Genomic DNA, 115,343 nt, shown 5'->3' with positions numbered 1-115,343 from the left:
ATCGCTAAAGTAGGCGAACTTTTGTGCGAATGTCTTAAAAAAGGCGGCAAGATTTTGATTTGCGGAAATGGTGGAAGCGCAGCTGATGCTCAGCATTTTGCGGCTGAACTTAGCGGGCGTTATAAAAAAGAACGCAAGGCTTTAGCAGGTATAGCGCTTACAACCGATACTTCAGCACTTAGTGCTATAGGAAATGACTATGGTTTTGAATTTGTTTTTTCAAGACAAGTGGAAGCTTTAGGAAATGAAAATGATGTTTTAATCGGTATTTCAACCAGTGGAAAAAGCCCTAATGTTTTAGAAGCTTTTAAAAAAGCAAAAGAACTTAATATGCTTTGTCTAGGGCTTAGTGGAAAGGGTGGTGGAATGATGAATAAGCTTTGCGATCACAATCTTGTCGTGCCAAGTGATGATACGGCTAGAATTCAAGAAATGCACATTTTGATCATACACACACTTTGTCAGATCATAGATGAGGGTTTTTAATGAAAGTTTTTATCATCAACTTAGAGCGTTCTTTAGATAGAAAAGAGCATATACAAAAACAAATTCAAAAGCTTTTTGAAAAAAATCTTAGTTTAAAAAATAAATTAGAATTTATTTTCTTTAAGGCTATTGATGCTAAAAATAAAGAACATTTGGAATTTAAAGATCATTTTCCTTGGTGGGGTTCTTGGGTGCTGGGCAGAGAGCTTTCTGATGGAGAAAAAGCTTGTTTTGCTAGTCATTATAAACTTTGGCAAGAATGTGTGAAGCTTGATGAGCCTATAATCATCCTAGAAGATGATGTGGAATTTAGCGATGAATTTTTAAATAATGGGGCAGAATATATAGATGAATTGTTAAAGAGTAAGTATGAATATATAAGACTTTGTTATTTAACACAAGGTAAAATGTTGAAGCTTAATGATAATTTTTTGTTTACTTTGGATAGTATTGGCGGAACACAAGGGTATCTTATAAAACCTATTTCGGCTTTAAAATTTATTGATAATTTAAAATTTTGGATTAAACCAGTGGATAATGTTATGGATATGTATTATTATAGTAAAGTTTTTACTATAACTTACACTCCTCTTTTACTAAAGACAACAGATATTAATTCCACTATTGAAGAGAGAAAAAAAGACAAAAGACCTATTTTTAAAAGAATAATTAAAGAAATTTGTAGGTTGTATTTTATTTATTTAAAATTTACATATAAACAAAAGGCAATAAAATTTTTAAGACGTGAAGTATAATTTTAATTAATTTAGAAATAGCAATTGTTTACTTACTTCTATGATGATTTCTGGTTTTAAATCTTTCATGCATTTGTGGTGTTTTAAAGGGCAGGTTTTTTGCATACAAGGCATACAAGCTAGATCTAAATGTACTAATTTTGCATTTTCATTTTGCCAAGGTGAAGTTTGAGTAAATTTCGTAGGACCAAAAATAGCCACGGTTTTTACCTTATAAACCGCACTTATGTGCATAGGTCCACTGTCATTTGTGATGAAAAGATCGCAAAAAGCGATATTTTGACAAAGGGTTTTGATGGTAGTTTTATTGCAAAGATTTTTTACTTTTATGTTTTGTTCTTTTAAAATTTGATAAATTTCATTACAAAGTTCTTGTTCGGCTTTTCCTGCACCAAAGATTAAAATCTCATGACTTTGGCTGAAATTTAAAGCCACTTTAGCAAAATAACTCACATCCCATCTTTTTGCACTTCCAAAGCTTGCACCAGGGTTGAGTCCTAGAATTTTTTTACCATTTTTTAAGACAAGAGGGTTTTGAAATTTTAGCTTAAAGGGAAGCTTTAAGTCTTTAAAATGAGCTTTTATACTAAGTGAGTTTTCTATAAAATAAAGGTATTTTAAAACTTGATGTTCTTCTTTGTGCTTGTTTTTGTCAAAAAAATATCTTTGTTTCGTTTTAAGAATATGCAAGATAATCTTAGAAGAAAACGCAGACCTAAAAGCAAAGCTAAAATCGATCTTACCAAGTTCTTTGCGTAAAGATAGGGCTTGTTTATAGCGAGATTGTTTATTTTCTATGATGATTTTAGAATTAGGAAATTCTTTAAAAAGTGCTGTGGAAACCAAAGAGCCATAAAGGATAAATTGGGCATTTTTAAAATGTTCTTTTATAGCGTATAAAGCAGGCGAAGCCATCACTGCATCGCCTAGCCAAGTGGGAAGATGTATAAAAATTTTCATAAATTTCCTAAACTTTGATAGAATTGTTTTTATTATTTTAACAAAATTTAGGAAAAATATGCCACAACTTTCGATCATAATCCCGCTTTTTAATTCTTGTGATTTTATCTTAAGAGCTTTGCAAAGTTGTATAAATCAGACTTTAAAAGATATTGAAATTTTGATTATCGATGATAAAAGTAAAGATAATAGTTTAAATATGGTTTTAGAATTTGCTAAAAAAGATCCAAGGATAAAAATCTTTCAAAATGAAGAAAATTTAGGCACTTTTGCAAGTAGAAATTTAGGAGTTTTGCATTCTAGTTCTGATTTTATAATGTTTTTAGATAGTGATGATTTTTTGACACCTGGTGCTTGTGAAATAGCGTTTAAAGAGATGAAAAAAGGTTTTGATTTGCTTTGTTTTGATGCCTTTGTACATAGGGTAAAAACCAAACAATTTTATCGTTTTAAACAAGATGGAGTTTTTAATCAAAAAGAATTTTTAGAATTCTTAAGCAAACAAAGGCATTTTTGCTGGTCAGTTTGGGCGAAGTGTTTTAGAAAAGATATCATCTTAAAAAATTTTGAAAAGGTTAAATTTGAAAAGGTTAAAATCGATGAGCGTTTGAGTTACGGCGAAGATGTGCTTTTTTGTTATATTTATTTTATGTTTTGCGAGAAAATAGCTGTTTTTAAAACTTGCATTTATCATTACGAATTTAATCCAAATGGAAGATATGAGAATAAAAATAAAGAAATTTTAAATCAAAATTATTATGATAAAAAGAAAAGTAATGAAATCATAAAAAGACTCTCCAAAGAGTTTTTACATGATGAATTTCATCAGAAATTATTTGAAGTTTTGGAGAGAGAGGAAGTAGGGGTGAAAAATAGATTAAAATAGATTAAAAATTTTTTTTGATTTTAGTTCTAAAATATCTCTAAAATAAAGTTTATTTGGATTATAGTAGGAAATTGATTTTTTTATGATTTTTTTTCTAGTAGGTCAAGATATTGGTTTATTTTTAAATTAAGATCAATATCATAAAAATCAGCAAAATGATATCTCCACCATTGAATTTTTAATAATCTTTCTATTGTTTTTTCATCAAATCTATATTTGATAATTTTGGCTGGAATTCCTGCAACTATAGCATAAGGTGGTACATCTTTAGTAACTACAGCTCTTTGTCCTATGACACATCCAGTCCCAAGTGTGATACCCTGTTTAAGCAAAACATCTTTTCCTATCCAAACATCATCTTGTATAATTAAATGCGTTATTGATGAGCTTGGATTATGGTTAACTATAGGAAATGTTTTGTTGATGTGATTTTGGCAAGCATCGTTAATAAAACTATGATTTGTTTCATAGGTAAAACTTGCAGTGCTGATTCTATCTATAGGGTGTTGAAAGTTAAACATAGAAACCCCATCAGCAATTGAACAATACCTTCCAACTTTTGCATAATGAGGTAGAAAAGATCCGCTAAAAGAAAATGAACCCATTTCATGTAAGATATTGCTAAATTTAAAAGCACAATATTCTTCTATCCCCAGCCCCGCCGCACTCTCTAATTGATTGTTTTTCAATGGAATGGTTATAAAATCTTTGGTTTTTAGTCTTGAAAATCTTCTAGGATTTTCTATGTAAGTTTTTGTATAAATATTATATTGCTTTAATAAATTTAATATATTTTTATTGCATTTTAAGGTTATTTTTTCCATATCTGTTCAACCTTTTTTAAATCCTCTAAACAGTCAATATCTAAACTTGAGCTTTCGTCCATTAAAAAATGCTTGGTTTTGTTTTGCAAAAAGCTAGGATTGTTTAAAAATTCTTTTATCTTTAAAATATAAATTGCACCATTGCTCATATAAGTTTTAGGCAATTTTTGCCTTGGCATAAAAGGATATTCATCATTACAAATCCCTGCTAAATCGCCATAATCATTACAAACAAAGGCTTTTAGAATTTTATTATCACATTCGCTTACGCTAATTAGGGCATTTGCATTGCTATTTTTATAAAGATTAAAAGCTTTATCAATATGAATATTTGTTCTTAGCGGCGAAGTGGGTTGTAAAAAAACTACATCTTCATAATCTTTGTAAAATTTTAGAGCATGTAAAAGCACTTTATCGCTTGTAGTATCATCTTGTGCAAGGCTAATTGGGCGTTTTAAAATATCAACATTTTGGCTTTTTGCATAATTTAAAATTTCATCACTATCACTGCTTACAACAACTTTACTAATGCTTTTAGCATTTAGTGCAGCTTTAATGGTGTAATAAATTAAAGGTTTATTATTTAATAAAACCAAATTTTTATTTTTAATACCCTTTGAGCCACCACGAGCAGGGATTATTGCTAAGCTCATTTTATCTCTCCTTGAAATTTCTTTAATATTTGCTCGATTACAGGGCGTTTTAGCATGGCAAAGTCTATTTTTTTAGCCTCTTTGCTCTTACGATGAAAGGCCTGAAATTCTTCTAAACTCAAGATATCTAAATATTGTTGGTAATCGTTTCGGCGGTATTTTAAGGCAGGAAAATGCCACTGAAGTAGGGGAGCTTGTAGTATTTTCACTCCTTGAGATAAGACTTGTTGCTCGGAGTAGAGTTCTTCTATAAGTCCCTTAGGATCTATCCATTGGCTTTTTTTTGAAACCCTTCTTTCTATAAAGCTACTATTTCTTCTTTTAATCAAGAGTTGATCCCCCCCCCTATGAATCCATAATTTCCACTATTTTGCACATAAATATTTCCATTTAAGATTATAAAATTAATTCTTGGGTAGCATAAGGCTTTATTTTCTTGATCAATCCTATAAAAACTCTTATAAAGCTTCTTGGCATCGTAGTAATGATCCACATCGATTTTTATAAACCACTCATCTAAGGGTATAAAAGATGCTGCCCAATTGTAATAAGAGTAAAGTTTATTTTCTTCATTTTTAGGATTTTCTAGATCTACTTTATAAGGATATTTTTTAGCAATGAAGTTGGGATATTGCTTGCAAAATTCTAAAATAAGCTCTTCACTCCCATCATCACAGTCGTTGTAAGCTATAATTCCTCTTTGTAAAGCAGGTAGTATACTTTCTAAAGAAACTCTTAGGGTTAAAGCTTCATTTTTAACCCTGATAAATCCCCAAGGATTAAGGGGTGATTTCACATCCTTAGCCTTTTCATCAAAGTCAAAAAAGCCCTTATGTTTTTTTCCATAGATGTTTTTATTTTCCTTAATGAAATGCTCATTATCTAAAACCAATTTTTTAGAAATCGAGTATCTTTTATATAAAGAAATGATTTTTTTAAGCATGTTTTATATCCTTAAAAACTTTTTGTGTGCTGAGTTTAAAAAATTCTCCGCTTAATAAATATTCAAAAAATAATTTTGAGCTATCTAAAATCTCTAACTTAGTGCTAAATAAATCTTGTTTTTTATGAATGGTGTTAATAGCTTTTAGTATTTCATCACTATTTGCATTAACTTTTAGTGTATTTTCATTGCCAAGTCTTCCATTTTGTCTTGAGCCAACTAAAATCCCTGCTGTTTTTAAGTATAAGGCCTCTTTTAAAATGCAACTTGAATTACCTATTATAAAATCAGCATTTTTTAACAAAGTTATAAAATACTCAAATCTAAGCGATGGAAAAAGCTTAAATCTAGGATTGTTTTTAAGCTCTTCATAGCTTTGCAAGATTAATTCAAAACCTAAATCATTATTTGGATAAATAACAATATAATTTTTATTACTTTGTATCAGTGCTTTTACTAAATTATCTGCTTGATTTTTAATGCTAGTAATTTCAGTTGTAACAGGATGAAACATAAGCAAAGCGTAGTTTTCATAATTTATATCATAATATTTTTTTGCTTCGCTAAGTGAAATTTTATTATCGTTTAAAAGTTCTAAATCAGGCGAACCTATGATAAAAATAGATTTTTCATCTTCTCCAAGCTGCATTAAACGCCTTTTTGCAAACTCATCATTTACTAAATGAATATGAGCTAGTTTTGATATAGCGTGGCGTAAGCTATCGTCAATAGTTCCTGAAATCTCTCCGCCTTCAATATGCGCTACTAAGATATTATTTAATGCTCCAACAATAGCTGCTGCTAAAGGCTCGATTCTATCTCCATGTACTACGATTAAATCAGGTTTTAACTCATTTACATACCTTGAAAATCCATCAATTGTAGTGGCTAAAGCCTTATCAGTTTGATAATATTTATCATAATTTATAAATTCATAAATATTTTTAAAGCCATTTTTATAAAGCTCTTTAACTGTATAGCCAAAATTTTTGCTTAAGTGCATTCCTGTTGCAAAGATGTAAAGCTCAAATTCGCTTGAGTTTTGCACCCTATACATTAAAGATTTAATCTTAGAATAATCAGCCCTGGTGCCTGTTATAAAAAGGATTTTTTTCACGCAAAATCCTCATAGCTTAACTGAGTATCATTTTCTATATCTCTTAATGCTTTTTTGCCTAAAATATTTTCAAATTCAGCCGCACTAATTCCACCAAGTCCAGGTCTTTTAACCCAGATATTGTCCATAGATAAAACTTCGCCTTTTTTAATATCTTTAATGCTAACTACGCTTGCAAAGGCAAAATCAATTGTAACTTGTTCTTGCTTAGCTGCTTTTTTGCTTTCATTATTTCCTTTCATTATAGCCATTTGCTCACTTTGGATAATTAGCTCTTTTAAAGCCTTTGTATCCATAGAACAAACTATATCAGGGCCACTTCTATGCATACTATCAGTAAAATGTCTTTCAAGCACACAAGCACCAAGTGCAACCGCACCTAAACACGCAAGATTATCTGTTGTGTGGTCGCTTAAGCCTACCATGCAAGAAAATTCTTTTTTTAATTCAAGCATAGCGTTTAATCTTACAAGATTATGCGGGGTTGGGTAAAGATTGGTCGTGTGCATTAAAACAAAGGGAATTTCATTGTCTAATAAGATTTTTACAGTTGGTTTTATACTTTCAATACTATTCATTCCTGTGCTAACTATCATAGGCTTTTTAAAGGCTGCTATGTGTTTAATAAGCGGATAATTATTACACTCACCTGAACCAATCTTAAAAGCACTAACTCCCATATCTTCTAAGCGGTTTGCACCTGCACGAGAAAAAGGTGTGCTAAGATAAACAAGACCTAATTTTTCTGTGTATTCTTTAAGTGCTAGCTCATCTTTATAATCTAAAGCACATTTTTGCATAATCTCATAAATGCTTATTTTTGCATTACCAGGAATTACTTTTTTAGCGGCCTTACTCATCTCATCTTCAACGATGTGGGTTTGATGCTTTATAATCTTAGCACCTGCGCTAAAGGCTGCATCTACCATAATTTTAGCTAGTTCTAAACTGCCATTATGATTAATGCCTATTTCAGGCACGACTAAGGGTGCTTTTTCTTCACTTATGATTATATTTTGTATTTTTATTTCTTTCATTTATTTTCCTTTGAAATAATGCTTTATATCACTAGGTAATCTTAATAGATCTTTTATCAACTTGTAATAAACATTTTCTTTAATTTTTATTTTTTTAAAATTAATATTTTTTGAAAATTTTCCATAAGCCTCACTAGAAGGTATGAGTATATCTTTAGTGTAGTTATTTTTTTCTTGTATGATAAAATTTGAATTTAAATTTGGCGCTAGTTCTATAAAATTTGCTAAAAGACTATTAGGACATAAGCAATATAGTTTTATTTTGTAAGTTTTTTCTAGAAATTCTAAAGCTTTTATATCTGTATTTTTACTATGTCCGATATAGTGTGAGCGATCATTTTTAAAATCAGGGGCTAGTTTTAAAAGATTTTCTTGTTTGGTATCAAAAGCATAAGATGACCCATTTTGATAAAAATCAATTCCCGAAAGATAAATTTCTTTGTATCCTAGGGCTATGGCTACTGCACACATATAGACCCCTGAGGTAATTCTTTGATTGAAATAAATTTCGTGAAATTTAAAATAAGCATTAAATTCTTTAAGTTGTTTAAAAAAATCATATCCCAAATGAGCATCAGGAAAATAATCGTAAAAAGTTTTTACAAAATTTTCATTTTCTAGATGAGCTTGGTTGTAATTAGAACACATAATTAGTTCGGTCTCATATTCTTGATTTTGGATTAAATGTTTTAAAGTGTAGTATTGCTCAAAGAAGAAATTAGGGGTGTAAAACACTGCTTTGCATTTTTTACCAAGATAGTATTTATCTTCAAAATAAAATTGATTACATCTAAATACATCAAAATCATTTGGTAGCCTTGAATAATCAATTTCTTTTAAACTTGGTCCATTTCCAGCAATAATAACTTTTTTCATGATTATTTTCCATCAAGATTTATTTTTAACGATTTTATCAAAATAGATTTTATGTTATAATTAAATTATAATAAAATAAGAAATAAATATGTTTAAAATTTCAATCATCTTACCAACTTATAATGTGGAACAATATATAGCAAGGGCAATAGAAAGCTGTATCAATCAGACTTTTAAAGATATAGAAATAATTGTAGTTGATGATTGTGGAAATGATAATAGTATAAATATAGCCAAAGAATACTCTAAAAAAGACAAAAGAATAAAAATAATCCACAATGAAAAAAACTTAGGTCTTTTAAGAGCAAGATATGAAGGTGTGAAAGTAGCAAACTCTCCTTATATAATGTTTTTAGATCCTGATGATTATTTGGAACTAAATGCTTGTGAAGAGTGTATAAAAATTTTAGATGAACAGGATGAAGTTGATTTAGTGTTTTTCAATGCTATTGTTGAAAGTAATGTTATTTCATATAAAAAGTTTGACTTTAATTCTGGTTTTTATAGCAAAAAAGAGTTTGTGAAAAAAATTATTGCAAAGAAAAATTTATATTGGACTATGTGGGGGAAACTTATAAGAAAGAAATTGTATTTAGAAGCTTTTGCGAGTTTAAGACTCGAGAAAGATGTTAAAATCAATATGGCTGAAGATGTATTGTTATATTATCCAATGTTAAGTCAAGCTCAAAAAATAGCATATATGAACTGTAATTTATATCATTACGTGCCTAATAATAATTCAATTTGTAATACTAAGAATGAAGTGCTTGTTAAAAATAATATTCAAGAGTTGCAGTTGGTTTTAAACTATTTAAGGCAAAATTATATTTTAAACAAGTATTGTAGCGTTCTCTATGTGCTAATTAAATATTTGCTATATATTCAAATATATAAAATAAAAAGAACAAAATTAATGGTTACATTGTTAGCTAAAATAAATATTTTAACTTTAAAAATTTTATTTAAATATAAAAAATTTTTAAAACAATGTTAAGAATATTTTTTTTAGAGTTTCTTTTGAAATCATAGAAGGTTCTATTTTATGATTAATATTTTGTAAATAGAATTTTTTAAATTCTTCAATACTTATCCAATTATATTTATAAATATCTTGAGCTCTATGTTTTTTTAAAAAAGGAAAATGATAATTATTTAATTCAGTGTGAAATAATATCCTGTGTTTATACTTTAATTGCTCTAAAGAGTGTATATTTGAAGAAAAACTTTGTTTTGTTGCTTTTTTCCAATTGTTATTGATTCTGTCAATTAATACTTCTTTCCATTTTAAGTTATAATTATTGATAAGCAAGCAATCTCCTGGTTCTTTCAATATATTGCCATTATTATCTTTACAAAGAAAAAAATTATCATTAAAATAGTGAATATCAACCCTTGAATAACTAACTACATCATATTTGTTTTTTGGTATATAGAAGCTTTTATAAAGTTTTTTAGCATCATAGATATGATCCACATCTATTTTTATAAGCCACTCATCTTTTGGTATAAAACTTGCAACATAATTATAATAGCTATAGAGTTTATTTTCTTCTGATTTTGGGTTTTGAATTTGAATTTCATAAGGATATTTTATTGGTATAAATGAAGGATATTGTTTGCAAAATTCTAGAATTATTTCTTCACTTCCATCGGTACAATCATTATATCCTATAACACCTCTTTGGATAGCAGGCAATATACTTTCAAGAGAAGCTTTTAAGGTAATAACTTCATTTTTTACTCGTATAAAAGCCCAAGGATTCAAAGGAGATTTTGGATCTTTAGATTTTTCATCATAATTAAAATATCCTTTATGCCCCCCCCCCTCCTGCAATAGCTTTATTAAGTTTAATTAAATCTTCATTGTTGTATTTATTAATTTGTATAAGAATTTTTTTTGGTAGATAAGAATCGATTTTATCTCGTTGTATGTTTTTTAGTAAAAATGTTTTTTTTATTTTATGTCTAATTTTTCTAAAAGGAATGAATAAGCAAATTATTTTCACAAAGTATGATTGAAATAGCATATAAAATATTTTCTCCTATAATTATAGTGATTATACCTAAAAATTAATTAATTTTTTTTATTTTTTGCCAAAATTTCCAAATATCGTAAGGAAGTTTTGTTTGAATAAAAGGCTTAATTAAAACTAATTGTTCCTTTAAATTTAAAGGATCTTTTTTAAATTTTTTAATCATTAAAGCTTTTTTGGCATAGCAAGGTAAAAATGTTTCTTTTATAGCAAGTGCATTTTCGCTTTTTTGATCTTTAAAAAATTCTATCAATTTTAAAGCAGTTGTAACCCTGCTTGCTGCTTTTAAATAATTTTTTGCTTCCTTAGCGTTTTCCCCGAAAGTTTCATATATATCTTTAAAATACTCTGACACATTTGCTTTTGTAATCTTCTTATCATGATTTGATATACTGTTTGCTCTTAAACGGCATAAATACAACTTTTGTGATAAAATATAAATTTTATTAGCACTAGCAAACAAAATTATCCCAAAGTGTATATCTTCATTGATAATAAAATTTATAAATTTAAGTTTAATTTTCTTTAAAAAATTAAAATCAATCATTCCATTCCATCCAAAAGAAATATCTCTAGATCCTACACTTAATGCTCGATTTGCATATTCTTTTGGAGTGATTATACATTCTTTTTTAAAATCAAAAATTTCCATCCTTGTTTTTTTGTGCTTATTTTTTATATTGTCTTCATAGGTGCAATCATGGTCAAACCACAATACATCCACATTTTTCATTCTTATAACACATTCTTCTATGCAGTTTAACTCCCAATAATCATCAGAATCTAAAAATATAATATAATCTATATTAGGATAAGTAAAATTAGTTAAATCTTTTTCATTATTAAAAGCTTGAGAGCTTTTATATGCTTTATATATATTATAAGGATTATTACCATCCAATTGAAATTCTATTAAAGAATTTTCTTTTATATGTTGAGTTTTGTTTTTTAATTTATACTCCCCACTAAAGTATTCTATACCTACATTTCTAGCTGAACTTAAACCCCCATTTTTCTTATCAAAAAGTATAAATCTTTCATCTTTTAAAGTATATTCTTTGGCTATATTGAGTGAGTTTTCATCTGTACTACCATCATTTACAAGTATGATTTCTAAGTTAGTATAAGTTTGATTGATGACGCTGTTAAACATTCTCTCAAATATTCTTCTACGTTGTATATTGGTATAACTACACCTATTTTCTTCATGTTTTATCTCCAAGAAATTTTTTTATTTTTGATGGTATCTAAATAAATTTGATGATTGCTTTCGAGCATTTTTTTGCTATTTTCTTCATGATAAATATGATAAGCAATAGCTTTAAATTTTAAGCGTCTAAAAATGCCTTTATTAAATAAAAATCTAGCCACAAATTCACTATCTTCTCTACCCCAACCAATAAAATTTTCATTAAAACCATCAAGTTCATCAAAATCGGCTTTAAAAAAACTCATATTGCAGGTTTTACTTCCCTTTATTATTTCTTTGGTATTAAAAAATTTTTGATCTATTTTTGAAATTTTATAGATAATTTTGGCTAAAAAAGAATTTTTATAGCTTTTAAAATCTTTTTTACTAAAAGCTAAACTATAATCATCATTTTTTAAGATTTCTTCGCTTTCATTTTTATTTAAAATTACTCTTGAACCTTGTAAAATTACTTTGCGTTTCGCAAATTCGAAATGATTTTTTATAAAGTCTTTTTCTAAAATCATATCACCGTCAATTAAAATTATATATTCACTTTTAGAAACTCTAATGGCATTATTTCTATTTTTTGCAGCGCGAAAACCCTCATCTTCTTGCCAAATGTGTTTTAAAGAGCAAGGAAAATCTTTTTGATATTCTTCAATAAGCCTTGCTGTATCTTCTTTGCTACCATCATCTGCGATTAAAACTTCATTGGGTAAAAAGGTTAGATTTTTAACACTATCAAGCACTAATTTAAGGCGTTCTTTTTGATTATAGGTTGTTATTATTAAAGCACAAGTTTTTGGCTTTTGCTTTTGAAGTTCATATAATTTCATATATTTAAAAAAAGTCCCTAAGGCATTGCAAACGCTGATCGTAAAGCCTTGATAACCATACAAAAAGCCATTTTTTAAAAAATAATTTCTAAAAAAAGTCCAAAAAGCTCTTAAATTTGCTTTTAAAACACCACTTTTTTTATGTATATTTTGTTTTGCCCAAAGGCTTGAGTAGTACTGCATTTTATTGATTAAGTGAGAAATATCTCTAAAAGCATAATGCTTCAATCCATTTTTAAGATGAATTTTTTTAACATTACTTGGTAAAACAAGGCTTTCATGCACTAAATTATCATTAAAACGAGTGAAATTTTTATTAAAAATTCTTAAAACATAATCAGGCGACCAACCACAAGCCTTTATCCATTCGCCTTTATAGAGATTTTTCCGACTAAGTGCGATGATATTATCTTCTTGAAGTTCTAAATTTTTAAGCTCTTTAATACACTCATTTTCAAGTACTTCATCAGCATCAATGCTTAAAATCCAATCATTTTTTGCATAGCTTAAGGCAAGATTTTTTAAAGCTCCAAAACCTATAAAAGCATTGTGATAAATATATAAATTAGCAAAATCTTTTTTAAATTCATTAGCTATATTTAGGGTATTATCAATGCTTTCATTGTTAAGTAAAATAATTTCATCAAAATCTTTTAAAGAATTTAAACACTCAAGCAAAGTTTGCTCAGCATTTTTTACGATGATAATAACGCTTATTTGCTTTAGATTCATTTTGCACCCTTGTAAATTTCCTCATTATAACTAGCAAAGCGTCTATGAAAAAAAAAGTATTCCCAAGGTCTTTTTTTAATCATTTCTTCGCAACTTTGTGCTTGATAAAGTGTCAGTTCTTCTAAACTTGCATTTTGAGAATCTTTTGCTTTAAAAAACTCTATGCAAAATTTACCACCTTCTTTATAGGCATAAACAGGGATGATCAAAGCATTGCTTCTTTGTGCGATAAGGCTTGCTCCCATTTGATAATTCACTTCTTTGTTAAAAAATTTTAATCTTACGCTTTCGTTTTCTACGCAGTCTTGATCAGTTAAAATTCCCAAAGCTCTCTCCTTTTTTAGAGCACTTAGCATTTGTCTTATACCGCCTTTTTTGTCAATAAGTTCTATGTCAAATTGGGTGCGACTTTGGCTTAAAATTTCATACATAACTTCACTTTTTAACTTTTTTCCCACTATGGAAATCGCACCATATTTAGCCGCATAAGCAAGGCTTAAAATTTCCCAGTTTCCATAGTGTGCAGTTGTGAAGATAATAGGACGCTTTAAAGCCAGGGCATCTATAAGAAAATTTTCATTGATGAAATTTACTTTATTGAGAATTTTTTCTTTGGTGGTGTTTTGATTTTGCAAACAATCAATCCCAAATTGAGCAAAATTTTCATAAATTTTTAAAGACAATTTATCGCGTTCTTTTTGAGTGTATTGAGGAAAACAGATTTGCAAATTTGTATTGATGATTTTGCGGTGTTTTTTGTTAAGATGAAAAGCGATTCTTGCTACAATCAAAGCTAAAAAATGCAAGATACAATCAGGCATAAAAGTAACAAAAAATTTCAAAATATAATAAAGACTAAGATATATTCTATCACTATTTTTCATTAAGTAAGCCTTTGGCAAGTTTGAAGATATCTTCTTCTTCTATACGCGTGATACAAAAATCACTTTTATCGATATGCTTGGCATTTTGGATTTTTTTACCTGTATCAATGATTTTATTGATATGAGTTTGAAAAGCATTGCGGTAGCTTGGTGTTGCACCAAAAATCGTAATAGATGCTTTATTTAAAGCAAAAGCTAAATGTGTTGGACCGCTATCATTTCCTATGATAAGATCCATCATTTTTGTAAAAGCCATTAGCTCTTCAAGATTAAATTTTGGCGCTAATTCTATATGTGTTTCATCAATACCACTAAGATTTAAAACCTCTTTAGCAAATTCGTATTCTTTTACATTTCCCCAAGCGAGCCAAATTTTTGTTTGTTGAAATTCATTGATTAAAAGTTTGCAAAGTATAGCAAGTTTGGTTTTAGGATAGATTTTATTTTCTACACTTGAGCCCACATGTATGAGTATGTTTTTTTCGTTTTTGTCGAGCTTGAGTTTATTGTTTAAGAGTTGTTTTAAATTTTCATCTACGCTAAAAACATCTTGTTTAAAGGCTAAATTTTTGGCATTAAAATCAGTATTTAACATAAAGGAGGTAAGACTTAAGTATCTTACAAATACATTTTCATTGTAATCTAACTCAAGTTTTTGGTTGTAAAAATTATGAGCAAAACTTTCTTTAAGGCTATTTTTATCAAAACCAAAATTATTTCTACTTAAAATTCGACTTACAATAGCAGATTTTATAAGCCCTTGTAGATCTATTACTGCATTATAGTTGTTTTTTCTTGCTTTAAGAAGAATTTTTAGGCTTTTTAAAATTTTTTTGTCTTTTAAGGGTAGGGCATAGAGTTTGTCTATTAAAGGATGGTTTTTAAGTATGCCTTCAAATTTTTCATCTACAAACCAATGAATTTCTATATCTTTTTTAAAATTTTTGATAAATTGCAAAACCACGGCACTTTGGATAATATCACCAAGTGCTGACAAACGAACAATTGCTATTTTCATTAAAAGCCTAATATTTTAAAATTTTTGCTATGATTTTAGCGAAATTATTTAAAAAAAGGTTAAAAATGGCAAAAAATGAAGGTTATATTTGTGTTTTTGATTGTGAGAGTGTGCCAGATGTTGAGCTTATCCGCAAAACTTTGGGTTTTGAAGGAAGTGATTTAGAGGTAAGTTTAAAAGCACTTCAGTGGCAAAAAGAACAAAGTGGGAGTGAGTTTTTGCCTTTGCCTTATCATAAAATCATTAGTATTTGTGCGGTTTTAAGCGATAATTTTGGAAAATTTATCAAAGTAAATAAAATTGATGGGCAAAATGAAAAAGAAATGATTGAGAATTTTTTCAATTTTATAGAAAATTATGAGCCAAAATTAGTCAGCTTTAATGGTAAAAATTTCGATATGCCCGTTCTTGTTTTAAGGGCTTTAAAATACAATTTAAAGGCAGCAACTTATTTAGATACTCAAAGTGATAAATGGAATAATTATAAAACAAGATTTTCAGAATTAAAACATTGTGATTTATTAGAATCCTTAGGATCTAATGGGCGTGGAATAAAGCTTGATACACTTTGCTCTATGGTGGGTTTGCCAGGAAAATATGATGTGCATGGCGATGAGGTGATGAAACTTTTTTATGAAAATGAACTTGAAAAAATTTACGAATATTGTGAAAGTGATGTTTTAAACACCTATATGCTTTTTTTAAAATATGAACTTATTAAAGCTAATGTTAGTGAAGAAGATTATGTTGATTTTCTTTCTTATATGAGAGATTTTTTGCGTGAAAAAAAATCAGATCGTTCTTATACAGAAGTTTTTGCAAAAGCTTGTGAGAGTGAAATTTCAAAAGTTCGATCTTAAGTATTTAAGAAAATATATTAAAATTTATTTTTGACATTTTTAAAAAAAAGGAATGATGATGAAAATTCTTATTAGCGGTGGTGCAGGTTATATAGGTTCTCATACTTTAAGACAATTTTTAAAAACAGATCATGAAATTTGTGTTTTAGATAATCTTTCCAAGGGTTCTAAAATCGCAATAGAAGATTTGCAAAAAATAAGAGCTTTTAAATTTTTTGAACAAGATTTAAGTGATTTTCAAGGTGTAAAAGCATTGTTTGAGAGAGAAAAATTTGACGCTATTGTGCATTTTGCAGCGAGTATTGAAGTTTTTGAAAGTATGCAAAACCCTTTAAAATACTATATAAACAACACTGTTAATACAACAAATCTCATCGAAACTTGTATGCAAACTGGAGTAAATAAATTTATATTTTCTTCAACGGCAGCCACTTATGGCGAACCACAAACTCCCGTTGTGAGCGAAACAAGTCCTTTAGCACCTATTAATCCTTATGGGCGTAGTAAGCTTATGAGCGAAGAGGTTTTGCGTGATGCAAGTATGGCAAATCCTGAATTTAAGCATTGTATTTTAAGATATTTTAATGTTGCAGGTGCTTGTATGGATTATACTTTAGGACAACGCTATCCAAAAGCGACCTTGCTTATAAAAGTTGCAGCTGAATGTGCCGCAGGAAAACGTGATAAACTTTTCATATTTGGCGATGATTATGATACAAAAGATGGTACCTGTATAAGAGATTTTATCCATGTGGATGATATTTCAAGTGCGCATTTAGCGGCTTTGGATTATTTAAAAGAGAATGAAAGCAATGTTTTTAATGTAGGTTATGGACATGGTTTTAGCGTAAAAGAAGTGATTGAAGCGATGAAAAAAGTTAGCGGAGTGGATTTTAAAGTAGAACTTGCCCCACGCCGTGCGGGTGATCCTAGTGTGTTGATTTCTGATGCAAGTAAAATTAGAAATCTTACTTCTTGGCAGCCTAAATACGATGATTTAGAGCTTATTTGTAAATCTGCTTTTGATTGGGAAAAACAGTGCTAAAAAAACTTTTTTTTATTTTAAGTAAGGAAGATAAAAATTTTTTATTTTTCTTACTTATTTTTTCAGTATTTGTTTCTTTTATAGAAACTTTTGCGATTTCTTTAGTAATGCCTTTTATCACTTTGGCTAGCGATTTTTCTTATTTTGATCGTAATAAATATTTAATTAGTTTAAAAGAATATCTTAATATCCCTGTTTTTGAAATCATTGTTTATTTTGGAGTGGGGCTTATTGTTTTTTATGTGTTTAGAGCTTTGTTAAATGCGTATTATTTTCATCTTTTGGCAAGATTTTCTAAAGGACGTTATCACGCGATCGCTTATAAGGTTTTTTCTAAATTTTTAAATATTAATTATGAAAAATTTACTCAAAAAAATCAATCTGAAATTTTAAAGTCCATTACAGGAGAAGTTTATAATCTAAGCACTATGATTTCATCATTTTTACTTTTGGTGAGTGAAATTTTTGTAGTGCTTTTGCTTTATGCTTTAATGCTTTTGATTAATTATAAAATCACTTTATTTTTAAGTGTTTTTATGGTATTAAATGCCTTTATTTTAGTGAAAATTTTAAGTCCTATTATTAAAAAAGCAGGGCTAAGACGCGAAGAAGCGATGAAAAATTTCTTCGAAATTTTAAATACAAATTTAAATAATTTCAAATTTATCAAGCTTAAAACCAAAGAAGATGGAGTATTAAGTCTTTTTAAAGCGCAAAGTGAAGCTTTTTCTAAAGCAAATATTACCAATGAAAGCGTAACTGCGGTGCCTAGAATTTATCTTGAAGGAATAGGCTTTTGCGTACTTGTTTTTATCGTGGTATTTTTGGTTTTGAAAAATGAAAGTGATATTTCAGGTATTTTATCCACGATTTCTATTTTTGTTTTAGCGCTTTATCGCTTAATGCCAAGCGCAAATCGTATTATCACAAGTTATCATGATTTGCTTTATTATCATTCTTCTTTGGATATTATTTATCAAAATTTAAGACAAGAAGAAGAAAATTTGGGCGAGGAAAAATTAAGCTTTAATCAAGAGCTTAAAATTTGCAATCTTAGCTTTGGTTATGAGGGAAAAAAATATTTATTTAAAAATCTTAACTTAAACATTAAAAAAGGCGAAAAAATCGCTTTTATAGGGGAGAGTGGTTGTGGAAAAAGCACCTTAGTAGATCTTATCATAGGACTTTTAAAACCAAAAGAAGGGCAAATTTTACTTGATAAGCAAGAATTAAATGCAAATAATGCAAAAAATTATCGCCAAAAAATAGGCTATATCCCGCAAAATATCTATCTTTTTAATGATAGCATAGCTAAAAATATCACTTTTGGAGATGCGGTTGATGAAGAAAAACTTAATAGGGTTATCAAACAAGCAAATTTAGAGCATTTTATAAAAAATTTACCTCAAGGAGTGCAAACAAAAGTGGGCGATGGAGGGAGTAATTTAAGCGGGGGACAAAAACAACGCATAGCCATAGCAAGAGCTTTGTATTTAGAGCCTGAAATTTTAGTGCTTGATGAAGCAACTTCTGCGCTTGATACTCAAAGTGAAGCAAAAATCATGGATGAAATTTATAAAATTTCTAAAGATAAAACCATGATTATTATCGCACATCGCCTTTCTACGATAACGCAATGTGATAAGGTTTATCGTTTAGAACACGGTAAGCTTAAAGAGGAGAAATGATGAAAATAAGCTTTATTATCGCAACTTTAAATTCAGGAGGCGCTGAGCGTGTTTTAGTAACCTTAGCTAATGCGCTTTGCAAAGAGCATGAAGTAAGTATTATTAAATTTCATGCAGGAGAATCTTTTTATAAGCTTGAAAATGAAGTTAAAGTTACAAGTTTGGAACAATTTAAATTTGACACGCTTTATCATAAAATCGCAAGTCGTTTTAAGAAATTTTTTGCTTTAAGAAAGGCTTTGAAAGAAAGTAAGGCTGATGTTTTTATTTCTTTTTTGGATACGACTAATATTGCTTGTATTGCTGCGAAAATAGGGCTTAAAACTCCACTCATTATAAGTGAGCATAGTAATGAAGCGTATTTAAAACCTAAAATTTGGCGTTTTTTAAGAAGGGTAAGCTATCCTTTTTGTGATGCTTTAAGTGTGCTTGGAAGCAGTGATAAGGTGTATTATGAAAGATTTGTAAAAAGGGTTAAGCTTTTATTAAACCCTTGTCATTTTAGCGATGAAATTCCTTTTGATTCTAGTTTTGAAAAGGAAAATTTGGTTCTTTTTATAGGGCGTTTAGATCACAACAAAAACCCTGTAATGTTTTTAAAAGCTATAGCGCATTTGGATAAAAATTTGCAAGAAAATTATAAATTTGTTATAGCAGGAGATGGAGAGTTAAGGCAAGAACTTGAATACAAGGTAAAATCTTTAGGAATAAAAGTTGATTTTTTAGGACGCATTGAAAATGTCAAGGCTCTTTATGAAAAAGCAAAAGTACTTTGTCTTTGTTCTTTTGTAGAGGGTTTGCCAACAGTTTTAATTGAAAGTTTGTATTTTGAGGTTTGTAGAATTTCAAGTTCTTATTATAATGGTGCTAAGGATTTAATCAAAGATAATCATGATGGGCTTTTGGTAGGTTGTGATGATGAAATAGCGCTTGCTAAAAAACTTGAACTTGTTTTAAATGATGAAAATTTTAGAAAAGAACTTGTAAATAATGCCAAACAAAGGTGTAAAGACTTTGAAATTTCTCATATCAAAGAAGAATGGCTTAAGCTTATAGCCGAGGTTAAAAATGCCTAAACTTTCTGTTATAGTACCTACTTTTAATCGTCAAGTTTTGTTAGAAAAGGCTATTAAAAGCATACAAAATCAAGATTTTAAAGATTTAGAAATTATTGTAAGCGATGATAATTCTAGTGATGATACTAAAAGTGTGGTGCAAAATTTACAAAAAGATGATGATCGTATTAAGTATTTTTTAAATCAAAATTACAAACAAGGCCCAAATGGCAATAAAAACAATGGCTTAGATCAAGCAAGTGGCGAGTTTGTAACTTTTTTAGATGATGATGATGAGCTTTTATCTGGGGCTTTAAGTACCTTGATGCAAAAAGCAAGTGAGGGTTATGCTCATGTTTTTGGAAATTGTTTGATGGAAAAAGAAGGAAATTTAAGCAAGGAATTTAGCGGCAAGGGCTTGGAAAAAGATAGTGAAATTTCTAAAAAAGATTTTTTAATGGCTAAATTTAGCGGAGAGTTTTTTTCTGTTTTTAAAAAATCTCTACTTGAAAACAAGCGTTTTAATGAAGAATTTTATGGCAATGAAGCCACGCTTTGGGTAAATTTATACAAAGAAAAAAGTTTTTATATCCATAAGGCTTTTAGGATTTATAGGATTTTTAGGCAAGATAGCGTGACTTTAGGGGCGAGTAAAAATGCTTATAGGGTGTATTTGGGATATTTAGAGCTTGCTAAAATTTTAGAAAATGAACTTAGAATGAGTAAGGATAAAGATTATAAAAAAACTTGTGCGAGTTATTATAAAATGGCAGCTTATTATGCAAAACTTGCAAAAAATTATAAAGCTCTTTATAAGTGTTTGTTTAAAAGCCTGAGTATAAAAATCAACGCTCCTGCTTTGATATTACTCATTTTAAGTATAATTCCAAATAATATGATTGAAAAATTATCAAAAATTCGGGTGGCTTTATGCAAAAATTAGGCATTTTTATTTATTCTTTAGGAAGTGGTGGTGCTGAAAGAGTTGTGGCGACTTTATTGCCTATTTTAAGTTTGAAATTTGAAGTGCATTTGATCTTGATGAATGATAAAATTTCTTATGAAATTCCAGAGTGTCAAATTCATTTTTTGGAATGTTCAAAACCTAGTGAAAATCCTATTTTGAAATTTTTAAAACTACCTTTTTTGGCTTTAAAATATAAAAAACTTTGCAGAAATTTGGGTATTGATACAGAATTTGTTTTTTTAAATCGACCTAATTATATAGCTTTAATGGCAAGAATGTTTGGAAACAAAACTCGCCTTGTGATCAATGAATGCACTACGCCAAGTGTGATGTATGCGAAAAATAATTTTAATTCTTTGGCAAATAAATTTTTAATTTCTTTGCTTTATCCAAGAGCTGATTTAATCCTGCCTAATTCTAAAGGAAATTTAGAAGATTTAGTGCAAAATTTTAGTATAAATCCAAAAAAATGTGAAATTTTATACAATGCCATCGATTTAGAAAACATAGAGCAAAAAGCTCTTGAAGATATAGCTTTAAAAGATAAATTTATTTTAAGTGTAGGCAGGCTTGATAAAGGTAAAAATCATGCTTTATTAATTCGTGCTTATGCGAGATTGAAAACAGATTTAAAGCTTGTGATTTTAGGTGAAGGTGTGCTTAAAGATGAGCTTTTAGCTTTGATTAAAGAGTTAAATTTAGAAGAAAAGGTTTTGCTTTTAGGATTTGATAATAATCCTTATAAATACATGGCTAAATGCGAATTTTTTGCTTTTGCTTCTGTATTTGAAGGCTTTTCAAATGTTTTAATTGAAAGCTTAGCTTGTTCTTGTGCGGTGGTTTGCACTGATCATAAAAGTGGCGCAAGAGAGCTTTTTGGCGATGATGAATTTGGACTTTTAGTAGAAGTAGATAATGAAAACTCTATGTTTCAGGGTTTAAAGACTATGCTTGAAGATGATAAATTAAGAAAAGCGTATAAAAATAAGGCTAAAACTAGGGCTAAGGCCTTTGATAAAGTAAAAATTGCACGTGATGCTTTGAAATATTTATTAGGATAAAAGATGTTGAAAAAAGAGTATTTAAAAAACCCTTATTTAGTTTTGTTTGCGATGATTGTATTAGCCTATGTTTTTAGTGTATTGTGTAGATTTTACTGGATTTGGTGGGCAAGTGAGTTTAATGAGTATTTTTTCAATAATCAATTAATGATCATTTCAAACGATGGTTATGCTTTTGCTGAGGGTGCAAGAGATATGATAGCAGGTTTTCATCAGCCTAATGATTTGAGTTATTATGGATCTTCTTTATCTACGCTTACTTATTGGCTTTATAAAATCACACCTTTTTCTTTCGAAAGTATTATTTTATATATGAGTACTTTTTTATCTTCTTTGGTGGTGATTCCTATTATTTTACTAGCTAATGAATACAAACGTCCTTTAATGGGCTTTGTAGCTGCTCTTTTAGCAAGTATAGCAAACAGTTATTATAATCGCACTATGAGTGGGTATTATGATACGGATATGCTGGTAATTGTTTTACCTATGTTTATTTTATTTTTTATGGTAAGAATGATTTTAAAAAAAGACTTTTTTTCATTGATTGCCTTACCGTTATTTATAGGAATTTATCTTTGGTGGTATCCTTCAAGCTATACTTTAAATGTAGCTTTAATTGGACTTTTTTTAATTTATACACTTATTTTTCATAGAAAAGAAAAGATTTTTTATATAGCTGTGATTTTGTCTTCTCTTACTCTTTCAAATATAGCATGGTTTTATCAAAGTACTATTATAGTAATACTTTTTGCTTTATTTGCTTTAGAGCAAAAACGCTTAAATTTTGTAATTATAGGAATTTTAGCTAGTGTAACTTTGATATTTTTGATTTTAAGTGGAGGGGTTGATCCTATACTTTATCAGCTTAAATTTTATATTTTTAGAAGTGATGAAAGTGCGAATTTAACGCAGGGTTTTATGTATTTTAATGTCAATCAAACCATACAAGAAGTTGAAAATGTAGATCTTAGCGAATTTATGCGAAGAATTAGTGGTAGTGAAATTGTTTTTTTGTTTTCTTTGTTTGGTTTTGTATGGCTTTTGAGAAAACATAAAAGTATGATTATGGCTTTACCTATATTGGTGCTTGGGTTTTTAGCCTTAAAAGGGGGGCTTAGATTTACCATTTATTCTGTACCTGTAATGGCCTTAGGATTTGGTTTTTTATTGAGCGAGTTTAAGGCTATATTGGTTAAAAAATATAGCCAATTAACTTCAAATGTTTGTATTGTTTTTGCAACTATTTTGACTTTAGCTCCAGTATTTATCCATATTTACAACTATAAAGCACCAACAGTTTTTTCTCAAAATGAAGCATCATTATTAAATCAATTAAAAAATATAGCCAATAGAGAAGATTATGTGGTAACTTGGTGGGATTATGGTTATCCTGTGCGTTATTATAGTGATGTGAAAACTTTAGTAGATGGTGGAAAGCATTTAGGTAAGGATAATTTTTTCCCTTCTTTTGCTTTAAGCAAAGATGAACAAGCTGCAGCTAATATGGCAAGACTTAGTGTAGAATATACAGAAAAAAGCTTTTATGCTCCGCAAAATGATATTTTAAAAACAGACATTTTACAAGCCATGATGAAAGATTATAATCAAAGCAATGTGGATTTGTTTCTAGCTTCATTATCAAAACCTGATTTTAAAATCGATACACCAAAAACTCGTGATATTTATCTTTATATGCCCGCTAGAATGTCTTTGATTTTTTCTACGGTGGCTAGTTTTTCTTTTATTAATTTAGATACAGGAGTTTTGGATAAACCTTTTACCTTTAGCACAGCTTATCCACTTGATGTTAAAAATGGAGAAATTTATCTTAGCAACGGAGTGGTTTTAAGCGATGATTTTAGAAGTTTTAAAATAGGTGATAATGTGGTTTCTGTAAATAGTATCGTAGAGATTAATTCTATTAAACAAGGTGAATACAAAATCACTCCAATTGATGATAAGGCTCAGTTTTATATTTTTTATTTAAAGGATAGTGCTATTCCTTACGCACAATTTATTTTAATGGATAAAACCATGTTTAATAGTGCTTATGTGCAAATGTTTTTTTTAGGAAATTATGATAAGAATTTATTTGACTTGGTGATTAATTCTAGAGATGCTAAGGTTTTTAAACTTAAAATTTAAGGGTTGAAAATGAGAATAGGATTTTTATCACATGCAGGAGCAAGTATTTATCATTTTAGAATGCCTATTATAAAAGCATTAAAAGATAGAAAAGATGAAGTTTTTGTTATAGTGCCACAAGATGAATACACGCAAAAACTTAGAGATCTTGGCTTAAAAGTAATTGTTTATGAGCTTTCAAGAGCTAGTTTAAATCCTTTTGTGGTTTTAAAGAATTTTTTTTATCTTGCTAAGGTTTTGAAAAATTTAAATCTTGATCTTATTCAAAGTGCGGCACACAAAAGCAATACCTTTGGAATTTTAGCAGCAAAATGGGCAAAAATTCCTTATCGTTTTGCCTTAGTAGAAGGCTTGGGATCTTTTTATATAGATCAAGGTTTTAAGGCAAATTTAGTGCGTTTTGTTATTAATAATCTTTATAAATTAGGTTTTAAATTTGCACACCAATTTATTTTTGTCAATGAAAGTAATGCTGAGTTTATGCGGAATTTAGGACTTAAGGAAAGTAAAATTTGCGTGATAAAATCTGTAGGGATCAATTTAAAAAAATTTTTTCCTATTTATGTAGAATCGGAAAAAAAAGAGCTTTTTTGGAAAAAATTAAACATAGATAAAAAGCCCATTGTGCTTATGATAGCAAGAGCTTTATGGCATAAAGGTGTAAAAGAATTTTATGAAAGTGCTACTATGCTAAAAGACAAAGCAAATTTTGTTTTAGTTGGTGGAAGAGATGAAAATCCTTCTTGTGCGAGTTTGGAGTTTTTAAACTCGGGTGTGGTGCATTATTTGGGTGCTAGAAGTGATATAGTCGAGCTTTTGCAAAATTGTGATATTTTTGTTTTACCAAGCTATAAAGAAGGCTTTCCTGTAAGTGTTTTGGAGGCAAAAGCTTGTGGCAAGGCTATAGTGGTGAGTGATTGTGAAGGTTGTGTAGAGGCTATTTCTAATGCTTATGATGGACTTTGGGCAAAAACAAAAAATGCTAAGGATTTAAGCGAAAAAATTTCACTTTTATTAGAAGATGAAAAATTAAGATTAAATTTAGCTAAAAATGCTGCCCAAGATGCTTTACAATACGATGAAAATAATATCGCACAGCGTTATTTAAAACTTTATGATAGGGTAATTAAGAATGTATGAAAAAGTTTTTAAAAGAATTTTTGATTTTATTTTAGCTTTAGTGCTTTTAGTACTTTTTTCTCCGGTGATTTTAATCACTGCTTTACTTTTAAAAATCACTCAAGGAAGTGTGATTTTCACTCAAAATCGCCCTGGGTTAGATGAAAAAATTTTTAAAATTTATAAATTTAAAACCATGAGCGATGAAAGAGATGAGAAGGGTGAGTTATTAAGCGATGAATTGCGTTTGAAAGCCTTTGGAAAAATTGTTAGAAGCTTAAGTTTGGATGAGCTTTTGCAACTTTTTAATGTTTTAAAAGGGGATATGAGTTTTGTGGGGCCTAGGCCTCTTTTGGTTGAGTATTTATCCCTTTATAATGAAGAGCAAAAATTGCGCCATAAGGTGCGTCCAGGTATAACAGGATGGGCGCAGGTAAATGGCAGAAATGCTATTTCTTGGCAGAAAAAATTCGAACTTGATGTGTATTATGTGAAAAATATTTCTTTTTTGCTTGATTTAAAAATCATGTTTTTAACAGCTTTAAAGGTTTTAAAACGAAGCGGGGTAAGCAAAGAAGGCCATGTTACAACAGAGAAATTTAATGGCAAGAACTGAAAAAATTTATATTTATGGTGCTAGTGGTCATGGGCTTGTTTGTGAAGATGTGGCTAAAAATATGGGCTATAAAGAATGTATTTTTTTAGATGATTTTAAAGGAATGAAATTTGAAAACACCTTGCCTAAATATGATTTTTTTATAGCTATAGGAAACAATGAAATTCGAAAAAAGATTTATCAAAAAATTTCAGAAAATGGCTTTAAAATAGTTAATCTTATTCATAAAAGTGCACTTATAAGTCCTAGTGCAAGCGTGGAAGAAAATGCAGGGATTTTAATTATGCCCTATGTAGTGATTAACGCTAAAGCCAAAATAGAAAAAGGCGTGATTTTAAATACTTCAAGTGTGATTGAGCATGAATGCGTGATAGGGGAATTTTCTCATGTAAGCGTAGGGGCTAAATGTGCGGGTAATGTAAAAATCGGTAAAAATTGTTTTTTAGGGATTAATTCTTGTGTTTTGCCTAATTTAAGCTTAGCAGATGATAGTATTTTGGGTGGTGGAGCAACTTTGGTTAAAAGCCAAAATGAAAAAGGTGTTTTTGTGGGAGTGCCTGCAAAAAGAAAAATATGAAATGATTATAAAAAGATTTTTGTTTGATTCTTTGTAAATTTTTTTAGGTAAAATAGAGTTAATTTATAAAAATTTTGTTTTATACAAAGGATAAATCATGAGATTTTTTCTTTCTCCTCCGCATATGGGCGGTAATGAATTAAAATATATAGAAGAAGTTTTCAAAAGCAATTATATAGCACCTTTGGGTGAATTTGTAAATCGCTTTGAGCAAAGTGTAAAAGATTATAGCAAAAGTGAAAATGCCTTAGCTTTAAATTCAGCTACAGCAGCTTTGCATTTAGCTTTAAGGGTGGCAGGGGTAAAACAAGATGATATTGTTTTGGCTTCTTCTTTTACTTTTATCGCTTCAGTGGCGCCTATTTGTTATCTTAAAGCAAAACCTGTATTTATAGATTGTGATGAAACTTATAATATCGATGTAGATTTGTTAAAACTTGCTATTAAGGAATGTGAAAAAAAACCAAAAGCATTGATTTTAACTCATCTTTATGGCAATGCGGCTAAAATGGATGAAATTGTTGAAATTTGCAAGGAAAATGAAATTGTTTTAATCGAAGATGCTGCTGAAGCTTTAGGAAGTTTTTATAAGAATAAAGCCTTAGGAACTTTTGGAGAATTTGGAGCTTATTCTTATAATGGCAATAAAATTATCACCACTTCAGGTGGAGGTATGCTTATAGGAAAAAATAAAGAAAAGATTGAAAAAGCAAGATTTTATAGCACTCAAGCAAGGGAAAATTGTTTGCATTATGAACATTTAGATTATGGTTATAATTACCGTTTAAGCAATGTTTTAGGAGCTATTGGCGTAGCACAAATGGAGGTTTTAGAACAAAGAGTGCTTAAAAAAAGAGAAATTTATGAGTGGTATAAAGAATTTTTAGGAGAGTATTTTAGCTTTTTAGATGAATTAGAAAATTCAAGAAGTAATCGCTGGTTAAGTACAGCTTTGATTGATTTTGATAAAAATGAACTTAATACTTGTCAAAAAGATGTAAATATTAGTCAAAAAAATATTACTTTACATCCAAAAATTTCAAAACTCATAGAAGATTTGAAAAATGAACAAATAGAAACAAGACCATTATGGAAAGCTATGCACACTCAAGAAGTATTTAAAGGAGCTAAGGCTTATCTTAATGGCAATAGTGAGTTATTTTTCCAAAAAGGAATTTGTTTGCCAAGTGGTACGGCGATGAGTAAAGATGATGTTTATGAAATTTCAAAACTGATCTTAAAGAGCATAAAGGCTTAAAATGATTTTTTATAAAAGCAAAAGATTAGCATTTTTTTTAATTTCAGATATTGTTTTAATTTTACTTAGCGTTTATCTGGCTTTTTCTTTGAGATTTAGTGGAGATATTCCGAGCATTTTTTATCATGGTATGATGGTTTCTGCTATTATTTTGCTTGTTTTAAAACTTTCATTTTTATTTGTTTTTAGAATTTACAAAGTAGCTTGGAGATTTTTTTCTCTCAATGAAGCAAGAAAAATTTTTATTGCTTTGCTTTTAGCTGAGTTTTGTTTTTTTCTTATTTTTTATTTTTTTAGTGATTTTTTTAATCCTTTTCCAAGAAGTGCTATTGTGATAGATTTTGTTCTTTCTTATATGTTTATAGGTACTTTAAGAATTAGCAAAAGAATGCTTGTGGATTTTAAACCTTCTAAAATGAAAGAAGAAGAAACTCCTTGTATTGTAGTAGGGGCAACTTCTAAGGCTTTGCATTTGTTAAAAGGTGCAAAAGAAGGTTCTTTAGGGCTTTTTCCTGTGGGTGTAGTTGATGCGAGAAAAGAGCTTATAGGGACTTATTGTGATAAATTTATTGTAGAAGAAAAAGAAAGAATAAAATCTTATGTAGAACAAGGGGTAAAAACTGCCATTATTGCTTTAAGACTTGAACAAGAAGAGCTTAAAAAACTTTTTGAAGAACTTGTAGCTTATGGTATTTGTGATGTAAAAATATTTTCTTTTACAAGAAACGAAGCAAGAGATATCAGTATAGAAGACTTGCTTGCTAGAAAACCAAAAGATTTAGATGATAGTGCTGTGGCGGCTTTTTTAAAAGACAAGGTAGTTTTGGTAAGTGGAGCAGGTGGAACTATAGGCAGTGAACTTTGTAAGCAATGTATTAAATTTGGTGCTAAGCATCTTATTATGGTTGATCATAGTGAGTATAATCTTTATAAGATCAATGATGATTTAAATTTATATAAAGAAAAAATTACTCCTATTTTACTGAGTATTTTAGATAAGCAAAGTTTAGATGAGGTATTAAAAACTTATAAACCTGAGCTTATTTTACATGCAGCCGCTTATAAACATGTGCCTCTTTGTGAACAAAATCCACATTCAGCAGTAATCAATAATATTTTAGGAACTAAAATTTTATGCGACAGTGCTAAAGAAAATAAAGTAGCTAAATTTGTGATGATAAGTACAGATAAAGCAGTGCGACCAACAAATATTATGGGTTGCACTAAAAGAGTTTGTGAGCTTTATACTTTAAGTATGAGTGATGAAAATTTTGAAGTTGCTTGTGTGCGTTTTGGTAATGTTTTAGGTTCTAGTGGTAGTGTGATACCGAAATTTAAAGCACAAATTGCCAATAATGAGCCTTTAACTTTAACGCACCCTGATATAGTGCGTTATTTTATGCTTGTGGCTGAGGCAGTGCAACTTGTTTTGCAAGCTGGAGCTATCGCAAAAGGGGGAGAACTTTTTGTTTTGGATATGGGTAAGCCTGTGAAAATCATAGATTTAGCTAAAAAAATGCTTTTACTTTCTAATCGCAATGATTTAGAAATTAAAATCACAGGTTTAAGAAAAGGTGAGAAGCTTTATGAAGAGCTTTTGATTGATGAAAATGATGCTAAAACGCAATATGAGAGTATTTTTGTAGCAAAGAATGAGAAGGTTGATCTTGATTGGCTTAATAAAGAGATAGAAAATTTACAAATATGTGAAGATATTTCAGAGGCTTTATTAAAGATTGTACCTGAATTTAAACACAATAAAGAAGGTGTATAATGTATATAAAAGATATACAAAGATTTGAAGATAATCGTTATCGTGCTAGAGCTTATATGAGTTATATTTTAACAAGAAATCTACCCAATAAACTTCCTGATATTCACCTTGAAACGATTAAAACAGCTTTGGATAAAATAGCTCATGAAGTTGTTGTTTTTGATGCTTTGTATATTTTAGATATTTCAGGCATGCAAATAGAAAATGCGATTTCCTTAAATAAAGCTCATGAAATAGGACAGGGCGAGGATAGAAGTACTCGTTCTTATTTTTATAGAGCTGTAAAATTAAGACGATGTGTTTTGAGCGATCCTTATCCTTCGGTTTTAAATAATGAGCTTTGCGTGACAGCTTCTATGCCAATTTACGATGATAAAAATAACTTGCTTTTTGTTGTTTGTATTGATATCAAGCTTGAAGATATTTTAAAGATTATTCAAGCAGGAAAATTTGAATTTGTTTTTACTCAGTTTAGTCGTTTGGTATATTTTTGCTTCGCACTGGTTTTATTTGTGATTACTTGTTTTTTATTTCAAAAAGGTTTTTTTAGTCTTTTTGATAATCAAGCTATAGGTATAGAACATATGTTTGAAAGTACCATCGCTATAACTTTGGCTTTAGCTATTTTTGATTTGGCAAAAACTTTGATCGAACAAGAAGTATTAGGAAGGACGAAAAAAGAAGAAGGTGGAATTCAAAAAACTATGGTGAGATTTTTGGGTTCTATTATCATTGCTTTAGCTATAGAAGCTTTGATGTTGGTATTTAAACTTGCTATTGGTGATCTTTCTCAGATGATTTATGCGATTTATCTTATCGGTGGAGTGAGCTTGCTTCTTTTAGGTTTAAGTGTATATTTATTTACGGTTAAGTATAAAAATAATAATATTTGAGTAAAAATTTAAGTAAAAGATGATATAATGCTGTTTTTTAAAATTTTTTAGCTTGATTAATAAAGCTAAAAAGGGTAAAATAAAACTATAAAAACTTTGAAAGGACGAAATTGTGAAATTGTTAGTTGTTGATGACAGTTCTACTATGAGAAGGATTATTAAAAATACCCTAACAAGACTTGGACACGATGATGTTTTAGAAGCTGAGCATGGCGTTGAAGCTTGGGATTTATTAACTAAAAATGAAGATGTAAAAGTTTTAATTACAGATTGGAATATGCCAGAAATGAATGGCTTGGAGTTGGTAAAAAAAGTAAGAGCAGAGAAAAAATATGAAGATATGCCTATTATCATGGTTACAACTGAGGGCGGAAAAGCTGAAGTGATTACTGCTTTAAAAGCTGGCGTAAATAACTATATTGTAAAACCTTTTACTCCACAAGTTTTAAAGGAAAAACTTGAAGATGTTTTAGGAACAGGAAGTGGAGAAGGTGCAGCTGAGTAAAGGCTGATTTTTAAAATTCTAAATGCAAAAAAAATATTACGAATTGTTCTTTATCGTAGAAGAGCGGTATAAAAATTTATTTCTTGATTTTGCTTTTGATTTAGGTATAGAAGCCATAGAAGAGAAAGATAATGGTGTTTACATTAGATCCCATGAAAGTTTAGAAGAGCTTTCATGGGCACTTGAAATATTTGCTCAAAAACTTACAACTACTTTCAATTTAAATCATAAAATTATTTCTAATTTAAGTCTTGTAGAGAAAGAAAACAAGGACTGGATACAAGAATATAAAAAAGGCATAAAACCTATTTTAGTGGATAATGTTTACATCCATACTACTTGGCAAGAAGAAAAGAAGAATTGTATAAATATAAAGATTAATCCAGCCTTAGCCTTTGGCTCAGGACATCACGAAAGCACATATTCTTGTGTAAAATTTTTACAAAAATTTTCTAAAAGTAAATTAAGAGCTTTAGATCTTGGTTGTGGTAGTGGAATTTTGGGTATTATTATGGCAAAGTTTGGCTGTAATGTTGAAATTTGTGATACTGATGAGTTGGCTATTGATAGTTCTTTAGAAAATGCAAGATTAAATGGTGTCGATTTTCACAAGGCTTGGTGTGGATCTATAGATAAAGCAAATGGTTTATATAATCTAATTGTTGCAAATATCATTGCAGATGTGATTTTAATTTTAGAAAAAGATATTAAAAACCATTTAGAAGATAATGCTATACTTATTTTGTCAGGAATTTTAGATAAATATTCAACAAGAATTAAAGAAAAATTTCAAGATTTGGAACTCATTGATGAAATGCAAATCAATGAGTGGTGTAGTTTTGTATATAAAAATAATAAAAAAGGATAAGTAATGAATAATAATACCCCAAATAATAAGGGTAATCCGCAGGGTAATAATTTTTTTAACAAAAATCCCATTTTTATTTTTGCGATTTTTGCAATTGTAATGATAATTATTTTTAAGGGATTTTTTGATGGCAATGGTTCTTTTGGCGGGGCATTGAATGGCAATGAAGTAAATAAAAATGTCCCTTATTCTGAGTTAAAAAAGCTTATTGAAAGTGGACAAATCAATCAAGTTAGTATAGGACAAACAACAATCAAAGCGATTTCAAGCTCTCACAATACTGTTTATACAGCAAAAAAAGTTAATGATCCTGAGCTTGTGAGTTTACTAGATAGTAAAAATATCGCTTATGGTGCGTATTCTGAAACAAATTGGTTTACGGATATACTTTTTTCATGGGTTTTGCCAGTATTTATTTTCTTTGGTATTTGGATGTTTTTGGCAAGTCGTATGCAAAAAAATATGGGAAGTTCTATATTGGGTATAGGAAGTTCTAAGAAGCTTGTAAATTCAGAAAAACCTAAAGTAAAATTTAGCGATGTAGCTGGTGTTGAAGAAGCTAAAGAAGAAGTAAAAGAAATTGTAGATTTTTTAAAGTATCCTGAAAGATATATTAAATTGGGAGCTAAAATTCCAAAAGGGCTTTTACTTGTTGGGCCTCCAGGTACAGGAAAAACTTTGCTTGCAAAAGCAGTTGCAGGTGAAGCTGATGTGCCGTTTTTTAGTGTTTCAGGTTCGTCTTTTATAGAAATGTTTGTGGGTGTAGGTGCTTCTCGTGTGAGAGATTTATTTGAAAATGCAAAAAAAGAAGCTCCTGCTATTGTTTTTATAGATGAAATAGATGCTATTGGTAAAAGTCGTGCAGCAAGTGGCATGATGGGTGGAAACGATGAAAGAGAGCAAACTTTAAATCAGCTTTTGGCTGAAATGGATGGTTTTGGGACAGAAAGTTCCCCAGTCATTGTTTTAGCAGCAACAAATCGCCCAGAAGTTTTAGATGCAGCGCTTTTAAGACCAGGAAGGTTTGATAGACAAGTTTTAGTTGATAAACCTGATTTTAAAGGTAGGTGTGATATTTTAAAAGTGCACATGAAAGATGTCAAAATATCTCCAAAAGTTAAAGTAGAAGATATAGCACGCTTAACCGCAGGGCTTGCAGGAGCTGATCTTGCAAATATTATTAATGAAGCGGCACTTTTAGCAGGTAGGGATTCTAAAAAATATGTAGAACAAAATGATTTAGTTGAAGCTGTTGAAAGAGCTATAGCAGGACTTGAGAAGAAATCACGTCGTATTAATGAAAAAGAAAAGAAAATTGTTACTTATCATGAATGCGGTCATGCCTTGATTGCTGAAACTACCAAAGGTGCAAAACGTGTAAGTAAGGTTTCTGTGATTCCACGTGGTCTTGCGGCTTTAGGTTATACTTTAAACACCCCTGAGGAAAATAAATTTTTAATGCAAAAACATGAACTTATTGCCGAAGTAGATGTGCTTTTGGGTGGTCGTGCGGCTGAAGAAGTGTTCATAGGTGAAATTTCAACGGGTGCAAGTAATGATTTGGAAAGAGCAACTGATATCATAAAAGCTATGATTTCTATGTATGGTATGAGTGAAATTGCAGGACTTATGGTGCTTGAAAAACAAAGAAATACTTTCTTAAGTGGTGGGCAAACTATAAAAGACTATTCTGAAAAGATGGCAGAATCTTTAGATGATTATGTAAAGAAAACCTTAGATGAACGCTATAAAGATGTTAAAGATACTTTAAATACTTATAAAGGAGCGATTGAGACTATGGTTGCAGCCCTTTATGAAGAAGAAACTATTGAAGGTAATAAAGTGCGTGAGATTATTAAAGAGTTTGAGGATCAAAATAGTCTACCAACTCGTTTACAAGAACTCGAAGAAGTTAAAACTGAAGTTAAAATAGAAGAATGAAAGATTTTATTGCAAAAGATGGATATTTAAGTCTTATTATTTTAAGCTTGGTTTTTATTTTTATGTGGATTTTTTACTCTTTTTCCATCTTGCTATTAGCATTAATTGTAATTTGTATTTTTCTTTTTAGAACACCTAAAAGAGAACTTGTTTGTAGTGATGAAAAAGCTATTTTTGCACCTATAGATGGTAGGGTTACTAAAATAGAAAATATTCATCATAAAGATTTGGGTGAATGTGTTGAAATTACTATTAAAAATGCTCTTTATGATGCTGGGAATTTTAATACACCTTTTGCAATGTCTATAATAGATATTCGTTTACGACATGGGCTTTTTTTGTGCAGTGAATTAAAATCTGCAAAAATGATGAATGAAAGAGCTTTTATTTTGGCAAAAGTTAAAGAGAATAAAACGATAGCCTTGCGAATCTATGCAGGTTCTTTTGATAGAAAATTAAAGCTCGATAATATTTCTCATGATTTAAAAGCAGGAGATAGAATGGGTTTTTTAATCAATGGCTCTATAAGTTTACTTTTACCAAAAGATACTAGAATTCACATAGGCTTAAATGATGAAATTAAAGCAGGCTCATTGCTAGGCTATTTTGCGTAAGGAAAAATAATGAATAACAGACCGCAACTAATTTATATTTTACCCAATCTTTTTACAGCTGCTTCAGCTTTTTTAGGGGTTATTTCTATTATAGCTTCAATACATGGAAATTATTATACAGCTTTGATTTATATTATTTTATCTTTGATTTGCGATGGGCTTGATGGCCGCGTTGCAAGACTTACAAATTCTACTTCAAAATTTGGGGTAGAATTTGATTCTTTAGCTGATCTAGTAGCTTTTGGAGTTGCTCCAGCGGTTCTTTTTTATATGGCTATAGGTTATGATTTTGGAAAGCTTGGATCTTTGATTACAGCTTTTTTTGTGGTTTTTGGAGCTATTCGTTTGGCGAGATTTAATGTTACCACAGGCACTTATGAACCCTCCGTTTTTATAGGTCTTCCTATACCTACTGCAGCAGTTGTGAGTGCTATATGGACTTATGCATTTATCAGTTATGATTTTTTAAAGCCTTATGGTGTAGTTTTTTTGGTGCTTCAAGCAATTTTAGGGCTTTTAATGGTAAGTAATATACGCTATCCTAGCTTTAAAAAGCTTGATTTTAATCGTTCTAGTGTTTTAAAAGTTTTGATTATTTTAATTATAATATTTTCATTTTTATATCTTTACCCTCTTGAAAGTTTAGTAATTTTAGCAAGCTTGTATGTGCTTTATGGAATTATTCGAGTTTTATATACTATTATCGTTTCAAAATTTAAGACAAGAAATCAAGAGTAAAATTTTTCAATGACTTCGCATTCTTCTTGAGTGAAGCCAGCTTTGATTCTTGCTTGAATGTTAAGTTTTTTTCCTGCAAGAGAGAATTGTTTAAATGTTTTGCAAAGCTCGATAAAATTATACTTGTTTTGGTTTGCAAATTTCCACCAAGTATCTCCTTTTTTAACGTGTTTTATTTCATCATTAAGTATAATTTCAAGATATTCCATTAAAAGATTTTTAATGGAATGATTGGAACTTTGAAGTTTTTGAACAACAAAGGGGTTGGCATCAAGCCCTTTAGCTTCTAAACCTCTATGAACTATTCCCATTCTAAAGCTTAAAGAGTCTTTTGTAGCTTCTAGAGCAGATTCTAAATTATCATGCACTGGAAAATCTCCATATTTATAACCAAGTTCTTCAAGTGCTGAATTTAAAAGTTTGAAATGTTTAATTTCCTCATCTGCTACCTCCAGCCAATCGTAATAAAATTGCAAAGGTAGATTTTTAAAGCGATAACTCGCATCTAAAGCCAGGTTAATTGCATTAAATTCTATATGAGCGACTGAATGAATTATTTTAGCAAGCGCATGAGTTGAATTGAGAAATTTAGGCCTTCTTATACGCGTAGGATGAAGCAAGGTAATTTGTTGCGATGTATTTTTTTTGAAAATGCTTTGATGCTCGTGATTAAAAATAAATTTGCGGCTTTTAAAGTCTTCATAAAAATTTTGAAAAGAGTGAAATTTTATAGTTATATTTTTTTCATATAAAATATCTTGAAGTTCTTGAAAAAATTCTTTTTGCATTTAAAACTTTCTTGAAAATTATAAAAATTTATCATTTAAAATTGAAATTTTAATTATATAATATAAAAATTATTTTACAAGGGTAGAACATGAAAGAGTTAAATGAAGAAGAAAAAAAAGTAATTTTAAATAAAGGAACAGAAGCTCCTTTTAGTGGGAAATATAATGATTTTTATGAAAAAGGAATCTATCAATGCAAGCAATGTGGAGCTTCGCTTTATAAATCCGAAGATAAATTTAAATCAGGTTGTGGATGGCCTAGCTTTGATGATGAAATAAAAGGGGCTATCAAAAGAATTCCTGATAAAGATGGGATTAGAACCGAGATTGTATGTGCAAACTGCAATGGACATTTAGGTCATGTTTTTGAAGGAGAAGGATTTTCTGCTAAAAATGTAAGACATTGTGTAAATTCTATTTCTTTGGAATTTGTAAAAACTAAGGATTGATAGTGTTTTCTAGTATGGGTTCTGAGCTTTATTTGATGTTTTTTGCTGCAATTACTTTACTTGCCATATTAAATCCTTTTGGTAATTTAACTCAATTTTTGGCTATGAGTGATGGATTGCCTTTAATGCTTCGAAAAAAACTTTTTAGAACTATTCTCTATACAGCTTTTACTATAGTTTTGGTATTTTTATTATCAGGACCTTTGTTTATGAACTATATTTTTAGGGTTTCATTAGATGATTTAAGGGTTTCTGGTGGTTTGGTTCTTATTATAATGGCTATTAAAAATTTACTTTTTTCAACAAAAATTGCAACTAAGGATTTTAGTTCTTATCAGGATATGGATGATAAGGAAATTTTAAGACAGAGTTTAATACCTATGGCATTTCCTATGCTTGTTGGGCCTGGAACTTTAGCTAGTGTTATCGTTATAGCCGAAGATGGTGGGCTTGATGTTGCTCTTGGCGGAGTAATGATAGCTTTTATTTTTATGTTTATACTTTTTCATTTTGCAGCTACTATAGAAAAAATAGTTGGAAAATTGATTTTACATGTTTTTTCTCGTATAGCACAAGTATTTATTGCTGCTATGGGGTTTAAGATGATTATTGTAGGTTTAAAGGATATATTTAACTTATAAATTAATATAATTTTAAGTAAATAAATACTATATAAATATGATATAATTTTAAAATAATTTATTATTAAAAAGGTGAGTTTTATGTTTGGTGCTAAGAAAAATAATACTGAAATAATTGAACAACTTGAAAAAAAGTGTAATGGTTTAGGAGATATTTTAAGATCTATTGGGAATACCATGGCGGTAATTGAATTTACTACCGATGGCGTTATTTTAGAGGCAAATCAAAATTTTTTAACAACTATGAAATACTCTCTTTCAGAGATCAAGGGTAAGCATCATAGTATGTTTTGTTTGCCTGAAGTTGTTAATTCTTCAGCATATAGTGATTTTTGGAAAGATTTAAGAGATGGAAAAGCTAGAAGTGGTCTTTTTAGACGTATAGCTAAGGGAGGGATAGATGTTTATTTAGAAGCAAATTATCTTCCAATTAGTGATAATAATGGTCATGTTTATAAAATTATTAAATTTGCCAATGATATAACTCAAAGACATTATGAAATGCTTGATCTTAGAAATACTATTGCTGCCGCTAATCGTTCTATGGCTATTATTGAATTTAAACCTGATGGGACTATTATTACGGCTAATGAAAATTTTTTAAGAACTATGGATTTTAATATTGATGAGATTAAAGGAAAGCATCATAGCATGTTCTGTGATTCTAATTATAGACACTCTAAGGACTATGTTCAATTTTGGGAAGATTTAAGAGAGGGCAAATTTCAATCAGGTAAATATATAAGATACGGAAGAAATAATAAAAAAGTATACCTTGAAGCAAGTTATAATCCGGTTAAAAATGATGATGGAAAAATTTACAAGGTTATTAAATTTGCTACAGATATAAGCGAACAAGTTAAAAAAGATCAAGAAAAACTTTGCCTCATAAGCGAACTTGCAGAAAAAAATGATAATCTTACTCAAGATGGAGATCGTGTAATTGAAAACACTGTTTCAAATGTTCAGAATATTGCTGATATGATGTCTCAAAGTTCAAATCTTGTTTCCTCATTAAATCAACAATCAGATGAAATTAAATCTATTATTCAGACTATTAGTGATATCGCTGATCAAACTAATCTGCTTGCTTTAAATGCTGCTATTGAGGCAGCACGTGCTGGTGAACATGGTAGAGGTTTTGCTGTTGTTGCTGATGAAGTAAGAAATTTAGCTGAAAGAACAGGGCATTCGGTTAATGAAATTACCACTACGATTAATTCTATTCGTAATGTTACATCACAAGTGGTTGAGAGTATTAAAAGCGGTTTAGAGGATGTTAATCAGAGTGTTGAACTTGCAAAAGAAGCAAGAGAGTGTATGGAGAAAATTCGTGAAAGCTCTGCTGAAGTTGCTAAAGCGATGTCATAAGCGTGATTTTCACGCTTATTTTTAAGTAATTAAATCTTTAAAATTTTTAAAACCACTTTCTTGGTTGCATTTTTCTTTTAAAATATTTAAAAATTCTTTCCTAGAAATATTATGAGCGCCCATAAATTCTAAATGTTGGTTATAAACTTGACAATCTATGATAAAATCATAAGGTTTTAATAAATCACAAAGTTTAATCATGGCAATTTTAGATGCATTTTTTTTAATGCTTACCATGCTTTCACCAAAGAAAACCTTGCCTAAAATTAAACCATAAATTCCACCTATAAGTTCATTATTTTCATAAAGTTCAAGGCTATGTGCATAGCCTTGGGTAAATAACTTATAATAAGTGGTAATAAATTCATCATCTATCCAGCTTTGAGAGCGTGTATCGCGACATAATGTAATTAATTTTAAAAAATCATAATCAAGTTTAATTTGATAGAGATTAATAAATTTTTTCATATTTTTTTGGATGTGAATTTGATTTGGAATTAAAATGCATCTAGGATCTGGACACCACCAAGTTACAGGTTTACTTGTCCATGGGAATAGACCAAAAGTATAAGCTTTTACAATAAAATCAGCTTCTAAATTTTGACTTAAAAATACAGGAGCATTTTTAGGTGCATTGAGTAATTTAGAATATAAATTCGAGCTTTCCATTTTTACCAAGTTTGATTTTAGCTATACCGCCTTTTTTAAGCTTTCCGAATAAAATTTCATCACTGATTTTTTCTCCTATCTCCTCAGAGATTATGCGTTTTAAAAGCCTTACTCCAAATTCTTTATTATAGGCTTTTTTAGCTAAATAAATTTTAGCTTTATCATCCACTGATAACTTTATATTATTTAAATTTTTAGAAATTTCATCAAGTTCTTTTTCGATAATTTTAACAAGTATAGCATCGTTTAAATCATTAAAATGTAAAATTTTATCAATACGATTAATAAATTCTGGAGCAAAAAAGTCTTTGATAGCACGATTACTTTTTTCTTCATTTTTACTTAAAAAACCAAGCTCATTGCTTTCTTTAAGTCCTAGATTAGATGTCATAATAATGATTGTATTTTTAAAATCTACTTTAAGACCGCTATTGTCGGTGAGTTCAGCATTGTCAAAAATCTGTAAAAAGGTATTGCTTAAATCAGGATGAGCCTTTTCTATTTCGTCAAAAAGAACAAGACTGAAAGGATTTTTGCGAATAGCATTGCTTAAAAGTCCACCCTCTTCAAAACCTATATATCCAGCTGGAGATCCTATTAGTTTACTTATAGCATGTTTTTCTGCATATTCACTCATATCAAAGCGTTCTAAATTTAAACCTAAAAATTCAGCTAAAGATTTGCAAAGTTCTGTTTTTCCAACTCCACTTGATCCAGTAAACAAAAACACTCCGCGTGGTGTATTGGAATTTTTAAATCCTGCGAAACTTTGCTTAAGTGATGAAACAAGGCTATCTATAACTTCATCTTGGCCAAAAATTTTTGCTTTTAAATTTGTTTTTAAATTCATTAAAGCTTTGTTTTGATCGAATTCAAACATTTTATGATGGTGGGTCATTTTTACTAAAACATTTTCTAAATCTTTTAAATTGGCATTTTTTTTAGCTTTTGGATTTAAAGCAAAAGAAGCCCCAAGTTCATCGATCAGATCTATAGCACAATCAGGTAAAAATTTATCATTAAAAAATTTTTTACCCCAAATTACAGCATATTGAAGAATTTCATCGTTTAATTTTATATGATGAAATTCTTCATATTTGTTTTTTAATCCTTTCAGAATTTGCAAGCTTTCTTCTTGGCTTGGTTCATCTACATTTATTTTAGCAAAACGGCGACTTAGGGGTTTATTTTTATCAAAAGTATTTTTATATTCCATAAAAGTTGTTGCACCTATGCATTTTAAAGTTCCATTGCTTAGAGCTGGTTTTAAAAGATTGGAAAAATCAGTATGAGATTCTCCTGTGCTTCCAGCTCCTACTATAGTGTGAATTTCATCAATAAATAAAATAGCATTGGGTGTTTTCTCAAGTTCACTTAAAATTTCTTTAATTCTTTTCTCAAAATCTCCACGGTATTTTGTTCCCGCAAGTATACTAGCCATATCAAGACTAAAAATTTTTGCATTTTGTAAGTTTTTAGGCACCTTTTTTTCCGCAATAGCCAATGCTAATCCCTCTACAATGGCTGTTTTTCCAACTCCTGCTTCTCCTACTAAAATAGGATTATTTTTCTTGCGACGTGAAAGAATTTGCATCATTCTTTCAAGTTCAAATTTTCTTCCTATTAAAGGATCAATTTTGCCATTTTGAGCTAAAAGTGTTAAATCACTTGTGTGGTTGTTTAAATTTTGTATATTTTCATGATTTTGAAGTTCTTGAATTTTGTTAAGATTTATGTTGTGTTTTTTTAAGAGATAGCTAGAATAACTTCTTGAATCCTGTATGAGCTTTTCTAAAAAATCTATAATTTTAATTTCATTATTTTTATTTTTAGATGAAAGTAAGATTTCATCTAAAACAACAGATATTGTAGGTTCTATTTCTTGTTTAATAACTTGATTGTTTTGAGAAATGTAATTTTTTAATTCAGTTTCTAGAAGTTCAAGATCTCCATCTGAAAATTCTTCAAATATATCCTTAAAATCAGTGCTTAGTTTTAGTAATGCAAACAGTACATGCTCACAGGTAACAAATTCATGGTGATTTATTAAGCTTAGATTTTTGGCATTATCAAGATATTTTTGTAAATTTTCTTGGTATTTCATTCTTCTTCCACCTTTGCTTGTAGTGGAAAATTAGCAAGTTTAGCCGCATCCATAACTTTTTTTTGTTTTGAAAGAGCTATTTCCTGGGTGTAAATGCCACAAATTCCAGAACCATTGTGATGAATTTCTAACATTGTTTGACTTGCTTTCTCAAGGTTTTGATGAAAAATATTCATCAAAATTTCTATAACAAAATCCATGGTTGTTACATCATCATTTAAGAGTATAACTTTATACATTTTTGGTTCACTAAGTTTTGTTTGCTCTAGAGTTTGGGTTTTTGGCATTATTTTCCTTTGTAGATTTTATTTAAATCTTCTTGCATGAGTTCTGTTGGAATTTTACCAAGATAAAAATTTGTTGGAGTATTATTATTCCAGTAATCGCTTATTTTTTGATAAATTCCATTTTTTAAAACAACTTTAAAAGGAAGTTGCTCCATATTTTGATAGTCTATATCTTTTAAAATTTGAGCAATAATACGATCATTAGAGCTGCCATTGCTTAGAAAATAGTAAGCACCATAATCACCCGCGAATTTTTTAACTGTTTCATCGCTAACATCTTCAAAATGTGTAAGTCCTATAATGATAAATTTGCTAGAATTATTTTTCCAAAGTTTGCTAAGATCTAAAGCTTCTTCTTTACATGGGGTGCAAAAAGTGCCAAAAAAATCAAACATTAGAACTTTTCCTTCCTCTCCTTCCACCACAAAACCTTTATCTGTTCTTATTAAAGTTTTGCTTCCACCATTTACACTATTTAAGACTATTTTATCTCCTTTGTGATACTCTTCAAACATAAAATCATTTTGAATTTCTTCTTCCTTGGAGCAAGCATTAAGAAAAAATGCTAAACTTATTAAAAATAGGGCTGAAATTTTTTTCATTTATTTTCCTTTATTTGTAATTTTTCATAGCAGCTCTAGCTTCTAAATCGGCTTGCTTTTTCTTTAAAGTTTCACGCTTGTCGTGCAAATTTTTCCCTTTAGCTAAAGCAAGGGTAGCTTTTACTTTATTTTTTGTGTTAAAATAAAGATCTAATGCAACGATAGTATATCCTTCTATACTTACTTTACCTAATAATTTATCAATTTGCTTTCTATGCATTAAAAGCTTTCTAGCACCTCTTTCTTCGTGTTTATAGAAAGAATGTGTAGTATGAAGCAATGAAATATGAGAATTAAGTAAAAAAATCTCATTTTTTATAATGCGAACAAAAGAGTCTTTAAGATTTGCTCTTCCTGCTCTTAAGGCTACAACTTCACTTCCTTTAAGGACAATTCCGGCTTCAAAGCGTTCTATGATGCTATAATCAAATAAAGCTTTTTTATTTCTCGCAATAATTTTCATCGATCAACCTTAAAAACACTACTACCGCTACCGCTTAGAAAAAAATCTTCTTGCAAGTAAGATTTCATTTTAGGATATAAAGTTGCACAAGGAGTAAATAAATCATTTAATTCTTTGTTTTTAAAGTTTTGTAACAACTCTTTTGTGCTGAGTTTTTTGTAGATTTGCGCTTGATTATTGTTTTTTTGAAAGTCAAATATTCCTCTATCAAATTCATCATAAACAGCTTTAGTTTGGCAAGATATTTGTGGAAAAGTCCATTTTAAATTAGGTATGTTATCTTCAAATTCTTCTATAATTTCGCCACAGCCACTTACATTAGCAGAGTGAAAGCCACTTAAAAAAAAGGCAATATCACTTCCTAGTTGCATGCTTAAATTTATAAGTTCTTGCAGGTTTAATTTTAAATTTAGGGTTTCATTCATTAGTAGTAAAAAACTCGCACAATCGCTACTTCCACCGCCAAGTCCAGCACATACTGGGATATTTTTTGTGAGTTTTAGGCTTTTTTTGCTAAATAATTCTTTTAATTCGTTATTATATCTTCTAGAAAGTAGCAAATAAGCCTTTTGAATAATATTATTTTCGCATTTAAAATTACTAATGATTTCAAATTCTTTTTTAGAATCTGATTCTTTATCAATAAGCTCAAGCTCATCAAAAACATCTTTTAAAAGTATAAATCGTGATTCTAAAAGATGATATTTTCTTGAGTCAAAACCGGTAAGTTTTAAAAAAATATTTGCTTTAGCGTAAGCTTTCATTTGATTAGTTTTTTGCTTAAGTCATCAAGTTTAATATCATTCTGAACAACAGAATGCAAATTTTCATCCTTTACTTGTTGAACAAGTTCTTTTCTAAGTATCATAAGGGATTTTGGAGCTTCTATACCTATTTTGGCATATCCTTTCCCTGTTTGAACGACTTTGATTTCTATACCTTCTCCGATAATTATACTTTCATTTTCTTTTCTTGATAATATTAACATTTTTCAACCTTATTTAGAAGATATTTTACTGTATTTTCTTTAATATTAATTATGCTAAAATATTTTTCTGTTTCAATATAATAATCTCCTTCATCATGAAATTCTAATTCTTCGACAAAAATTTTAGCACCATTTTCGAGTTTATTTAAATCCTTGATAAAATTTGGCTTTAGGTTAATGTATTTTAACACATTTAAGCTTTTCTCATTATTATAAACAAATTTGCCTTCTTTAATGCGCTCTAAAGAGCTTAAAGTCGCATTAATACCTAGTTTTCTAGCAAAAAGTTCACAATAAGATCTTATATAAGCACCTTCACTGACTGTGATTTCGATATTTAAAAAAGGATGATTATAGCTTAAAATCTTGCAATCAAATACTTCCATTTGACAAGGTTTTAAATTTACTTCTATACCTTTTTTTGCAAGTTCATAGGCGCGAGTTCCATTGATTCTTTTGGCGCTAAATTGCGGTGGTGTATAGGAGATAATTCCTTGCATTTGATCAATGATTTGTTTTAAATTTGTAAGATCAAATTCTTTTATATTTTTAATTTCTTTTATATTTTGATCATCAAGACTTAAGGAGTAAACTCCAAGCCATAAAGTAGCTTTATAGGTTTTTGGAGTTTTTTTTAAAAAACGGAAAAGTTTTGTGTATTGTCCAAATGCAACGATTAAAACCCCTTTGGCGAAAGGATCAAGAGTGCCAGAATATCCTGCTTTTTTATTTTTATATTTTTTCTTTAAAGTGCTTAAAAAGGCGTTAGAGCTCAAACCCCTTGGTTTAAAGGCTGCAAAGATCTTGTTCATACTGCTTTTTCCACAAAGCTTGCCATGATTACACGCATTATACCACCAAAATTAATATTAAGCTTTTCCTCTTTTCCGCTTTTATTAACTTCAACAACTCTGCCAATGCCAAAAATTTTATGTTTAACTAGATCTCCTTTGCAAAAACTAGTTTTTTGTATATTTTGATTTTTTGATTTTTCATTGATTAATTTACTTTCTTCTAAGAAGCGGCTAGGATTGATGTTTGCTCTTGAACCATGATAAAAACGAGAATTTGCAACACTTATTGTGAGAAATTTCTTGGCGCGAGTGATGGCAACATAAGCAAGACGGCGTTCTTCTTCGAGATTTTCTTCGCTATTTAAAGGAAAAAATCCTTCATCAAAGCCTATTATAAAAACATAATCAAATTCCAAACCTTTGCTAGCATGAATACTCATCAAGCAAACACATTCTTCATCTAAATTATCTTGATCACTTAATAAAGAAATTTCACTAAGTAGATCTTCTAAAGAAGCTTCGGGATCTTCTTTGAGTTTTTCTCTTAGATTAGCATAAAACTCATCAAGATTTCTGATTCTTTCATCTCCATCATCTTGCTCTGAAAAATAATCTTTGATTTTAAATAATTCTTCTATATTGTCAAAAACTTTTTTTGCATTATCGTAGCTTTTTAGAGTGTGAATATTTTGTATAAAAATATTTGCTTCATTTTGTGCTTTTTTTGTTGTTAAAATTCCTACACCACCATCGCTTTCACATAAGGCATCAAAAAGTGAAATTTGACGTTTTTTTGCATATTCTTCTAAATTTTTTAGGGCTTTTTCTCCTATGGATCTTTTAGGGCGATTTATAATACGCCTAAACGACAAATCATCATTTGGATTTAAGATAAGTCTAAGATACGAGATTAAATCTTTTATTTCTAATCTCTCATAAAAACGCATACCACTAAGTAGTTTATAAGAAATTTGTTTCTTCATAAATGCTTCTTCTATTGCTCTTGATAGTGCATTAACTCGAAATAAAATGGCGATCTCTTTAGCTTCTACTCCAGAATTTAGCAATTTTTTCACTTCTTGAGCGATATATAAACCTTCATCTTTTTCGTTTTCGTTTTTTAATATTTTAATATTTTCCCCAGTATCTTTAGTGCAGATTAAAGTTTTTCCAAGTCGTTGCTCATTGTGAGATATGAGATTATTTGCTGCTTGTAAAATAGTCCCTACTGAACGATAGTTTTGTTCAAGTTTTACAAGTTTAACATTTTTAAAATCGTTTTGAAAATTTAAAATATTTTCAATTTTTGCTCCACGCCAACTATAAATACTTTGATCATCATCACCAACAACTGTGATATTTTCATGCATACAACATAGATTTTTTAGAATTTTATATTGCAAGGTATTAGTATCTTGATACTCATCAACTGTAATGTAATTATAAAGTAAGCTTTGTTCTTTGGCAAAATTTATATCATTTTCTAAAATGAGATTGCTTAGCAATAAAAGATCATCAAAATCTACAAAATTTTGTTTTAATAAGTATTCTTCATAAGCACGGTAATAGTTGGCAAATTTGTATTCATTTTGATATTTTTCAAAATTATGTTCTTTTAGTAAATTTAAATCTTCAAAGACATTGCTTACTCTTTTGCCTTCATTTTTGCAATAAGATATGTATTGGATAATATCATAGACATTATCTTTGTTTTTATCATGGATTAAGTCTTTAATTATTTTTTTTGTATCATCTGTATCGATAACAATAAAACTATTTTTACGCTCCAATCTTTCAAAATGGAGTTTTAAAAATAAAAGTCCAAATTTATGAAAGGTGCAAAGCAAAGGATTGTGATTGCCTTGTAGAAAATTTAATGCTCTATGACGCATAACACTAGCTGCTTTATTTGTAAAAGTAAGAGTAAGAGTGTTATGTGAGGGGATGCCTACTTCACCGATAAGATAAGCAAGACGAGTGGTGATAGTTTTGGTTTTTCCACTACCTGCGCCTGCTAGGATAAGCATGGCTCCATCAATGTGGCTTACCGCTTGTTTTTGACTATCATTTAAATCTTCAAATAGATTCATTTTTTGAAAATATCTTTATTTTTTGGATTATTTAAAAATATATTTTTAGATTTTTGTAAATTTTTGCTATCTTCACGTTTATAAAGACTAAAATTAACGAATAAAATGCTATTTTCTACTTGAATTTGCGTGATAGCTCCTAAATCAACCTTTACAAAACTATCAAAATCATCATTTCCAAAACCTGCGTGAAATTGAATGAAATCTTTATTTAGTTGTATGGATTCAAAGGTGTATCCTCCAAGAGCAAAAAGAGCATAAGGATTTTGTTTAATATCAAGCTCTTTGGGAAGTTCAGGGTTAAAATCTATGAAATTTGTATTTGCAACTATGGAAAATTCTATATTTTCTTCTATAAGGTGTGAAATAACTTCATAACAATGCTTTTGCATGGTATGGATAAAATTTTCATTTTTTAAGATTGTTTCTAGCATGATTGTAACTCCATGAATTCATTGATGAGTTTTTGAATTTCTTTTATGCCTATTTCCCAAAAATTTTCATCTTCTATATCAAATCCAAACATTCCTACTAGTTCTTTTGGACTCACGCTTCCACCTAAAGAAAGCATTTTGATATAAAGTTCTTTAAAATTTTCACATTTTTTACTTTTGTAAAGTCCATAAAGAGCTAAAACTAAAAGTTGTGCATAAGCATAAGCATAGCAGTAAAAAGGAGAATGGATAAAATGAGGAATATAACTCCACCAAGAAGCATAATTTTTTGTAAGTTTTACGCTGTCTTGAAACATCTTTTGAGATTCTTCCATCCAAATTTTATTGATTTCTTCAGTGCTAAGTTCATTTTCTTGAGCATGTAAGCGTCTTTCAAAACAAGTAAAATTAATTTGTCTATAAAAAGTTGCAAAAATATCTTCGATTTTATTTGCATATAAAGATAGGAGTTCTTCTTTTTTTAGCTTATCTTTAATAAAATCAAATACCAGCATTTCAGCAAAAACTGAAGCTGTTTCTGCGGTGGTTAAAGGCGTATTTTGATTTAAATAGCTTACATGATAAGAAAGTTTTTGATGGATGGTGTGTCCTAATTCATGTGCAAGTGTAAAAAGATCGCGTCTTTTATTGGTGTAGTTTAATAAAACAAAAGGATGTGCATCAGAAGTTGCAGAATGTGAAAAAGCACCCCCTTGTTTATTTTCTTGCGGATAAACATCAATCCAGCCTTGATCAAAAGCATTTTTTGCTATATCATAAAATTGTGGAGAAAAAGCTTGAAATGCCTCTAAAACAATATTTTTACTTGTTTTAAAATCAAAACTTGCTTCTTTTCCTATGGGTGCATATCTGTCATAGTCTTTAAGCTCATAGCCTAAAATTTGTTTTTTTCTTTTGTAAAATTGCGATACTAAGTTAAAATGTTTTTGCGCACTTGCTATCAAAGAATCAACGCTTTTTTGTGAAATTTGATTGCTGATATGTCTTGAAATTTCAGCATTTTCATAACCTCTTAATAAGCTTATATTTTTTCTTTCTGTTTTTATCATATTGATAATAAAACTTAAAAGTCTGCTATTTTTTTGTAAAACTTTACTGAATTTTTTAGCAGCTTTTTTGCGTATCTTTCTATCTTCATCATACATTTTGCTTAGAATTTCTTCTTCGCTAAGTTTTTTACCTTCAAAAGGGATTTTTAAAGCGCTCATACTTTCATCAAAAAGTCTACTAAAAGCATTTGCACCTGTATTTGAAAGATAGAGCATAATGCGTTCTTCGTTTTTGCTAAGATTATAGCGTTTGTTTTGCAATAAATTAGAAAGATAAAAATCATAATCTTTGCAAAAAGTTGTAAATTCTTGACTTTTTTCAGGAGCTAACTCGCAAAATTCAAGCTCGAAAAAGAGTAAATTTTCTTCTATTTTTTTGCATTCTTCTTCGTATTGTGCATAAAAAGAACCATTTTGAGTGTTTTTAGCAAAAAGTAAATAAGCATAAGTCATGATTTTGCCAAGGGCTTGATTTAAATTTTCATAATCTTTTAAAGCTTGTAAAAACTCATTAGCATCCAATGTATAAAGTTTATTTTCATAGTTTTTTTTGAAATTTAAACTTTGTTGGATTTGATCTTGTGTAAAATTTTGTAATGCTTCTTTATCGTGAAATAAAGCACTTAAATCCCATTCTAACATTTTTTATCCTTCATTTTCTAATATGAGTTTTTTAAGAACAGCCATTCTAATGGCCACTCCATTTTTAACTTGTTTTAAAACTAAGGTTCTTTCATCGCTCATCATTTCATCGCTTATGTCAATATTGCGATTTACAGGGCCTGGATGTAGTAAAATAAGCTTTTTATCTTTTACTAAGCTTTTTTGAATACAAAAATCATTTGCATAGTCTTTAAGTGAAGCGTAAACGGTTTTATTATGTCTTTCTGTTTGTGTTCTAAGACTCATGATAATATCTGAATTTGCTATGATATTCTCATCAAGCTTATAATGTTTTTTAAGATGGGTATTAGGCATAAAATGCGGTGGAGCTACTAGGGTAATATCAAGATTAAATCTGCTTAAAAGTTCTATATTAGACGCTGCTACACGAGAGTTTTTAATATCACCTACGATGCAAATTTTTTTACCTTCGACATCACCTTGAAAATGATTATAAATAGTAAATAAATCTAGCAAAGCTTGGGTAGGATGGGCGTGTTTTCCATCTCCTCCATTAACAACTGGACAATGCATATGCTTTGCTAATATCAAAGGAACTCCTGAGTTTGCGTGTCTTACAACAATAGCATTAGGACTCATGGCATCTAAATTAGCAGCAGTATCATAAAGAGTTTCTCCTTTGCTAGAGCTTGATCTTGAAACATCAAGGCGTAAAACCCTAGCACCTAATCTTCTTGCAGCGCTTTCAAAAGATGAAAGGGTGCGTGTAGAGTTTTCAAAAAAAATTGTCGTGATACTTTTTCCTTTAAGAAAAGTTCTAGGTTTTTCATCTAAGAAATCACTTGCTTCTTTAAAAAGCTCCATAATTTCGACTTTATTAAAATCCTTTGCAGTGATGAGATGACGCATGTTTTTACCTTATTTGATATTGTAATTTAATTCATTTTTAGAACAAATTGCTGTAAAAAGAACATCTGTAGAACTATTTAAAGCAGTTTCAACACTATCTTGAATAACCCCTATAATAAAACCTATGGCAACTACCTTCATAGCAATATCATAGTCTATATTAAATAAAGAACAAGCCAAAGGTATAAGCAGTAAAGATCCGCCCGCAACTCCGCTAGCCCCACAAGCTGCAAAGGTGGCAATAATGCTTAATAAAAAGGCTTGTAAAAGACTGATTTCTATACCAACGGTATTGGCTGCAGTAAGACTTAAAATAGCTATAGTAACTGCTGCTCCTGCCATGTTGATAGTAGCTCCTAAAGGTATAGAAATGCCATAAAATTCTTTATCTATGCCAAGTTTAGCGCAAAGTGCCATATTTACAGGAATATTTGCCGCTGAACTTCTTGTAAAAAAGGCAAAAAATGCACTGTGCCTTAAGCAGATAAAAATCAAAGGAAAAGGATTTTTTCTTGTATAAAAAAAGACTATTAAGGCATTGATAACAAAAGTAACAAAAAGCATAGTAGCTACAAGTAAAATTAAGAGTTTTACATAGCTTAGTAAACCTTGCGCTCCTGTTTGTGCTACAGAATTAGCCACAAGTCCAAAAATTCCAAAAGGAGCAAGTTTTACTATAAATTTAACAATTTTTAAAACCCCTTCATTGATATCTATAAAAACTTGTTTTGCTTCGTTAGAACAGTGTTTTAATGCTATACCTCCAGCTATTGCCCAAGTTAAAATTCCTAAATAATTTCCACTTGAAAGAGCATTTATAGGATTATCGACAATTTTAAATAAAAGATCTTTGAAAATCTCACTCATGTGGGTTGGAGATGAGTTTGTAGCGGTTTGAACTCCATCTAAAACAAGCTTTACAGGGAAGAAAAAATTAGCAAGAACCGCACAAGCTGAAGCAAGAAAGGTGCCTACTATATACAAAATAATAATATTTTTGATCTTAGCACCACTTTGAGAAAAATCTTTAGTGCAAATTGAGGTTAAAATTAAAATAAAAACAAGCATAGGAGCGATAGCTTTTAAGGCACTTGTAAAAAGTATTCCGAGTAAATTTGCAATTTCAGATATTTCTTTAGAACTAATGCCTATGAGTATTCCTAGTACTATACCTATACAAATTTGAACTATGAGGTTGCCTTTAGCGTAGCTTTGAATGATTTTAGAAAACATAAAAACCTTTTAAATATTTTTTATATCAGAAGTTGATTTTAACTAACTTTTGCTTAATTTTAGTAAATTTTTAATTTATCAAGCTTTGATAAGTTTATTTGGATACAATTGTGGTTCATTTTAAATGAAAGGACTTTTTATGTATCTATTCACTTCAGAAGTCGTAAGTGCAGGTCATCCAGACAAGTGCGCTGATATAATCGCTGATACGATAGTGGATATACTCTTGAAAAATGACAAAAATTCAAGGGTGGCGAGTGAGGTTTTTGTCGCAGGAAATAAGGTTGTGATAGGAGGCGAAGTTAAGTCAAATCACAAGCTTAGTAAAGCTGATTACGATAATTTAGTTAAAGATGTTTTAAAAAACATTGGTTATGACGGAGCAGGGCATTTTAGTAAAGAGCAGTGTTTGCATCCTGATGAAGTTGATGTTATGGTGTTTTTAAATGAACAAAGCCCTGATATCAATCAAGGTGTCGATCAAGAAGATGGCGAAACAGGAGCAGGTGATCAAGGTATTATGTTTGGTTTTGCAAGTTGCGAAGCTGAAGAATACATGCCAGCAGCTATTAGTTATGCAAGAATGCTATGCGATAGAGTTTATGCTTATGCAAAAGCAAATCCACATGAACTTGGAGTAGATATTAAAACTCAAGTAACTATTGATTATGGTACTAAGGCAAATTTTGAAAATTGCAAACCGCAAAGTATCCATACTATAGTAGTTTCTGCACCTTGTGTTGAAAGTATGAAAATAGAAGATTTAAGATCTTTGGTGATGAAACTTATCTTAGATAGTAATTTACCAAAAGAACTTTTTGATCCTAATAAAACTAGAATTTTAATTAATCCAACCGGTAAATATGTTAATCATTCTTCTTTGCATGATAGTGGTTTAACAGGAAGAAAGCTTATAGTAGATAGTTTTGGAGGTTATTCTCCAATAGGTGGTGGCGCACAATCGAGCAAAGATTATACTAAGGTTGATAGAAGTGGACTTTATGCAGGTAGATGGCTAGCTAAAAACATAGTTGCAGCAGGGCTTGCTAAAAAATGTATTGTTCAACTTAGCTATGCTATAGGTGTTGCAAAACCTACTTCGGTAAGCGTAGATTGTATGGGCACAAATACTAGTGTAAATGACGATGTTTTAAGTGATTTTGTTATGCAAAATTTCTCTTTAACACCAAATTGGATTCGTGATCAATTTCATCTGGATAAACCAAGTAAAGAAACTTTTCTTTATGCGGATGTAGCAGCTCGTGGGCAAGTAGGACAAAAGGACTATCCTTGGGAAAAACTTGATGCTCTAGAACAGTTTAAAAAGCTACTTTAAAAAATTAACAATATTATACAAGCTTAAATAAGGCTTGTATAATTATAAAGAATTAATGAGGTTATATTAATTTTTGACTTAGAGGGATATTTTTCAATATCCCCCATAAATATAAAAGTTAGGAAGGAAACTAAATTAATTTAGCTTTGGGGTAAAAACCCCTCTAAGTCAAAATATTGTTTGACAGAATTATAATATAAAATAACTTAAATTACTTTAAAATTAAAATTTTTAATATTATTTTTTATCATTAAATATTTCTTTGGATAAATTTTTCCAATCTTTACTTAAAAGCTTTTTAGGGAGTATAACTATATTCTCTTTGCCATTTGTAGCATGATAAACACTAACCCCATATTTACTTGCATAAAATTTCATTAAGAGTTGCTGGAGTTTGTATTCGCTGCTATTATTAAACCAAGCATTGTTGCTTAGGGCTATAATAATTTGTGAATTTTGATAGTTTTGTTCTTTGGTAGCTTCATAACAAATTGCATTTGTGATAATTTGATTATCTAATTTATATTTGCTTTGTATAGGACCTTTAGAAAATTCTTCAATATTTTTAAGAAAATATTTTTTTGTTAAGTCTTTAAAAAATGGAATTTCTTCACCAAAGGGAACTAAAAAATGCTTATTTAAAATATAGACATTGCCTTTTTTAAAGATATAAGTGCTATTGTAAGTATGTTCTTTTTCAACATGAAATGCTCCTGTAATAATGGTGATTTTATAAGATAATTCTTTAAGCATGAGCTCGTATTTGGTATTTTTTAAATCAAAAGCAAAAGCGGTTTCAGGCAAGATTACAAGTTCTTTTTTTTCATTTATAGCTTGAAGTATATCTTGAATTAAGATATCAGAATTTGATTTTAAATTTTCTTGTAAAAATTTTTGATCTTGAGAGATATTAGTATTGATGAGTTTATAGTTTAAATTAAGAGTTTGAGCTTGTTTTTCATTATATTGAAATCCACTAAAGAATAAAATAAGAACAATGGCTATTTTATAATATCTTGATATATAACCCTCATAGATGAAATATGCTATTAAAAATATGCAAATAATACCACGATAACTTGGGTCAAAAAAACCATAAACTGTAAAAATTCCCCAATTAAGCCAATCAAATCCTAAAGGATGAATAAAACTTATGCAAAAAATTCCACAAAGCCTTAAAAAATCAAATTTTAATAAATAACATAATCTAAAAAGTAGTCCATAAATAAAACCAATGATAATTGGTATAATTGGCACTAAATAGTTTAGATTAAAATAAATTGAAGATAAACCAATCCACCAAAACCAAAGAATCCCTACAAAAAAACCTATCCAAAAATATTGTTTAGAATTTTTACTTTTTAGAAGTAAAACTAACCCCCAAATAGCTAAAAATGGGCTAATAGTTTGTGTAAAAATATTTTCAAAAAATGATAGATAAATAGAATTTGAAAGTAAAATTGCAATAAAAAAGACTTTTATTATTTTAAAAATGATAGAATTAGTGTTTAATTTTTTTGGAATAAAGGAAAAATATGGCAGAAAATTCAATTTTAACTTCATTGTTACCTCTTGTAGTGTTATTTGCAATTTTTTATTTCTTGGTGATCAGACCGCAACAAAAACAAGCAAAAGCACATAAACAAATGCTTGAGTCTTTGCAAAAAGGAGATAAAATCATCACTAATGGCGGACTTATTTGTGAAGTCGTAAAACCAGAGGAGGATTTTATCAAAGTTAAGCTTAATGAAGACAATGTTACTGCAAAAATTTCAAGAGAATTTATAGCAAAGAAAATTGATGCGTAATTCTAAAATCAATTATCGCTTGATTATTTTTATAGCGGTATTTATTTTTGGAGTGGCTTTTTCACTCCCTTCTTTTTTGCAGTCAGAACGTGGTGCGAAGATTAATTTAGGGCTTGATTTGCAAGGCGGGCTTTATATGCTCTTAGGTGTAGATAATGAAGAAGCTGTAAAATCTAAAATAAAATCAATTGCATCTTCATTGAGTTATTCTTTTAATAAAGAAAATATTTTAAATGATGGCTTAAATACCCATGATGATATTTTAGAATTTACTTTGCTTGATAATGCAGATATTGCAAAAGTTGAAAATTTGCTTAAAGAAATAAAAGGAATTAATATACAAAGTGAAAATATGCACTATAAAATTTCTTTTACCTCAGAAGAAGTAAAAAATATAGAAAATTTTGCACTTTTGCAAGCAGTTGAAACCATAAGAAATAGGCTTGATCAATTTGGTTTAGCAGAGCCAACAGTTGCTAAACAAGGTGATGATAAGATTTTGGTTGAACTTGCAGGGATTAAAACCAAAGAAGATGAACTAAGAGCAAAAGAACGCATCACAAAAGCAGCACATTTGCAACTTATGGAAGTTGATGATTCTAAAATGGGTCAAGCTTCTACAATGAGTGATGCTGAGGCTGCGAGTTATGGACTGATTTTAGTACCTGATTCTAGAAATCCAAATTTAAAATATACCTTAAAAAGCATACCTATTTTAGATGGATCTATGCTTACTGATGCTAGAGTAGGGATTAGTGATAAGAGTAATTATCCTGTGATTAATTTTACTTTAAATGCCGAGGGTTCTAAAAAATTTGCTGATTATACAGGAGCAAATGTTGGAAAGCGTCTTGCTATTGTACTTGATAATAAAGTGTATTCTGCCCCATCTATCAATGAACGCATAGGTGGAGGTAGTGGGCAAATCAGTGGAGCTTTTACCCAAGAAGAAGCGCGTGATGTGGCGGTAGCTTTAAGAAGTGGAGCTTTGCTTGCGCCTGTAAAATTACTTGAACAAAGAAGTATAGGACCATCTTTAGGTGCTGATAGTATCAAAATGAGTATGATAGCCTTAATCGGTGCATCGGTTTTTATTGTAATATTTATGATGATGTATTACGGTGTGGCAGGAATTTTTGCAAATATTGCAATGCTAGTTAATGTTTTGGTAGTAGTGGCTGTTATGGCTATGTTTGGAGCAACTTTAACTTTACCAGGGATGGCAGGACTTGTTTTAACTGTGGGTATGGCAGTAGATGCAAATGTGATTATCAATGAGCGCATACGAGAACTCTTGCGAGATGGAGTAAATATAAGAGCTAGTATAGAACAAGGTTATAAAAATGCTATGAGTGCGATTATAGATTCAAATATCACTTCTTTAGTTACTTCGGTGGCACTTTATGCCTATGGAACAGGAGCAGTTAAAGGTTTTGCTGTGACTTTGGGAATTGGTATCGTTGTTTCTATGATTACAGCTATTTTAGGAACTCACGGAATGTTTGATTATTTTATGCAACGCATAGAAAAAAGTAATAATACAAGATTTTGGTTTGGTTACAGGAGAAGATAATGCAGTTTTTTAGCGAAAAGAAAATTTATGATTTTATGAGAATGCGTTTTGCTGCTATTTCTCTTTCTTTTATTTTGTTTTTTGGTTCTATTTATTTGCTTTGGGATAGGGGTTTGCAATATGGCATTGATTTTAGCGGGGGAACTTTAGTTCAGCTTAAATATGAAAATGCAGCTCCTATAACACAAATCCGAGAAATTTTAGAAAAACAAGGAACTTTTCAAAATTTATCTGTAACTGAATTTGGAAGCAATGAGGAAGTAACCATACGCTTTTTAGGAAGTAATGATAATGTAAGCAATGATATAGGTGAGCATATAAGCACTCTTTTAAAGGATACGGGAAAATTTGAAGTGCGTCGTGCTGATGTGGTAGGTCCAAAAGTAGGTGATGAACTTAGAAATAAGGGACTTATGGCTATAGCTGTATCTTTGATAGCAATTTTAATTTATATAGCGTTGCGTTTTGAGTGGCGTTTTGCTCTCGCGGCTATAATCAGTGAAATTCATGATGTTGTGATTACTTTAGGGGCAATTTCTTTATTTAAAATTGATGTCAATCTAGATACTTTGGCTGCTGTTTTAACTGTGCTTGGGTACTCTTTGAATGATACAATTATTATTTTTGATAGAATCAGAGAAGGCATTAAAACAAGTAAAAAAACCGAACTTGCACCTATTATCAATGAAAGTGTTTCAGCAACTTTATCAAGAACGGTTTTAACTTCAGGGTTAACTTTAGCAACCGTTGTGATACTTTATTTCTTTGGCGGGGAAATGATACAAGGATTTTCTTTGGCTTTAATTGTAGGTATTATAGCGGGAACTTTAAGCTCTATTTTTGTTGCAAGTCCGACATTATTATGGTTTAAATTTAGTGTGCTTGAGTTTAGAAATAAAGAAATTGAAAAAGCAAAAAGAAAACAAGATAAAGAACGCAATCGTGCAATGTATGAAAAAGGAACAGTGTAAGGAGAATTTATGGCTTATGAAGCAAGTTTAATAGAAAAAAAATGGCAAAAAATTTGGGATGAAAATGAATATTTTGAGCCAAAAGATGATTTAAATTTGCCTAAAAAATATATTTTATCAATGTTTCCTTATCCTAGCGGACGCATTCACATGGGGCATGTAAGAAATTATACTATAGGTGATGCTTTAGCAAGATATTATCGCAAGATAGGATTTAATGTTTTGCATCCTATAGGTTTTGATAGCTTTGGTATGCCTGCTGAAAACGCAGCTATTAAACATAAAATTCATCCTAAGTCATGGACTTATGAAAATATAGCTTATATGAAAAAAGAACTTTTTTCTTTAGGTTTTTCTTTTTCTAAAAAAAGAATGCTTGCTACTTCAGATCCACTTTATACAAAATTTGAGCAAGAATTTTTTATTAAGATGTTTGAAAAAGGTTTGATTTACACTAAAGAAGCAAATGTGAATTGGTGTGAGCAAGATCAAACGGTTTTGGCTAATGAGCAAGTTGAAGACGGAAAATGTTGGCGTTGTGGTCATGAAGTGGCGCAGAAAAAAATGCCAGGTTATTATGTAAAAATCACTGCTTATGCTGAGGAACTTTTAAAAGATTTAGAAGAATTAAAAGATAAATGGCCTAATCAAGTTTTAACTATGCAAGAAAATTGGATTGGTAAAAGCGAAGGTTTGGAATTTTCTTTAAATTTAGACGAAGAAAGCAAGCAAAAAACTAAAGAAAGTTCTTTAGAAGTTTTTACTACAAGAGCAGATACAATTTATGGAGTTTCGTATATCGCTTTAGCTCCAGAACATAAAATTGTTCAAAATTTGCTTTCGCAAAATTTATTAAATCAAGATGTATTAAATAAAATCAAAGCTATTCAAAATCAAAGCCCAAGAGAAAGACAAAGTTCTGAAAAAGAAGGTTATTTTTTAGGAATTTATGCCATTCATCCTTTAAGCGGAGAAAAAATTCCTTTATGGGTGGCTAATTTTATCTTGGCTGATTATGGTAGTGGAGCGGTTATGGCTGTTCCAGCTCATGATGAAAGAGATTTTGAATTTGCAACAAAATATAATCTTGCCATCAAACAAGTTATTCAAACTCAAGAAAATTTACCTTATACGCAAAAATCAGGAAAATTAATCCATAGTCAAGAATTTGATAATCTTGATTGTAATGAGGCAAGATTAAAAATTATTTCTCAGTTTGAAGCTAAAAATATAGGAAAAAGGGTTGTAAATTTTAAAATTCGTGATTGGGGTGTTTCGCGTCAAAGATATTGGGGTGCGCCTATTCCTATGATTAAATGTCAAAGCTGTGGTATAGTACCTCAAAAACTAGAAAATTTACCTATTACTCTGCCTGAAGATGTGCAAATTACAGGAGAGGGCAATCCACTTGATAAACATCCAACTTGGAAAAATTGTATTTGTCCTAAATGTGGCAAAGAGGCTCAAAAAGAAAGCGATACTTTAGATACTTTTTTTGAAAGTTCTTGGTATTTTGCACGTTTTGCAAGTGATGAGAAAACTTGGCAGGAAAAAGCTTTAGATGAAAAAAGTGTGAAGTATTGGATGAGTGTGGATCAATATATAGGTGGTATTGAACATGCAATCTTGCATTTACTTTATGCGAGATTTTTCCAAAAAGCTTTAAGAGACTTGGGTTATTTAACGCAAAATGAACCTTTTGATAGACTTTTAACTCAGGGTATGGTGTTAAAAGATGGTGCTAAAATGTCAAAATCAAAAGGCAATGTTGTAGATCCTGATGAGATTATAGAAAAATACGGTGCTGATACCGCAAGACTTTTTATACTTTTTGCTGCGCCTCCGGCTAAAGAGCTTGAATGGAATGATGATGCTGTTGAAGGGGCTTATAGATTTATTTGCAAACTCTATGATAGGGCGCAAAATGTTAAAAAAGGTGAGCTTGTAGAATTAAAACAAGAAAATTTAAACAAAGAAGAAAAATATGCAAGATTAAAGGTATATGAAGCTTTGAAAAAATCTTTTGAAGTTTATCATCAAAGTTTTGCTTTTAACACTTTAATTGCAGCCTGTATGGAGGCTTTAAATGCTTTAGCGCTTTGTAAAAATGAGGCTTTGGAGCAAGAGGCTTTTTATATTATTTTAAATATTTTAGAGCCTATCATTCCTCATGTTTGTTTTGAGCTTAGCGAGGAGCTTTTTAAATGTAAAAATTTCAAAAAATTAGAACTCAAAGAAGAGGTTTTTGTAAAAGATACTTTAAATTTAGCTGTAAGTATTAATGGTAAAAAAAGGGCTGAATTTGAAATTTCAAGTAGTGCGAGCAAAGAAGAAATTTTAGCTTTTGCAAAAGAAAATACTGCTAAATGGCTTGAAGGCAAGAGTATAGTTAAAGAAATTTATGTGGAAGGAAAGCTAGTTAATCTAGTGATTAAATGAAAAAGATTTTAATTTTTTGTATTGGTTTATTTTTAGGTGCTTGTGGATATATTCCTACATCAAAAATCGCTAATAATATTTTCGATGAGAAAGTTTATGTTAATGTTGAATTAAGTCAACAAGACCCAAAAAATAGTATCTATGTTGCCGATACTTTAAAAGAAATGGTAATTTCAAAATTAGGGCGTAAGCTTGCTTTAAAACATGAGGCAGATGATGTAATTAATGTTAAAATGAATAATTTAGAATTTATTCCTTTAGCTTATGATAAAAATGGTTATGTCATTAGTTATAAAGCTAAATTAAATTTAGATTTTAATGTTGTCTTTAAAGATGGTTCAAGTCAGGCTTTTAGTACAAGTGGAAGTTATAATTTTGAAATTTCTCCAAATAGTATTATTAGTGATTCTGCAAGGTATGAGGCTATTCGAGCAGCTTCAAGCGAGGCATTTGATGAGTTTATTTCCGTAATTGCTATTAAAGGGCAAAAACGTGATTCCAAATACTAATGAAATAGCAAAGCAAACTTTAATTGCATTAAAAGAAAGAAAACTAAAACCAACTCCTGAAAATTATACGGAAATTTTTGAAGAATTATCTTTAAAATATGGTATTACAAGTTCAAATAAGGCTAAACTTGATAAATACAAAACCTTGCTTTTACCGATTTATCAACAAGAATTAAATTCTAAAACTATAAGAAGTTTAGAAGAACTAATTAGTTTTTTAATTTCTGTTTTAAATAGACAAAGCGGAAAACAATTTAGTGAATTTTTTGATTTTTTATATACCATATCTAAAACTTTGCAAATAAGTAAGGATAAAAAGATAAGAGATTTGGCTAAGGTGACTTCGATTAGAATTTCTAAAACTATGGATAGTGAAAGTATTTACTTGCTTACTAAAAAATGGAAAGAGCTTGAAAGAAATTACGATGAAAATGACTTAGAAGAACAAGCTCGCAAATATGGTATTAGTAAATATGATGATTATGATAGCGTGATTAAAAAACTCTTAGTTAAACTTGAAGAGCGTAGTTATGAGCACTTTAGTGAATTATTATGCTTGGGTTTAAATCCTTCATTGGTAGAAGATTTAAAAATTCAAGGTTTTATACAAAATTTAACACAAAAGCCTTTTGTAATAGGCGAAGAAAATTTTAAAAATGAACTAATGGAATTTATAAATCATCGTATAATGGTTGATAATATGTATGTCCAAAAAAATTTAAATTTTTTTAATGATAATCTAAAAAAAATCTATGAATTGCTTGTCTTACTTAATAAATCGAATGAAAAAAATATGGATTTTATCAATACTTTAAAACCAGATGAAAATGGGGAAGTAAAACTTAGTTTTGAGGATTTAAAACTAAAATTTAAACAACTTGGAGAAAAAATTACATCTTTAAATAATCAAATTGAATTCACGCAAAGCTTAGAAGAGAGAGAGGCTTGGAGTGTTCTTAAAGAGCTTGATAAAATGGATGAAAATTTTAATAAGTATAAAGTTAATTATTCTTTAGCTTTATTTTCTATAGTAAATTACCGTTTCATTATGGAAAAATACGGTATGGGAAGTTTGAATGAAATTTTTGTTCGATTTAAAAAAATTTTAAAAGATTCTTGTAGCGAATTTGATGAATTGTGGATGATAGATGAAAAGAGTTATTTGATTGTTTCGCCAGGAAAAAGCAAAGATGAAATTACACAGCTTGTAAATACAAATCTTAAAACTATAGAAAATTTTAGATTTATTTATAAGCAAGATATTATAACTCCTAAAATTCACGTGGCTTATCTTGATAAGCAAAGTAAGCCAAGTATTAATATTTTAGATGAGTTAATAAAGCAAATTGCAGCGGTTAATGAACAATATAATGAAAGTTGAGAATTTTTTAGCTCAAAAAAGTATAAATTACGATAAAATTGATCGTTTTTTGATGTTTAGAATGTATGAAAAATATAAGAAATATTTTAAAAATATTCCCATAATCCAACTTATAGGCACAAATGGTAAAGGTAGCACGGGTAGATATTTAACCCAACTTTTAGAAAATTTAAATTATAAAATAGGGCATTATACTAGTCCGCACATTTTCAGTTTTAATGAAAGATTTTATCTTGATGGTAAGATTGCAAATGATGAAGAATTAGAACAAGCTCATATAAGACTTGAAGAAATTTTTAAACAAGACTTGCAAAAATTAAGTTATTTTGAATATGCTACTTTTTTAGCTATGATTTTATTTCAAAAATGTGATTTTATTGTTTTAGAAGCAGGAGTGGGTGGAGAATATGATGCTACTTCTGTTTTTGAAAGAAGAATGAATATTTTTACAAGAATTGGATTTGACCATATTCAAATTTTGGGCAATTCTTTAGAAGATATTGCAAGAACCAAGCTTAAAGTTATGGCGCCTATAGCACTTATAAGTGATGAGCAAGAGCAAAATGTTTTAAATTTAGCAAAAAAAATTGCTTTTTTAAAAAAAGCTAATTTGCAAGTTTCTTCTTTAAATCCTTTTTTGAAAGAAAAATTTGAGATTTATTGTGAAAAGTTTGTTTTACCTTGTTTTTTAAAGCATAATTTAAAGCTTGCATTAAAGGCTTGTGAAATTTTAACTTCGCAAGAAAAAACCTTAGAAGCTTTAAAAAAGTTACAAGAGTTAAATTTACAAGGAAGATGCCAAGAAATTTCTCCAAATTTTTTTGTTGATGTGGGTCATAATCCCATGGCTGCTAAGGCTATGCTTGATAAATTTCAAGGAGAAAAAATAAATCTTATTTATAATGCTTATTTGGATAAGGATATTTTTCAAATTTTAAATACATTAAAGCCTATTATTGATACAATACAAATATATAAATATAAAAGTGCAGAACGAAAGCTGGCCGATGATGAAATTTATAGTATTGCATCAAAGCTAGGTATACAATGCAAAGAATTTGTAAAATTAGAAGAGAATAAAAAAAATCTAGTTTTTGGTTCTTTTATGCTGGTAGAAAATTTTTTAAAGGAGTGGTGTGGTAAAAAATAAATTCACTATTACCATTACAGATATTAACGGTTCAAGACATTTTTATTTAAATCAAATAATCAAAAAAATAGTTTTTTATACTATTGCTTTTATTGTTTTATTTTTAGTTTTTAGTGGTTTTTATATCAAATATCTCGATAGCAAACTTAGCGATATCAGTGAAAAGCGTGAGGAGCTTTTGAAAAAAAGCAAAGAATTGGAATTATCTAATTCGCAAATGCAAAAAAGCATAGAAGAAAAAACCCAGCAGTATGCAGCTATAGAAGATAAAATAGCTTCTTTTGAAGAGGCTTTGGGCTTAGAAGTAGAAAATAATCTTACAATTAGTGCAAGACTTGATAATCTTCAGCTTACCAATGAGCAGCAACTTGGAATTTTGGGACAAATTCCTAATGGATGGCCTATTGAAAATAAAGGCATTACAGGAAATTTTGGCTGGAGAGAGCATCCGCTTTTAAAAAGAAGGGAATTTCATCCTGGTATTGATTTAAGAGCAGAAATTGGTACCCCTATTTATGCACCAGCAAGTGGAGTAGTGGAATTTTCAGGTTATAGTGATAATGGCTATGGCTATAATGTAATTTTATTGCATAATTTTGGTTTTAAAACAGTATTTGCTCATATGATGCGCAAAGAAGTAGTCAAAGCAGGTCAATTTGTTAGCAAGGGGCAGTTGATAGGTTATAGCGGCAATACAGGTCTTTCTACGGGACCGCATTTGCACTATGAGGTAAGGTTTATTAATAAAACTTTAGAACCTTTATATTTTTTAAATTTGCAAAGAAAAAATATGAATGATTTTTTTAATCAAGAAAGGAGAGTTCCATGGCAATCTTTAATAAAGGCGGTATCAGCCCAACATCCAGCTCTAGCTCAGAAACAACAGTAATTTCTTCAGGTGCGAGAATTGAGGGTAAATTTTATTTTGCTTCTATGCTTCATGTTGATGGAGAGTTAAGTGGTATTATTCATTCTGAAAGCATTGTGGTTATCGGAAAAAATGGAAATTTAAAAGGTGAATTACAAGCAGATAAAATTGTAGTAAATGGGTATTTTGAAGGGCAACTTGAGGCCAATAGTTTAGAAATTTTAGCGGGCGGAGTTGTTAATGGCGATATTTCAACGCAAAAAATTTCTATAGAAAATGGCGGTCGCTTTAATGGAACTAGTAAAATTAAAGAAGATACTATCAAACTTATTGAAAATAATAACGAAGAATAATGCAAGCTTCATTTTATGAATACCTACAAAATCCAAAAATTTGTGAACTTTTGCTTTGTAAAGATGAAAAACAAGCAGATTTACTCGCTCAAGTTTCACGATTTAAGGGTTTAAAAACCTTTGTTTTACCTGATTTTAGAGCGCAGTTTGGAGATGATTTAAGGGCTTTTTCCAAAGAACTTTTTGATCTTTGCAAGATTTTAAATGCTTATCATAAAGAAGAAGAAAAAAAAATCCTTATTTCTCCTTTAAATACTGTTTTAAAAAAACTTCCTTCAAAAAAACATTTGCAAAATTATCATATCGATAAAAAACAAAATTTTGATTTGAAATGTTTTGAAGATGAAATTTCAAGATTGGGATACGAATTTGTAGATATAGTTCAGGATAAAGGTGAAATTTCAATTCGTGCGGATATTATTGATATTTTTTGTATCAATGAAGAAAATCCTATTAGAATTTTGCTTTTTGGCGAAGAGATTGAAAGTATAAGATATTTTGATTTGCAAAGTCAAAAGTCTATTCCTAACGAACTAGAACATTTTGAAATTTGTCCTTTTTTAAAATATTTTGACAAAGAAAATTATGAAATTTTTAAGGACAAATTAGAAGATTTTCAAAGTGATACTTTAATACATGATATCAATTCTTTAGGGTTTTGGTGTATTGATGATTTTTTTAATTATTTAGAACTTGATTTTTTAGCTTGTGAAAAGTTTGATATTAACGAATATGAAAAAGATATAAGTTTTGTGAATGCAAAAATTTTACCTCAAGCTAAAAAATTTAAAGAATTGCAAAGTTCTTACAATAAAGATTTTTTTGAATTTCATAAAAATAAAAAAATCACACTTTTAGCTAAAAACGAAGCTTTGTTTAAAGCTTTGGAGCTTGAAGATACTCAAAATATCCATTTTGTAAAAAGTGATTTAAGGCTTAATCTTATTAGTCCTGAAGAGCTAATCATTTCTTTAAATCAAAAAGAAAAACAAAAAACAAGAAAAAAAGCTAGTTTGATTATAGATGAGCTTAAAAATGGGGATTATATAGTACACGAAGATTATGGGGTAGGTAAATTTTTAGGTCTTGAGATGATAGTGATAAGCGGAGCAAAAAAAGAGTTTGTTGCTATAGAGTATCAAAATTCTGATAAGCTTTTATTACCAGTGGAAAATCTTTATTTAATTGATAAATATTTGGGCGTGAGTGGATCTATTCCAAGTTTAGACAAATTAGGTAAAACAAGCTTTATTAAACTTAAAGAAAAATTAAAAACTAAACTTTTAGCCATAGCTTCTGAAATTGTTATTATGGCAGCTAAAAGATCTTTAGTGCAAGCAAAAAAAATCACAGTGGATTTAAGTAGACAAGCTGATTTTATAACTAGTGCGGGTTTTATTTATACAAGCGATCAAGAGAAAGCTTGTCATGAAATTTTGCAAGATTTTCAAAGTGGAAAAGTTATGGATAGGCTTTTAAGCGGTGATGTGGGTTTTGGAAAAACTGAAGTCGCTATGAATGCTATTTATCCAGTAGTTAAAAGTGGATTTTGTGCATTTTTATTTGCGCCTACAACTTTGCTTTCTCATCAGCATTATAAAACCTTAAAAAAGCGTTTTGATCCTTTTGATATAGAGGTTTTTAAACTGGATCGCTTTACAAGTAGTGCAGAAAAAAAACAAGTTTTACAAAATTTAAAAGAAAATAAAGCTTGTGTAGTTGTAGGAACTCATGCGCTTTTAAGTGTAGAATGTGAAAATTTAGCCCTTGTTATTATTGATGAAGAGCATAAATTTGGAGTGAAGCAAAAAGAAAAGCTTAAAGAAATCACTCAAAATTCACATATTTTATCCATGTCAGCAACCCCTATACCAAGAAGCTTAAATCAAGCTTTAAGTTCTATAAAATCTTATAGTGTTTTGCAAACTCCACCAGAAGATAGAATGGATGTAAGAACTTTTGTCAAAGAAAATGATGACGCACTTTTAAAAGAAGCTATAGCAAGAGAGTTAAGACGTGGTGGGCAAATTTTTTATATTCATAATCATATTGCAAGTATAGAGCAATGCAAAAAACATTTATTAGAACTTTTTTCTACTTTGCGTATTTTGATTTTGCATTCTAAAATCGATGCCAAGGTGCAAGAAGAAGAAATGTTGAAATTTGAAAACAAAGAATATGATTTGCTTTTAAGTACCTCTATCGTAGAAAGTGGGATTGATTTACCTAATGCAAATACTATTATAGTAGAAAAAAGCGATCGTTTTGGTATGGCCGATTTGCACCAATTGCGTGGGCGTGTGGGAAGAAGTGATAAGCAAGGTTATTGTTATTTTTTAATCGAAGATAAAAATGCTATCACAAAAGATGCTTTAAAGCGTCTAGTTTCTTTAGAAAGTAATTCTTTTTTAGGTGCAGGTTCTGTTTTGGCTTATCATGATCTTGAAATTCGTGGCGGTGGAAATTTATTAGGCGTGGATCAAAGTGGACATATCGAGCAAATTGGATATAGCTTATATCTTAAAATGTTAGAAGATGAACTTAATGCTTTAAGTAAAAATGAAGTGGATCAAAAAGAAAATAAACTTGATTTAAAACTCAATGTTAATGCCTTTTTAAACAGCGAACTTATCAGCGAAGATCGCTTAAGATTAGAACTTTATAGAAGACTTAGCAAGTGTGAGCAAGTTCATGAGGTTTATGAGATCGAAGGTGAAATTGAAGATCGCTTTGGAAAACTTGACATTTATACTAAGCAATTTTTATCTTTGATTATTATTAAAATTTTAGCTTTAAATAAATTTAAAAGTATTAGCAATTATGAGCAAAATATTCAATTTACTGCTTTAAATGATGAAAAAGAACTCATCAAGGCAAAAAGCAAAGACGATGATGATATTTTAGAGGCAATTTTGACGCATTTAAGAAAGGCTTAAAATGGATTGGAATAAAACTTATGCAGCAATTTATAGAGCAAGAAAAGACTATTTAAAGCCTATTTTTGAAATCGATCCTATCACTTTAAAAGATTTAGTAGGTATGGAAAGTCAAAAAAAAGCACTTTATGAAAATACTTTAAATTTCATTCAAGATAAGGGAGCAAATCACGCACTTTTATGGGGATCTAAGGGCACTGGAAAATCAAGTTTAATTAAAGCCATATTTAACGAATTTAAAGATCAGGGCTTAAGACTTGTCGAATTAAATAAAGAAGATTTATTTGCCTTAGTAGATATCATCGATGAAATCAGATTAGAAAATTTTAAATTTATACTTTTTTGTGATGATTTTTCTTTTGAGAAAGGAGATGATAGTTATAAATTTTTAAAACCTTTACTTGAGGGAAGCATAGAAAAAGCCCCAAATAATGTAATTATTTATGCGAGTTCAAATCGTAGGCATTTATTAAGTGAAAGTATTGCTGATAATCTTGATACGCAAATTGCACATACAGAACTTCATTTAAGCGATGCTGCCGAAGAAAGATTAAGCTTGAGTGATAGATTTGGTTTGTGGTTAAGTTTTTATCAGGGAAATTTAGAAGAGTATTTAAAGATGATAGATTTTTATTTTAAAGATTATTCTTGCGATAAAGAGCTTTTACACGCTAAAGCTAAAGAATTCGCTACTCTAAGAGCAAGTAGAAGTGGTCGTACTGCAAAGCAATTTTATTTGGCTTTTAAGGAGAATTTTAAATGACTGGAGCACGAATTTTTACCAAGCTTTTAAATTTGGATTTAAATTATCATGATTTTGATTGGCTTGAAAATCAAGGATTGAGTGAATTTGAGCTTTTAATTTCTGTGATTTTAACTCAAAATACAAATTGGAAAAATGTCTTAAAAGCTTTAGAAAATTTAAAAAAAGAAAATATTGTAAGCTTAGAACAAATCAATACTTTATCCAATTTAGAACTTGCAACTTTAATCAAGCCTAGCGGATTTTATAATACCAAAGCCAAGCGTTTAAAAGGCTTAGTAGAAAGTATCATAAACACTTATGAAAATTTAGAAAATTTTAAAACAAATGTAAGCAGAGAATGGCTTTTAAATATCAAAGGTTTGGGTTTTGAAAGTGTTGATAGTATTTTAAATTATCTTTGCAAAAGAGAGATTTTGGTTGTAGATAATTATAGTTTGCGTTTGGCTTTTTGCTTAGGCTATGAGTTTGAAAATTATGAAGAATTAAGAGAATTTTTTCAAAGTGGTATAGCGAGTGAGCAAGAAAATTTGTGTAAAATTTTAGGGAGAAAATGTGAGCTTTACGAACTTTATCAAATTTTTCATGCTTTGATTGTAGCTTTTGCAAAACAGAGTTTTAAAGGACAAAAATTAAGCCCTAAGGGTGAAGAATGGATCAAAATTTTAAAGGAAGATTTATGAAAGCAAAAGGAAGCGAACTTATACCTGTTTTAACTATAGCAGGAAGCGATTGTAGTGGTGGAGCAGGGATACAAGCCGATCTTAAAACCTTTAGTGCGCACAATCTTTTTGGTATGAGTGTGGTTTTAAGTGTGGTAGCTGAAAATACCGCAAGGGTGATTTCTGTACACGATATACCTACTCAAAGCGTAGATGAACAAATGCTTGCCGTATTTGAAGATATAGTGCCAAAGGCAACTAAAATCGGAATGATAGGTTCTTGTGAATTAATGAGCTGTATAGCTAAAAATTTAAGCGAGTTTAAACCTCAAAATGTAGTGATCGATCCTGTAATGTTTGCTAAAAATGGCTATGCTTTAATGCCGCAAGAAAATTGTGATTTTTTCAAGCAAACCATAGTAAAATTTGCAGATATTCTTACGCCTAATATTCCTGAAGCAGAGTTTTTATGCGGTTTTAAGATCGCTAATGAAGAGCAGATGATAAAAGCAGCTAAGCATTTATGCAGCTTGGGGGCTAAGGCAGTTTTACTTAAAGGCGGACATAGTGAAGAAAATGCCAATGATGTGCTTTATGATGGAAAAGAAATTTATATTTTAAAAGGCGAACGCATAGAAACTAAAAATACTCACGGTACAGGTTGTACGCTTTCTTCGGCTATTGCTAGTAATTTAGCTAAAGGCAAGGATTTATTTTATGCTGTTAGTGAAGCTAAAGAATATGTAAGAAATGCGATTTATTATTCACTCAATCTTGGAAAAGGTTGTGGTCCTACAAATCATTTTTTCAAGTTTTTAGATGAAAAATAAATTAGATCTTAGCCTTTATTTAGTTGCTTCTCAGGGAAATAAAAGCGAGGAGTGTTTTTTAAATACTTTAGAAAATGCTATAAAAGGCGGAGTAAGTATCATACAACTTCGTGAAAAAGAGCTTAATGCAAGAGAATTTTATAAACTAGGCTTAAAGGTGCAAAAACTTTGCAAGGCTTATAAAATACCTTTTTTGATTAACGATAGAGTGGACATAGCTTTAGCCTTAGATGCTGATGGGGTGCATTTAGGACAGGAAGATTTAGAAGTAAAACTAGCTAGAAAGCTTTTAGGAGATGAAAAAATCATAGGCTTAAGCCTTAAAAAACTAGAACAACTTGAGTTCATACAAGGAGCAAATTATTTAGGTTGTGGAGCTATCAAGGCAACGCCTACTAAAGAAAGTTCGCTTTTAAGCCTTGAGCTTTTAAGCCAAATTTGTGATAAAAGTCCTATAGGGGTTGTAGCTATAGGAGGGGTTGATAAAGCAGTGCTTGATGAGTTAAAGGGTATAAATTTAAGCGGCGTGGCTGTGGTTAGGGCGATCATGGATGCTAAAGATGCTTTTTTGGCAGCTAAAGAGTTAAAGCGTAAAATCTATGAAAATTTACCTCTTAAATGAAACTCCTTTTAAAGGGGTGGAAAATCTTATTTTAAATGAGATTATTTTTTACGATTTTAGTATAGATTTGAGTTTGTATGATGCTTTAATCTGTACTTCAAAAAATGCTTTAAAAGCCTTACAAAATGCAAAAATCACTTTAAATTTTAAACTCAATTTATACGCTGTAGGACAAAGTACAGCTCAATACGCTAAAAATTTAGGTTTTAAAAAGATTAAAATTCCATCAAAGGCTTATGGAAAAGATCTTTTTCTTGAATTTAAAGAGGAATTAAAAACGCAAAAATGTTTGTATTTAAGGGCTAAAAATATTGTTTCAACTTTAAATTTGGATCTTAAAAATGTAGGTGTGGATTTAGATGAAGTGATTGTTTATGAAAATGTTTTTAAAAAAGGTGACAAAAAACTTACTCATCCTGCTATTTTTATATTTACCTCTCCTTTAAGTGTAGAAAATTTTTTAAAATTTTATAGCTTAAAAGAAGAAGATAAGGTTGTAGTTATAGGACAAAGCACAGCAAAGAAGCTTTTAAATTTTAAAAATCTTTATATATGCGAAAATCAAAGTCTTTTAGAGTGTGTTAAGCTTGCTAAGACTTTGGTTTAATTTTTTAAATTCCAAAAATTTTCTTTGGGATAAATGATAATGCTTTTTGTGAGTAAAATTTCATCATTGACATTTTTATCACGATTTAAAGCAATGCTAATGTGGGCTATAATAACACCATCTTTGTTTAAATTTGCATCGGGATTGAAGTTGGAAAATTTAAAATTAACACATTGTGCAATAGGATAAAAATATTTTATTTTAATCAAAGCTTTTGCGTAATTAAAATATATATTATCTAAACATTCTTTATTTTCTTGCTTTGCTTGATATAAAAAATATTTAGAAAATTGTGTTGCATTGTGACTTAAAATTTGAGCTTGAAGGTAGTAATAACTATCTTGGATTATTTTTGGAGTGTAGCTAGATATGTTTAAGGTCAAGCTCATCCATAGACTTATTAGTAGTATTAAAAAAATTGTCCAAATTAAAACATAAGCTTTTTTCATAGTAAAATTCTTTTTTCAAGGCAATATTTTGTTTGTCTTTTTAGGCAAATTTTTAATTTATTGTTTTGCAGGTTAAATGAGCTTATGTTTTTAGAAATTAATCCTTGTTGGTTTAATTGTTCATTAAATTTTGGCTTTATTTCATATATAAGTTCTTCATTTTGCAATTTGATAACTAATTGAGCTTGCAAAGGAATAAAACTACCTGTAAAATTTGTAGATATACCATTTTCTAAGATGGATATTTTTTCAATCTTATTAATTTTATAAGCATAGCTAATATGCTCATTGTCATTATATAAATCTTTTCTATTTTGGAGTTGTGTTTTAAAATCAGAATGAGGTGAATAAAGTGTATGATTATTTTCTAAAATAAGAGCAGAATTAATAAGATAAAGTTTATTATCTTTTAGGCTAATTAACTCATCTTTTAAAAGACATTTTAATGTATTTTGTGAAAATGTAATATTAATACAATTTTGTATTAATTTTTCTATTTTAAGCAAGTTTAAATGTGCTTGAGTGATAAGATTGTTTGTATGTAAAGCAGTGAAATTTAAATGATAAAAATCCATTAAAGGTTTTGAAAGTAAGCTAGTTATAAAAGTAAAAAGTATTAGTGATATTATAAGTTCAAAAAGTGTAAAAGCTTTGCTCATTCTTTAAAATAAACGCTATAATTTTGATCTTGAAAGTATAATTTTTGAAATTGAAATATACCATCATTAACAAACTGTTCTTGTAAAACTATAGGTTTTAAGGCTGAAGTTTGAAGTATGATGGTTTTAAAAATGGGCTTTTCATATAATTCTTCTTGAAGTTTATAGAGTCTTTCAAAAATATTTAAATTTTCATAGTTTTTGTAAAGTTGAGTATAGTAATAAAAAATGCCAATGAAAATTAAAGATATGATCGTTATAGCACTAATACTTTCTATAAGTATGAAAGCCTTTTTCATTTAGCGCTGCTAGCATTTATGGCTTCAAAAAAACTTCCGCGAATTCCTTTTTGTTCGAGTATTTTTATGCCTTTTATTGTAACTCCGCCAGGGGAGCAAATATTTTCTTTGATAATAGCTGGATGTTCATGTTCTAGTAAAGCACTAGAGCTTTTAAATAAAGAGCGCGTAAGATTGAGACTAAGTTCTTTTGACAAACCTTCATAAACTCCAGCATTAGCAATGCTTTCTGCTATAAGTGCTAAAAAAGCAGGAGCGCAGCCGCTAATCGCCATAGCTGCATTCATTTGTATTTCATTATCTAATTTATAAGCTGAGCCAAAAGTTTTTAAAATGTCTAAAATTTCATTTTCAAAATGAGAGTTTTTAAGTATATATGGTGTGGTTGAAGCCTTGTATTTAGCTGCTGTATTGGGTATTATTCTAACATAATTTTGAGCTTTGATGGTTTGTAGTTTTTCAAAATCAACATTGGCTAAAACAGAGATTAAGATACGTGCTTGTCCTTTTAGCATTTGAGCAATATTTTCTAAAGCATAAGGTTTAAATGCTAAAATAACATCTTTACCTTCTATGTTAAAATCTTTGTAAAGTAAGGTTTTAAAGCCTTCTTTGGCGAGGGCTTGAAGTTTTTCTATACTTCTTCCTACTATGCAAATTTCATAATCATCTTTTAATCCATAGGCTAAGGCTGTTGCCATAGCTCCATTTGCAAGTATATAGAGCATTATTTTTTAATATAATTAGCAATTTGATCAGCTTGAAAAAAGTCCGGATAATTAACTGTATCTAGTATCACTTGTACCATAGTATTATTATCAAGATTAATGACTACTGGAGCTAGAAAATTCACTGTCGATTCTTCAATGCTTTTTGCTATGGCTACTATATTAAAAATTTTCATATTAGATTCAGGTGTTAAAGAAAGAAGCTCTTGATAATAAGTTGGTATATCAAATTCATAATCAGGTCTAATCAAATAAGGATTAATTAAAACAAAAGAAAAGTCTTTACCATCAAGACTTTTAAGTCTTACAAATACTTCATCGATAGTTGAAAATTCCATATTTTTGGTTTCTTCAAAACCTAAGATAGGGCATTTAACAGCTAGGGTCATGTTTTCTCCTCAAGTTATAATGTTTAATATTTTAACATAAAATAAGCAATAATCATTCCAAAATTTTAAATTATTTAATTAATTTTATTATAATTTTAGAAGAACATAATTATAAAATCGTTAAAATATAGATTTTTGAGAATATAAATCAAGGTGAAGTATGAAAAAAGGTATTTTTTTATTGGTTTTTTTAAGTGTTTTTTTTAGTGCGTGTAGTACGAAAAATGATGAAGGTTTATACAATCTTAGTGCTAGTGAGTGGTATAAGCAAATTATTAAAGATTTGCAGGACAAGGATTTGGAAAAAGCTGATGATCATTATAATGGTATGGCAAGTGAGCATGTTGCCGATCCTTTATTGGAAACTACTTTAATTATTTTAGCACAAGCTCATATGGATGAAGAGGAATATAAGTTAGCTGAATTTTATTTAGATGAATATAATAAAAAATTTGGAAATTCACGCAATGCTGATTATATTCGTTATCTTAAAATTAAGGCAAAATTTGATGCATTTGCAGTGCCAAATCGTAATCAGGCTTTAATGCTTGAAAGCCAAAAAGAAATAGATACTTTTTTGAAAGATTATCCTTATACAGAATATGAACCTTTGGTTCAGACAATGCTTACAAAATTTAATTTAGCGGTTTTTTATCTTAATAGCACTATAGAAAATCTATACCAGCGCATAGGGCATGATGAAAGTGCACAAATTTATAAACAAAGACTTCAAGAAAGTGAATTTTATCAGCAAAGTATTATCAAACCTGAGCTTCCTTGGTATAGAAGTATATTTGAAAGATTTTAATAAACAAGGAAAATAAATGCAGATTGAAGAGATACAAAATTATCCAGCAAATTTACCAGTATTGGTTGAAGATGAATTATTTTTATATCCTTTTATGATAACTCCTATTTTTATTAACGATTCATCCAATATGAAAGCTTTAGATCTTGCGATTAAAAATGATAGCATGCTTTTTGTTGCACCTTCAAAGTTGGAAAATGGAAGAAATTTTGATGAAATTTATAATTGCGGAGTGATTGGGACTATCATGCGAAAAGTTCCTTTGCCTGATGGAAGAGTGAAAATACTTTTTCAAGGATATGCCAAGGGTAAAATTATAGAGCAAATTTCTAATAAACCTTTAGAAGCCAAGATAGAACTTATAAAAGAAGATTTTTTAGAAGGAACTAAAAAAGAAGCACTTCTTGAAGTTTTAAAAGAGAAAGTAAAAAATTTGGCAAATATTAGTCATTATTTTTCTCCAGATCTTTTAAGAACAATTGAAGAAGGTTTTGATGCATCTAGGATTTGCGATTTGATTTTAAATACTGTGCGTATTAAAAAACAAGTTGCTTATGAGTTTTTTGTTTTAACAGATCTTGAGCAAAAATTAGTAAAATTAATAGATTTAATTGCTCAAGAAATAGAAGCTAATAAAATTCAAAAAGAAATTAAAAATAAAGTACATTCTCGTATTGATAAGGTAAATAAAGAATATTTTTTAAAAGAACAATTAAGACAAATTCAAAAAGAGCTTGGTTCTGATACGCAAAAAGAAGATGAGGTTAGAGAGTATCAAAAGCGTCTGGAGCTAAAGAAGAAATTTATGCACGAAGACGCTTATAAAGAAATCAAAAAACAAATTGAAAAATTCGAACGCATTCATCAAGATAATTCCGAAGCATCGATGATTCAAACTTACATAGAAACAGCATTAGATGTTCCTTTTGAAAAAATTTCTAAGAAAAAACTTGATATTAAGGAAGTTTCAAAACAGCTCAACCATGATCATTATGCATTAAATAAACCAAAAGAACGCATAGAAGAATATTTTGCAGTTAGGGAACTTTTAGAAAAAAGAAAAATAGCAGAAAAAGATGGTGCTAAAGTTATACTTTGTCTTTATGGGCCTCCTGGCGTTGGTAAAACTTCACTGGCAAATTCTGTTTCAAAAGCTTTAAAAAGAGAGCTTATTCGTATAGCCTTAGGTGGACTTGAAGATGTTAATGAGCTGCGTGGTCATCGTAGAACTTATATAGGCGCTATGCCTGGACGTATTACTCAAGGACTCATAGAGGCAAAACAAATTAATCCTGTAATTGTATTGGATGAAATTGATAAATTAAATCGCAGTTTTAGAGGCGATCCAAGTGCGGTGCTTTTAGAAATTTTAGATCCAGAGCAAAATTCTAAATTTAGGGATTATTATTTAAATTTTAATATTGATTTAAGTAAAGTCATTTTTATAGCAACGGCAAATGATATTAGCAATATTCCTGCACCTTTAAGAGATAGAATGGAATTTATAGAACTTAGCTCTTATACTCCAAGTGAAAAATTTCATATAATGAAAAAATATTTAATTCCAGATGAGCTTAAAAAACATGGCTTAAAATCCAATGAATTATTTATTGATGATGAAACTATAGAGCTAATCATTAGCGATTATACTCGTGAATCAGGAGTTAGAAATTTGCGTCGCAAAGTGGCAGAGTTGTGTCGTAAGAGTGCTAAAAAACTACTTTTAGAAAATATTAAAAAAGTCATTATTAATACAAAAAATTTGAATGAATTTTTAGATAAAAAAGTTTTTGAAATAGAAAAAAATAATGGAGAAAATCAAGTAGGTCAGGTCAATGGTTTGGCTTGGACAAGCGTAGGTGGAGATGTTTTAAAAGTAGAGGCTGTAAAAATTAAAGGTAAAGGAGAATTAACGCTCACAGGAAGTTTGGGTGATGTAATGAAAGAATCAGCTAGAATTGCTTTTAGTATGATAAAAGTTTTAATCGATGAAGGAAAAATAAAAATACCTAAAAAAATAATTATTGATCCTAAAGTTAATGTTTATGATAGTTATAATATTCATATACATGTGCCAGATGGAGCTACTCCAAAAGATGGCCCAAGTGCAGGTATTACGATAAGCACAGCTATTGCTTCTATTTTTAGTGATAAAAAGGTTAAAGCAGATGTTGCAATGACGGGTGAAATAGATTTAAAAGGAAAAGTTTTACCAATAGGCGGATTAAAAGAAAAATTAATTGCAGCTTATAAAGCAGATATAAAAACAGCTTTAATTCCAAGAAAAAATTACGAAAGAGATTTAAAAGATATTCCTAGTGAGGTTAGAGACAATATGGAAATCATTGCTGTTGATACTTTCAGTGATGTTTTAGAATATACTTTGGTTTAACTTTATTTTGAGAATAAATGTATAAGAAAGCAAACTTTTTACAAGTTTGCTTTAAAAGATTATAGTCCTTCAAAAGGATTATTGATTACTTCTTTTCTATCCACTATATAAGGGATAAGAGCTACATGTCTTGCACGTTTGATTGCAACTTCTACCATTTCTTGGTATTTTTTGCTTGTGCCTGTTAAACGGCGTGGCATGATTTTAAATCTTTCAGATAAAGCATGTTTTAACATTGCTGTATCTTTATAATCAATAAATTCAACTTTTGCTTCAGTGTATTTGCAATATTTGCGAGAGTATTTTCTTTTTTCTGCCATAGTTTATCCTTTAAAATGGTAAATTAGTATCATCGCTATCATAAGCATCGATATCAATTTCTTTTAATTTTTCTTCGTGTTGTGGGTTTTGGTTTCTTTGTGGAGCAGGGTTTGCTTTTGCTTTATTAAAATTTTGATTTTCACTCATATAAGGATCATAGCTTTGATTTTCATAGTTTCCACTATAATTGTTGTTTGAAAAGCTATTATTGCCAAAACCGCCTTGTTGTGGAGCATTGGAATTGCCAAGCATTTCCATATTTTCAACTTGAATGCTATGTTTAGAGCGATTTTGTCCATTTTGATCACTCCATTGTTCAAATCTCAAACGTCCTTCTATGAGTACTTTTGAACCTTTTGTAAGGTATTGGTTTGCAACTTCTGCGGTGCGACCATAAAAGCTTATATCAATAAAGCAAGTTTCTTCTCTTTTTTCTCCATTTGTGGTAAATCTTCTTGTTACTGCTATAGCGGAAGCTCCAATAGCACTACCACTTTGTGCATAACGCATTTCTATATCACGTGTAAGATTTCCAACCAAAACAACTTTGTTAAACATCTTTTTCCTTATTGAATTTCAGGAGCATCTAAAGGTTTGATTTCTTTTTTAGATTGCTTAATCCCGTGGCTTAGTTTTTCCCAAGCTGCAATTTCTTTTTTATTTTCATATTTTACGATTAAAAATCTTATTACTTCTTCAGTGATTCTTAACACCCTTTCAAGCTCTGCAATTAAGTTTGTAGGAGCTTTGAAGTAAATCACAAAATAAGTTCCTCTTTCGTATTTTTTGATTTTATACGCTAATTTTCTAGTGCCCATTGGAACAACAGTTTCAATTTCTGCACCATTTTTGGTTAGGACTTCTTTAACGAATTCCAACTTCGCATTCACTTCCTCTTCGGTAAGTGTTGGTTTTAAGATAAATAAAACCTCATAATGTTTCATCTTTTCTCCTTATGGATATTAAAGCCCATTTTCATGAGCAAGGATTTTGCATAAAGCAAGACTAGATTATATCAAAATATACTTAATTAGTCTTGAATATCCAATGTCTTATCTAAATTTACTTTGATTTCTTCAAGCATGGCAAAACGTTTTTTATACATGGAGCGTTTTTGTGAAGGGATTTCTTCTAGGTTTTTTTGCGAGTGGTGGAGCTTGTAGTATTTGTGTTTATCGATTTTTATTAATTCTCCACCATTTTCTAGCCAAATTTTTTGATAATCTACAAAATATCCTTTTTCTTTTCCTTTTTGAGAACGGATTTGATTTTTTTCATGTACACCTAAAGTAGCTTGAAGTTTTAAAATTTCACAAAGCATCTTAGAGCATTCTATAAGTAAAGCAACAGGGCGCAAACCATGACATTTTTTAGTTAAAATTTTATTAATTTCTAAAATATTAAAATCTTTGTATTTATATCCTTGTATGCAAGAAAGTAGAAGATTATTTTCTAAAGTAAAGCAAAAATTACATTGTGAAATAGTGTATTTTTTAAATTTTAAAGAAAAAGCCCAAAAACCTTCTTCGTAAACATTATGGTTATATCCTAAAAAAAGCTCAAAATCTTCATCAAAAGAAAAAATCATTTGTTCTTCGGGAAGAAATTTAAAACAAGTAAGTCCCTTATCAACATCATAAATAAGTGTTTTAACGCGTTCATTTGCTTTAAAACTTTTATCGCAAAATCTTCTTATAGCATTGTAGCAAGCATAGGGTCTTTGAGAGAAAAAGTCTTTTAAATGTTTATTTTTTTCTTCATTAAGCGTTTTTTCTAGAAGCCTTACTTGAGGAAAATATAGAATTTTTCTTGCTTGAAAACGTAAATAGCGCCAAAAGATGATACTTTTTCTTCTATCAGTAAAATTTGGAATAGGGTAGGAAAATTTTTTATTCACCTGCAATCCTTGATATATCATTATAAGTTGCAAAGAGCATTAAGCTTAAAAGTATTGCCATGCCTGCGTAACTTAAGTATTCAAAAGCACGCTGTGGAACCTTGCGTCTAAAAATCATTTCATAAAGATTAAAAAGTATATGTCCTCCATCAAGCATAGGAATAGGTAAAAGATTTAAAATGCCTAAATTTATAGAAATTAAAGCAGTGATAAATAAAAGCAAAGTAAAGCTATTTTGTGCAGCCTTTGAGGTAATTTCAGTCATGGTGATAATACCGCCTAAATTTTTTGCTTCAACTTCACCACTTATGAGTTTTATTATACCCTTGATGATGAGTGTAGAAGCTTGAAAACTTTCTTGTATGGCATATTTAAAACTTTCTAAACCTTGATGTTTTACAAGAGTGCTTGTCCCATTTGGACTGACTCCAAGTTGAGGTTTTTCAACGATTTGTCCAAAGTCATTATATCCTTGTCCTATTTTTGGAGTTAGGGTAAATTCTAAATTTTTTCCTTCTCTATCGATTAATATTTTCAAAGGCTCTAAACCTAAATGCTTTGAAATTTCATCAAAGCTTTGAATTTTTACACCGTTAATTTCTAAGATAGTATCATTTTTTTGAAGTCCTATTTCTTGTGCAGCAGAGTTTGGCGCTATGTTTCCTATTTGCGGAGCAAGTTTGTTTAGACCTAAATTTCCTATGATAATATAAAGAAAAAAAGCTAAAATTAGATTAAAAAATGGTCCAGCAAAAAGAATATAAATCTTTTTTAAAGGACTTAAAATGCTATAGCTATCTTTGTCTAGATTTTCAAAACCAGGACGCATATCATCTTGTCCTTTAAGTTTAACATATCCTCCAAGTGGCAAAGCACTTAAGCGATAGTTCGTGCCTTTAAATTCACGCTCTATAAGACTTTTTCCAAATCCTATGCTAAAGACTTCAACTTTTACACCCAAAGATCTTGCAGCTAAAAAATGTCCTAATTCGTGAAAGAAAATTAAAAATGAGATGACTAAAACAGTTGCTAAAAATTCAATAGAATAAAATTTAATTCCCAAAATCAAAATAACAATTAAAAGCAATAAAGATCTCATTTTTCTCCTTTTTTCTGAGCTTTTATATAAGTATAGATGTATTCAAATCCAGAATAAAGAGTTAAAATCAAAGCTATGTAAAGTAGAATTTCTCCGCCTATCCACTCCATGATTAGAAATCCTATCGCAGTCATTTGAAAAGCGGTTTTAAGTTTGCCTGCAAAAGAAGCATTGACATTTAAATTTTCACTGATCATTACAACTCTAAAACCTGTGATAAAAAATTCCCTTACTAGTATAATATAAATTACCCATTCATTAGCTTTTCCTGTAAGTAAAAGCCCTAAAAAAGCTGCTAAAACAAGCATTTTATCGGCTAATGGATCTAAGATTCCGCCTAGTTTTGTAGTTTGTTTCCAAGTTCTTGCGATGTATCCATCGAAAAAATCACTTAAAGCTGCTAATGAAAAAGTTAAAGCAGCAAAATAGTTAATCCAACTTTGATGAATATTTTCAAATTTATGAATTAACAAAAAAAATAGCAAAGGCGCTAAAACCATTCTAAAAATCGCCAAGATATTGGGTAAATTCATAACAAGCCTTGTGAAATTAAATGTAAAATTATAATCAAAATTGTATAAAATTTAAGCAAAGACTTAGTAAAAATACAAAAAAGAATCAGTTTATTTTTATTTAAATTTTGCTTAAAAGCAAAATTTAAATAAATTTTACAACTTCATCAAAACTAAAACGATTTTTTTGAGGATTTTTTTTATCGTTGCAATATCCTAAAGCCACCACCAAACTTGATCTTTCTTTTTGAATATCAAGTGATAAATAAGAATCAAGCTTTTCTTTATCAAAACCACCTATAGTGCAGCTTGCTATATTTAAAGCATTAGCACTGTAAAGTATGCTAGCTAGAGCTATATGAGCTTGTTCTCTTGCATAAGATATTTTTTGTTCTTGATTTAGAGATTTTAAAAAAGGCATATAAGTATCTAAGCGTTTTTGCATTTCTGTTTCACTCATATCTCTTTTTCTAAGTTTTTCTTCAAAATAATCCAAAAAATCAAGTCTTGAAATGATTATAATTAATGCAGCACAATCTTTTACATGTTTTTGTTGATTGCAAATTTTAGAAAGTTCTTCTTTTCTTTTCTCATCTTGCACTACTATAAATTTCCAAGGTTCCAGTCCCAAGGAACTGGGGCTTAATCTTGCTATTTCTAAAATAGAATTTAAATCCTCTTTTTTGAGTTTTTCATTTTTAAAATTTCTACAAGAATATCTTGTGCTAAAAATTTCAAGTTCTTTTTTCATTATTTTTCCTTGTAAAATTCGACGACTTCATTAAAATTTAAGCGTTGAGTAGAATATTTTGGTTCATGGGCTTTATATCCTAAGGATAAAATTACAGCAGTTTCAAAAGGATAAGTTAAATTAAGAAAATTATCAACTCTAGCTTTTTCAAAGCCACCTATCATACAAGAATCAATACCTAAGCTCATTGCAGCTAGCGACATTTGCATCATAGCAAGATAGCATTGAAGTTGTGCGTAATGATAGAGTTCATTATCATTCATTGCATTGGTTTTATGGGTGTAAATTTCTAAAATTTTTTGAAAATTTTCTTCGCTAGAACCTGAGAAACGACGCACTTGTTTTTGTGCAAATTCATCTTTGCTTTGAAGATCTTTTCTTGCTAGAAAAATGATATTATGACTCGCACTTGCTACATTTTGTTGATTGTAACATAGGGTTGAGAGTTTAAGATTGTGTTCTTTTTGTTCTAATACTACAAATTTCCAAGGCTCAAATCCATGTGAGCTTGGGGCTAAGACTCCACTTTCTAAGATAAAATGCAAATCCTTTTCATTGATTTTTTTATCATTAAAAAGTTTACAAGCTCTGCGTTTTGAAATTAGTTCTTTAAAATTCATTTTATTCCTTAAAATCAAAAATAATAATATTAATTATAAAATGCAAAGCTTAATCAAAAAATATTATAGTTTGATATTTTTCTTAAAAACAAAACCGGATTTTTCAAAACCCATTTTTTGGATATAAAATTCATGAGCTTGTGTTCTAAAAAAACTTGAACTTAGTTCTAATTCTTCATATCCTTGATCTTTTGCCCAAATTTGGATTTTTTTCAAAAAAGCTTGACCTATACCTTTTCCTCTTAAAGCTTCATCTACGACAAAATCACAAATATAAAGACAATGATTATGATAAAGTACATTAAAGGGCATGACTCCACAAGCTGCTTTGTAGCTTCCCTCATTTTCATAGGCAAAAAGTTTATAATGTTGAGTTTGTGTAGCAAGTTGGATTTTGTCTAAAAAATCTTTCAAAGATAGGTTATTTCTTAATTGTTTTATCAAGGGATAAATTTTTTCCAAGTCTTCTTTTAGCTTAATTTCTTTCATTTTTAAATCCCTTAAATTTCAAAAATCTCAGGTTTTAATTTTAAAAGTAGGCAAAAAGTTGCTAAAACAGCTTGTTCTTGCATAAATTCACGATCTCCATCTAAATAAAGCGTTTCTTGGATAAAAGTTCCATCTCTAAACATTGCGCCTATATAAATAGTGCCTGATTTTATTTTTCCCTCATCTTTTTCGCCAACTACTCCGCTAATAGCTAAGGCAAAATCAGGATTAGCCGTTTTAAAAATACCTTTTAGCATAAAATAAACACAACGTTCACTGTATTCGCCATTATTTTCTAAGACGCTTTCGCTAATTCCAAGCCATTCGTGTTTGATGCGGTTGGAATAACTTACAATAGATCCTTCAAAAATTTCACTTACACCTGAAATTTTGGTTAAGGTGCTTGCACAAAGTCCGCCTGTGCAACTTTCAGCAAAAGAAATTTTTAATTTTTTTTCTAAAAGTTTAGAGCTTATAAAATGTATAGGATCTTTACCTAAAAACACCTTTTGTCCAAAAAGATTTTTTACGCTATTTAAAAAACCATCAAGTTTTCCAAAATTAGCGCAAGTGGCCTTAATAAGCACAAGATTATCTAAAAACTTGGTTGATTTTATACTTATCTCATAAGATTTTGTTAGGGTTTGCAGTAGTAATATAGCGCTTTCATCATCCATGCCAAAAATGCAAAAATATGCAAAATTTAATTTTATATGCCCAAGAAGATCAGGTAATTTTTCGCTTGGATTTATTTTAACGACATTAATTTTTGAATTTGAAAAATTACATACAAAGCTATTTTTACTAAATTCTGCTTTATCTGGAACCAAGGTATCATCTTTTAAGATAAGATTATCATCATTTAAAGTTGCTAAAATTTTAGCAACAGTCGCATAATGCAAAGGGCTTGTAAATAAAGTGATAAAATCATACTGATTTAAGAGATTTTCAAGCAAAAAGGGTAAATCTTTATCGGTTTTATTTTGTATGCGAATTTCGTTAATTTCTTTAAATTTTTCTTCATAAGTTCTATAAATATAATTTTTGAATTTTTCGTTTATAGTAAGCTCATCTCCTATAAGATAAAGCAAATGTTTCATAAATTTTCCTTTTTTTCTTATAATTATAGCCAAAAACAAAGTAGAAATTAAAGCTAATTTGAGTAGAATTTAAGATTATTAAAAATTAGGTGGAAAAAATGGACTACAAAGAAACTCTATTTTTGCCCAGCACTACTTTTGCTATGCGGGCGAATTTAGCGGAACTTGAACCGCAAAGATTTAAAAAATGGTTTGAGCAAAATTATGCTTATGAAAAAATGAAAGAAAATCGCAAAAATGCGAAAAAAAGTTTTACCTTGCACGATGGCCCCCCTTATGCTAACGGACATATTCATATAGGACATGCTTTAAATAAAATTTTAAAAGAAACTATTATCAAAACGCATTATTTTAAAGGTGAGAGTGTGCGTTTTACTCCAGGGTGGGATTGTCATGGTTTACCTATAGAACAACAAGTAGAAGTAAAGCTTGGAGAAAAGAAAAAAAGCTTAAGCAAGAAAGAAATTCGTGAGTTTTGCAGACAACATGCGAGTGAATTTGTAGATATCCAAAGAGAAGAATTTAAAGATTTAGGCATTATTGCGGATTGGGATAAGCCTTATTTGACTATGAAATTTGAGTTTGAAGCAGCGATTTATAGAACTTTATGTGAGATTGCTAAAAAAGGCTTACTTTGTGAGCGTTCTAAACCTGTTTTTTGGAGTTGGGCGGCAAAGTCAGCTTTAGCGGAAGCTGAAGTAGAGTATCAAGATAAAGAAGATTATTCTATCTTTGTGGCTTTTGATTTAGATGTAAAAGCTTGCGAAAAATTAGGCGTTTCAAAAGCAAGCGCAGTGATATGGACAACTACGCCTTGGACTTTGGTGGCTAATCAAGCTATAGCCTTAAATCCTAACGAAAATTATGTGATCACTAAAGAAGGTTTGATTTTTGCAAGTGCTTTGCTTAAAAGCATGGTAGAAAAAGGACTTACAAGTGGAGAAATTCAAAAAGAACTCAACGCAAAAGAATTTGAAAAACTTGAAGCTATCAATCCTTTAAATGGAAGAAAATCTGTTTTAATCATGGGTGAGCATGTATTGATGGATGGTGGAAGTGGACTTGTACATACTGCACCAGGACATGGCGAAGATGATTACTATGCTTGTTTGAAATACGGTATTGAAGTTTTAATGCCTGTTGATGATAGTGGATGTTATGATGAAACTTTAAGAGCTAAAGGGCTTTTGCCTTCTCATTTGCTTGAAGAGTTTATAGGTCTTCATATTTTTAAGGCCAATGAAAAAATTTTAGAACTTTTAGGCGAAAAACTTTTACATTCTTCTAAATTTATACACTCTTATCCATTTTGTTGGAGAACGCATAAGCCTGTGATTTATAGAGCTACTAAACAATGGTTTATTTTAATGGATGAACCAAAACTTCAAGGAAAAACTTTAAGAGAGTGTGCAAAAGAACAACTTTTAAAAACAACCTTTTATCCGCAAAGTGGGGTAAAAAGAATAGGTTCTATGGTGGAAAATCGCCCAGATTGGTGTATTTCAAGACAAAGGGACTGGGGAACGCCTATAGCCTTTTTTAGAGATAAAAACACTAAGGAAGTGATTTTTGATGATGAACTTTTTGACTTTGTAGCAGCTATTTTTGAAAAACACGGTGCTGATGCGTGGTGGGAGTTTGAAATCAAAGATTTAATTCCTACAAATTCAAAATACAAAGCTGAAAATTTAGAAAAAGTATATGATATTTTAGATGTTTGGTTTGATAGCGGAAGTACTTTTAATGCAGTTTTAAATAGCGGACTTTATGACGCAGGAGAAAAAAGAGCAAGTATGTATTTAGAAGGAAGCGATCAGCATCGGGGTTGGTTTCAAAGCTCTTTGCTTGTAGGTACAGCGATCAATGAAAGCGCACCTTATGAAAGCATTTTAACTCATGGTTTTACCACCGATGAAAAAGGGCAAAAAATGTCTAAATCTAAAGGCAACGTGATCGCTTCTGAATATGTAGCAAAAACCTATGGAGTTGAAATTTTAAGACTTTGGATACTTTTAAGTGATTATTCAAGTGATTTAAAAATTTCAGACAATATCTTAAAACAAGTGGGCGAACAATACCGCAAAATAAGAAACACTATAAGATTTTTACTTGCTAATACCAATGATTTAAAAGATTTAGAAGTTAAAGAATTTAGTTTTATTGATAAATGGATATTAAGTCGTGCAACCAAAGTTTTTAAAGCAAGTAAAGAAGCATTTTTTGCTTATGAATTTGCCAAAGGTTTTAGTTTGCTTTTAAATTTTTTAAGTGCGGATTTAAGTGGGATTTATCTTGATATCAGTAAAGATAGGCTTTATTGCGATAGTGAAAATGCCCAAAGAAGAAAATCTGCTCAAGTGGCTATGGCTTTGATGGCAAAAGAGCTTTTAAATTTACTTGCTCCAAATTTAAGCTATAGTGTAGATGAGGCTCTAGAACATGCTAATGTTTTAATCAAAGGCGATGCAAAAGATGTATTTGATCTGAGTTTAACTCAAGATTTTGATTATGATTTTGGTATAGATGATACATTTTTAATGAGCGCTAGAGAGAAATTTTTTGAACAAATTGATATACTTAAAAAAGATAAAATCATTAAATCTACTTTGGAATTAAATTTAAACATCAGTTTTAATAAATTCCCAAATGAGGAATTAGCCGATTGGTTTATGGTAAGTCAAATCAGCAATGAAAATGAAGAAATTTTGGCTGAATTTGAAGTAGAGAATGAGAAATTTAAAATCACCAAAGCTTCACTTTGTAAATGCCCAAGATGTTGGAAACTTCAAAGTAAAAATGAAGAAACACCTTGTTTAAGATGTGAAGAAGTTTTAAAAGGAGTTCAATGCTAGAAAATCCGATTCCAAATAGTATTATCATCACAACTATAGCGGTGGTTTTGGCTTTTAGTGCTTTAGCAGTATTTTTGATCAAAAAAACAAAGGAAAATAAATGATAACTTTAAAAGAAGCTTTAAAATACTCCAAAGAAGAACTTGAAAATTTAAAAAAAGAACTCAATGAAAAAGCAAAAAAAGAAAAAAAATTAGGTGCTTATATTGAACAATTTTTAGATAAAGACTTAAGCGTTTCAGGTGAAGGTGTGCCTGTAGCTATAAAAGATAATATCAGCGTAAAGGGCTGGGAGCTTACTAGTGCGAGTAAGATTTTACAAGGTTATATTGCTCCTTATGATGCAAGTGCGATTGTTAATTTAAAAGCTAATGGTTTTTCTCCTTTTGGGCGTTGCAATATGGATGAATTTGCTATGGGAAGTTCAACAGCGAGTTCTTGTTATGGAAAAACTTTAAATCCTTTAAATTTTGAGCGTGTTCCAGGTGGGTCAAGTGGTGGAAGTGCTGCTGCGGTAGCGGGTGGCTTGGCTTTGGCAAGTTTGGGTTCTGATACAGGTGGATCTGTACGCCAACCTGCGGCTTTTTGTGGTTGTGTAGGATTTAAACCGAGTTATGGAAGAGTGAGTCGCTATGGCTTAGCTTCTTATTCTTCAAGTTTGGATCAAATCGGGGTTTTAACGCAAAATGTAGAAGATGCGGCAATTTTATATGATGCGATCGCAGGATATGACAAAATGGATAGCACAAGTGCAAATATCGAGTTTATCAAAACCGTTCCAAATTTAAATGCAAATAAAAAATTAAAAATCGCAGTGATTGAAAATTATGTCAATGATGCAGATAGTGAAGTAAAAAACGCACTTTTAAAAACCATAGATATGTTAAAAGCTAATGGACATGAGATTGTATATAAAAATTTGCTTGATTCTAAGTTTGATATTGCGGCATATTATATCATCGCAACAGCTGAAGCAAGTGCAAATTTAAGTCGTTATGATGGAGTGCGTTATGGCAAGCGTTCTGAAAATATCCAAAATTTAAAAGAAATGTATGTAAATACACGCAGCGAAGGTTTTGGCGAAGAAGTAAAAAGAAGAATTTTGTTAGGAACTTTTGTTTTAAGCAGTGGATATTATGATGCGTATTATATCAAAGCACAAAAAGCTAGAGCTTTTATCAAGGCAAAATATGAAGAAATTTTGCAAGATTGTGATCTTATTTTTATGCCTGTAACGCCTACGACAGCTTTTAAATTTGATACCCAAAAAAGCCCTATGCAAACTTATTTAGAAGATGTTTATACTATCTCTGTAAATTTAGCAGGGCTTGGAGGCATTAGTGTGCCTGTTGCAAAAGATAAAGAAGGGCTTAATATATCAGCACAACTGATTTGCAAAGCTTATGATGAACAAACCTTGTTAGATGGGGCTTTAAGTTTAGAACAAATGATTAAAAATTAAGGATGAAAGATGAAAATTGTAAAAAGAGCTTTAACTTTTGAAGATGTATTATTGCGTCCTGGGTATTCTGAAGTTCTACCTAAGGAAGTAAAAATTCATACTAAACTGACAAAAAATATCACTTTAAATATGCCTTTAATCTCTGCGGCTATGGATACAGTTACTGAACACAGGGCTGCTATTATGATGGCAAGACTTGGAGGACTTGGAGTGATTCATAAAAATATGGATATAGCCTCGCAGGTTAGAGAAGTAAAAAGAGTGAAAAAAAGTGAAAGCGGGGTGATTATCGATCCTATTTTTGTAAGTCCTAAAGCAAGTGTTGCAGAGGCTTTAGAAATCATGGCAGAGTATAGAATTTCAGGTGTTCCTGTAGTAGATGAAGATAAGAAACTAATAGGCATACTTACCAATCGTGATTTAAGATTTGAGAGCGATTTTTCAAATTTGGTTGAAAATGTTATGACTAAAATGCCTTTAATCACTGCTCCAAAGGGTTGTACTTTAGATGATGCGGAAAAAATTTTCAGTACCAACAAAGTAGAAAAACTTCCTATAGTTGATGAACAAGGACGCTTGGAAGGACTTATCACTATAAAAGATCTTAAAAAACGCAAAGAATATCCTGATGCCAATAAAGATAATTTTGGAAGATTACGCGTGGGTGCGGCTATAGGAGTAGGACAAATGGATCGTGTGGATGCTTTAGTTGAAGCGGGTGTTGATGTTGTTGTGCTTGATTCTGCGCATGGACATTCTAAGGGTATTATTGATACAGTAAAAGCGATTAAAGCTAAATATCCAAATTTAGATCTTATCGCAGGAAATATCGCCACTGCAGCTGCAGCAAAAGCACTTTGTGAAGCAGGAGTAGATGCGGTTAAAGTAGGTATTGGGCCAGGAAGTATTTGTACCACACGTATTGTTTCAGGTGTGGGTGTGCCTCAAATTTCAGCCATTGATGAGTGTGTGGAAGAAGCAAATAAATTTGGCGTTCCTGTGATAGCTGATGGTGGAATTAAATATTCAGGTGATATTGCAAAAGCTTTAGCCGTAGGTGCGAGTTCTGTTATGATAGGATCGCTTTTAGCTGGAACAGATGAGAGTCCAGGAGAGCTTTTTACTTATCAAGGAAGACAATATAAGTCTTATCGTGGTATGGGTTCGCTTGGGGCTATGCAAAAGGGAAGTTCAGACAGATACTTTCAGCAAGGTACTGCTCAAGATAAACTTGTTCCTGAAGGTATAGAAGGGCGCGTTCCTTATGTAGGAAGTATAAGAAGCGTGGTGCATCAACTTTTAGGAGGTTTGCGTTCTTCTATGGGTTATGTTGGAGCTAAAGATATAGAAGATTTTCAAAAAAGGGCTGAATTTGTTGAAATTACTACCGCAGGGCTTAAAGAAAGTCATGTACATGATGTTACTATCACTCATGAAGCACCAAATTACAAGGTCAATCATCAATGAGTTTTGAAGAAAATTTAAAACACGCTAATGAATCTTTGGAAAAATTAAACAATCAAGAGCTTGCCTTAGATGAAAGTGTAAAAATTTACAAAGAGGGTTTAGAAAGTATCAAAAAAGCAAGACTTGAGCTTGAAAAAGCAAAATTAGAAGTGGAGCAAATCGATGAGTAAAATAGCGGCTTTACAGTTTCCAACTTTAGCTTTAAGTGAATCAAGGCTTGATTATTATCTCAAAGCTTCAAAAGACAATGGGGCAAATTTAGTAGTTTTGGGCGAATATGTGATCAACAGTTTTTTTACAGAACTTTTGCATATGCCAAAAAATATGATAAAAGAACAAAGTGAAGCTAAAAAAGAAAGCTTGATTAAACTTGCTAAAAAATACGAATTAGAAATCATCGCTCCTTATGTAAGCGTTGAAGCTAAAAGTTATAAAAAACTTTGCTTAAAAGTGACTCCAAATGGTGTTAAAAGTTATGAACAGCAAATTTTAATGCCTTATGAACATTGGAATGAAGAAAAATTTTTCAGCAACAAAACTCCATCAGAATTAAAAATTTTTACTTTTAATTATGAAAAATTAAAATGTGCTTTACTTTTTGGTTTTGAGACGCATTTTGATATTTTTTGGCAACAGATTATGGCGAAAAAAATTGATTTGGTTATCGTTCCTAGTGCTTGTACCTTTGAAAGTAAACAAAGATGGGAAGAACTTTTAAAAACAAGAGCTTTTTTAAATTCTACAAGCATTTTAAGAGTAAATCGCATAGGCAAAACAAAAGATGAGTGGAATTTTTACGGCGATACTCTGTTTATCAATGCTTTTGGCGAGATAGAAAGTAAATTAGGTTCTGAAGAAGAAATGCTTATTATAGAGCCTAAAAAAAGTGATGAAGCAAGAAAACTTTGGGGTTTTGATAAAATTCTTAAGAATTTTTAAAGAAGGTAAATATGAGAAAAATTTTACTTCAAATTTTTATTTTTAGTGTATTATTTATAGTAACTTTTGCCATTAATCGTATTTTAATGCAAAATTCTTTCATCCCTACAGGTTTAATTAGTGATAAAAATGAAATCTTTTTAATGTATCTTTTGGGTGTTTTTCATGATATAAGATTTTTAAGCGCAGCGTTTTTACCATTCTTGCTTTGTGGTTTTTTAAGTTTAATTTTTTCTAATATAAAAATAAATAATAAGTTAGTAATATATAGTAAAAATTTTTATTTCATTTTTTCAAGCGTTTATATAATTGTTCTTTCTTGTCTTTGTATAGGATTTTCTTATGTAAAATACTATTATTACGAAATTTACAAGACTAAATTTGATATTTTTATGTTTACTCTAAAAGATGATAATACAAAAACTATTTTAAGTATTATTTATCATGATTATCCAATTTTAAAAATTTTAGCTTTAATGTTGATTTTTGGAGTTTTTGTATTTTTTTTAAATTTGAAAATATTAAATTTAAAGCTAAAACCTGTTAATTTAAGATTATTTCCCTTGATAGCTTTAAATTTAATATTAATTATTGTTTATGTTATAGCCTTAAGGGGCCCCTTTAAGCATGTGGCTATAAATGTACAAAATTATTCTTTTAGTGAGTATAGTGTTGTAAATGATACAATGTTAAATCCAATTATGGCATTTTCTTGGGCTTTAAAACAATATAAAGAAGAAGCGGCTTTGAAGGTTATCACACCTTTGAAAGCACAAGAACTTAAAGAAAAACTTTTTGATTATTTGCATCAAAGTCCTATAAATCTAAAAGCTGAAAAGAATCATCCTAGTGTATTTGTTAACTTAATGGAAAGTTTTGGGCTTAATTTGGCTGATTTTACAAATACAGAACATAATTTTTTAGGTTCATTAGATAAACATTTTAAGCAAGATTTTTTATTCAAACGCTTTTTGAGTTCTAGTAATGGAACTATACCAAGTTTTGCAAACTTATTTTTTGTAAGTCCATTTTCTAATATTTCTACAAGTAAATTTCAGAAAACTTATTTGGATTTAACACCTATTGCTGTTTATAAGAAAGCAGGATATAAGGTGATTTTTGTAAGTGCAGGTAATGGATCTTGGCAAAATATTAAAAATTATCTCAGTATTTTGGGAGTAGATGAGATTATAGATGAAAATATTTTAATGAAAGAGTATAATGGAGCAAAAGATAGTGAAAATGGTTATGGGATAGCTGATGAGTTTTTATATAAAAAAGTTTATGACTTGCTTCAAAAAAATCCACATAAAACCCTTATAATTGCTCTTACCATATCCAATCATCCACCTTATAAAATTCCACAAAATGATTTGCCAAAATTACAAAACATTCCACAAACTTTGCTTAATATGCTTCCTTATGAAAAAGATAAACAAGATAATATTATCAAAGCTTATACTTATGCAAATAATGAATTTGGAAAATTTCTAGATAAAGTAAAACAAAGTCCATTTAAGAATAGTGTTATTATAGCAGCAACTGGAGATCATAGAGTACGCGAAATGAGTATGGATTTAAATTCCCAAAAAGCTTTTGCTTATAGTGTACCTTTTTATCTTTATATTCCTAAGGATTTGCAAGATAATATTTATTATGATAAAGATCGTGTAGGATCTCATAAAGATATTTTTCCAACTCTTTATGCTTTAAGTTTAAATAATGTCAAGTATTTAAGCGTAGGCGGAAGAAATATGTTAGCAAGACCAAGTGATGAGAAATTAGAATTTGGGATCAACGATGCTGTATGGATTGATAAAAAAGGTATTTATAGTGGCGGTAAAGGGTATTATTTTGAAAGTAATGATACTTTAAAAGATATGAATAAAGCTTTTAACCTTGATGGTTATACTAAAGACTTTGATAAATTTTATAGAGAGTTAAATTTATATCAATTAGCCGAGCGTTTAGGCATTTCAAAATAGGATTTATATTTTCTTTTTAGTAAAAAAGTGCTAAAATTTAGCCTTTAAAGTATAAAGGTTTAAATGATGCAAAATATCCATTTTATCGGCATAGGCGGTATAGGAATTTCCGCTTTAGCAAGATTTTTAAAAGAAAAAGGTTTTAAAATTAGCGGAAGTGATCTTAAAGAGAGTAAAATCACTAAAGAACTAGAAAAAGAAGGGGTTAAGGTCAGCATCCCTCATCATAAAGACAATATTTTAAACAAAGATTTAGTTATTTATTCTGCTGCTATCAAAGAAGAAAATCCTGAATTTAAATACGCTAAAGAATTAGGCATTAAATGCCTTTCACGCAAAGAGGCTTTACCTCTTATTTTAGAAGATAAGCGCGTTTTTGCAGTTGCAGGAGCACATGGAAAAAGTACGACTTCAAGTATTTTAGCTTCTTTGCTTGATGATGCTTCTGTGATTATCGGAGCGATTTTAAAAGAATTTGGTTCAAATATGATTTATAAAGAAAGCCAAAACCTTGTTTTTGAAGCTGATGAGAGCGATAGTTCTTTTTTAAATTCAAATCCTTATTTGGCTATAGTTACTAATGCAGAAGCAGAGCATTTAGATCATTATGGCAATGAAGTTTCAAAACTCCATCATGCTTATACGCAGTTTTTAGATGTGGCTAAAATTCGCGTGATTAATGCTGAAGATGAGTTTTTGAAAAATTATAAAAATGAGTCAATCAAACTTTATCCAAGCAAAGATATCAAAAACTGCACCATGTGTATAGAAAATTTCAAACCTTTTACAAGTTTTGAGTTAAAAGATTTAGGTGAATTTAAGGTTTTTGGTATGGGATATCATTTAGCTCTTGATGCGTCTTTGGCGATTTTGGCGGCTCTAAATTTTTTAGATATAGAAACGATAAGAACTAGGCTTAAAAATTATCAAGGTATTAAAAAGCGTTTTGATATTTTACATGCTGATGAAAATTTGGTTTTAATCGATGATTATGGTCATCATCCTACTGAAATAAAAGCGACTTTAAGCGCAGCACAAGAATACGTAAAATTAGGTGGATATAAAAAAATCACAGCTATCTTTGAACCTCACCGCTACACGCGTTTGGCTACAAATTTAAAGGAATTTGCAAAGGCTTTTGAAGGTGTTGATGAGCTTGTAATTTTACCTGTTTATGCTGCAGGAGAAGAGCCTATAGAACTTGATTTAAAAGCGGTTTTTCCTAAGGCTTTATTTGTAGAAGATATCAAAAGAGAGGGTAAATTTTTAGTAGCTTCCAAGGGACAGGTTTTTGAAGAAGGGCTTATTATAGGTTTTGGTGCAGGAGATATCAGTAATAAATTAAGGCAAAAAAATGAGTAGGGTTTTTTTATATTTTTTAATTATTTTAATTTTAGCCTTAATCACTTTTGCTTTGCGTGAAAAATTAGGCAAAAAAACCAAACCTTTTTTTGGTATTTTACTTGTGATTTTTATTGTTTTAGCAGTATTTTTTGAATTTGAAAACACACAAAAAAGTCATTTAAGAACAGATATTATCGTAGCTTTTAATCAAAATAAAAATATTTTATGTAAAGATATCAATGTTTCTAAGGCGTATTTTAATTATGAATTTGGTACAGGAAGTTTTATTTCAAAGGATAATAATCAAAGTTTTAATTCTTTAATCATAGATATTAAAGATTGTAGGTTAAATGATGAATGATACAAAAGAAGAATTGATCTCAAAGCTTGATTTAAACAGCTATTTAGAAGAGTTTAAAGCCCTTTTTGCAAGAGATAAGGAGATTTTTTTACAAGGAGATTCTAATCTTCATTTTAAACGTATACATGAGCTTTGCGAGGTGGAATTTCCTACTATGCCAGAGCTTAGCAATCTTGATAAAGCCTTAGTGCATTTAAGCAAGCAAGGAATTTTACATTTAGATGAAATTTTTGAATTTGTAAAAATTTTTCGTTATTTTGAAAAGCTAAAAAAATTAAAACTAGGAACAAATTTAGACTCTTGGTTGCAAAAGATAGAATTTGTTAGCGGGGCTTTGGAGCTTTGTTTGAATTTCGATGAGAAAGGGGAATTAAAAGAAAGTTTAGATGAAAGACTTGTAGATCTTAATGCTGCTTTAAGATTAAAAAATGAAAACATAATAGTTGAGTTTAAGAAATTTTGCCATACAAAAGCTTTGATGCCTTATCTTATCGATACACAAATCCATCTTATAAGCAATCTTGAAGCCTTGCTTGTAAGAGGAGGGTTTAATCACGCCATTAAAGCAAAAATCATAGGTAGAAGTAGTGGCGGTGGCTTTTATATCGTGCCTTTAAGTGTTGAAAATTTGCAAAATGATATAGAAAAAATCAAAAATCAAAAAGAAGAAATTTATTATGAATACGCTAAAAATTTCTCAGCTTTTTTAGCAAAAAACCTACCTTTTTTAAAATTTATCAATACAGCCTTTGATCTTTTTGATCATTATAGTGCTAGGGTTTTACTTGCTAAAAAAAGGGATTTTGAATTTGTTTTGTGTGATCAAAGTACGGATTTGGTTCTTAAAAATTTCGCTCATCCTGCTTTAAAAAATCCAAAAAGCGTGAGTTTGGAATTTAAAAAACAAGTTTTAATCATCACAGGGGTAAATGCAGGCGGAAAATCCATGCTTTTAAAATCCATGCTAAGCGCAGCATTTTTAGCTAAACATCTTTTGCCTATGCATATCAAAGCAAGTGAAAGTAAAATCGGTGCTTTTAAAGAATTTGACGCTATTATAGAAGATCCGCAAAATGTTAAAAATGACATTTCAACTTTTGCAGGAAGAATGTTGCATTTTTCTAGGCTTTTTTCTAAGAAAAATTTGCTTTTAGGTATCGATGAAATAGAGCTTGGAACAGATTTTGAAGAAGCGGCTTGTTTGTATAGTGTGTTAATTTCAAAACTCATAACTAATAATCTTAAAATCATCATCACCACCCACCACAAACACCTTGTCATGCTTTTAGCAAAGAATGAGCAAGTTGAACTCATCGCTGCTTTATATGATGAAGAGCTTTCACGCCCAAAATACGAGTTTTTAAAAGGTACTATAGGAAAATCTTATGCCTTTGAAACGGCTTTGCGTTATCAGATTCCGCCGAATTTAGTTAGTGAGGCTAAAAAGCTTTATGGCGATGATAAAGAAAATTTAGAGGAACTTGTAGGTAAAAATATCAATCTTGAATTAGAACTAAAAGCTAAGCTTGAAAATGTTGAGAAAAAAGAGCAAAAAGTCGATGAAATTTTACTTTCTTTAAAAGATCAAAAAGAAAAAAATGAACAAGAATTTCGTACGAGTTTGAGAAATTTAGAATTTAAATTTCACAAAGCCATAGAAGAAGCTAAGAAAACCATACAGCTTAAAGACACAAAAGATAAGCAAAGAAGCCTTAATAAAGCCAATGAACTTAAAAAAGAAATCATCTTGCCAAGTATGGAGCAAAACGAAGAATTGCGTGTGGGGGATTTTGTAAAATATGAAAAAATTAAGGGTAAAATCATAAGCATTTCTAAAAACGATGCTATGGTTGAAAGCGATGGGATCAAACTTCGTGTGCCTTTAAAACTGCTTAAAAAAAGCACTCCTACACCTAAAATAAGTCCAAAAACAAGCATTAGTGTGGCAAAACCGACTAATCTTAGCGTTAGCTTGGATTTGCACGGGCTTAGGAGTGATGAGGCTATTTCAAGGCTTGATAAATTTATTTCAGATGCTTTGCTTGCAGGATTTGATGAGGTTTTGATCTATCATGGCATAGGCACAGGAAAGCTTGCCTTTGCGGTAAGAGAGTTTTTAAAAACTCACAAAAGTGTCAAAGGCTTTAATGACGCACCGATCAATCAAGGTGGTTTTGGTGCTAAGGTGGTGAGATTATGAAAAACATTATGATATTAAGCGGAGCGGGTTTGTCTGCTCCAAGTGGGCTTAAAACTTTTAGAGATAATGATGGACTTTGGGAAGAATACGATGTGATGGAGGTTTGCTCTGCAACAGGTTTTAGAAAAAATCCTAAAAAAGTACTTGATTTTTACGATGCAAGAAGGGCACAACTTCAAAATGTAAAGCCAAATCACGCCCATGAAAAAATCGCACAGTTAAAAGAAAAATGGGGTAAAAACCTTTTTGTCATCACGCAAAATGTAGATGATTTGCTAGAGCGTGCAGGGTGTAAAGATGTAGTACATTTGCATGGCTTTTTGCCCGAACTTCGTTGCCTAAAATGTGAAGGAATTTTTAATATAGGCTATGAAAAAATCATAGATAAACAATGTCCAAAATGCAAAAGTAAGGATTTAAGACACAATATAGTCATGTTTGAAGAGCAAGCCCCTGCTTATGCTACGCTTTATTCTTTGCTAAATCAAACTTCGCTTTTTATCAGCGTAGGCACAAGTGGGGCGGTTTTGCCTGTAGGGCGTTATGCTTCAATGTGCGAAAAAAGTATTTTAAATATCTACGAAAAAGATGCGAATTTAGAGCGGTATTTTGATAAAATCTACACTGAAGATATTATAAGCGCTATTGATAAAATCGCACTTGATATAGAAAATTTTATGAAAGATGGTAATGTTTGATTCTTTTTTAAGTGGAGTTTTTTTGGGCTTTGGAGTGAGTGTGCCTTTTGGACCTGTAAATATTTTGATTTTAACTTATGCACTAAAAGCTTTTAAAAATTCCATAGCTGTAGGACTTGGAGCATTTAGCATAGATATGCTTTATCTTTTTTTGCTTCAATTTGGGCTTTTAAATTTTTTAGGTAATGTTATTTTTATGCGTTCTTTGGCGATTTTTGGTTTTTGTTTTTTAACTTATATGGCGTATTTGATGCTAAGAAAAAAGAAAGAAAGCTTAAATTTAGAGCATAAAGAATTTAAAGAAAGTCTTTTGAAAAGTTATATTAAGGGAGCTTTTTTAAATGGTTCAAATCCTTTTGTGATAGGATTTTGGCTTAGCGCTGCAAGTGTGGTTTTAAGTAGTGATCATGCTTATTTGATGACTTTAGGGCTTGTTGTGGCTATACTTTTTTGGGTAAGTGCTTTAGCCTTTGTGGTGGCAAGATATAGTCATGTTTTTAGTGCAAAAGTTGTTTTTATAATCAATATAATTTCAGCTATAATTATAGAGTATTTTGCTCTTAATTTATTATATAAAACTTTCTTAGGATAAAAAATGAATGCAAAAGAATTTTTAATCGAACTTTTAAAATTTAAATCTGTTACGCCAAATGATGATGGAGCTTTAAATTTCATCGCTATGGAACTGAGTGATTTTGAAGCTTTTTTTATAGAAAAAGAAGGCATTAAAAACCTTTTACTCACTAAAAAATTTAAAGATGAAGGCGAGCATTTAGCTTTTGGTGGGCATGTAGATGTGGTGCCTGCAGGCGAGGGTTGGAGTAATAATGCTTTTGCGCCTGTGGAAAAAGAAGGCTTTATCTATGCAAGGGGTGCTCAAGATATGAAAAGCGGAGTAGCAGCCTTTGTAGATGCGGTAAAGAATGCGGATTTTAAAGGAGCTAGACTTAGCCTTATTTTAACAAGTGATGAAGAAGGCGAAGCTATATATGGAACTAAGGCTGTTTTAGAATGGATGCAAGAAAGAGATATGCTACCTGATTATGCTGTGGTTGCCGAGCCAACCTGCGTTAAAAAAATCGGCGATAGTATTAAAATAGGGCGTCGTGGTTCTATTAATGGAAAGCTTTTAATCCGTGGAAAACAAGGGCATGTTGCTTATCCTGAAAAATGTATCAATCCTGTGCATGATTTTGCGCCAGTTTTAAAGCTTTTAGCGGGTTTTGATCTTGATCCTGGAAGTGCTGAATTTAGTCCTTCAAAAATCGTTATAACTGATATTCGCGGAGGTATGGAGGTGTGTAATGTTACGCCAAATGATTTAAAACTTATGTTTAATGTTCGCAATTCCCCTGATACAAGCTTAGAAGATGTAAAAAGTTATGTAGAAAAAATTTGTCATGGTTTAAACTATGAGTTAGAGCTAAAACAATCAAGCGAAGCTTTTTTGACAAATATCGATAATAAAATCGTTCAAAAAATGAATGAAAGCGTTCAAAAAATCACCCATGAAGTGCCAGAGCTTAATACTAAAGGCGGCACAAGTGATGCAAGGTATTTTGCAAAATACGGTGTAAAGGTAGTGGAATTTGGGGTTTGTAATGATAGAATTCACGCTATTGATGAAAGGGTAAGTATAGAAGAATTTGAAAAACTTTGTCTTGTTTTTAAAGACTTGATAGAAAATTTTTAAAGGTTTAGAATGATTATCAATGGACAAAAGCTTGAGTTAAAAGAGCTTAAATTTATGGATTTTATCAAAGAAAAAGGCTTGAAAATAGAACTTATCGCCTTGGAATTAAATGGAGAGATTATACCTAAGAGTGAATTTGAAAATTTGATTTTAAAAGAAAACGATAAAGCTGAAATCGTAAGTTTTGTAGGAGGTGGATGATGAGAGTAAAATTCAATGGCAAAGAACTTGATACAGACTTTAAAACAAGTTTGGAATTTTTTGAAAATATCAGCAAAAATGAAAATGATGTATGGATTATCAATGGTTTTGCAACAAAAGAGAATATCGCTTTAAATGAAAATGATGAGCTTTTTTGTATAGAAAAAAATACTTTACCTCCAAAAGACGCACTAGATGCTATGATGAGAGCAAGACATACACCAAAGCTTCACGATAAACTTAAAAATGGGCGCGTGGCGGTGTGTGGTTTAGGCGGACTTGGATCACATATAGCGATAAATTTGGCAAGAAGTGGAGTGGGGTATTTAAAGTTGATTGATTTTGATGTGATTGAGCCTAGTAATTTAAATCGTCAGGCTTATCGTGTAAGTGATTTGGGCAAGTTTAAAACCGAAGCTTTAAAAGAGCAAATTAGCGAAATTAATCCTTATATCAGCGTTGAAATTTGTACCTTAAAAATCGATGAGGATAGTTTAAAATCTTTGTTTAAAGATATAGATATAGTTTGTGAAGCCTTTGATAGTGCTATCGCAAAAGCGATGATAGCGCAAAATTTTCATAGATTTTACAAAGATAGTGTTTTAATCTGTGCTTCAGGGCTTGCGGGCTATGGTGATAGCAACAGCATACAAACAAGAAAAATTGCTAAAAATTTCTATGTGTGTGGGGATTTGGTAAATGGTGCTAAGCTAGGAAATGGACTTATGGCGCCAAGGGTAAATATTTGCGCAGGACATCAAAGTAACCTTGTTTTAGAGCTTTTAGCAAATAAGGAGTAAAAATGCAAGAAAATTTAAAAAACGATAAATTAAAAATAGGCAAATACGAGTTTGATTCAAGATTTATTTTAGGTTCTGGAAAATATTCGCTAGAGCTTATAAAATCAGCTATAGAAGAAGCTAAAGCACAGATTATCACTCTAGCCTTACGCCGTGCAAATACAGGGGAAATTGCTAATATACTTGATTATATCCCTAAAAATATCACACTTTTACCCAACACTTCAGGCGCAAGAAACGCCGATGAAGCTTTACGCATTGCAAGGCTTTCAAGAGAGCTTGGTTGTGGAGAACTTATCAAGATAGAAGTGATAAGCGATAGTAGGTATTTGTTGCCTGATAATTATGAAACGATTAAAGCTTGCGAGCTTTTAGCTAAAGAGGGTTTTACACCCTTACCTTACATGCATGCTGATCTTTACGCAGCTAGAGCTATGCGTGATGCTGGAGCTGCGGCTATCATGCCTTTAGCAGCGCCTATTGGGAGTAATAAAGGCTTATGTGCTAAGGAATTTATACAAATTTTGCTTAATGAAATTGATTTGCCTATCATTGTAGATGCGGGTATTGGAAGTCCTTCACAAGCTTGTGAAGCTATGCAAATGGGAGTAAGTGCGGTGATGGTAAATACAGCCATAGCTGAAGCTAAAGATATAGCCTTGATGGCTAAAGCTTTTTCTTTGGCAGTAAATGCGGGAAGAGCGGCTTTTTTAGCAGGTTTGGCAAGTGTGAGTAAAGCTAAAGCAAGTTCTCCATTAACAGGCTTTTTAAGGGATTGATTATGCAAGATTATATGCAGTATTTACCTCACATGCAGGAAATAAAAAGCGAAATTTTAAATAAGGTTTTAAGTCAAGTTCAAAGCTATGATGAGAGTCAATTTAGCGCTAAAGATGTTGAAAATGCTTTAAATCAAACACATTTAAGCATAGAGCATTTAAAAGCCTTGCTTTCAAGTGCAGCAGAAGATTTCATAGAAGAATTAGCCTTTAAATCCGCTAAAGTCAAGCAAAAATATTTTGGAAATTCTATCTCTCTTTTTACCCCACTTTATTTGTCAAATTATTGTAATTCTAAATGTGTTTATTGTGGTTTTCAAAAAGGTAATAAAATCGCAAGAGCTAAGCTAAATGAAGCTGAAATTCACGAAGAAATGCAAGCCATTGCTAAAAGTGGTTTAGAAGAAATTTTAATGCTAACAGGCGAGGGCAGGGAGTTTGCAAGTGTAGAATATATAGCAAATGCTTGTAAAATAGCTAGAGAGTATTTTAAGGTTGTGGGCGTTGAAATTTATCCTATGAATGAAGATGAATATAAAATTTTGCATGAAAAGGGTTGTGATTATGTGACTGTTTTTCAAGAAACTTACAATCCTCTAAAATATTCTAAAATTCATTTAGCTGGTGAAAAACGCATTTTTCCTTATCGCTTTAATGCTCAAGAAAGAGCTTTAAAAGCGGGTATGCGTGGAGTGGCTTTTGCGGCACTTTTGGGTATAGATGATTTTAGAAAAGACGCTCTTGCTACGGCGCTTCATGCACATTTTTTACAACAAGCTTATTCGCATGCTGAAATTTCTATTTCAGTACCGCGTTTAAGACCTATTATCAATAATGCCAAAATCCATCCTAAAGATGTAAGCGAAAAACGCCTTTTGCAAGTACTTTGTGCTTATAGACTCTTTTTGCCTTTTGCGGGCATTACCATTTCAAGTCGTGAAAGAATAGGTTTTAGAGATGAGGTTATCAAGCTTGGTGCTACTAAAATGAGTGCAGGAGTGAGTGTGGGTATAGGTGAGCATAAGGGTGAGAAAAAGGGTGATGAGCAGTTTGAAATTTCAGATGATAGAAGTGTAGATGAAATTTTAGCTATGCTTAAAAGATCCAATTTACAAGCTGTGATGAGCGATAGTATCTATGTGGGATAAAAAAATCATCGCTATAAGTGATAGAAAATGTGTGCAAATAGATTTCTTAAAGCAGATTGAAAAACTTGCTAAGGCTAAGGTAGATGCTATAGTTTTAAGAGAAAAAGATTTAAGCGAATTTGAGTATTATGACTTAGCAAAAGAAGTTTTAAGCATTTGCGCAAAGCAAAAAGTGACTTGTTTTTTGCATTTTTTTGATAGGGAGTGTTTAAAATTGGGACATCGTTATTTTCACGCACCGCTTTCTTTGCTAAGAAAAGAACCTAAATTAACAAAATATTTTCATATACTTGGTACTTCAGTCCATAGCAAAGAAGAGCTTTTAGAGGCGATGAGCTATAAGGTAAATTATGCTTTTGTAGGGCATATTTTTGAAAGTTCTTGCAAGATGGGTTTAGAACCTAAAGGGCTTGATTTTTTAAAATCCTTGCTTGAATTTAGTCAAATTCCACTTTATGCTATAGGCGGTATCAATGCTCAAAATATAGAAAATTTTAAAGATATAAATGTAGTAGGTGTTTGCATGCGTGAAATTTTAATGAAAGAAAAAGATCTTAAAAAGTATCTTTTAGAATGTAGGCAAAATTTACGATGAATAAAATTCTTTCTTTACCAGAAGATTTAAAGCAATTAAAAGGTGTCAATTATAAAAAAATTAAATCTTGCACTTTTGCTAAATATACACAAACGGATACTTCGCATTCTACTTTTGTTAATGTAGGAAGTCATCTTTTAACTTTTGTTCGCAAAGGATATAAAATTTTACACACCGCATCAAAAGATTATAAGATTAACTCTTATGAAACTTTGTTTTTAAAAGCTGGGAGCTATACTTTAAGCAATGTAGGACTTAGTAAAGGAGTTTATGAAGCTTATTTATTTTTTTTTGACAATGCATTTTTAATTGAGCTTATTTATAAGTATAAAGATTTTTTTAAACTAGATCAAAAGTTTCAAAACTATGAAATTTTTTGGGTAAAAAATGATAAGATTTTGCAAGGAATTTTGGAAAGTTTTTCACCGCATTTTGAAGAAAATACGCAAATTTTAGATCCTATAGTGAGTTTGAAATTTGAAGAGATTTTTTTACATTTGCTTTTAAATAAGAATATTTATTTTATTAGTTTTTTATCAGGAATTTTAAAAGAATTTCGCCTTGATCTTTCCCAACTTTTTGAGTATTGTGGTAGAGAATTTTTAAGCGTAAATGAAATGTCTAATTTTGCGAAATTAGATTTAGCAACTTTTTCTAAAGAATTTAAGAAATGTTTTGGACAAAGTCCTAAAAAATGGTTAGATGAAAAAAGGTTGCAAAAAGCAAAGATTTTACTTAAATTTTCTAAAAAAAATATCAATGAAATAGCTAATGAGTGCGCTTTTTCTTCGGTAGCTTGGTTTATTGAAAGATTTAAAGAGAAATATGAGCAAACTCCTAAGCAATATCAAAAAACAAAAAACTTGTATTTTTTATCAAAAAACTAGCACATTTTTTTTATCTAAATAAATATAATTCAATGAAAATATTTTTAAATAAAGGAGAAAATATGAAAAAATATGTTTTAAGTTTAGCGCTTCTTGGAAGTTTGCTTGGTGCAAGTGAATTAAAATATCAAGAATTTGATGGTTTTAAAAGCCCTGAAAGTATTTTTGTAGATAAAAACTATGTTTATATATCTAATGTAGGAGAAAAACTTGAACCTTTGGCGAAAGATAATGATGGATTTATTTCTAAGCTTGATAAAAATGGCAAAGTGCTAGAATATAAATTTTTAACCCATCTTAATGCACCAAAAGGCATGATGGAGATTGGAAAAACTCTTTATGTGGTAGATATCGATGTTTTACGCGGTTTTGATCTTAAAACTAAAAAAGAAATTTTTAATTTACCTATTAAAGGTGCAATCTTTTTAAATGACATAGAAAAATTAGACGACAATACGCTTTTAGTTAGCGATACTGGCACAGGGCTTATTTTAAAGGTTGATTTAAAAACTAAGCAATATGATGAATTATTAAAACTTGATTTAGCAAAATTTGGCGGTCCAAATGGGTTATATCTAGATAGAAAAAAACATAAGCTTTTTATAGCTGGTTATCATCCTGATGGTGTAAGTGGCGGTGTTGTAATGGCTTATGATTTAAATACAAAAGAACTCAGTATAATTAAAAATGAAAAAGAATCTTATGATGGAATAGTTCCTTATAAAGATGGTTTATTGGTAAGTTCTTGGGGAAATAATCTAAATGGATATATTTATAATTTAGATAATGTTAAATCTGTAAAACTTGAACTTCCTTTGATGAAAGGTCCTGCAGATATATTTATTGAAGGTAATGTTTTATGGATTCCTAAGATGGCAGAAGGTAAAATATTCAAAGTAGAACTTAACAAATAAGGCTTTTATGGCTTCTTTTAAAAAGATATTTTGGATTAATGTTATTATTGTTATTATTATAGCTTTTAATCTTAGAGCCCCAATTACTGCAGTGGGGCCTATTATTGATATTATTAAAGATAAGTATTATTTAAACTCAACCGTAGCGGGCATACTTACAAGTCTTCCTTTGATAGCTTTTGGAAGTATTTCTTTTATTGTGGGGTATTTTTCTCCTATTCGTGCTATTGTTTTTGGAATTTTTTTAATTTTTTTAGGCGAAATTATTCGTTCTTATTTTGGTGTATATGGCTTATTTTTAGGAATGTTAGCAATGGGCTGTGGTATAGCAATTGCAAATGTTTTACTTCCTAGTTTTATTAAAGAAAAATTTCCAAAAAAAATGGCAAGTATAATGGGAATTTATAGTCTTGTTTTGAGTATTTCTTCGATTATGGGTATTGCTTTAGCTATACCTTTGCTTAGTGTATTTGATTTAGCTGGAGCTATGTTTTTCTGGGCTATTTTTTCTTTTGTAGCTTTAGTAGTTTACTATCCTCAAGCTAAAAATGGTAGATTTTTTCGTATTAAGAAAAAAACTCATAAAAAAATCAATCTTTTTACAAATTTAACAACTTGGAAAATTACTCTTTTTATGGGATTTCAAAGTTTTTTAGCTTATTCTTTGTTTTTTTGGTATGTTCAAATTGTTGTAGAAAAAGGATTTGATAAAGAATTTTCTACAAGTATGGTTTTATTTGCTCAACTTGTTGCAGCTCCAGTGTCTCTTTTTGGCCCTTTACTTTTAGGAAAATTAAGACAAAATTTACATACTTTTTACATAGCAGGTTTGTGCAGTATGTATGTGATCGCTTTTGGTATGCTCTTTATTTTTGATAGTAAAATTTCTATTATTATCAGTGCTTTTATCATGGGTTTTCCATGGGGTGGAGTTTTTGGCATTGCGTTGCTTTTTATTGCACAAAAAAGCTCTAATGCTCAAATAGCAGCGAGACTTTCTGCTTTAGCTCAGGGTTTTGGATATTTAATTGCAGCACAAGGACAATGGATTATAGGTTTTTTGCATGACAAATTTGAAAATTTTTCATTTGCTATTTTGATGTTAGTTTTTGTTGGAATTTTAGTAAATATCTTTGGATATTTATCTTATAAAAGTCAAATTATCAAATAAAGCTTTTTGGATTAGCATATCTGCGCCATTTTTTTGGGTTATATTTTGCAATCTTGTAGAAATATTTTCTAGATTTAGTTTTAATATTGACTTAAAAAATTCATCAAGATTAATAGAGTTTTGCATAAAAATTTGACATAAAGCTTGATCTTGTAAAAATTTAGCATTAAAGTATTGATGATTTTTAGCTGCATAAGGATAAGGTATAAAAATAGTGGGCAAAGTATTAGCACAAAGTTCAAAAAGAGTACTTGCACCTGCTCTTGATATAGCTAGATCTGCATTTTTCATTTTTTCTTCCAAATTTAAACTAAAATCAAAAATATCAGCTTGGATATTTAAGCTTTGATAATGTTTTTTGCACTTTTCAAAATCATTTTTTCCACATTGATGGATGATTTTGATATTTTGTTCTTGAAGTTTTGGTGCTAAATTTAAAGCTAGTTCGTTGATAAAATGAGCTCCTTGTGATCCTCCTAAGAAAATAATATTTTTTAATTCTTTGCGAATCCTAGCATTATCAAAAAATTTATCTGCTACAGGATAAGGGCTAATTTCTTTTTCAAAGGCGCTAAAAAATTTTGTAGCGAAAGGTTTTAAAAGCATATTTAAAGAGCCGCTTTTTGAATTTTGTTCATGTATAAAAAGAGGCAAATGTGAGAATAAAGCCGCAAAAGATGCAGGAGCTGCACTGTATCCACCTACACTAAAAACGGCTTGGATATGGTATTTTTTAAAAATTTCTCTACAATCTTTGGAGAGTTTTAAGGTGTGGAGTAAAGAACTGATTTTGTCAAATTTGCTTTGATTAACCACTCCTTTAGAGCTTAAAAAAAATTTTTCCTTAAAGCGTACTTCATTTTCAAACCAAGCTTTATCTTGACCATTTTGACTGCCTATGTATACACATTCTATATTTTTTTTAATCGCACTTTCTAATAAGCAACGCACTATGGCCAAATGTCCTCCAGTTCCACCACCTGTTAAAGCTATTGTCATAATTTAACCTTTTTTGAAATCATTAATATATATCCTATGCCTATACAAATTGCCCACATTGAACTTCCTCCATAGCTTAAAAGTGGAACCGCTACGCCTTTTAGTGGAGTAAGAGAAATGATCCCAAAAGCATTCATAAAGAAAGAAAAAAGTAAAAGTAAGGCTATGCCTGAACAAAAAATAAAATCTTGTTTAGCTTCACATCTTCCTGCAATTCTAAAAATTCTTAAAATCATCCAAAGATAAATATAGCAAATAACCCCAAGACCTAAGAGTCCTATTTCTTCAGTAATTCCTGAAAGAACAAAGTCAGTATGCACTTCACTCAAAAAGCCTAATTTAAAAGTTCCAAGTCCTAAGCCTTCGCCAAACATTCCTCCATGGGCTATAGCATTTAAAGAGTGTGAAATTTGATAAGGCTCGGTATTGCTACTTACTCTTAAAGCATTTGCCAGCCAATCAGGAAGCATAGGTAAAAAAGCATCTTGTATATTTCCCCACCAAGAAGCGATTCTTTGAATTCTTCTTTGGTTGCTAAAAATTACCATTATACCTATCATCATAATAATTAAAGTTCCAAAAGCAAAAAGCCTTTTACTAGCTCCTGCAAAAAAAGCTAAAGCCAGAATCAAAAAGAAAGAAATTACGCTTTGTCCTAAATCGTTTTGAGTGATATAAATATATCCTATAACTATAGAAGCTAAGATGCAATAAGGCAGAAGAATTAAAGCCTCGTGTCTGATAGCTTTTTTGCTATCATCAATACGCCTTGTATAGCTCCATGCTAAAAAATAAATCAATCCTATTTTAAAAAATTCCACAGGAGAGATAGAGAGTGGGCCTAAGCGTATCCAGCGTTTAGCTCCTCCGCTAGCTGTTGCTAATGCAGAAGGTAAAAATGGCAAAATGATGATAAAGATAAAAGAAATAATCAAAATAGCTAAAATAATTTTTTTAGAAAGTGCTTTATCAGGGTCCAATCGAGAAATAAAAAACATTATAAGTATGCCACTAATTCCAAAAAAAAGCTGACGAATAAAAAAATGAAACTCGCTATAGTCAAGAAAAAGAACAGTAAAAGCTGTAAGAGAGTATGAAAATACTATTCCTATGGTGATTAAAATACAACTTAAATAAAATAATCTTTTATCAGCAACCATTATAATTATAACTTTTCTTTATTGGAATTAAAATTTTAAAAAGTTTTATTATAACTAAAATAAATTAAATTTTTTGCTAAGTTTTTGTAAGGAAAATTTGCTAAAATTAACAATAAAAATATAACAAAAAAGGCAAATTATGAATCAAATCCATAAAATTCTCATAGCAAATAGAGCTGAAATAGCTGTTAGAGTAATCCGTGCTTGTAGAGATTTGCATATTAAAAGTGTTGCAGTTTTTACAGAGCCTGATCGTGAATGTTTGCATGTAAAAATCGCAGATGAGGCTTATCGCATAGGAACGGATGCTATAAGAGGATATTTAGATGTTGCTCGTATTGTTGAGATTGCTAAGGCTTGTGGTGCTGATGCGATTCATCCTGGTTATGGATTTTTAAGTGAGAATTACGAATTTGCTAAGGCTTGTGAAGATGCTGGAATTATTTTTATAGGTCCAAAATCTGAAGTAATCCATAAGATGGGAAATAAAAATATCGCTCGTAAGTTAATGGCTAAAAATGGCATACCTATTGTTCCAGGGACTGAAAAATTGAATTCCTATAGCATGGAAGAAATTAAAATTTTTGCTGAGAAGATTGGTTATCCTGTTATTTTAAAAGCTTCAGGTGGTGGAGGTGGACGCGGAATTCGCGTTGTTCATAAAGAACAAGATCTTGAAAATGCCTTTGAATCTTGCAAAAGAGAAGCTTTAACATACTTTAATAATGATGAAGTATTTATGGAAAAATATGTAGTTAATCCCAGACATATAGAATTTCAAATTTTAGGAGATAACTACGGAAATATTATCCATCTTTGTGAAAGGGATTGTTCTATTCAAAGAAGACATCAAAAGGTAATTGAGATAGCACCTTGCCCTGGAATTTCAGATAATCTTAGAAAAACCATGGGTGTTACAGCTGTGGCAGCTGCTAAGGCTGTAGGTTATACAAATGCTGGAACTATAGAGTTTTTGCTTGATGACTATAATCGCTTTTATTTTATGGAAATGAATACAAGAATTCAAGTTGAGCATCCAATTACTGAAGAAATTACAGGTATTGATCTTATTGTAAGACAAATTCGTATTGCAGCAGGAGAAATTTTGGACTTAGAACAAAGCGATATTAAACCTAGGGGTTTTGCTATTGAAGCTAGAATTACTGCTGAAAATGTATGGAAAAATTTTATTCCAAGTCCTGGAAAAATAGGAGAATACTACCCAGCTCTTGGACCATCTGTTAGAGTTGATAGTCATATTTATAAAGACTATACTGTGCCGCCTTATTATGATTCCATGCTTGCAAAGCTTATTATTAAAGCAACAAGTTATGATTTAGCGGTTAATAAACTTGAGCGTGCTTTGAAGGAATTTGTGATTGATGATATTAGAACAACAATACCATTTTTAATTGCCATTACAAAAACAAGAGAATTTAGAAGGGGGTATTTAGACACCTCTTTCATAGAGACACATATGCAAGAATTATTAGAAAAAACAGAAGATCGTCATCAAGAAAATAAAGAAGAAGTTATAGCTGCAATAGCTGCTACGCTTAAAAAAATACGAGAAAGTAGGGAATAATAGATGGATTTTTTAGACAGTCTTAAAAGTATTAAAAAAGAAATGCAAGCTAACACCAATACTTCAAAATTAGCGAAGAAATCAAGCAAGAGTGGAGCAAGTGTAAAAAATTTAGAAAAACTAGCTAAAGATATTCGCGAAAAAAATCAAGAAACAAACATAGATAAGGAAATGCAAGAAATTTTCTTAAAGCAAGAAAAACTACAGGATGAATTTTCCGAATTTATTAAAAATACAGATATTAAGAAAATTTAATGCTTGAGATTGGTTTTTGTACTCTTGAAGATCAGTGTCCTTACTTAAAGGATAAACGTTCAAGAATAGAGTATAAATACATTGAAAATTGCTCTAAAGAAATCAATAATGAGCTAATAAAACGAGGTTGGCGTCGTTTTGGTAGGTATTTTTCACGCCCTATTTGTAAAGATTGTGATGAATGTTTAAGTCTTAGAATTTTAGTTAATGAATATAATTTTTCAAGAAGTGAAAGAAGGGTTGTAAATAAAAATATTAACACCAAAGTTATACTTAGAACACCCAATTTAAGCAATGAACATTTGTTTTTATATGATAAATACCATCGTTTTATGGAAGAAAAAAAGAACTGGAAGCGTTATGATTTAAGCTTTAAACAGTATTATAATCTTTATGTCGATGGTTTTATGAATTTTGGATATGAGCTTGCATTTTATATAGAAGATAAGCTCGTTTGTGTTGATTTGATTGATATTTTAGAGGATGGAATTTCAAGCATTTATTGTTTTTATGATCCTGATTTTTCGTATTTTTCTTTGGGTAAATTTTCTTTGCTTAATGAAATACAAATAGCTAAAAAAATGAACTTAGATTATATTTATCTTGGGTATTTTGTAAAAAAGTGTCAATCTTTATCTTATAAAGCCGATTATACACCCAATGAAATTTTAAAAGGCACTAAAGAGCTTTTTGAAAATGAGGTTTTATGGGAGAAATAGATGCAAATCGTGCAAACTTTAGAAACTATCAATGTTAATACAGATGATATTAGCGTATTTCAGTATTTTAAAGACTTGATTACCAAAAATTTCACAAAGGTCATAGGACGAAAAAATAAAATTTTTTCTTTTTTTGAAGAAAATGAAATTCCACAGCGCCGTTATTTCTTAAAAGTTTTAGATCAAAAATATCGCAAAAGCACAAATGAAGGTATAGAGAATTTACAAGATGCTCATTTTAAAACTTTTAGATTAATTTTTGAGCAAAATAATATGCTTAAGCCTATGTTGTTTATCAAGATTGATTTTGTTGCGGGTAGAATTTTGATGAAGTTAAGCTCTAATGAAAAATTATTTATTACTTATATAAGAAATTATTTTCAAGATCATAATATAGAATATAATGAAATGACAAATATTCTAATTTTAGAATATAAAAATGAGAATACCCTTGAACTTTTTGAAGCTTTTGCAGATGAGAGCGAGCATTTAAAATATTGCGTGAATTTTGAAGTTGACCGCGAAGAGTATAAAAAATTTCGCCAAAATATTCACAATAAAGAAAATATGAAATGGAAATTTAATGCTTTAGCTAAGCTTTTTAGTAATTATTTTAATACTTTAGAATGCACTCCGCAAAATGATCTTAGTGAAATCAGACAAAAATATTTGATTTTGGTAAAACTTTATCATCCTGATTTTCATCAAGGAAAAAGTGCAATAGAAAAAGCTTACGCAAGAGAACAGTTTGAAAAAATACAAATCGCCTATGATAACTTAAAAGCACTTTATAAGAATAATACTTAAAAAAAATTAAATTAATCATTTTGGTTAATTTAATTTTTCTCTCTCATAAATTTTTCTTAATTTGCTATCTAGTTTAAAACAAAATTTAAAAAGTGCAGGTACTACGAGTAAGGTAAGCAAAGTCGAACTTATAAGTCCAAAGATAATGGCTATTGCCATAGGAGAATTAGCTTCATAGCCCGCACCCCTTGAAAGAGCAAGTGGGAGCATAGCAAAAATCATAGCAAAAGTTGTCATCAATATAGCCCTTAAGCGCGATTTTCCAGCGATTAAAAGAGCTTTATCGGGATCTAAACCTTCATGGCATTTTTTATTAGCTACATCTACGAGTAAAATAGCATTTTTCCCCACCATACCAAAAAGTAAGATGATGGCAATAAGTACAAAAAGTGAAAAATTATGCCCTGTGATAAAAAGCCCTATAGAAGCTCCGCCAAAGGCTAAAGGCATGGTTATCATGATGATTAAAGGCAGAATAAAACTTTCATAAAGTGCGGCTAAAACAAGATAAATTAAAACAAAAGCAAGTGCTACTGCCATAGCAAAACCTTGCACGGTTTCACCTAAAAGATTGATAAAGCCTGAAAAAGCATAGCTAAGACTTGGATTGTTATTTAAAATTTTATCCATATTATCTAGTAAAAGTTTTTGCACCGCTCCTAAGGAAAGATCATTCACTCCAGCTGTGATTTTCACAGAGCGGTTTTTATTGTAACGATTGATAGTTTTTAAATCTTTACTGTATATAAAATCCACCACGCTTGAAAGTTCTAAATTTATACCTTGGTTGTTTTTAATGCTAATGCGCTTTAAAGCTTCTATGTCTTTTTTAAATTCTGGAGCAAAACTTAGGATAATATCATCTTTTGAATTGCCTCTATCCATGCTTCCTACGCTAAGTTGCGAGAAAGAATACCCTAAAACCCCAGCGATATATTGAGGATTGACATCTAAAAGTTTGGCTTTTTCTTTGTTGATGTGTAAGGCTACTTCATCTTTTGTAGCATTAGCATTATCACTTATATCTACAATGCGTGCATTAGTGCCTAAAATTTCTTTTGCCTGAGAAGCAGCTTCTTTTAGAGTGTTTAAATCATCTCCTAAGATTAAAAATTGCACGGGATCATCAATGCCTGCACCCTCTATCTTTGGAAGTTCTAAAATTTTGATTTTTAAACTTTCATCTTGAAATTTTTGACGATATAAACTTACTATGGCAGTTTGTCTTAAATTTCTTTCGTCTAAATTTTTAAGTTTAACATAAATTTTAGCCTTTGTAGCATCTTTGGCATCATCATAGCCTACAAGTAAAAAAGCGTATTTGACATTGCTATCATTTTTGATTTTTTCAAGCAAATTTAAACTTTTTTCTTTCATGGCTTCTAAACTTAAATCCTTTTTGCTTTCAAGCAAAACTTGAATTTCACTATCATCTTCCATAGGTAAAAAATCAAGCCCTATGCGAGTGGCTAAAGCAAAAGAAAGCCCTATAAAAACAAGAGTGGCTAGGATAAATTTTACTTTATTTTGTAAAATTTTATAGAGTAAATTTTCATACTTTTGCTCTATTTTTTCAAAAAAAGCTTCTGTTTTTTCATAAAACTTGTTTTCTTTTGGATTTAAAAATCTTGCCCCAATACTAGGTATTAAAAATACAGAAACCAAAAAGCTTATAACTATCCCACTTGCAACGCTTATGCCTAAGGCATTGAAAAAAAGCCCTGATATAGAGTTCATATAAGAAATAGGGATAAAAACACAAAGTAAAACTATACTTATGCTTAAAACACTAAAACCTATTTCATTGATACCTAAAAAAGCAGCTTGTAAAGGCGGATAAGTTTTTAGTTTTTTAGCAATATTTTCAATCACTACTATAGCATCATCGATAAAAATTCCTATGCTTAAGGTTAAAGCTATAAAAGTTAAGCGGTTTAAATCATAGCCTAAAAGATCGATAATAAAAAAAGTTGAAATGATAGAAGTAGGTATAGCTATGCAAGCAATGAGAGTTGCACTTAAATTTCTTAAAAATAAAAACACGATAACAAGGGTTAGAAAAATCCCCAAAACCATATCAAAAATCACTTGAGAAAGGTGCTTGTGGATATTTAAGCTTTTATCATAAAGCATATTAATGCTTATATCTTTTGGAATTTGTTTTTCTAAAATAGGCAAGGCATTTTTGACATTTTTAATCATTTCAAGGGTGTTATAATTTGTGATTTTTCCGAGTTCTAAAAGCACCCCTTCTTTACCTTCGTATAAAGCACTTTGTTTTTCATCTTCATAAAGGCTTGAAATATTAGCAATATCACTTAAAAATACCCCTGTTTTTATGCGAAGATTACTAAGTTCTTCTAAATTTGTGGCTTCAAAATAGCCTTTGATGATATAGTTATCTTGATTGTTGTTAAGTTCGCCTAGGGCTTGTTTAAAATTTTGACTTTTGATGATATTTGCTACATCAAGGGCGTTAAGATTGTATTTTCTAAGTTCGTTTGGTTTTAATTCTATGCGAATTTGGGGTTCTAAAAACCCCTTAGCTTCGATTTTACCTACTCCTTCAACTCTTTGCAAAAAAGGTTTTATTTTATCATTGATTTCACGCATGAGTTGTATTTTATCTTTAGAATATAAAAAAAGCGAAATAGCAGAACCAGAATCTGAACTGATTTTTTCAATTTCAGGCTTAGAAGGTAGGCTTAAAGTTCCTATTTTATCACGCACATCATTAGCAGCTACTTCAAGATTTTTACCCAGTTTAAACTCCACTACACTCACACTAAAATTATCATACGCAGCTGAGGTTATGGTCTTTACTCCATCGATTTCACTTAAAGCATTTTCTATTTCTTTAGTGACTTTTGATTCTACGAAATTTAAATCCCCATTTATCTTGCTTGTGATTTTTATAAGAGGTATGGAAACATTAGGAAATAAATTTACACTCATGCTAAAAGCAGAGATTAGCCCAAAAATCATAAGAGCTAAGAAAAACATTAGCACGGTAATAGGTCGGTTTATAGCTAGTTTAAACATTTTTAATCTTTAGTGATGATTCTACCTTCACCAAAAAGCCCTGGTGTTAGATTTGTGGTTTGCACTTCAGCATAAATTTTTCTTGTTTTTACTTCTATACTTGGATAAATAAGGCTGATTTTTCCTTTCAATTCTGTACCATTTTGATCGATTTTATAAAAGAAATCATCGCCTAATCTAACTTTATCTTTATATTTTTCATCAAAACTTAAAATCAGTTTGCTTTGTGGATAGGAAAAAATTTCTATTAAAGGTTGAGCTACTCCTCCTACTCCTTCGCCCACTTGTATAAATTTGTTTGCGATAATAGCATCATAAGGTGCGCGTAATTCTTTTTTTGCCATGATATTGTTATAATAAGCTATATTGATTTTTGCTTTGTTTAAATTTAAATTAGCAGCATCAAACTTAGCTTTCATATCTTCATAGCTTTGTTTGTCTATAACATTTTCTACAGCTTTGATTTTTTGCATCCTACTTTTGGTATTTTCGTATTCTACAAGGGCAAGTTGATAAGAATTTTGAGCATTTTGAAGAGCTATTTTTTCACTTTCTTGATCAAGAGCAAGTAAAAGTTCTCCTTTGCTGACTTTTTGTCCAATTTCTACAGGAATTTTTTGAACCAAACCTATGCTTTCAAGGGCAAGTTTGCTTTGTTTTGATGCTTCTACATTGAAACTTGCGTAAATTTCTTCGCCAAAGGCGCAATTAAAAACAAGAAGTAAAAATAGAATTTTTTTCATTCTTTAACCTTTGAATTAAGATCTATACCCGCATTAAAATAATAATTTGCTTTAGTAATTTCAAATTCATTTTTAGCAAGCTCTAAATCGCTTTGTGCTTTAAATTTAGCCTCTAAAGCTTGAAGATATTCTACATAAGAAACAAGTCCTGCTTGGTATTTTTTATCTACACTTTCAAAAGCTAAATTTGCAGCATTTAAGCTAAGATTAAGAGCTAAAATTTGTTCTTGTAAAACTTTTAAACTTTTGTCTAAATAATTTAATTCTTCTTTATTTTTTCTCTCGCTAAATCTTGCATTTGCATTGGCTATTTGAACATTTAAACGCTCTTTTTCAACTTCTTTAGCCCTTACATTGAAATCAAAAATTTTCCATTCCATACCTAAAATAAATTGATTACCTTGAGAATATTTTTCTAAGAATTGATCCGCTAAATTTGCAAAAGGAGCTGGAACTTTTGGATTATAATTGTTTTTATAAAAGTTAAAATTATCTTGAATATAAAATTTTGGAAAATATTCAGCTTTTGCTAAATTTACACTTTCTTTAGCAAGATTGATTTGTTCTTTAGCTATCATTACTTCATAGTTTTGGCTTTTTTCTTGTTGCGGATTTTCTAAAAAAGCATTCCCTTGCACTTTAAAATCTGTATCGCTTAAAATTTTAATCTCTTTTTGTATATTGGCAAGTTTTAATTCATTTTGACTGAGCTCTAATAAGCTTAAATGGTATTTAGCCTTAATGCTTTCAAGTTCATCTTTAGAGCTAAGTCCTGCGTCGTAAAATTTTTGCAATCTTTTAAAAGTTGATTTTAAAAAAGATACTTTTTGTTGATTGGCTAGTAAAATTTTTTCAAGACTTAAGGTGTTAAAATAAAGTGTGATTGCATTTAGGGCAAGGTAATTTTTATTTTGTTCTTTGTCTAAAAAGCTTAATTTTTCTCTGCTTTCTAAAGCTCTTAAATTAGCCTCTCTAGCACCCCCATCAAAAAGCAAAAAATTAAGAGAAACTTTAGCAAATAAACTTTCTTGTGGATCGATAATGAAGCGATCTTTATTGTTGGCTACATAAGCTGAGTTTAGACTAAGAGAGGGTAGGTAATTTCTAAAAGCTTGTTCTTTGTCTAAATTTGCTTGTTCGCTTTGCATTTGCTTAATGAGATAGGATTCATTATTTTGACTTAGTGCTATAAATTCGTGCAAATTAGAAGCTAACATTGCTAAGGGATAAAGAGCTAAAAATATAGCTGATTTTAAATATTTTTCAAGCATTTGATATTTTAATATGCTTTATATAAATTTCAATTGAAGTTTTTTATATAAAATAAAATTTATTTGTTTTAAACATAAATTTTGTTAAAATCCTAGCTTTAAAATTTTATATTTAGGATGAAATTTTGTCGGTAAAAAATATTAGAAATTTTTCTATTATAGCTCATATAGATCATGGAAAATCTACTCTTGCAGATAGGATTATTAGCGAGTGTGGTGCTATTAGCGATAGGCAGATGAGTTCACAAGTTATGGATACTATGGATATAGAAAAAGAGCGTGGTATCACCATAAAAGCACAATCAGTGCGTTTAAATTATAAATTTAATAATGAAAATTTTGTTTTAAATCTTATTGATACTCCTGGCCATGTGGATTTTTCTTATGAAGTGAGTCGTTCTTTGGCAAGTTGTGAAGGGGCTTTGCTTGTAGTAGATGCTTCTCAAGGTGTTGAAGCACAGACTATAGCTAATGTTTATATAGCGCTTGAAAATAATCTTGAAATCATTCCTGTGATTAATAAAATCGATTTACCTAATGCTGATGTTGAGAAAGTAAAGCATGAAATCGAGCATATTATAGGTATAGATTGCAAAGATGCAATTTGCGTGAGTGCAAAAACAGGAGTGGGTATAAAAGAGCTTATAGAAACAATTATTACTAAAATCCCTGCACCAAAAACAGATGATGAAGCTCCTACTAAGGCTTTAATTTATGATTCTTGGTTTGATAATTATTTGGGTGCTTTGGCTTTGGTTAGGATTTATGAAGGAAGTATTGCTAAAAACGATGAAGTTTTAGTCATGAGTACGGATAAAAAACATATAGTTCAAGATCTTTTTTATCCCCACCCTTTAAGTCCAATTAAAACTCAATCTTTACAATCAGGCGAAGTAGGTGTGGTGGTTTTAGGGCTTAAAACCGTAGGTGATGTACAAGTAGGCGATACCATCACTTTGGTAAAAAACAAAGCTAAAGAAGCCATAGGTGGTTTTGAAAAGGCTAAAGCTTTTGTGTTTGCGGGACTTTATCCTATAGAAACGGATAAATTTGAAGATTTAAGAGATGCTCTGGATAAATTAAAGCTTAATGATAGTTCTATTACTTATGAGCCTGAAACTTCTTTGGCCTTAGGCTTTGGTTTTAGGGTAGGATTTTTAGGGCTTTTACATATGGAAGTTATCAAAGAAAGGCTTGAGAGAGAATTTAATCTTGATTTGATTGCTACAGCTCCAACTGTGACTTATGAAATTTATCAAACCGATGGAGAGCTTATTAAAATTCAAAATCCTAGCGAGCTTCCTCCTGTTAATAAAATCGATCATATAAAAGAGCCTTATGTTAAAGCTACTATCATTACTCCAAGTGAATTTTTAGGGAATTTAATCACTCTTTTAAATCGCAAAAGAGGAGTGCAGGTTAAAATGGACTATATCACACCTGAGCGTGTTTTGCTAGAATATGATGTGCCTT

General features: G+C 30.1%; 115 protein-coding genes and 2 pseudogenes (2 of these 117 cut by a window edge). 69 read left to right on the top strand and 48 right to left on the bottom strand.

Annotated elements, in window-relative coordinates:
• Window positions 1–486: the 3' portion of a D-sedoheptulose 7-phosphate isomerase gene (gmhA, locus tag AJN56_RS06800; protein WP_002869012.1), read on the top strand. The gene continues 75 nt to the left of window position 1, outside the view; only the last 486 of its 561 coding nucleotides appear in the window; its start codon lies beyond the left edge, outside the window; the stop codon is at window positions 484–486.
• Window positions 486–1,241, top strand: coding sequence for a glycosyltransferase family 25 protein (locus AJN56_RS06795; RefSeq protein WP_002869013.1), 756 nt, complete (start codon window positions 486–488; stop codon window positions 1,239–1,241). Before gmhA ends, AJN56_RS06795 begins: the two co-directional genes overlap by 1 nt.
• A 6-nt stretch (window positions 1,242–1,247) precedes the next feature.
• On the opposite strand, the gene waaF is transcribed toward AJN56_RS06795, so the two are convergent.
• Complete coding sequence (gene waaF, locus AJN56_RS06790) at window positions 1,248–2,201, bottom strand: lipopolysaccharide heptosyltransferase II (protein ID WP_002869014.1); 954 nt, start codon at window positions 2,199–2,201, stop codon at window positions 1,248–1,250.
• A 58-nt stretch (window positions 2,202–2,259) separates the two neighbouring features.
• Here waaF and AJN56_RS06785 point away from each other — a divergent pair, with 58 nt between their 5' ends.
• Complete coding sequence (locus AJN56_RS06785; RefSeq protein ID WP_002869015.1) at window positions 2,260–3,087, top strand: glycosyltransferase family 2 protein; 828 nt, start codon at window positions 2,260–2,262, stop codon at window positions 3,085–3,087.
• An 80-nt stretch (window positions 3,088–3,167) separates the two neighbouring features.
• Here the strand turns inward: AJN56_RS06785 and AJN56_RS08955 are convergent, their stop codons facing one another.
• From AJN56_RS08955 to AJN56_RS06755, 7 genes are read right to left on the bottom strand one after another with little or no spacing between them, the layout of a single operon-like run.
• On the bottom strand, window positions 3,168–3,911 hold the full coding sequence (locus AJN56_RS08955; protein WP_002869016.1) for a CatB-related O-acetyltransferase: 744 nt from the start codon (window positions 3,909–3,911) through the stop codon (window positions 3,168–3,170).
• Entirely contained in the window at window positions 3,899–4,564 is a 666-nt protein-coding gene (locus AJN56_RS06775; RefSeq protein WP_002869017.1) for a cytidylyltransferase domain-containing protein, read from the bottom strand. The genes AJN56_RS08955 and AJN56_RS06775 overlap by 13 nt, the downstream gene beginning before the upstream one ends.
• A complete protein-coding gene (locus tag AJN56_RS08780; protein WP_019260376.1) occupies window positions 4,561–4,893 on the bottom strand; it encodes a hypothetical protein in 333 nt (110 codons plus the stop codon). The genes AJN56_RS06775 and AJN56_RS08780 overlap by 4 nt, the downstream gene beginning before the upstream one ends.
• Window positions 4,890–5,507, bottom strand: a complete 618-nt coding sequence (locus tag AJN56_RS06770; RefSeq protein WP_016818193.1) for a glycosyltransferase — start codon at window positions 5,505–5,507, stop codon at window positions 4,890–4,892. The genes AJN56_RS08780 and AJN56_RS06770 overlap by 4 nt, the downstream gene beginning before the upstream one ends.
• A complete protein-coding gene (neuC, locus tag AJN56_RS06765; protein ID WP_002869019.1) occupies window positions 5,500–6,624 on the bottom strand; it encodes a UDP-N-acetylglucosamine 2-epimerase in 1,125 nt (374 codons plus the stop codon). Before neuC ends, AJN56_RS06770 begins: the two co-directional genes overlap by 8 nt.
• Window positions 6,621–7,661: an N-acetylneuraminate synthase gene (neuB, locus tag AJN56_RS06760; protein WP_002869020.1), complete on the bottom strand. Its 1,041-nt coding sequence runs from the start codon at window positions 7,659–7,661 to the stop codon at window positions 6,621–6,623. The genes neuC and neuB overlap by 4 nt, the downstream gene beginning before the upstream one ends.
• On the bottom strand, window positions 7,662–8,537 hold the full coding sequence (locus tag AJN56_RS06755; protein ID WP_002869021.1) for an alpha-2,3-sialyltransferase: 876 nt from the start codon (window positions 8,535–8,537) through the stop codon (window positions 7,662–7,664).
• An 88-nt stretch (window positions 8,538–8,625) separates the two neighbouring features.
• Here AJN56_RS06755 and AJN56_RS06750 point away from each other — a divergent pair, with 88 nt between their 5' ends.
• Window positions 8,626–9,531: a glycosyltransferase family 2 protein gene (locus tag AJN56_RS06750; protein WP_002852740.1), complete on the top strand. Its 906-nt coding sequence runs from the start codon at window positions 8,626–8,628 to the stop codon at window positions 9,529–9,531.
• Here the strand turns inward: AJN56_RS06750 and AJN56_RS06745 are convergent.
• The 5 genes and pseudogenes from AJN56_RS06745 to waaC form a co-directional block, all read right to left on the bottom strand.
• Window positions 9,517–10,564 (bottom strand): annotated as a pseudogene (locus AJN56_RS06745) (beta-1,4-N-acetylgalactosaminyltransferase). The gene AJN56_RS06750 and the pseudogene AJN56_RS06745 overlap by 15 nt on opposite strands.
• Window positions 10,565–10,607: 43 nt before the next feature.
• A pseudogene (locus AJN56_RS06735) lies at window positions 10,608–11,779 on the bottom strand (glycosyltransferase family 2 protein).
• Between the two features lie 3 nt (window positions 11,780–11,782).
• Window positions 11,783–13,330 (bottom strand): glycosyltransferase family 2 protein, encoded by a 1,548-nt coding sequence (locus AJN56_RS06730; protein ID WP_002869382.1) that lies wholly within the window; start codon window positions 13,328–13,330, stop codon window positions 11,783–11,785.
• Complete coding sequence (gene htrB, locus AJN56_RS06725) at window positions 13,327–14,214, bottom strand: lipid A biosynthesis lauroyl acyltransferase HtrB (protein ID WP_002855840.1); 888 nt, start codon at window positions 14,212–14,214, stop codon at window positions 13,327–13,329. Before htrB ends, AJN56_RS06730 begins: the two co-directional genes overlap by 4 nt.
• Complete coding sequence (gene waaC, locus AJN56_RS06720) at window positions 14,204–15,232, bottom strand: lipopolysaccharide heptosyltransferase I (RefSeq protein WP_002855693.1); 1,029 nt, start codon at window positions 15,230–15,232, stop codon at window positions 14,204–14,206. Before waaC ends, htrB begins: the two co-directional genes overlap by 11 nt.
• A gap of 65 nt (window positions 15,233–15,297) precedes the next feature.
• Here waaC and AJN56_RS06715 point away from each other — a divergent pair, with 65 nt between their 5' ends.
• The 18 genes from AJN56_RS06715 (at window position 15,298) to pssA (ending at window position 34,956) form a co-directional block, all read left to right on the top strand.
• Window positions 15,298–16,092 carry a 3'-5' exonuclease gene (locus tag AJN56_RS06715; RefSeq protein WP_002856546.1) on the top strand — a complete coding sequence of 265 codons (795 nt, stop codon included), beginning with the start codon at window positions 15,298–15,300 and terminating at the stop codon, window positions 16,090–16,092.
• Between the two features lie 58 nt (window positions 16,093–16,150).
• Window positions 16,151–17,137 (top strand): UDP-glucose 4-epimerase GalE, encoded by a 987-nt coding sequence (gene galE / locus AJN56_RS06710; RefSeq protein WP_002869381.1) that lies wholly within the window; start codon window positions 16,151–16,153, stop codon window positions 17,135–17,137.
• Window positions 17,131–18,825 carry an ABC-type lipopolysaccharide transporter PglK gene (pglK, locus tag AJN56_RS06705; RefSeq protein ID WP_002869380.1) on the top strand — a complete coding sequence of 565 codons (1,695 nt, stop codon included), beginning with the start codon at window positions 17,131–17,133 and terminating at the stop codon, window positions 18,823–18,825. Before galE ends, pglK begins: the two co-directional genes overlap by 7 nt.
• Window positions 18,822–19,901, top strand: coding sequence for a GalNAc-alpha-(1->4)-GalNAc-alpha-(1->3)-diNAcBac-PP-undecaprenol alpha-1,4-N-acetyl-D-galactosaminyltransferase (gene pglH / locus AJN56_RS06700; protein WP_011812762.1), 1,080 nt, complete (start codon window positions 18,822–18,824; stop codon window positions 19,899–19,901). Before pglK ends, pglH begins: the two co-directional genes overlap by 4 nt.
• The gene (gene pglI / locus AJN56_RS06695) at window positions 19,894–20,823 is read left to right on the top strand and encodes a GalNAc(5)-diNAcBac-PP-undecaprenol beta-1,3-glucosyltransferase (RefSeq protein ID WP_002868945.1); all 930 of its coding nucleotides are present in this window, start codon (window positions 19,894–19,896) and stop codon (window positions 20,821–20,823) included. Before pglH ends, pglI begins: the two co-directional genes overlap by 8 nt.
• Window positions 20,811–21,908, top strand: coding sequence for an N-acetylgalactosamine-N,N'-diacetylbacillosaminyl-diphospho-undecaprenol 4-alpha-N-acetylgalactosaminyltransferase (pglJ, locus tag AJN56_RS06690; protein WP_002853444.1), 1,098 nt, complete (start codon window positions 20,811–20,813; stop codon window positions 21,906–21,908). The genes pglI and pglJ overlap by 13 nt, the downstream gene beginning before the upstream one ends.
• A 3-nt stretch (window positions 21,909–21,911) precedes the next feature.
• Window positions 21,912–24,053, top strand: a complete 2,142-nt coding sequence (gene pglB / locus AJN56_RS06685; RefSeq protein ID WP_002853816.1) for an undecaprenyl-diphosphooligosaccharide--protein glycotransferase — start codon at window positions 21,912–21,914, stop codon at window positions 24,051–24,053.
• Window positions 24,054–24,062: 9 nt separating this feature from the next.
• A complete protein-coding gene (gene pglA / locus AJN56_RS06680) occupies window positions 24,063–25,193 on the top strand; it encodes a N,N'-diacetylbacillosaminyl-diphospho-undecaprenol alpha-1,3-N-acetylgalactosaminyltransferase (RefSeq protein ID WP_002854036.1) in 1,131 nt (376 codons plus the stop codon).
• Entirely contained in the window at window positions 25,186–25,788 is a 603-nt protein-coding gene (pglC, locus tag AJN56_RS06675; RefSeq protein ID WP_002853498.1) for an undecaprenyl phosphate N,N'-diacetylbacillosamine 1-phosphate transferase, read from the top strand. Before pglA ends, pglC begins: the two co-directional genes overlap by 8 nt.
• On the top strand, window positions 25,775–26,365 hold the full coding sequence (pglD, locus tag AJN56_RS06670; RefSeq protein ID WP_002853531.1) for a UDP-N-acetylbacillosamine N-acetyltransferase: 591 nt from the start codon (window positions 25,775–25,777) through the stop codon (window positions 26,363–26,365). The genes pglC and pglD overlap by 14 nt, the downstream gene beginning before the upstream one ends.
• A gap of 97 nt (window positions 26,366–26,462) precedes the next feature.
• Window positions 26,463–27,623, top strand: a complete 1,161-nt coding sequence (pglE, locus tag AJN56_RS06665; RefSeq protein ID WP_070246471.1) for a UDP-N-acetylbacillosamine transaminase — start codon at window positions 26,463–26,465, stop codon at window positions 27,621–27,623.
• Between the two features lies 1 nt (window position 27,624).
• Window positions 27,625–29,397: a UDP-N-acetylglucosamine 4,6-dehydratase (configuration-retaining) gene (gene pglF / locus AJN56_RS06660; RefSeq protein ID WP_070246468.1), complete on the top strand. Its 1,773-nt coding sequence runs from the start codon at window positions 27,625–27,627 to the stop codon at window positions 29,395–29,397.
• A complete protein-coding gene (locus AJN56_RS06655; protein WP_002852871.1) occupies window positions 29,397–30,290 on the top strand; it encodes a PDC sensor domain-containing protein in 894 nt (297 codons plus the stop codon). Before pglF ends, AJN56_RS06655 begins: the two co-directional genes overlap by 1 nt.
• Before the next feature lie 112 nt (window positions 30,291–30,402).
• Window positions 30,403–30,795 (top strand): chemotaxis response regulator CheY, encoded by a 393-nt coding sequence (locus AJN56_RS06650; protein ID WP_002866134.1) that lies wholly within the window; start codon window positions 30,403–30,405, stop codon window positions 30,793–30,795.
• 22 nt (window positions 30,796–30,817) lie between these two features.
• Window positions 30,818–31,663: a 50S ribosomal protein L11 methyltransferase gene (locus AJN56_RS06645; protein WP_002872220.1), complete on the top strand. Its 846-nt coding sequence runs from the start codon at window positions 30,818–30,820 to the stop codon at window positions 31,661–31,663.
• Between the two features lie 3 nt (window positions 31,664–31,666).
• Window positions 31,667–33,604, top strand: a complete 1,938-nt coding sequence (ftsH, locus tag AJN56_RS06640) for an ATP-dependent zinc metalloprotease FtsH (protein ID WP_052803541.1) — start codon at window positions 31,667–31,669, stop codon at window positions 33,602–33,604.
• Window positions 33,601–34,218 (top strand): phosphatidylserine decarboxylase, encoded by a 618-nt coding sequence (locus AJN56_RS06635; protein ID WP_002904918.1) that lies wholly within the window; start codon window positions 33,601–33,603, stop codon window positions 34,216–34,218. The genes ftsH and AJN56_RS06635 overlap by 4 nt, the downstream gene beginning before the upstream one ends.
• 9 nt (window positions 34,219–34,227) lie before the next feature.
• Window positions 34,228–34,956: a CDP-diacylglycerol--serine O-phosphatidyltransferase gene (gene pssA / locus AJN56_RS06630; protein WP_002853992.1), complete on the top strand. Its 729-nt coding sequence runs from the start codon at window positions 34,228–34,230 to the stop codon at window positions 34,954–34,956.
• Here pssA and AJN56_RS06625 read toward each other — a convergent pair.
• On the bottom strand, window positions 34,947–35,744 hold the full coding sequence (locus tag AJN56_RS06625; protein ID WP_032589907.1) for a ferritin-like domain-containing protein: 798 nt from the start codon (window positions 35,742–35,744) through the stop codon (window positions 34,947–34,949). The genes pssA and AJN56_RS06625 overlap by 10 nt on opposite strands.
• An 89-nt stretch (window positions 35,745–35,833) precedes the next feature.
• Between AJN56_RS06625 and AJN56_RS06620 the strand changes: the two genes are divergently transcribed.
• The 3 genes from AJN56_RS06620 to cetZ all read left to right on the top strand — a co-directional run bounded on the left by AJN56_RS06620 (window position 35,834) and on the right by cetZ (window position 38,205).
• Window positions 35,834–36,193, top strand: coding sequence for a methionine-R-sulfoxide reductase (locus AJN56_RS06620; protein ID WP_002853613.1), 360 nt, complete (start codon window positions 35,834–35,836; stop codon window positions 36,191–36,193).
• 14 nt (window positions 36,194–36,207) lie between these two features.
• A complete protein-coding gene (locus AJN56_RS06615) occupies window positions 36,208–36,834 on the top strand; it encodes a MarC family protein (RefSeq protein WP_002866128.1) in 627 nt (208 codons plus the stop codon).
• A gap of 81 nt (window positions 36,835–36,915) precedes the next feature.
• On the top strand, window positions 36,916–38,205 hold the full coding sequence (cetZ, locus tag AJN56_RS06610; protein ID WP_002855890.1) for an energy taxis response protein CetZ: 1,290 nt from the start codon (window positions 36,916–36,918) through the stop codon (window positions 38,203–38,205).
• A gap of 21 nt (window positions 38,206–38,226) precedes the next feature.
• Here cetZ and aat read toward each other — a convergent pair whose 3' ends face one another.
• From aat to sstT, 13 genes are read right to left on the bottom strand one after another with little or no spacing between them, the layout of a single operon-like run.
• Window positions 38,227–38,874, bottom strand: coding sequence for a leucyl/phenylalanyl-tRNA--protein transferase (gene aat, locus AJN56_RS06605; RefSeq protein ID WP_002853966.1), 648 nt, complete (start codon window positions 38,872–38,874; stop codon window positions 38,227–38,229).
• Window positions 38,849–40,978, bottom strand: coding sequence for an AAA family ATPase (locus tag AJN56_RS06600; RefSeq protein ID WP_070246464.1), 2,130 nt, complete (start codon window positions 40,976–40,978; stop codon window positions 38,849–38,851). Before AJN56_RS06600 ends, aat begins: the two co-directional genes overlap by 26 nt.
• Complete coding sequence (locus tag AJN56_RS06595; protein ID WP_002852892.1) at window positions 40,975–41,265, bottom strand: ATP-dependent Clp protease adaptor ClpS; 291 nt, start codon at window positions 41,263–41,265, stop codon at window positions 40,975–40,977. The genes AJN56_RS06600 and AJN56_RS06595 overlap by 4 nt, the downstream gene beginning before the upstream one ends.
• A complete protein-coding gene (locus tag AJN56_RS06590; protein WP_002852711.1) occupies window positions 41,265–41,867 on the bottom strand; it encodes a TlpA disulfide reductase family protein in 603 nt (200 codons plus the stop codon). The genes AJN56_RS06595 and AJN56_RS06590 overlap by 1 nt, the downstream gene beginning before the upstream one ends.
• Window positions 41,868–41,877: 10 nt before the next feature.
• A complete protein-coding gene (gene smpB, locus AJN56_RS06585; protein ID WP_002852861.1) occupies window positions 41,878–42,330 on the bottom strand; it encodes an SsrA-binding protein SmpB in 453 nt (150 codons plus the stop codon).
• Window positions 42,327–43,094: a 4-(cytidine 5'-diphospho)-2-C-methyl-D-erythritol kinase gene (locus tag AJN56_RS06580; protein ID WP_002899494.1), complete on the bottom strand. Its 768-nt coding sequence runs from the start codon at window positions 43,092–43,094 to the stop codon at window positions 42,327–42,329. The genes smpB and AJN56_RS06580 overlap by 4 nt, the downstream gene beginning before the upstream one ends.
• Window positions 43,091–43,318: a carbon storage regulator CsrA gene (csrA, locus tag AJN56_RS06575; protein ID WP_002852854.1), complete on the bottom strand. Its 228-nt coding sequence runs from the start codon at window positions 43,316–43,318 to the stop codon at window positions 43,091–43,093. The genes AJN56_RS06580 and csrA overlap by 4 nt, the downstream gene beginning before the upstream one ends.
• Window positions 43,312–44,130, bottom strand: a complete 819-nt coding sequence (gene truB / locus AJN56_RS06570; RefSeq protein WP_002899493.1) for a tRNA pseudouridine(55) synthase TruB — start codon at window positions 44,128–44,130, stop codon at window positions 43,312–43,314. Before truB ends, csrA begins: the two co-directional genes overlap by 7 nt.
• The gene (locus tag AJN56_RS06565) at window positions 44,127–46,202 is read right to left on the bottom strand and encodes an ATP-dependent helicase (protein WP_070246462.1); all 2,076 of its coding nucleotides are present in this window, start codon (window positions 46,200–46,202) and stop codon (window positions 44,127–44,129) included. Before AJN56_RS06565 ends, truB begins: the two co-directional genes overlap by 4 nt.
• Window positions 46,199–46,636, bottom strand: coding sequence for a hypothetical protein (locus AJN56_RS06560; protein ID WP_002852822.1), 438 nt, complete (start codon window positions 46,634–46,636; stop codon window positions 46,199–46,201). The genes AJN56_RS06565 and AJN56_RS06560 overlap by 4 nt, the downstream gene beginning before the upstream one ends.
• Window positions 46,630–48,348, bottom strand: coding sequence for a M3 family oligoendopeptidase (locus AJN56_RS06555; protein ID WP_002869043.1), 1,719 nt, complete (start codon window positions 48,346–48,348; stop codon window positions 46,630–46,632). The genes AJN56_RS06560 and AJN56_RS06555 overlap by 7 nt, the downstream gene beginning before the upstream one ends.
• 3 nt (window positions 48,349–48,351) lie before the next feature.
• Complete coding sequence (locus AJN56_RS06550) at window positions 48,352–49,239, bottom strand: aspartate carbamoyltransferase catalytic subunit (RefSeq protein WP_002869044.1); 888 nt, start codon at window positions 49,237–49,239, stop codon at window positions 48,352–48,354.
• Window positions 49,240–49,248: 9 nt separating this feature from the next.
• Window positions 49,249–50,472 carry a serine/threonine transporter SstT gene (gene sstT, locus AJN56_RS06545; protein ID WP_002856259.1) on the bottom strand — a complete coding sequence of 408 codons (1,224 nt, stop codon included), beginning with the start codon at window positions 50,470–50,472 and terminating at the stop codon, window positions 49,249–49,251.
• Window positions 50,473–50,611: 139 nt separating this feature from the next.
• On the opposite strand from sstT, the gene metK reads away from it, so the two are divergent.
• Window positions 50,612–51,808 carry a methionine adenosyltransferase gene (metK, locus tag AJN56_RS06540; protein ID WP_002869045.1) on the top strand — a complete coding sequence of 399 codons (1,197 nt, stop codon included), beginning with the start codon at window positions 50,612–50,614 and terminating at the stop codon, window positions 51,806–51,808.
• 237 nt (window positions 51,809–52,045) lie between these two features.
• Here metK and AJN56_RS06535 read toward each other — a convergent pair whose 3' ends face one another.
• Window positions 52,046–53,371 carry an apolipoprotein N-acyltransferase gene (locus tag AJN56_RS06535; RefSeq protein ID WP_002856545.1) on the bottom strand — a complete coding sequence of 442 codons (1,326 nt, stop codon included), beginning with the start codon at window positions 53,369–53,371 and terminating at the stop codon, window positions 52,046–52,048.
• On the opposite strand from AJN56_RS06535, the gene yajC reads away from it, so the two are divergent.
• Genes yajC through AJN56_RS06460 form a run of 15 tightly spaced genes read left to right on the top strand, consistent with a single transcriptional unit; the run spans window position 53,344 to window position 69,280 of the window.
• Window positions 53,344–53,616 carry a preprotein translocase subunit YajC gene (gene yajC, locus AJN56_RS06530; RefSeq protein WP_002786346.1) on the top strand — a complete coding sequence of 91 codons (273 nt, stop codon included), beginning with the start codon at window positions 53,344–53,346 and terminating at the stop codon, window positions 53,614–53,616. The two genes, AJN56_RS06535 and yajC, sit on opposite strands and share 28 nt — an antisense overlap.
• Complete coding sequence (secD, locus tag AJN56_RS06525) at window positions 53,609–55,189, top strand: protein translocase subunit SecD (RefSeq protein WP_002855740.1); 1,581 nt, start codon at window positions 53,609–53,611, stop codon at window positions 55,187–55,189. Before yajC ends, secD begins: the two co-directional genes overlap by 8 nt.
• On the top strand, window positions 55,189–56,160 hold the full coding sequence (gene secF / locus AJN56_RS06520; protein ID WP_002853635.1) for a protein translocase subunit SecF: 972 nt from the start codon (window positions 55,189–55,191) through the stop codon (window positions 56,158–56,160). Before secD ends, secF begins: the two co-directional genes overlap by 1 nt.
• A 9-nt stretch (window positions 56,161–56,169) precedes the next feature.
• On the top strand, window positions 56,170–58,599 hold the full coding sequence (gene leuS, locus AJN56_RS06515; protein ID WP_002855948.1) for a leucine--tRNA ligase: 2,430 nt from the start codon (window positions 56,170–56,172) through the stop codon (window positions 58,597–58,599).
• Window positions 58,596–59,108, top strand: coding sequence for an LPS assembly lipoprotein LptE (gene lptE / locus AJN56_RS06510; protein ID WP_002852685.1), 513 nt, complete (start codon window positions 58,596–58,598; stop codon window positions 59,106–59,108). Before leuS ends, lptE begins: the two co-directional genes overlap by 4 nt.
• Window positions 59,092–60,489: a hypothetical protein gene (locus tag AJN56_RS06505; RefSeq protein ID WP_002856019.1), complete on the top strand. Its 1,398-nt coding sequence runs from the start codon at window positions 59,092–59,094 to the stop codon at window positions 60,487–60,489. The genes lptE and AJN56_RS06505 overlap by 17 nt, the downstream gene beginning before the upstream one ends.
• Entirely contained in the window at window positions 60,455–61,639 is a 1,185-nt protein-coding gene (locus AJN56_RS06500; protein ID WP_074468975.1) for a folylpolyglutamate synthase/dihydrofolate synthase family protein, read from the top strand. Before AJN56_RS06505 ends, AJN56_RS06500 begins: the two co-directional genes overlap by 35 nt.
• The gene (locus AJN56_RS06495; RefSeq protein ID WP_002855832.1) at window positions 61,626–62,528 is read left to right on the top strand and encodes a M23 family metallopeptidase; all 903 of its coding nucleotides are present in this window, start codon (window positions 61,626–61,628) and stop codon (window positions 62,526–62,528) included. Before AJN56_RS06500 ends, AJN56_RS06495 begins: the two co-directional genes overlap by 14 nt.
• Window positions 62,465–62,860 (top strand): polymer-forming cytoskeletal protein, encoded by a 396-nt coding sequence (locus tag AJN56_RS06490; RefSeq protein WP_002868630.1) that lies wholly within the window; start codon window positions 62,465–62,467, stop codon window positions 62,858–62,860. The genes AJN56_RS06495 and AJN56_RS06490 overlap by 64 nt, the downstream gene beginning before the upstream one ends.
• The gene (locus tag AJN56_RS06485; RefSeq protein ID WP_002854010.1) at window positions 62,860–65,796 is read left to right on the top strand and encodes a DEAD/DEAH box helicase; all 2,937 of its coding nucleotides are present in this window, start codon (window positions 62,860–62,862) and stop codon (window positions 65,794–65,796) included. Before AJN56_RS06490 ends, AJN56_RS06485 begins: the two co-directional genes overlap by 1 nt.
• Window position 65,797: 1 nt before the next feature.
• Window positions 65,798–66,559, top strand: coding sequence for an ATP-binding protein (locus AJN56_RS06480; RefSeq protein WP_002856328.1), 762 nt, complete (start codon window positions 65,798–65,800; stop codon window positions 66,557–66,559).
• Window positions 66,556–67,242, top strand: coding sequence for an endonuclease III domain-containing protein (locus AJN56_RS06475; protein WP_070246460.1), 687 nt, complete (start codon window positions 66,556–66,558; stop codon window positions 67,240–67,242). Before AJN56_RS06480 ends, AJN56_RS06475 begins: the two co-directional genes overlap by 4 nt.
• Entirely contained in the window at window positions 67,239–68,051 is an 813-nt protein-coding gene (thiD, locus tag AJN56_RS06470) for a bifunctional hydroxymethylpyrimidine kinase/phosphomethylpyrimidine kinase (RefSeq protein WP_070246503.1), read from the top strand. Before AJN56_RS06475 ends, thiD begins: the two co-directional genes overlap by 4 nt.
• Entirely contained in the window at window positions 68,041–68,673 is a 633-nt protein-coding gene (thiE, locus tag AJN56_RS06465; RefSeq protein ID WP_002856400.1) for a thiamine phosphate synthase, read from the top strand. The genes thiD and thiE overlap by 11 nt, the downstream gene beginning before the upstream one ends.
• Complete coding sequence (locus AJN56_RS06460) at window positions 68,651–69,280, top strand: uroporphyrinogen-III synthase (RefSeq protein ID WP_002856298.1); 630 nt, start codon at window positions 68,651–68,653, stop codon at window positions 69,278–69,280. Before thiE ends, AJN56_RS06460 begins: the two co-directional genes overlap by 23 nt.
• On the opposite strand, the gene AJN56_RS06455 is transcribed toward AJN56_RS06460, so the two are convergent.
• From AJN56_RS06455 to fliW, 5 genes are read right to left on the bottom strand one after another with little or no spacing between them, the layout of a single operon-like run.
• A complete protein-coding gene (locus AJN56_RS06455) occupies window positions 69,277–69,729 on the bottom strand; it encodes a hypothetical protein (RefSeq protein WP_002869049.1) in 453 nt (150 codons plus the stop codon). The two genes, AJN56_RS06460 and AJN56_RS06455, sit on opposite strands and share 4 nt — an antisense overlap.
• Window positions 69,726–70,388, bottom strand: a complete 663-nt coding sequence (locus AJN56_RS06450; protein WP_002866103.1) for a hypothetical protein — start codon at window positions 70,386–70,388, stop codon at window positions 69,726–69,728. Before AJN56_RS06450 ends, AJN56_RS06455 begins: the two co-directional genes overlap by 4 nt.
• A complete protein-coding gene (locus AJN56_RS06445) occupies window positions 70,385–70,687 on the bottom strand; it encodes a transformation system protein (protein WP_002855822.1) in 303 nt (100 codons plus the stop codon). Before AJN56_RS06445 ends, AJN56_RS06450 begins: the two co-directional genes overlap by 4 nt.
• Complete coding sequence (locus AJN56_RS06440) at window positions 70,684–71,415, bottom strand: pyrroline-5-carboxylate reductase (protein ID WP_002869050.1); 732 nt, start codon at window positions 71,413–71,415, stop codon at window positions 70,684–70,686. The genes AJN56_RS06445 and AJN56_RS06440 overlap by 4 nt, the downstream gene beginning before the upstream one ends.
• On the bottom strand, window positions 71,415–71,804 hold the full coding sequence (gene fliW, locus AJN56_RS06435) for a flagellar assembly protein FliW (protein ID WP_002852982.1): 390 nt from the start codon (window positions 71,802–71,804) through the stop codon (window positions 71,415–71,417). The genes AJN56_RS06440 and fliW overlap by 1 nt, the downstream gene beginning before the upstream one ends.
• A gap of 160 nt (window positions 71,805–71,964) precedes the next feature.
• Between fliW and AJN56_RS06430 the strand changes: the two genes are divergently transcribed.
• On the top strand, window positions 71,965–72,612 hold the full coding sequence (locus AJN56_RS06430; RefSeq protein WP_002852961.1) for an outer membrane protein assembly factor BamD: 648 nt from the start codon (window positions 71,965–71,967) through the stop codon (window positions 72,610–72,612).
• A 16-nt stretch (window positions 72,613–72,628) separates the two neighbouring features.
• On the top strand, window positions 72,629–75,004 hold the full coding sequence (gene lon, locus AJN56_RS06425) for an endopeptidase La (RefSeq protein WP_002853487.1): 2,376 nt from the start codon (window positions 72,629–72,631) through the stop codon (window positions 75,002–75,004).
• A 59-nt stretch (window positions 75,005–75,063) separates the two neighbouring features.
• Here lon and rpsR read toward each other — a convergent pair whose 3' ends face one another.
• From rpsR to AJN56_RS06375, 10 genes are all read right to left on the bottom strand, one after another.
• Window positions 75,064–75,324 (bottom strand): 30S ribosomal protein S18, encoded by a 261-nt coding sequence (rpsR, locus tag AJN56_RS06420; RefSeq protein ID WP_002853032.1) that lies wholly within the window; start codon window positions 75,322–75,324, stop codon window positions 75,064–75,066.
• Window positions 75,325–75,334: 10 nt separating this feature from the next.
• Window positions 75,335–75,883 (bottom strand): single-stranded DNA-binding protein, encoded by a 549-nt coding sequence (locus AJN56_RS06415; RefSeq protein ID WP_002854048.1) that lies wholly within the window; start codon window positions 75,881–75,883, stop codon window positions 75,335–75,337.
• Between the two features lie 8 nt (window positions 75,884–75,891).
• The gene (gene rpsF / locus AJN56_RS06410) at window positions 75,892–76,269 is read right to left on the bottom strand and encodes a 30S ribosomal protein S6 (protein WP_002812868.1); all 378 of its coding nucleotides are present in this window, start codon (window positions 76,267–76,269) and stop codon (window positions 75,892–75,894) included.
• A gap of 86 nt (window positions 76,270–76,355) precedes the next feature.
• On the bottom strand, window positions 76,356–77,222 hold the full coding sequence (locus AJN56_RS06405; RefSeq protein ID WP_002812869.1) for a VirK family antimicrobial peptide resistance protein: 867 nt from the start codon (window positions 77,220–77,222) through the stop codon (window positions 76,356–76,358).
• Window positions 77,215–78,321, bottom strand: coding sequence for an RIP metalloprotease RseP (gene rseP / locus AJN56_RS06400; protein ID WP_070246458.1), 1,107 nt, complete (start codon window positions 78,319–78,321; stop codon window positions 77,215–77,217). The genes AJN56_RS06405 and rseP overlap by 8 nt, the downstream gene beginning before the upstream one ends.
• Window positions 78,318–78,854, bottom strand: coding sequence for a CDP-diacylglycerol--glycerol-3-phosphate 3-phosphatidyltransferase (gene pgsA, locus AJN56_RS06395; protein WP_002812871.1), 537 nt, complete (start codon window positions 78,852–78,854; stop codon window positions 78,318–78,320). Before pgsA ends, rseP begins: the two co-directional genes overlap by 4 nt.
• Before the next feature lie 124 nt (window positions 78,855–78,978).
• The gene (locus tag AJN56_RS06390) at window positions 78,979–79,584 is read right to left on the bottom strand and encodes an NAD(P)H-dependent oxidoreductase (RefSeq protein ID WP_002853752.1); all 606 of its coding nucleotides are present in this window, start codon (window positions 79,582–79,584) and stop codon (window positions 78,979–78,981) included.
• A complete protein-coding gene (locus AJN56_RS06385) occupies window positions 79,584–80,204 on the bottom strand; it encodes an NAD(P)H-dependent oxidoreductase (RefSeq protein WP_002869051.1) in 621 nt (206 codons plus the stop codon). Before AJN56_RS06385 ends, AJN56_RS06390 begins: the two co-directional genes overlap by 1 nt.
• A gap of 63 nt (window positions 80,205–80,267) precedes the next feature.
• Window positions 80,268–80,693: a GNAT family N-acetyltransferase gene (locus tag AJN56_RS06380; protein ID WP_002777060.1), complete on the bottom strand. Its 426-nt coding sequence runs from the start codon at window positions 80,691–80,693 to the stop codon at window positions 80,268–80,270.
• Between the two features lie 11 nt (window positions 80,694–80,704).
• Window positions 80,705–81,793 (bottom strand): CinA family protein, encoded by a 1,089-nt coding sequence (locus AJN56_RS06375; RefSeq protein WP_002853490.1) that lies wholly within the window; start codon window positions 81,791–81,793, stop codon window positions 80,705–80,707.
• Between the two features lie 98 nt (window positions 81,794–81,891).
• On the opposite strand from AJN56_RS06375, the gene ileS reads away from it, so the two are divergent.
• From ileS to AJN56_RS06270, 21 genes are all read left to right on the top strand, one after another.
• Window positions 81,892–84,645, top strand: a complete 2,754-nt coding sequence (ileS, locus tag AJN56_RS06370; RefSeq protein ID WP_009882673.1) for an isoleucine--tRNA ligase — start codon at window positions 81,892–81,894, stop codon at window positions 84,643–84,645.
• Window positions 84,639–84,749, top strand: a complete 111-nt coding sequence (locus AJN56_RS06365) for a membrane protein (protein WP_002869114.1) — start codon at window positions 84,639–84,641, stop codon at window positions 84,747–84,749. The genes ileS and AJN56_RS06365 overlap by 7 nt, the downstream gene beginning before the upstream one ends.
• Complete coding sequence (gene gatA / locus AJN56_RS06360) at window positions 84,746–86,107, top strand: Asp-tRNA(Asn)/Glu-tRNA(Gln) amidotransferase subunit GatA (protein WP_002853884.1); 1,362 nt, start codon at window positions 84,746–84,748, stop codon at window positions 86,105–86,107. Before AJN56_RS06365 ends, gatA begins: the two co-directional genes overlap by 4 nt.
• Before the next feature lie 9 nt (window positions 86,108–86,116).
• Window positions 86,117–87,574, top strand: coding sequence for an IMP dehydrogenase (guaB, locus tag AJN56_RS06355; RefSeq protein ID WP_002852968.1), 1,458 nt, complete (start codon window positions 86,117–86,119; stop codon window positions 87,572–87,574).
• Window positions 87,571–87,744 (top strand): exodeoxyribonuclease VII small subunit, encoded by a 174-nt coding sequence (gene xseB, locus AJN56_RS06350; protein ID WP_002853034.1) that lies wholly within the window; start codon window positions 87,571–87,573, stop codon window positions 87,742–87,744. The genes guaB and xseB overlap by 4 nt, the downstream gene beginning before the upstream one ends.
• Window positions 87,737–88,513: a carbon-nitrogen hydrolase family protein gene (locus AJN56_RS06345; RefSeq protein WP_002853489.1), complete on the top strand. Its 777-nt coding sequence runs from the start codon at window positions 87,737–87,739 to the stop codon at window positions 88,511–88,513. Before xseB ends, AJN56_RS06345 begins: the two co-directional genes overlap by 8 nt.
• 11 nt (window positions 88,514–88,524) lie before the next feature.
• Window positions 88,525–90,498, top strand: a complete 1,974-nt coding sequence (locus tag AJN56_RS06340) for an LTA synthase family protein (protein ID WP_002853667.1) — start codon at window positions 88,525–88,527, stop codon at window positions 90,496–90,498.
• Window positions 90,499–90,561: 63 nt separating this feature from the next.
• Window positions 90,562–91,860 carry a UDP-N-acetylmuramate--L-alanine ligase gene (gene murC / locus AJN56_RS06335; protein WP_079254189.1) on the top strand — a complete coding sequence of 433 codons (1,299 nt, stop codon included), beginning with the start codon at window positions 90,562–90,564 and terminating at the stop codon, window positions 91,858–91,860.
• The gene (locus AJN56_RS06330; RefSeq protein WP_002869116.1) at window positions 91,853–92,203 is read left to right on the top strand and encodes a membrane protein; all 351 of its coding nucleotides are present in this window, start codon (window positions 91,853–91,855) and stop codon (window positions 92,201–92,203) included. Before murC ends, AJN56_RS06330 begins: the two co-directional genes overlap by 8 nt.
• Window positions 92,193–94,403: an endonuclease MutS2 gene (locus AJN56_RS06325; protein ID WP_079254188.1), complete on the top strand. Its 2,211-nt coding sequence runs from the start codon at window positions 92,193–92,195 to the stop codon at window positions 94,401–94,403. Before AJN56_RS06330 ends, AJN56_RS06325 begins: the two co-directional genes overlap by 11 nt.
• Complete coding sequence (locus tag AJN56_RS06320; RefSeq protein WP_002856616.1) at window positions 94,400–95,101, top strand: SIR2 family NAD-dependent protein deacylase; 702 nt, start codon at window positions 94,400–94,402, stop codon at window positions 95,099–95,101. Before AJN56_RS06325 ends, AJN56_RS06320 begins: the two co-directional genes overlap by 4 nt.
• Complete coding sequence (locus AJN56_RS06315; protein WP_002855900.1) at window positions 95,094–95,693, top strand: LysE family translocator; 600 nt, start codon at window positions 95,094–95,096, stop codon at window positions 95,691–95,693. The genes AJN56_RS06320 and AJN56_RS06315 overlap by 8 nt, the downstream gene beginning before the upstream one ends.
• Before the next feature lie 3 nt (window positions 95,694–95,696).
• Entirely contained in the window at window positions 95,697–96,794 is a 1,098-nt protein-coding gene (gene dapE / locus AJN56_RS06310) for a succinyl-diaminopimelate desuccinylase (protein WP_002869118.1), read from the top strand.
• Window positions 96,795–96,803: 9 nt separating this feature from the next.
• Window positions 96,804–96,995: a sulfur carrier protein ThiS gene (thiS, locus tag AJN56_RS06305; protein WP_002853007.1), complete on the top strand. Its 192-nt coding sequence runs from the start codon at window positions 96,804–96,806 to the stop codon at window positions 96,993–96,995.
• Entirely contained in the window at window positions 96,992–97,795 is an 804-nt protein-coding gene (gene thiF / locus AJN56_RS06300) for a thiamine biosynthesis protein ThiF (protein WP_002855700.1), read from the top strand. The genes thiS and thiF overlap by 4 nt, the downstream gene beginning before the upstream one ends.
• A gap of 2 nt (window positions 97,796–97,797) precedes the next feature.
• Window positions 97,798–98,574 carry a thiazole synthase gene (locus AJN56_RS06295; RefSeq protein ID WP_002856549.1) on the top strand — a complete coding sequence of 259 codons (777 nt, stop codon included), beginning with the start codon at window positions 97,798–97,800 and terminating at the stop codon, window positions 98,572–98,574.
• 2 nt (window positions 98,575–98,576) lie between these two features.
• Window positions 98,577–99,722, top strand: a complete 1,146-nt coding sequence (gene thiH, locus AJN56_RS06290; protein ID WP_002855889.1) for a 2-iminoacetate synthase ThiH — start codon at window positions 98,577–98,579, stop codon at window positions 99,720–99,722.
• Entirely contained in the window at window positions 99,712–100,317 is a 606-nt protein-coding gene (locus AJN56_RS06285; protein WP_002856006.1) for a thiamine phosphate synthase, read from the top strand. Before thiH ends, AJN56_RS06285 begins: the two co-directional genes overlap by 11 nt.
• A complete protein-coding gene (locus tag AJN56_RS06280; RefSeq protein WP_002852985.1) occupies window positions 100,314–101,204 on the top strand; it encodes a helix-turn-helix domain-containing protein in 891 nt (296 codons plus the stop codon). Before AJN56_RS06285 ends, AJN56_RS06280 begins: the two co-directional genes overlap by 4 nt.
• Before the next feature lie 62 nt (window positions 101,205–101,266).
• Window positions 101,267–102,118 (top strand): ATP-binding protein, encoded by an 852-nt coding sequence (locus AJN56_RS06275; RefSeq protein ID WP_070246456.1) that lies wholly within the window; start codon window positions 101,267–101,269, stop codon window positions 102,116–102,118.
• Window positions 102,119–102,125: 7 nt separating this feature from the next.
• Window positions 102,126–103,289 (top strand): MFS transporter, encoded by a 1,164-nt coding sequence (locus AJN56_RS06270; RefSeq protein WP_002899469.1) that lies wholly within the window; start codon window positions 102,126–102,128, stop codon window positions 103,287–103,289.
• Here the strand turns inward: AJN56_RS06270 and murG are convergent.
• Together murG and ftsW are read right to left on the bottom strand one after the other, a co-directional pair.
• Complete coding sequence (gene murG, locus AJN56_RS06265) at window positions 103,260–104,288, bottom strand: undecaprenyldiphospho-muramoylpentapeptide beta-N-acetylglucosaminyltransferase (protein WP_002875943.1); 1,029 nt, start codon at window positions 104,286–104,288, stop codon at window positions 103,260–103,262. The genes AJN56_RS06270 and murG overlap by 30 nt on opposite strands.
• Window positions 104,285–105,448 (bottom strand): putative lipid II flippase FtsW, encoded by a 1,164-nt coding sequence (gene ftsW, locus AJN56_RS06260; RefSeq protein ID WP_052789428.1) that lies wholly within the window; start codon window positions 105,446–105,448, stop codon window positions 104,285–104,287. Before ftsW ends, murG begins: the two co-directional genes overlap by 4 nt.
• A 139-nt stretch (window positions 105,449–105,587) precedes the next feature.
• On the opposite strand from ftsW, the gene AJN56_RS06255 reads away from it, so the two are divergent.
• From AJN56_RS06255 to AJN56_RS06240, 4 genes are read left to right on the top strand one after another with little or no spacing between them, the layout of a single operon-like run.
• Window positions 105,588–107,033, top strand: coding sequence for an acetyl-CoA carboxylase subunit A (locus tag AJN56_RS06255; RefSeq protein WP_002856595.1), 1,446 nt, complete (start codon window positions 105,588–105,590; stop codon window positions 107,031–107,033).
• A gap of 3 nt (window positions 107,034–107,036) precedes the next feature.
• Window positions 107,037–107,288 (top strand): hypothetical protein, encoded by a 252-nt coding sequence (locus AJN56_RS06250; protein WP_002853000.1) that lies wholly within the window; start codon window positions 107,037–107,039, stop codon window positions 107,286–107,288.
• Window positions 107,288–108,007, top strand: a complete 720-nt coding sequence (locus tag AJN56_RS06245) for an arginyltransferase (RefSeq protein ID WP_002869122.1) — start codon at window positions 107,288–107,290, stop codon at window positions 108,005–108,007. The genes AJN56_RS06250 and AJN56_RS06245 overlap by 1 nt, the downstream gene beginning before the upstream one ends.
• Window positions 108,008–108,814: an adenylosuccinate lyase gene (locus AJN56_RS06240; RefSeq protein WP_002852998.1), complete on the top strand. Its 807-nt coding sequence runs from the start codon at window positions 108,008–108,010 to the stop codon at window positions 108,812–108,814.
• A gap of 24 nt (window positions 108,815–108,838) precedes the next feature.
• Here AJN56_RS06240 and cmeF read toward each other — a convergent pair whose 3' ends face one another.
• Genes cmeF through cmeD form a run of 3 tightly spaced genes read right to left on the bottom strand, consistent with a single transcriptional unit; the run spans window position 108,839 to window position 113,870 of the window.
• Window positions 108,839–111,856 (bottom strand): multidrug efflux RND transporter permease subunit CmeF, encoded by a 3,018-nt coding sequence (cmeF, locus tag AJN56_RS06235; protein WP_002869123.1) that lies wholly within the window; start codon window positions 111,854–111,856, stop codon window positions 108,839–108,841.
• A gap of 2 nt (window positions 111,857–111,858) precedes the next feature.
• Complete coding sequence (gene cmeE / locus AJN56_RS06230) at window positions 111,859–112,599, bottom strand: multidrug efflux RND transporter periplasmic adaptor subunit CmeE (protein ID WP_002855808.1); 741 nt, start codon at window positions 112,597–112,599, stop codon at window positions 111,859–111,861.
• Window positions 112,596–113,870 carry a multidrug efflux RND transporter outer membrane subunit CmeD gene (cmeD, locus tag AJN56_RS06225; protein ID WP_070246454.1) on the bottom strand — a complete coding sequence of 425 codons (1,275 nt, stop codon included), beginning with the start codon at window positions 113,868–113,870 and terminating at the stop codon, window positions 112,596–112,598. The genes cmeE and cmeD overlap by 4 nt, the downstream gene beginning before the upstream one ends.
• Before the next feature lie 125 nt (window positions 113,871–113,995).
• On the opposite strand from cmeD, the gene lepA reads away from it, so the two are divergent.
• Window positions 113,996–115,343 carry the 5' portion of a translation elongation factor 4 gene (gene lepA, locus AJN56_RS06220; protein ID WP_002837927.1) on the top strand. It continues 449 nt past the right edge of the window, so only the first 1,348 of its 1,797 coding nucleotides appear in the window; it begins with the start codon at window positions 113,996–113,998; its stop codon lies beyond the right edge, outside the window.

The sequence above is a fragment of the Campylobacter sp. BCW_4319 genome, from assembly GCF_001764435.1.
GTDB classification, from domain to species: domain Bacteria; phylum Campylobacterota; class Campylobacteria; order Campylobacterales; family Campylobacteraceae; genus Campylobacter_D; species Campylobacter_D jejuni.
This window is presented reverse-complemented; position numbering and strand designations above follow the sequence as displayed.

Excerpts from the sequence above, each read along its gene's own strand:
- AJN56_RS06795 (WP_002869013.1), top strand. The coding sequence starts at position 486 with ATGAAAGTTTTTATCATCAACTTAGAGCGTTCTTTAGATAGAAAAGAG.
- waaF (WP_002869014.1), bottom strand. The coding sequence starts at position 2,201 with ATGAAAATTTTTATACATCTTCCCACTTGGCTAGGCGATGCAGTGATG.
- AJN56_RS06785 (WP_002869015.1), top strand. The coding sequence starts at position 2,260 with ATGCCACAACTTTCGATCATAATCCCGCTTTTTAATTCTTGTGATTTT.
- AJN56_RS08955 (WP_002869016.1), bottom strand. The coding sequence starts at position 3,911 with ATGGAAAAAATAACCTTAAAATGCAATAAAAATATATTAAATTTATTA.
- AJN56_RS06775 (WP_002869017.1), bottom strand. The coding sequence starts at position 4,564 with ATGAGCTTAGCAATAATCCCTGCTCGTGGTGGCTCAAAGGGTATTAAA.
- AJN56_RS06770 (WP_016818193.1), bottom strand. The coding sequence starts at position 5,507 with ATGCTTAAAAAAATCATTTCTTTATATAAAAGATACTCGATTTCTAAA.
- neuB (WP_002869020.1), bottom strand. The coding sequence starts at position 7,661 with ATGAAAGAAATAAAAATACAAAATATAATCATAAGTGAAGAAAAAGCA.
- AJN56_RS06755 (WP_002869021.1), bottom strand. The coding sequence starts at position 8,537 with ATGAAAAAAGTTATTATTGCTGGAAATGGACCAAGTTTAAAAGAAATT.
- AJN56_RS06750 (WP_002852740.1), top strand. The coding sequence starts at position 8,626 with ATGTTTAAAATTTCAATCATCTTACCAACTTATAATGTGGAACAATAT.
- AJN56_RS06730 (WP_002869382.1), bottom strand. The coding sequence starts at position 13,330 with ATGAATCTAAAGCAAATAAGCGTTATTATCATCGTAAAAAATGCTGAG.
- htrB (WP_002855840.1), bottom strand. The coding sequence starts at position 14,214 with ATGAAAAATAGTGATAGAATATATCTTAGTCTTTATTATATTTTGAAA.
- waaC (WP_002855693.1), bottom strand. The coding sequence starts at position 15,232 with ATGAAAATAGCAATTGTTCGTTTGTCAGCACTTGGTGATATTATCCAA.
- AJN56_RS06715 (WP_002856546.1), top strand. The coding sequence starts at position 15,298 with ATGGCAAAAAATGAAGGTTATATTTGTGTTTTTGATTGTGAGAGTGTG.
- galE (WP_002869381.1), top strand. The coding sequence starts at position 16,151 with ATGAAAATTCTTATTAGCGGTGGTGCAGGTTATATAGGTTCTCATACT.
- pglH (WP_011812762.1), top strand. The coding sequence starts at position 18,822 with ATGATGAAAATAAGCTTTATTATCGCAACTTTAAATTCAGGAGGCGCT.
- pglI (WP_002868945.1), top strand. The coding sequence starts at position 19,894 with ATGCCTAAACTTTCTGTTATAGTACCTACTTTTAATCGTCAAGTTTTG.
- pglJ (WP_002853444.1), top strand. The coding sequence starts at position 20,811 with ATGCAAAAATTAGGCATTTTTATTTATTCTTTAGGAAGTGGTGGTGCT.
- pglB (WP_002853816.1), top strand. The coding sequence starts at position 21,912 with ATGTTGAAAAAAGAGTATTTAAAAAACCCTTATTTAGTTTTGTTTGCG.
- pglA (WP_002854036.1), top strand. The coding sequence starts at position 24,063 with ATGAGAATAGGATTTTTATCACATGCAGGAGCAAGTATTTATCATTTT.
- pglC (WP_002853498.1), top strand. The coding sequence starts at position 25,186 with ATGTATGAAAAAGTTTTTAAAAGAATTTTTGATTTTATTTTAGCTTTA.
- pglD (WP_002853531.1), top strand. The coding sequence starts at position 25,775 with ATGGCAAGAACTGAAAAAATTTATATTTATGGTGCTAGTGGTCATGGG.
- pglE (WP_070246471.1), top strand. The coding sequence starts at position 26,463 with ATGAGATTTTTTCTTTCTCCTCCGCATATGGGCGGTAATGAATTAAAA.
- pglF (WP_070246468.1), top strand. The coding sequence starts at position 27,625 with ATGATTTTTTATAAAAGCAAAAGATTAGCATTTTTTTTAATTTCAGAT.
- AJN56_RS06655 (WP_002852871.1), top strand. The coding sequence starts at position 29,397 with ATGTATATAAAAGATATACAAAGATTTGAAGATAATCGTTATCGTGCT.
- AJN56_RS06645 (WP_002872220.1), top strand. The coding sequence starts at position 30,818 with ATGCAAAAAAAATATTACGAATTGTTCTTTATCGTAGAAGAGCGGTAT.
- ftsH (WP_052803541.1), top strand. The coding sequence starts at position 31,667 with ATGAATAATAATACCCCAAATAATAAGGGTAATCCGCAGGGTAATAAT.
- AJN56_RS06635 (WP_002904918.1), top strand. The coding sequence starts at position 33,601 with ATGAAAGATTTTATTGCAAAAGATGGATATTTAAGTCTTATTATTTTA.
- pssA (WP_002853992.1), top strand. The coding sequence starts at position 34,228 with ATGAATAACAGACCGCAACTAATTTATATTTTACCCAATCTTTTTACA.
- AJN56_RS06625 (WP_032589907.1), bottom strand. The coding sequence starts at position 35,744 with ATGCAAAAAGAATTTTTTCAAGAACTTCAAGATATTTTATATGAAAAA.
- AJN56_RS06620 (WP_002853613.1), top strand. The coding sequence starts at position 35,834 with ATGAAAGAGTTAAATGAAGAAGAAAAAAAAGTAATTTTAAATAAAGGA.
- AJN56_RS06615 (WP_002866128.1), top strand. The coding sequence starts at position 36,208 with ATGGGTTCTGAGCTTTATTTGATGTTTTTTGCTGCAATTACTTTACTT.
- cetZ (WP_002855890.1), top strand. The coding sequence starts at position 36,916 with ATGTTTGGTGCTAAGAAAAATAATACTGAAATAATTGAACAACTTGAA.
- aat (WP_002853966.1), bottom strand. The coding sequence starts at position 38,874 with ATGGAAAGCTCGAATTTATATTCTAAATTACTCAATGCACCTAAAAAT.
- AJN56_RS06600 (WP_070246464.1), bottom strand. The coding sequence starts at position 40,978 with ATGAAATACCAAGAAAATTTACAAAAATATCTTGATAATGCCAAAAAT.
- AJN56_RS06595 (WP_002852892.1), bottom strand. The coding sequence starts at position 41,265 with ATGCCAAAAACCCAAACTCTAGAGCAAACAAAACTTAGTGAACCAAAA.
- AJN56_RS06590 (WP_002852711.1), bottom strand. The coding sequence starts at position 41,867 with ATGAAAAAAATTTCAGCCCTATTTTTAATAAGTTTAGCATTTTTTCTT.
- smpB (WP_002852861.1), bottom strand. The coding sequence starts at position 42,330 with ATGAAAATTATTGCGAGAAATAAAAAAGCTTTATTTGATTATAGCATC.
- AJN56_RS06580 (WP_002899494.1), bottom strand. The coding sequence starts at position 43,094 with ATGAAAGCTTACGCTAAAGCAAATATTTTTTTAAAACTTACCGGTTTT.
- csrA (WP_002852854.1), bottom strand. The coding sequence starts at position 43,318 with ATGTTAATATTATCAAGAAAAGAAAATGAAAGTATAATTATCGGAGAA.
- truB (WP_002899493.1), bottom strand. The coding sequence starts at position 44,130 with ATGAACAAGATCTTTGCAGCCTTTAAACCAAGGGGTTTGAGCTCTAAC.
- AJN56_RS06565 (WP_070246462.1), bottom strand. The coding sequence starts at position 46,202 with ATGAATCTATTTGAAGATTTAAATGATAGTCAAAAACAAGCGGTAAGC.
- AJN56_RS06560 (WP_002852822.1), bottom strand. The coding sequence starts at position 46,636 with ATGCTAGAAACAATCTTAAAAAATGAAAATTTTATCCATACCATGCAA.
- AJN56_RS06555 (WP_002869043.1), bottom strand. The coding sequence starts at position 48,348 with ATGTTAGAATGGGATTTAAGTGCTTTATTTCACGATAAAGAAGCATTA.
- AJN56_RS06550 (WP_002869044.1), bottom strand. The coding sequence starts at position 49,239 with ATGCGTCATCTCATCACTGCAAAGGATTTTAATAAAGTCGAAATTATG.
- sstT (WP_002856259.1), bottom strand. The coding sequence starts at position 50,472 with ATGTTTTCTAAAATCATTCAAAGCTACGCTAAAGGCAACCTCATAGTT.
- metK (WP_002869045.1), top strand. The coding sequence starts at position 50,612 with ATGTATCTATTCACTTCAGAAGTCGTAAGTGCAGGTCATCCAGACAAG.
- yajC (WP_002786346.1), top strand. The coding sequence starts at position 53,344 with ATGGCAGAAAATTCAATTTTAACTTCATTGTTACCTCTTGTAGTGTTA.
- AJN56_RS06535 (WP_002856545.1), bottom strand. The coding sequence starts at position 53,371 with ATGAAGTTAAAATTGAATTTTCTGCCATATTTTTCCTTTATTCCAAAA.
- secD (WP_002855740.1), top strand. The coding sequence starts at position 53,609 with ATGCGTAATTCTAAAATCAATTATCGCTTGATTATTTTTATAGCGGTA.
- secF (WP_002853635.1), top strand. The coding sequence starts at position 55,189 with ATGCAGTTTTTTAGCGAAAAGAAAATTTATGATTTTATGAGAATGCGT.
- leuS (WP_002855948.1), top strand. The coding sequence starts at position 56,170 with ATGGCTTATGAAGCAAGTTTAATAGAAAAAAAATGGCAAAAAATTTGG.
- lptE (WP_002852685.1), top strand. The coding sequence starts at position 58,596 with ATGAAAAAGATTTTAATTTTTTGTATTGGTTTATTTTTAGGTGCTTGT.
- AJN56_RS06490 (WP_002868630.1), top strand. The coding sequence starts at position 62,465 with ATGGCAATCTTTAATAAAGGCGGTATCAGCCCAACATCCAGCTCTAGC.
- AJN56_RS06485 (WP_002854010.1), top strand. The coding sequence starts at position 62,860 with ATGCAAGCTTCATTTTATGAATACCTACAAAATCCAAAAATTTGTGAA.
- AJN56_RS06480 (WP_002856328.1), top strand. The coding sequence starts at position 65,798 with ATGGATTGGAATAAAACTTATGCAGCAATTTATAGAGCAAGAAAAGAC.
- AJN56_RS06475 (WP_070246460.1), top strand. The coding sequence starts at position 66,556 with ATGACTGGAGCACGAATTTTTACCAAGCTTTTAAATTTGGATTTAAAT.
- thiD (WP_070246503.1), top strand. The coding sequence starts at position 67,239 with ATGAAAGCAAAAGGAAGCGAACTTATACCTGTTTTAACTATAGCAGGA.
- thiE (WP_002856400.1), top strand. The coding sequence starts at position 68,041 with ATGAAAAATAAATTAGATCTTAGCCTTTATTTAGTTGCTTCTCAGGGA.
- AJN56_RS06460 (WP_002856298.1), top strand. The coding sequence starts at position 68,651 with ATGAAAATTTACCTCTTAAATGAAACTCCTTTTAAAGGGGTGGAAAAT.
- AJN56_RS06455 (WP_002869049.1), bottom strand. The coding sequence starts at position 69,729 with ATGAAAAAAGCTTATGTTTTAATTTGGACAATTTTTTTAATACTACTA.
- AJN56_RS06450 (WP_002866103.1), bottom strand. The coding sequence starts at position 70,388 with ATGAGCAAAGCTTTTACACTTTTTGAACTTATAATATCACTAATACTT.
- AJN56_RS06445 (WP_002855822.1), bottom strand. The coding sequence starts at position 70,687 with ATGAAAAAGGCTTTCATACTTATAGAAAGTATTAGTGCTATAACGATC.
- AJN56_RS06440 (WP_002869050.1), bottom strand. The coding sequence starts at position 71,415 with ATGCTCTATATACTTGCAAATGGAGCTATGGCAACAGCCTTAGCCTAT.
- fliW (WP_002852982.1), bottom strand. The coding sequence starts at position 71,804 with ATGACCCTAGCTGTTAAATGCCCTATCTTAGGTTTTGAAGAAACCAAA.
- AJN56_RS06430 (WP_002852961.1), top strand. The coding sequence starts at position 71,965 with ATGAAAAAAGGTATTTTTTTATTGGTTTTTTTAAGTGTTTTTTTTAGT.
- lon (WP_002853487.1), top strand. The coding sequence starts at position 72,629 with ATGCAGATTGAAGAGATACAAAATTATCCAGCAAATTTACCAGTATTG.
- rpsR (WP_002853032.1), bottom strand. The coding sequence starts at position 75,324 with ATGGCAGAAAAAAGAAAATACTCTCGCAAATATTGCAAATACACTGAA.
- AJN56_RS06415 (WP_002854048.1), bottom strand. The coding sequence starts at position 75,883 with ATGTTTAACAAAGTTGTTTTGGTTGGAAATCTTACACGTGATATAGAA.
- rpsF (WP_002812868.1), bottom strand. The coding sequence starts at position 76,269 with ATGAAACATTATGAGGTTTTATTTATCTTAAAACCAACACTTACCGAA.
- rseP (WP_070246458.1), bottom strand. The coding sequence starts at position 78,321 with ATGAGATCTTTATTGCTTTTAATTGTTATTTTGATTTTGGGAATTAAA.
- pgsA (WP_002812871.1), bottom strand. The coding sequence starts at position 78,854 with ATGAATTTACCCAATATCTTGGCGATTTTTAGAATGGTTTTAGCGCCT.
- AJN56_RS06390 (WP_002853752.1), bottom strand. The coding sequence starts at position 79,584 with ATGAAAAAAGAACTTGAAATTTTTAGCACAAGATATTCTTGTAGAAAT.
- AJN56_RS06385 (WP_002869051.1), bottom strand. The coding sequence starts at position 80,204 with ATGAATTTTAAAGAACTAATTTCAAAACGCAGAGCTTGTAAACTTTTT.
- AJN56_RS06380 (WP_002777060.1), bottom strand. The coding sequence starts at position 80,693 with ATGAAAGAAATTAAGCTAAAAGAAGACTTGGAAAAAATTTATCCCTTG.
- AJN56_RS06375 (WP_002853490.1), bottom strand. The coding sequence starts at position 81,793 with ATGAAACATTTGCTTTATCTTATAGGAGATGAGCTTACTATAAACGAA.
- ileS (WP_009882673.1), top strand. The coding sequence starts at position 81,892 with ATGGACTACAAAGAAACTCTATTTTTGCCCAGCACTACTTTTGCTATG.
- AJN56_RS06365 (WP_002869114.1), top strand. The coding sequence starts at position 84,639 with ATGCTAGAAAATCCGATTCCAAATAGTATTATCATCACAACTATAGCG.
- gatA (WP_002853884.1), top strand. The coding sequence starts at position 84,746 with ATGATAACTTTAAAAGAAGCTTTAAAATACTCCAAAGAAGAACTTGAA.
- guaB (WP_002852968.1), top strand. The coding sequence starts at position 86,117 with ATGAAAATTGTAAAAAGAGCTTTAACTTTTGAAGATGTATTATTGCGT.
- xseB (WP_002853034.1), top strand. The coding sequence starts at position 87,571 with ATGAGTTTTGAAGAAAATTTAAAACACGCTAATGAATCTTTGGAAAAA.
- AJN56_RS06345 (WP_002853489.1), top strand. The coding sequence starts at position 87,737 with ATGAGTAAAATAGCGGCTTTACAGTTTCCAACTTTAGCTTTAAGTGAA.
- AJN56_RS06340 (WP_002853667.1), top strand. The coding sequence starts at position 88,525 with ATGAGAAAAATTTTACTTCAAATTTTTATTTTTAGTGTATTATTTATA.
- murC (WP_079254189.1), top strand. The coding sequence starts at position 90,562 with ATGATGCAAAATATCCATTTTATCGGCATAGGCGGTATAGGAATTTCC.
- AJN56_RS06330 (WP_002869116.1), top strand. The coding sequence starts at position 91,853 with ATGAGTAGGGTTTTTTTATATTTTTTAATTATTTTAATTTTAGCCTTA.
- AJN56_RS06325 (WP_079254188.1), top strand. The coding sequence starts at position 92,193 with ATGATGAATGATACAAAAGAAGAATTGATCTCAAAGCTTGATTTAAAC.
- AJN56_RS06320 (WP_002856616.1), top strand. The coding sequence starts at position 94,400 with ATGAAAAACATTATGATATTAAGCGGAGCGGGTTTGTCTGCTCCAAGT.
- AJN56_RS06315 (WP_002855900.1), top strand. The coding sequence starts at position 95,094 with ATGTTTGATTCTTTTTTAAGTGGAGTTTTTTTGGGCTTTGGAGTGAGT.
- dapE (WP_002869118.1), top strand. The coding sequence starts at position 95,697 with ATGAATGCAAAAGAATTTTTAATCGAACTTTTAAAATTTAAATCTGTT.
- thiS (WP_002853007.1), top strand. The coding sequence starts at position 96,804 with ATGATTATCAATGGACAAAAGCTTGAGTTAAAAGAGCTTAAATTTATG.
- thiF (WP_002855700.1), top strand. The coding sequence starts at position 96,992 with ATGATGAGAGTAAAATTCAATGGCAAAGAACTTGATACAGACTTTAAA.
- AJN56_RS06295 (WP_002856549.1), top strand. The coding sequence starts at position 97,798 with ATGCAAGAAAATTTAAAAAACGATAAATTAAAAATAGGCAAATACGAG.
- thiH (WP_002855889.1), top strand. The coding sequence starts at position 98,577 with ATGCAAGATTATATGCAGTATTTACCTCACATGCAGGAAATAAAAAGC.
- AJN56_RS06285 (WP_002856006.1), top strand. The coding sequence starts at position 99,712 with ATGTGGGATAAAAAAATCATCGCTATAAGTGATAGAAAATGTGTGCAA.
- AJN56_RS06280 (WP_002852985.1), top strand. The coding sequence starts at position 100,314 with ATGAATAAAATTCTTTCTTTACCAGAAGATTTAAAGCAATTAAAAGGT.
- AJN56_RS06275 (WP_070246456.1), top strand. The coding sequence starts at position 101,267 with ATGAAAAAATATGTTTTAAGTTTAGCGCTTCTTGGAAGTTTGCTTGGT.
- AJN56_RS06270 (WP_002899469.1), top strand. The coding sequence starts at position 102,126 with ATGGCTTCTTTTAAAAAGATATTTTGGATTAATGTTATTATTGTTATT.
- murG (WP_002875943.1), bottom strand. The coding sequence starts at position 104,288 with ATGACAATAGCTTTAACAGGTGGTGGAACTGGAGGACATTTGGCCATA.
- ftsW (WP_052789428.1), bottom strand. The coding sequence starts at position 105,448 with ATGGTTGCTGATAAAAGATTATTTTATTTAAGTTGTATTTTAATCACC.
- AJN56_RS06255 (WP_002856595.1), top strand. The coding sequence starts at position 105,588 with ATGAATCAAATCCATAAAATTCTCATAGCAAATAGAGCTGAAATAGCT.
- AJN56_RS06250 (WP_002853000.1), top strand. The coding sequence starts at position 107,037 with ATGGATTTTTTAGACAGTCTTAAAAGTATTAAAAAAGAAATGCAAGCT.
- AJN56_RS06245 (WP_002869122.1), top strand. The coding sequence starts at position 107,288 with ATGCTTGAGATTGGTTTTTGTACTCTTGAAGATCAGTGTCCTTACTTA.
- AJN56_RS06240 (WP_002852998.1), top strand. The coding sequence starts at position 108,008 with ATGCAAATCGTGCAAACTTTAGAAACTATCAATGTTAATACAGATGAT.
- cmeF (WP_002869123.1), bottom strand. The coding sequence starts at position 111,856 with ATGTTTAAACTAGCTATAAACCGACCTATTACCGTGCTAATGTTTTTC.
- cmeE (WP_002855808.1), bottom strand. The coding sequence starts at position 112,599 with ATGAAAAAAATTCTATTTTTACTTCTTGTTTTTAATTGCGCCTTTGGC.
- cmeD (WP_070246454.1), bottom strand. The coding sequence starts at position 113,870 with ATGCTTGAAAAATATTTAAAATCAGCTATATTTTTAGCTCTTTATCCC.